The 115,343-nt window shown below is 73.2% G+C and carries 97 protein-coding genes, 2 tRNA genes and 1 pseudogene (1 of these 100 cut by a window edge); 73 read left to right on the plus strand and 27 right to left on the minus strand.

Annotated elements, in window-relative coordinates; translation table 11 throughout:
• Positions 1-328: 328 nt before the first annotated feature.
• The 3 genes from T328_RS17330 to clpX all read left to right on the plus strand — a co-directional run bounded on the left by T328_RS17330 (position 329) and on the right by clpX (position 3,230).
• Entirely contained in the window at positions 329-931 is a 603-nt protein-coding gene (locus tag T328_RS17330) for an ATP-dependent Clp protease proteolytic subunit (RefSeq protein ID WP_420303208.1), read from the plus strand.
• A gap of 97 nt (positions 932-1,028) precedes the next feature.
• Entirely contained in the window at positions 1,029-1,721 is a 693-nt protein-coding gene (locus T328_RS17335; RefSeq protein WP_496496967.1) for an ATP-dependent Clp protease proteolytic subunit, read from the plus strand.
• Positions 1,722-1,937: 216 nt separating this feature from the next.
• On the plus strand, positions 1,938-3,230 hold the full coding sequence (gene clpX, locus T328_RS17340) for an ATP-dependent Clp protease ATP-binding subunit ClpX (RefSeq protein ID WP_027770124.1): 1,293 nt from the start codon (positions 1,938-1,940) through the stop codon (positions 3,228-3,230).
• Between the two features lie 77 nt (positions 3,231-3,307).
• Here clpX and T328_RS17345 read toward each other — a convergent pair whose 3' ends face one another.
• On the minus strand, positions 3,308-4,405 hold the full coding sequence (locus tag T328_RS17345; protein ID WP_496496968.1) for a hypothetical protein: 1,098 nt from the start codon (positions 4,403-4,405) through the stop codon (positions 3,308-3,310).
• A 176-nt stretch (positions 4,406-4,581) separates the two neighbouring features.
• On the opposite strand from T328_RS17345, the gene T328_RS17350 reads away from it, so the two are divergent.
• The gene (locus tag T328_RS17350; RefSeq protein ID WP_496496969.1) at positions 4,582-7,251 is read left to right on the plus strand and encodes a valine--tRNA ligase; all 2,670 of its coding nucleotides are present in this window, start codon (positions 4,582-4,584) and stop codon (positions 7,249-7,251) included.
• A 50-nt stretch (positions 7,252-7,301) separates the two neighbouring features.
• Here the strand turns inward: T328_RS17350 and T328_RS17355 are convergent, their stop codons facing one another.
• Complete coding sequence (locus T328_RS17355) at positions 7,302-8,282, minus strand: hydroxyacid dehydrogenase (protein ID WP_496497072.1); 981 nt, start codon at positions 8,280-8,282, stop codon at positions 7,302-7,304.
• Positions 8,283-8,445: 163 nt separating this feature from the next.
• Here T328_RS17355 and folC point away from each other — a divergent pair, with 163 nt between their 5' ends.
• The 8 genes from folC to rodA all read left to right on the plus strand — a co-directional run bounded on the left by folC (position 8,446) and on the right by rodA (position 17,290).
• Positions 8,446-10,020 (plus strand): bifunctional tetrahydrofolate synthase/dihydrofolate synthase, encoded by a 1,575-nt coding sequence (gene folC, locus T328_RS17360; RefSeq protein ID WP_496496970.1) that lies wholly within the window; start codon positions 8,446-8,448, stop codon positions 10,018-10,020.
• 13 nt (positions 10,021-10,033) lie between these two features.
• Positions 10,034-10,402, plus strand: a complete 369-nt coding sequence (locus T328_RS17365; protein ID WP_496496971.1) for a DUF4233 domain-containing protein — start codon at positions 10,034-10,036, stop codon at positions 10,400-10,402.
• A gap of 93 nt (positions 10,403-10,495) precedes the next feature.
• A complete protein-coding gene (gene ndk, locus T328_RS17370; protein ID WP_496496972.1) occupies positions 10,496-10,909 on the plus strand; it encodes a nucleoside-diphosphate kinase in 414 nt (137 codons plus the stop codon).
• A 250-nt stretch (positions 10,910-11,159) separates the two neighbouring features.
• Positions 11,160-12,179 carry a rod shape-determining protein gene (locus T328_RS17375; RefSeq protein WP_496497073.1) on the plus strand — a complete coding sequence of 340 codons (1,020 nt, stop codon included), beginning with the start codon at positions 11,160-11,162 and terminating at the stop codon, positions 12,177-12,179.
• A 57-nt stretch (positions 12,180-12,236) separates the two neighbouring features.
• On the plus strand, positions 12,237-13,280 hold the full coding sequence (gene mreC, locus T328_RS17380) for a rod shape-determining protein MreC (protein WP_496496973.1): 1,044 nt from the start codon (positions 12,237-12,239) through the stop codon (positions 13,278-13,280).
• A gap of 4 nt (positions 13,281-13,284) precedes the next feature.
• On the plus strand, positions 13,285-14,010 hold the full coding sequence (mreD, locus tag T328_RS17385) for a rod shape-determining protein MreD (protein ID WP_496496974.1): 726 nt from the start codon (positions 13,285-13,287) through the stop codon (positions 14,008-14,010).
• On the plus strand, positions 14,007-16,094 hold the full coding sequence (gene mrdA / locus T328_RS17390; RefSeq protein WP_496496975.1) for a penicillin-binding protein 2: 2,088 nt from the start codon (positions 14,007-14,009) through the stop codon (positions 16,092-16,094). Before mreD ends, mrdA begins: the two co-directional genes overlap by 4 nt.
• Positions 16,091-17,290 carry a rod shape-determining protein RodA gene (gene rodA / locus T328_RS17395; protein ID WP_496496976.1) on the plus strand — a complete coding sequence of 400 codons (1,200 nt, stop codon included), beginning with the start codon at positions 16,091-16,093 and terminating at the stop codon, positions 17,288-17,290. Before mrdA ends, rodA begins: the two co-directional genes overlap by 4 nt.
• 45 nt (positions 17,291-17,335) lie before the next feature.
• Here the strand turns inward: rodA and T328_RS17400 are convergent, their stop codons facing one another.
• Positions 17,336-17,899: a DoxX family protein gene (locus T328_RS17400; protein ID WP_496496977.1), complete on the minus strand. Its 564-nt coding sequence runs from the start codon at positions 17,897-17,899 to the stop codon at positions 17,336-17,338.
• A 139-nt stretch (positions 17,900-18,038) separates the two neighbouring features.
• Between T328_RS17400 and T328_RS17405 the strand changes: the two genes are divergently transcribed.
• From T328_RS17405 to T328_RS17420, 4 genes are all read left to right on the plus strand, one after another.
• The gene (locus T328_RS17405) at positions 18,039-19,658 is read left to right on the plus strand and encodes a CYTH and CHAD domain-containing protein (protein ID WP_496496978.1); all 1,620 of its coding nucleotides are present in this window, start codon (positions 18,039-18,041) and stop codon (positions 19,656-19,658) included.
• 90 nt (positions 19,659-19,748) lie between these two features.
• A complete protein-coding gene (locus tag T328_RS17410; RefSeq protein WP_496496979.1) occupies positions 19,749-21,716 on the plus strand; it encodes a TIGR03960 family B12-binding radical SAM protein in 1,968 nt (655 codons plus the stop codon).
• 322 nt (positions 21,717-22,038) lie between these two features.
• Positions 22,039-22,305 (plus strand): hypothetical protein, encoded by a 267-nt coding sequence (locus T328_RS17415; protein ID WP_496496980.1) that lies wholly within the window; start codon positions 22,039-22,041, stop codon positions 22,303-22,305.
• Positions 22,306-22,481: 176 nt separating this feature from the next.
• Positions 22,482-22,889, plus strand: a complete 408-nt coding sequence (locus T328_RS17420; protein WP_496496981.1) for a rodlin — start codon at positions 22,482-22,484, stop codon at positions 22,887-22,889.
• Positions 22,890-23,105: 216 nt separating this feature from the next.
• Here the strand turns inward: T328_RS17420 and T328_RS17425 are convergent, their stop codons facing one another.
• Positions 23,106-23,579 carry a hypothetical protein gene (locus tag T328_RS17425; protein WP_496496982.1) on the minus strand — a complete coding sequence of 158 codons (474 nt, stop codon included), beginning with the start codon at positions 23,577-23,579 and terminating at the stop codon, positions 23,106-23,108.
• Between the two features lie 176 nt (positions 23,580-23,755).
• Between T328_RS17425 and T328_RS17430 the strand changes: the two genes are divergently transcribed.
• The 6 genes from T328_RS17430 (at position 23,756) to T328_RS17455 (ending at position 33,023) form a co-directional block, all read left to right on the plus strand.
• Positions 23,756-24,310, plus strand: a complete 555-nt coding sequence (locus tag T328_RS17430; RefSeq protein WP_496496983.1) for a GNAT family N-acetyltransferase — start codon at positions 23,756-23,758, stop codon at positions 24,308-24,310.
• Positions 24,311-24,531: 221 nt separating this feature from the next.
• On the plus strand, positions 24,532-25,797 hold the full coding sequence (locus T328_RS17435) for a hypothetical protein (protein WP_496496984.1): 1,266 nt from the start codon (positions 24,532-24,534) through the stop codon (positions 25,795-25,797).
• Between the two features lie 170 nt (positions 25,798-25,967).
• Positions 25,968-26,750 carry a TIGR03936 family radical SAM-associated protein gene (locus tag T328_RS17440; RefSeq protein WP_496496985.1) on the plus strand — a complete coding sequence of 261 codons (783 nt, stop codon included), beginning with the start codon at positions 25,968-25,970 and terminating at the stop codon, positions 26,748-26,750.
• A gap of 222 nt (positions 26,751-26,972) precedes the next feature.
• Positions 26,973-31,223, plus strand: a complete 4,251-nt coding sequence (locus T328_RS17445) for an Rne/Rng family ribonuclease (RefSeq protein WP_496496986.1) — start codon at positions 26,973-26,975, stop codon at positions 31,221-31,223.
• A 334-nt stretch (positions 31,224-31,557) separates the two neighbouring features.
• Positions 31,558-32,385: an SDR family NAD(P)-dependent oxidoreductase gene (locus T328_RS17450; RefSeq protein WP_496496987.1), complete on the plus strand. Its 828-nt coding sequence runs from the start codon at positions 31,558-31,560 to the stop codon at positions 32,383-32,385.
• The gene (locus T328_RS17455; RefSeq protein WP_496496988.1) at positions 32,382-33,023 is read left to right on the plus strand and encodes a TetR/AcrR family transcriptional regulator; all 642 of its coding nucleotides are present in this window, start codon (positions 32,382-32,384) and stop codon (positions 33,021-33,023) included. The genes T328_RS17450 and T328_RS17455 overlap by 4 nt, the downstream gene beginning before the upstream one ends.
• 82 nt (positions 33,024-33,105) lie before the next feature.
• Here the strand turns inward: T328_RS17455 and T328_RS17460 are convergent, their stop codons facing one another.
• Entirely contained in the window at positions 33,106-33,234 is a 129-nt protein-coding gene (locus T328_RS17460; protein WP_496496989.1) for a hypothetical protein, read from the minus strand.
• On the opposite strand from T328_RS17460, the pseudogene T328_RS17465 reads away from it, so the two are divergent.
• A pseudogene (locus T328_RS17465) lies at positions 33,226-33,765 on the plus strand (arginase family protein); the annotation flags it as partial. The gene T328_RS17460 and the pseudogene T328_RS17465 overlap by 9 nt on opposite strands.
• A 21-nt stretch (positions 33,766-33,786) precedes the next feature.
• Here the strand turns inward: T328_RS17465 and T328_RS17470 are convergent.
• Positions 33,787-33,978: a Tn3 family transposase gene (locus tag T328_RS17470; protein ID WP_496496990.1), complete on the minus strand. Its 192-nt coding sequence runs from the start codon at positions 33,976-33,978 to the stop codon at positions 33,787-33,789.
• 294 nt (positions 33,979-34,272) lie between these two features.
• Between T328_RS17470 and rplU the strand changes: the two genes are divergently transcribed.
• The 3 genes from rplU to obgE all read left to right on the plus strand — a co-directional run bounded on the left by rplU (position 34,273) and on the right by obgE (position 36,497).
• Positions 34,273-34,596, plus strand: coding sequence for a 50S ribosomal protein L21 (rplU, locus tag T328_RS17475; RefSeq protein ID WP_027770103.1), 324 nt, complete (start codon positions 34,273-34,275; stop codon positions 34,594-34,596).
• A 13-nt stretch (positions 34,597-34,609) separates the two neighbouring features.
• On the plus strand, positions 34,610-34,867 hold the full coding sequence (gene rpmA, locus T328_RS17480; RefSeq protein WP_496496991.1) for a 50S ribosomal protein L27: 258 nt from the start codon (positions 34,610-34,612) through the stop codon (positions 34,865-34,867).
• A gap of 184 nt (positions 34,868-35,051) precedes the next feature.
• Positions 35,052-36,497 (plus strand): GTPase ObgE, encoded by a 1,446-nt coding sequence (gene obgE, locus T328_RS17485; protein WP_496496992.1) that lies wholly within the window; start codon positions 35,052-35,054, stop codon positions 36,495-36,497.
• A gap of 201 nt (positions 36,498-36,698) precedes the next feature.
• Here obgE and T328_RS17490 read toward each other — a convergent pair whose 3' ends face one another.
• Positions 36,699-38,801 carry a hypothetical protein gene (locus T328_RS17490; protein ID WP_496496993.1) on the minus strand — a complete coding sequence of 701 codons (2,103 nt, stop codon included), beginning with the start codon at positions 38,799-38,801 and terminating at the stop codon, positions 36,699-36,701.
• 364 nt (positions 38,802-39,165) lie between these two features.
• On the opposite strand from T328_RS17490, the gene proB reads away from it, so the two are divergent.
• From proB to T328_RS17515, 5 genes are all read left to right on the plus strand, one after another.
• Positions 39,166-40,239: a glutamate 5-kinase gene (gene proB / locus T328_RS17495; protein WP_496496994.1), complete on the plus strand. Its 1,074-nt coding sequence runs from the start codon at positions 39,166-39,168 to the stop codon at positions 40,237-40,239.
• A 210-nt stretch (positions 40,240-40,449) separates the two neighbouring features.
• Complete coding sequence (locus T328_RS17500; protein ID WP_496496995.1) at positions 40,450-40,926, plus strand: DUF8830 family protein; 477 nt, start codon at positions 40,450-40,452, stop codon at positions 40,924-40,926.
• Positions 40,927-41,134: 208 nt separating this feature from the next.
• On the plus strand, positions 41,135-42,412 hold the full coding sequence (locus tag T328_RS17505) for a glutamate-5-semialdehyde dehydrogenase (protein ID WP_496496996.1): 1,278 nt from the start codon (positions 41,135-41,137) through the stop codon (positions 42,410-42,412).
• Positions 42,413-42,676: 264 nt separating this feature from the next.
• Entirely contained in the window at positions 42,677-43,168 is a 492-nt protein-coding gene (locus T328_RS17510; RefSeq protein ID WP_496496997.1) for an SCO2584 family spore wall biosynthesis protein, read from the plus strand.
• 178 nt (positions 43,169-43,346) lie between these two features.
• Positions 43,347-44,426, plus strand: a complete 1,080-nt coding sequence (locus T328_RS17515; protein ID WP_496496998.1) for an SCO2583 family membrane protein — start codon at positions 43,347-43,349, stop codon at positions 44,424-44,426.
• Positions 44,427-44,606: 180 nt separating this feature from the next.
• On the opposite strand, the gene T328_RS17520 is transcribed toward T328_RS17515, so the two are convergent.
• Entirely contained in the window at positions 44,607-45,683 is a 1,077-nt protein-coding gene (locus tag T328_RS17520; protein WP_496496999.1) for a M48 family metallopeptidase, read from the minus strand.
• 240 nt (positions 45,684-45,923) lie between these two features.
• On the opposite strand from T328_RS17520, the gene T328_RS17525 reads away from it, so the two are divergent.
• The 6 genes from T328_RS17525 (at position 45,924) to T328_RS17550 (ending at position 49,864) form a co-directional block, all read left to right on the plus strand.
• Positions 45,924-46,106 carry a hypothetical protein gene (locus T328_RS17525; protein ID WP_496497000.1) on the plus strand — a complete coding sequence of 61 codons (183 nt, stop codon included), beginning with the start codon at positions 45,924-45,926 and terminating at the stop codon, positions 46,104-46,106.
• Entirely contained in the window at positions 46,103-46,702 is a 600-nt protein-coding gene (nadD, locus tag T328_RS17530; protein ID WP_496497074.1) for a nicotinate-nucleotide adenylyltransferase, read from the plus strand. Before T328_RS17525 ends, nadD begins: the two co-directional genes overlap by 4 nt.
• Before the next feature lie 96 nt (positions 46,703-46,798).
• On the plus strand, positions 46,799-48,502 hold the full coding sequence (locus T328_RS17535; protein WP_496497001.1) for an LCP family protein: 1,704 nt from the start codon (positions 46,799-46,801) through the stop codon (positions 48,500-48,502).
• A gap of 114 nt (positions 48,503-48,616) precedes the next feature.
• Positions 48,617-49,048, plus strand: coding sequence for a ribosome silencing factor (gene rsfS / locus T328_RS17540; RefSeq protein WP_496497002.1), 432 nt, complete (start codon positions 48,617-48,619; stop codon positions 49,046-49,048).
• A complete protein-coding gene (locus T328_RS17545) occupies positions 49,041-49,676 on the plus strand; it encodes a histidine phosphatase family protein (RefSeq protein ID WP_496497003.1) in 636 nt (211 codons plus the stop codon). Before rsfS ends, T328_RS17545 begins: the two co-directional genes overlap by 8 nt.
• Positions 49,677-49,791: 115 nt before the next feature.
• Positions 49,792-49,864, plus strand: a tRNA-Ala gene (locus T328_RS17550).
• Between the two features lie 12 nt (positions 49,865-49,876).
• On the opposite strand, the gene T328_RS17555 is transcribed toward T328_RS17550, so the two are convergent.
• Positions 49,877-50,833, minus strand: coding sequence for a helix-turn-helix transcriptional regulator (locus T328_RS17555; protein ID WP_496497004.1), 957 nt, complete (start codon positions 50,831-50,833; stop codon positions 49,877-49,879).
• A gap of 101 nt (positions 50,834-50,934) precedes the next feature.
• Here T328_RS17555 and T328_RS17560 point away from each other — a divergent pair, with 101 nt between their 5' ends.
• The 9 genes from T328_RS17560 (at position 50,935) to T328_RS17600 (ending at position 64,038) form a co-directional block, all read left to right on the plus strand.
• Positions 50,935-52,428: an MFS transporter gene (locus tag T328_RS17560; RefSeq protein WP_496497005.1), complete on the plus strand. Its 1,494-nt coding sequence runs from the start codon at positions 50,935-50,937 to the stop codon at positions 52,426-52,428.
• 245 nt (positions 52,429-52,673) lie between these two features.
• Positions 52,674-52,907: a hypothetical protein gene (locus T328_RS17565; RefSeq protein WP_026276023.1), complete on the plus strand. Its 234-nt coding sequence runs from the start codon at positions 52,674-52,676 to the stop codon at positions 52,905-52,907.
• 41 nt (positions 52,908-52,948) lie between these two features.
• Positions 52,949-53,021: transfer RNA gene (locus T328_RS17570), tRNA-Ala, on the plus strand.
• A gap of 262 nt (positions 53,022-53,283) precedes the next feature.
• Positions 53,284-56,130, plus strand: a complete 2,847-nt coding sequence (gene leuS / locus T328_RS17575; RefSeq protein WP_496497006.1) for a leucine--tRNA ligase — start codon at positions 53,284-53,286, stop codon at positions 56,128-56,130.
• Positions 56,131-56,493: 363 nt separating this feature from the next.
• Positions 56,494-57,282, plus strand: a complete 789-nt coding sequence (locus T328_RS17580) for a hypothetical protein (protein WP_496497007.1) — start codon at positions 56,494-56,496, stop codon at positions 57,280-57,282.
• 112 nt (positions 57,283-57,394) lie between these two features.
• Positions 57,395-58,246: a DegV family protein gene (locus T328_RS17585; protein WP_496497008.1), complete on the plus strand. Its 852-nt coding sequence runs from the start codon at positions 57,395-57,397 to the stop codon at positions 58,244-58,246.
• A 694-nt stretch (positions 58,247-58,940) separates the two neighbouring features.
• Complete coding sequence (locus tag T328_RS17590) at positions 58,941-59,843, plus strand: ComEA family DNA-binding protein (protein ID WP_496497009.1); 903 nt, start codon at positions 58,941-58,943, stop codon at positions 59,841-59,843.
• A gap of 232 nt (positions 59,844-60,075) precedes the next feature.
• A complete protein-coding gene (locus T328_RS17595; RefSeq protein ID WP_496497075.1) occupies positions 60,076-62,853 on the plus strand; it encodes a ComEC/Rec2 family competence protein in 2,778 nt (925 codons plus the stop codon).
• 300 nt (positions 62,854-63,153) lie between these two features.
• Complete coding sequence (locus tag T328_RS17600) at positions 63,154-64,038, plus strand: YceI family protein (protein WP_496497010.1); 885 nt, start codon at positions 63,154-63,156, stop codon at positions 64,036-64,038.
• Positions 64,039-64,430: 392 nt separating this feature from the next.
• Here T328_RS17600 and T328_RS17605 read toward each other — a convergent pair whose 3' ends face one another.
• Positions 64,431-65,090 (minus strand): hypothetical protein, encoded by a 660-nt coding sequence (locus tag T328_RS17605; protein WP_496497011.1) that lies wholly within the window; start codon positions 65,088-65,090, stop codon positions 64,431-64,433.
• 272 nt (positions 65,091-65,362) lie between these two features.
• On the minus strand, positions 65,363-65,632 hold the full coding sequence (locus T328_RS17610) for a hypothetical protein (protein WP_496497012.1): 270 nt from the start codon (positions 65,630-65,632) through the stop codon (positions 65,363-65,365).
• A 59-nt stretch (positions 65,633-65,691) separates the two neighbouring features.
• Here T328_RS17610 and holA point away from each other — a divergent pair, with 59 nt between their 5' ends.
• Positions 65,692-66,705, plus strand: a complete 1,014-nt coding sequence (gene holA / locus T328_RS17615) for a DNA polymerase III subunit delta (protein ID WP_496497013.1) — start codon at positions 65,692-65,694, stop codon at positions 66,703-66,705.
• A gap of 229 nt (positions 66,706-66,934) precedes the next feature.
• Here the strand turns inward: holA and rpsT are convergent, their stop codons facing one another.
• Positions 66,935-67,201, minus strand: a complete 267-nt coding sequence (gene rpsT / locus T328_RS17620) for a 30S ribosomal protein S20 (protein ID WP_018834328.1) — start codon at positions 67,199-67,201, stop codon at positions 66,935-66,937.
• 191 nt (positions 67,202-67,392) lie between these two features.
• On the opposite strand from rpsT, the gene lepA reads away from it, so the two are divergent.
• The 4 genes from lepA (at position 67,393) to hemW (ending at position 75,518) form a co-directional block, all read left to right on the plus strand.
• Positions 67,393-69,261, plus strand: a complete 1,869-nt coding sequence (gene lepA / locus T328_RS17625) for a translation elongation factor 4 (protein WP_496497014.1) — start codon at positions 67,393-67,395, stop codon at positions 69,259-69,261.
• Positions 69,262-69,481: 220 nt separating this feature from the next.
• On the plus strand, positions 69,482-71,380 hold the full coding sequence (locus T328_RS17630) for an AMP-dependent synthetase/ligase (RefSeq protein ID WP_496497015.1): 1,899 nt from the start codon (positions 69,482-69,484) through the stop codon (positions 71,378-71,380).
• 494 nt (positions 71,381-71,874) lie between these two features.
• Positions 71,875-74,187 (plus strand): SpoIIE family protein phosphatase, encoded by a 2,313-nt coding sequence (locus T328_RS17635; RefSeq protein ID WP_496497016.1) that lies wholly within the window; start codon positions 71,875-71,877, stop codon positions 74,185-74,187.
• A gap of 104 nt (positions 74,188-74,291) precedes the next feature.
• Positions 74,292-75,518, plus strand: coding sequence for a radical SAM family heme chaperone HemW (gene hemW / locus T328_RS17640; protein WP_496497017.1), 1,227 nt, complete (start codon positions 74,292-74,294; stop codon positions 75,516-75,518).
• 43 nt (positions 75,519-75,561) lie between these two features.
• Here the strand turns inward: hemW and T328_RS17645 are convergent, their stop codons facing one another.
• Both T328_RS17645 and T328_RS17650 read right to left on the minus strand, forming a co-directional pair.
• Positions 75,562-76,386 (minus strand): DUF3097 domain-containing protein, encoded by an 825-nt coding sequence (locus T328_RS17645; RefSeq protein ID WP_496497018.1) that lies wholly within the window; start codon positions 76,384-76,386, stop codon positions 75,562-75,564.
• A 9-nt stretch (positions 76,387-76,395) separates the two neighbouring features.
• The gene (locus T328_RS17650) at positions 76,396-77,100 is read right to left on the minus strand and encodes an MBL fold metallo-hydrolase (protein ID WP_496497019.1); all 705 of its coding nucleotides are present in this window, start codon (positions 77,098-77,100) and stop codon (positions 76,396-76,398) included.
• Positions 77,101-77,241: 141 nt separating this feature from the next.
• On the opposite strand from T328_RS17650, the gene hrcA reads away from it, so the two are divergent.
• The 7 genes from hrcA to T328_RS17685 all read left to right on the plus strand — a co-directional run bounded on the left by hrcA (position 77,242) and on the right by T328_RS17685 (position 86,325).
• Positions 77,242-78,267, plus strand: coding sequence for a heat-inducible transcriptional repressor HrcA (gene hrcA, locus T328_RS17655; RefSeq protein WP_496497020.1), 1,026 nt, complete (start codon positions 77,242-77,244; stop codon positions 78,265-78,267).
• Complete coding sequence (gene dnaJ, locus T328_RS17660; RefSeq protein ID WP_496497021.1) at positions 78,268-79,401, plus strand: molecular chaperone DnaJ; 1,134 nt, start codon at positions 78,268-78,270, stop codon at positions 79,399-79,401.
• Positions 79,402-79,561: 160 nt separating this feature from the next.
• A complete protein-coding gene (locus T328_RS17665; protein WP_496497022.1) occupies positions 79,562-80,656 on the plus strand; it encodes a nitronate monooxygenase in 1,095 nt (364 codons plus the stop codon).
• Positions 80,653-81,456 (plus strand): 16S rRNA (uracil(1498)-N(3))-methyltransferase, encoded by an 804-nt coding sequence (locus T328_RS17670; RefSeq protein ID WP_496497023.1) that lies wholly within the window; start codon positions 80,653-80,655, stop codon positions 81,454-81,456. The genes T328_RS17665 and T328_RS17670 overlap by 4 nt, the downstream gene beginning before the upstream one ends.
• 180 nt (positions 81,457-81,636) lie before the next feature.
• Positions 81,637-84,969, plus strand: coding sequence for a S41 family peptidase (locus T328_RS17675; RefSeq protein ID WP_496497024.1), 3,333 nt, complete (start codon positions 81,637-81,639; stop codon positions 84,967-84,969).
• A gap of 74 nt (positions 84,970-85,043) precedes the next feature.
• A complete protein-coding gene (locus T328_RS17680) occupies positions 85,044-85,403 on the plus strand; it encodes a histidine triad nucleotide-binding protein (protein WP_496497025.1) in 360 nt (119 codons plus the stop codon).
• Positions 85,404-85,419: 16 nt separating this feature from the next.
• Positions 85,420-86,325: a ribonuclease Z gene (locus tag T328_RS17685; RefSeq protein ID WP_496497026.1), complete on the plus strand. Its 906-nt coding sequence runs from the start codon at positions 85,420-85,422 to the stop codon at positions 86,323-86,325.
• Positions 86,326-86,454: 129 nt separating this feature from the next.
• Here T328_RS17685 and T328_RS17690 read toward each other — a convergent pair whose 3' ends face one another.
• Positions 86,455-87,348 carry a cytochrome c biogenesis CcdA family protein gene (locus T328_RS17690; RefSeq protein ID WP_496497027.1) on the minus strand — a complete coding sequence of 298 codons (894 nt, stop codon included), beginning with the start codon at positions 87,346-87,348 and terminating at the stop codon, positions 86,455-86,457.
• 6 nt (positions 87,349-87,354) lie between these two features.
• Positions 87,355-87,957, minus strand: a complete 603-nt coding sequence (locus T328_RS17695; protein WP_496497028.1) for a redoxin domain-containing protein — start codon at positions 87,955-87,957, stop codon at positions 87,355-87,357.
• Between the two features lie 209 nt (positions 87,958-88,166).
• Here T328_RS17695 and T328_RS17700 point away from each other — a divergent pair, with 209 nt between their 5' ends.
• Together T328_RS17700 and T328_RS17705 are read left to right on the plus strand one after the other, a co-directional pair.
• On the plus strand, positions 88,167-88,997 hold the full coding sequence (locus T328_RS17700) for an SAM-dependent methyltransferase (RefSeq protein ID WP_496497029.1): 831 nt from the start codon (positions 88,167-88,169) through the stop codon (positions 88,995-88,997).
• A gap of 156 nt (positions 88,998-89,153) precedes the next feature.
• Positions 89,154-90,269: a carbohydrate kinase family protein gene (locus tag T328_RS17705; RefSeq protein WP_496497030.1), complete on the plus strand. Its 1,116-nt coding sequence runs from the start codon at positions 89,154-89,156 to the stop codon at positions 90,267-90,269.
• A gap of 70 nt (positions 90,270-90,339) precedes the next feature.
• Here T328_RS17705 and T328_RS17710 read toward each other — a convergent pair whose 3' ends face one another.
• Positions 90,340-90,690 (minus strand): cytidine deaminase-like protein, encoded by a 351-nt coding sequence (locus T328_RS17710; RefSeq protein ID WP_496497031.1) that lies wholly within the window; start codon positions 90,688-90,690, stop codon positions 90,340-90,342.
• Between the two features lie 187 nt (positions 90,691-90,877).
• On the minus strand, positions 90,878-91,627 hold the full coding sequence (locus T328_RS17715; RefSeq protein WP_496497032.1) for a hypothetical protein: 750 nt from the start codon (positions 91,625-91,627) through the stop codon (positions 90,878-90,880).
• A gap of 165 nt (positions 91,628-91,792) precedes the next feature.
• On the opposite strand from T328_RS17715, the gene T328_RS17720 reads away from it, so the two are divergent.
• Positions 91,793-92,113 (plus strand): ArsR/SmtB family transcription factor, encoded by a 321-nt coding sequence (locus T328_RS17720; RefSeq protein WP_496497076.1) that lies wholly within the window; start codon positions 91,793-91,795, stop codon positions 92,111-92,113.
• 46 nt (positions 92,114-92,159) lie between these two features.
• Here the strand turns inward: T328_RS17720 and T328_RS17725 are convergent, their stop codons facing one another.
• Entirely contained in the window at positions 92,160-93,053 is an 894-nt protein-coding gene (locus tag T328_RS17725; RefSeq protein ID WP_496497033.1) for a helix-turn-helix transcriptional regulator, read from the minus strand.
• Positions 93,054-93,140: 87 nt separating this feature from the next.
• On the opposite strand from T328_RS17725, the gene T328_RS17730 reads away from it, so the two are divergent.
• The gene (locus T328_RS17730) at positions 93,141-94,613 is read left to right on the plus strand and encodes an MFS transporter (RefSeq protein ID WP_496497034.1); all 1,473 of its coding nucleotides are present in this window, start codon (positions 93,141-93,143) and stop codon (positions 94,611-94,613) included.
• A 166-nt stretch (positions 94,614-94,779) separates the two neighbouring features.
• Here T328_RS17730 and T328_RS17735 read toward each other — a convergent pair whose 3' ends face one another.
• The 4 genes from T328_RS17735 to T328_RS17750 all read right to left on the minus strand — a co-directional run bounded on the left by T328_RS17735 (position 94,780) and on the right by T328_RS17750 (position 98,795).
• Complete coding sequence (locus T328_RS17735; RefSeq protein WP_496497035.1) at positions 94,780-96,093, minus strand: hemolysin family protein; 1,314 nt, start codon at positions 96,091-96,093, stop codon at positions 94,780-94,782.
• Positions 96,090-96,587, minus strand: a complete 498-nt coding sequence (gene ybeY, locus T328_RS17740) for an rRNA maturation RNase YbeY (RefSeq protein ID WP_496497036.1) — start codon at positions 96,585-96,587, stop codon at positions 96,090-96,092. Before ybeY ends, T328_RS17735 begins: the two co-directional genes overlap by 4 nt.
• A 4-nt stretch (positions 96,588-96,591) precedes the next feature.
• Positions 96,592-97,629, minus strand: a complete 1,038-nt coding sequence (locus T328_RS17745) for a PhoH family protein (RefSeq protein WP_496497037.1) — start codon at positions 97,627-97,629, stop codon at positions 96,592-96,594.
• A 281-nt stretch (positions 97,630-97,910) separates the two neighbouring features.
• Positions 97,911-98,795, minus strand: coding sequence for a LysR family transcriptional regulator (locus T328_RS17750; RefSeq protein ID WP_496497038.1), 885 nt, complete (start codon positions 98,793-98,795; stop codon positions 97,911-97,913).
• A 62-nt stretch (positions 98,796-98,857) separates the two neighbouring features.
• Between T328_RS17750 and T328_RS17755 the strand changes: the two genes are divergently transcribed.
• Both T328_RS17755 and era read left to right on the plus strand, forming a co-directional pair.
• Positions 98,858-99,868 (plus strand): aldo/keto reductase, encoded by a 1,011-nt coding sequence (locus T328_RS17755; protein WP_496497039.1) that lies wholly within the window; start codon positions 98,858-98,860, stop codon positions 99,866-99,868.
• An 85-nt stretch (positions 99,869-99,953) separates the two neighbouring features.
• On the plus strand, positions 99,954-100,883 hold the full coding sequence (gene era / locus T328_RS17760) for a GTPase Era (RefSeq protein WP_496497040.1): 930 nt from the start codon (positions 99,954-99,956) through the stop codon (positions 100,881-100,883).
• Positions 100,884-101,048: 165 nt separating this feature from the next.
• Here era and T328_RS17765 read toward each other — a convergent pair whose 3' ends face one another.
• On the minus strand, positions 101,049-101,744 hold the full coding sequence (locus T328_RS17765) for a TerB family tellurite resistance protein (protein ID WP_496497041.1): 696 nt from the start codon (positions 101,742-101,744) through the stop codon (positions 101,049-101,051).
• Between the two features lie 186 nt (positions 101,745-101,930).
• On the minus strand, positions 101,931-103,706 hold the full coding sequence (gene leuA / locus T328_RS17770; protein ID WP_496497042.1) for a 2-isopropylmalate synthase: 1,776 nt from the start codon (positions 103,704-103,706) through the stop codon (positions 101,931-101,933).
• A gap of 287 nt (positions 103,707-103,993) precedes the next feature.
• Between leuA and T328_RS17775 the strand changes: the two genes are divergently transcribed.
• From T328_RS17775 to T328_RS17815, 9 genes are all read left to right on the plus strand, one after another.
• The gene (locus T328_RS17775; protein WP_496497043.1) at positions 103,994-105,121 is read left to right on the plus strand and encodes a M4 family metallopeptidase; all 1,128 of its coding nucleotides are present in this window, start codon (positions 103,994-103,996) and stop codon (positions 105,119-105,121) included.
• Positions 105,122-105,131: 10 nt separating this feature from the next.
• Positions 105,132-105,398, plus strand: a complete 267-nt coding sequence (locus T328_RS17780; protein WP_496497044.1) for a protealysin inhibitor emfourin — start codon at positions 105,132-105,134, stop codon at positions 105,396-105,398.
• A gap of 137 nt (positions 105,399-105,535) precedes the next feature.
• Positions 105,536-107,683, plus strand: a complete 2,148-nt coding sequence (locus T328_RS17785) for an MMPL family transporter (protein ID WP_496497045.1) — start codon at positions 105,536-105,538, stop codon at positions 107,681-107,683.
• Positions 107,684-107,855: 172 nt separating this feature from the next.
• Entirely contained in the window at positions 107,856-109,241 is a 1,386-nt protein-coding gene (locus tag T328_RS17790; protein WP_496497046.1) for a sensor histidine kinase, read from the plus strand.
• Positions 109,238-109,948, plus strand: a complete 711-nt coding sequence (locus T328_RS17795; RefSeq protein ID WP_496497047.1) for a response regulator — start codon at positions 109,238-109,240, stop codon at positions 109,946-109,948. Before T328_RS17790 ends, T328_RS17795 begins: the two co-directional genes overlap by 4 nt.
• Before the next feature lie 95 nt (positions 109,949-110,043).
• Positions 110,044-110,736, plus strand: a complete 693-nt coding sequence (locus T328_RS17800) for a FadR/GntR family transcriptional regulator (RefSeq protein ID WP_496497077.1) — start codon at positions 110,044-110,046, stop codon at positions 110,734-110,736.
• A gap of 173 nt (positions 110,737-110,909) precedes the next feature.
• On the plus strand, positions 110,910-112,847 hold the full coding sequence (locus tag T328_RS17805; RefSeq protein ID WP_496497048.1) for an exo-alpha-sialidase: 1,938 nt from the start codon (positions 110,910-110,912) through the stop codon (positions 112,845-112,847).
• A gap of 108 nt (positions 112,848-112,955) precedes the next feature.
• Positions 112,956-113,702 carry a DNA repair protein RecO gene (recO, locus tag T328_RS17810; protein WP_496497049.1) on the plus strand — a complete coding sequence of 249 codons (747 nt, stop codon included), beginning with the start codon at positions 112,956-112,958 and terminating at the stop codon, positions 113,700-113,702.
• Positions 113,703-113,825: 123 nt separating this feature from the next.
• Entirely contained in the window at positions 113,826-114,686 is an 861-nt protein-coding gene (locus T328_RS17815) for an isoprenyl transferase (RefSeq protein ID WP_496497050.1), read from the plus strand.
• A 43-nt stretch (positions 114,687-114,729) separates the two neighbouring features.
• Here the strand turns inward: T328_RS17815 and T328_RS17820 are convergent, their stop codons facing one another.
• A complete protein-coding gene (locus T328_RS17820) occupies positions 114,730-115,158 on the minus strand; it encodes a Fur family transcriptional regulator (protein WP_496497051.1) in 429 nt (142 codons plus the stop codon).
• 98 nt (positions 115,159-115,256) lie between these two features.
• Positions 115,257-115,343 carry the 3' end of a metal ABC transporter permease gene (locus T328_RS17825; RefSeq protein WP_496497052.1) on the minus strand. Its footprint extends 816 nt past the window's final position, so the window shows 87 of its 903 coding nt (coding positions 817-903); its start codon lies off the right edge, out of view; the stop codon is at positions 115,257-115,259.

A 115,343-nucleotide genomic window follows, 5' to 3' on the forward strand; every position in this document is an offset into this window, starting at 1 on the left:
GCGGAGTCGTCCCGCCCCGGTCCGGCGCACCCCGCGGTGCCGGCCGCAGGCCCCCCGCAGGGCACCCGCTCCGCGTGCCGCGGCGGGCCGCACCGTCCCGACCGAAGCCCCGCCGACGGGTGCCCGGCGGACCCGGGGGGCCCATCACCGCAGGGTCCCCGGCCCCGCCCGGAGGGCCTGCGCTCACAGCGAACAGTTCCAGAACCGGGATGGCGCCCGCCTACCTGCGCGTTAGGGTCCATAAGCAAGTCAGGCAAGTCAGGAACGTACAGTCAGACGGCCTCTGTCGGCCGTCGCAGAGTGAGCAGGTGGACACGTGACGAACCCGATGCTTTCCGGCCCGGGCGAGCCGTCCTTCGGCGGCCTTGGCGACCAGGTCTACAACCGGCTGCTCAACGAGCGCATCATCTTCCTGGGCCAGCCGGTCGACGACGACATCGCCAACAAGATCACGGCGCAGCTGCTCCTCCTCGCCGCGGACCCGGACAAGGACATCAACCTCTACGTCAACAGCCCGGGCGGCTCCGTGACCGCCGGCATGGCGATCTACGACACGATGCAGTTCATCAAGAACGACATCGTCACCATCGCTCTGGGCCTCGCGGCCTCCATGGGCCAGTTCCTGCTCAGCGCCGGCACCCCCGGCAAGCGCTTCGCGCTGCCGAACGCCGAGATCCTGATCCACCAGCCGTCCGCCGGCCTCGCCGGCTCGGCGACGGACATCAAGATCCACGCCGAGCAGCTGATCCGTACGAAGAAGAAGATGGCGGAGCTGACCGCGCTGCACACCGGCCAGAGCGTCGAGCAGGTCACCCACGACTCCGACCGCGACCGCTGGTTCTCCGCCGAGGAGGCCAAGGAGTACGGCCTGATCGACGAGGTCATGCCGTCGGCCACGGGGATCCCCGGCGGCGGTGGCACCGGCGCCTGAGGGCCCGGCCCACGGCGCCCCGGCCCCGACCCGCAAGCAGCCCCGCAGCCCCGCGCAGCCCTTCACAGCCGCACTGCCACCAGGACGGAACACCACGATGCAGAACTTCCCCGGACGCGGCCTCTACGACCGCTCGGCCGACGAGGCCGCCGACGCCCGTCGTTCGCTGGGCGCCGAGTCCCGCTATGTCATCCCGCGCTTCGTCGAGCGCACCTCGCAGGGCATCCGCGAGTACGACCCGTACGCGAAGCTCTTCGAGGAGCGGGTCATCTTCCTCGGCGTGCAGATCGACGACGCCTCGGCGAACGACGTGATGGCCCAACTCCTGTGCCTGGAGTCGATGGACCCCGACCGGGACATCTCGGTCTACATCAACAGCCCCGGCGGCTCCTTCACGGCACTCACCGCCATCTACGACACGATGCAGTTCGTCAAGCCGGACATCCAGACCGTCTGCATGGGCCAGGCCGCCTCGGCCGCCGCCGTGCTGCTGGCCGCCGGCACCGAGGGCAAGCGCATGGCTCTGCCGAACGCCCGCATCCTGATCCACCAGCCGTACACCGAGACCGGCCGCGGCCAGGTCTCCGACCTGGAGATCGCCGCGAGGGAGATCTTCCGGATGCGTAACCAGCTGGAGGAGATGCTGGCCAAGCACTCGACGACGCCGATCGAGAAGATCAAGGACGACATCGAGCGGGACAAGATCCTCACCGCCGAGGAGTCCCTGGAGTACGGGCTGATCGACCAGATCGTCTCCACCCGCAAGCTGTCCGCCGGCATCGGCGGCTGACGGCCCGCGGCGGGCTCCCGGCTCGGTGTCCGCGGCGCCGGACCTTCCGTCCGGGCCCATGTCCTCTGGACAGGGCCACCCGTGGAGCGGTCCCCTGGGAAGCGAACCAGTGAGTTGGGCTCAAGGGGACCGCTCGGGGCTCCGGGCAAGGTACCGTCGATACGCAACCAGGTTCCGCCCCCCAAGAGCGGATCCCAGGCGAAGGGGAAGCACCTCGTGGCACGCATCGGTGACGGCGGCGATCTGCTGAAATGCTCGTTCTGCGGCAAGAGCCAGAAGCAGGTCAAGAAGCTCATCGCAGGACCCGGTGTCTACATCTGCGACGAGTGCATCGACCTCTGTAACGAGATCATCGAAGAGGAGCTGGCCGAGAGCTCCGAGGTGCGCTGGGAGGAACTGCCCAAGCCCCGCGAGATCTACGAGTTCCTCGAGGGCTACGTCGTCGGCCAGGAGGCCGCAAAGAAGGCGCTCTCCGTCGCGGTCTACAACCACTACAAGCGGGTGCAGGCCGGCGAGAACGGCGCCGCGGCGCAGAACCGCGAGGACGGCATCGAGCTGTCGAAGTCCAACATCCTGCTGCTCGGCCCCACCGGTTCCGGCAAGACGCTGCTGGCGCAGACCCTGGCCCGGATGCTCAACGTCCCCTTCGCCATCGCCGACGCCACCGCCCTCACCGAGGCGGGGTACGTGGGCGAGGACGTCGAGAACATCCTGCTGAAGCTGATCCAGGCCGCCGACTACGACGTCAAGAAGGCCGAGACCGGCATCATCTACATCGACGAGATCGACAAGGTCGCACGGAAGAGTGAGAACCCGTCGATCACCCGTGACGTCTCCGGCGAAGGCGTGCAGCAGGCGCTGCTGAAGATCCTGGAGGGCACCACGGCCTCCGTGCCGCCGCAGGGCGGCCGGAAGCACCCGCACCAGGAGTTCATCCAGATCGACACCACGAACGTGCTGTTCATCGTCGGCGGCGCCTTCGCCGGCCTGGAGAAGCTCATCGAGTCCCGGGCGGGTGCCAAGGGCATCGGCTTCGGCGCCACCATCCGCTCCAAGCGCGAGTTGGAGAACGAGGACCCGTTCCAGGAGGTCATGCCCGAGGACCTGGTGAAGTACGGCATGATCCCCGAGTTCATCGGGCGGCTGCCGGTCATCACCAGCGTGCACAACCTGGACCGGGCCGCCCTGCTGAAGATCCTCGTCGAGCCGCGGAACGCGCTCGTCAAGCAGTACCAGCGCCTCTTCGAACTCGACGGCGTCGAGCTGGACTTCGACCGCCCGGCGCTGGAGGCCATCGCCGACCAGGCCATCCTCCGCGGCACCGGCGCCCGCGGGCTGCGCGCCATCATGGAGGAGGTGCTGCAGTCGGTGATGTACGAGGTGCCGTCCCGCAAGGACGTCGCCCGCGTGGTCATCACGGAGGAGGCGGTGCACTCCAACGTCAACCCGACGCTGGTGCCCCGCTCCCGCGCCGCCGAGCCGGAGCAGCGGCACCAGGAGAGCGCCTGAGCCCGCGGCGCACCCTGCGCACCACACGAAAAGGGGCCGCCCGCCGGGCGGCCCCTTTTCGTGTGGTGCGGTACGGCTCAGCCGATCGGCACCCGGACGTCGTTGCGGACGTCCGCGGTGGTGGTCGCGGCGTCATCGATGCTCATCTCGCCGCCCACGAGGATCTGCGCCGGGTCCGTCAGCGCGACGTAGCCGACGGTGCTGCTGTCGGCCCAGGCGCAGGTCGGGAACTTGAAGGCGCCGACCGTCTCGTCGCCGGTTTCGAACTCCACGTACTGGCACTTCATCGAAGCGCCCTCCTCCAGCCCCTCCGGCTGGACGTCTTCCGGGCTGCCGACCAGCTTCGCGCTTTCGCCACCGCCGGTGGTCGGGTCGGCCGCGGCCTCCTCGGCCAGATACGTGAAGAACGCGTCCAGGGCCGACTCGGGATCATCGACGGTGCCGTAGACGCCCTGGAACTGCAGCATCTTGGCCGTTTGGCTCTCGCCCGCCTTGTAGCCGGCGCCCACGTCCTCGGCGTCGGAGATGCCGAACGACTCCAACTCGGACATGTCGCTCGACGACAGTCCGCTGCCGCTGCCGGACGCCGCGTCTTTCTGGTATTCGGTGGCGACCGTCTCGGGGGTCGTCAGCTTGTACTTCTCGCCGCTGTCGACCGGCGGGTCTTCGCCGCTGTCGCCGTCGTCGCCCCCGCTGCCGCCGTCGGTCTGCGACTTCTTCGACTCGTCCTTCTTGCCGTCATCCTCGTCGTCCCCACCTATCAGGAAGAACCCGGCGACGGCGATCAGGGCGACCGCCACCACGGCGGCCAGGACGATGAACAGCGTCTTGTTGTTGTTGCCGCCCGGCTGCGGAGGCGGTGCCTGGTTGTACCCGGGCTGCTGCCCGTACGGCCCCGCCTGCTGCTGGCCGTAGCCCCCCGGCTGCTGCCCGTACGGGCCGGCCTGTTGCTGCTGCTGACCGTAGCCCTGGTCGCCGCCCTGCTGCGGGTAGCCGTAGCCGGGCTGACCGGGCTGGCCGGGCTGACCAGGCTGGGCGGGCTGGGAGTAGGGCGACTGCGCCGGTTGCTGTGGGGGCTGCTGCGGCTGGCCGTAGGGACCGGGCTGCCCGTACGGGCCTGGCTGCTGCCCTCCACCCCCGTACGGTCCGGGTGGCGGCGGCTGGTTGTGACTCATTACGGTCCCCTCCGTGAGTTAAGACTGCTCCGCCCATACTGTCGGATCGCGCCGCGTTGCGCTGCCTCGGGTCTCGATCGGCCCGCTGTGCGGTTGTCCATGCGGTTGTCCACAAGGACGCACGCCGTCCACAAGTGGTTCGCAGCGGGGTGTGACGCGGCTCTAGACTGACCGTCGTGACCGACGCAGAGAACCCGCAGCGCAGCGCAGCAGAACTTCCCACGCAGTACACGCCCGGCGAGGTCGAGACCTCGCTGTACGAGGGCTGGGTAGAGCGCGGTTACTTCGCGGCGGACGCCAAGAGCGACAAGCCGCCGTACACGATCGTCATCCCCCCGCCGAACGTCACCGGCAGCCTCCACCTCGGCCACGCCTTCGAGCACACGCTGATCGACGCCCTCACCCGCCGCAAGCGCATGCAGGGGTACGAGACGCTGTGGCAGCCCGGCATGGACCACGCCGGCATCGCCACGCAGAACGTCGTGGAGCGCGAGCTGGCCAAGGAGGGCCTCTCGCGGCACGATCTGGGCCGCGAGGCGTTCGTCGAGCGGGTGTGGCGATGGAAGGCGGAGTCCGGCGGGCAGATCGCCGGCCAGATGCGCCGCCTCGGCGACGGCGTGGACTGGAGCCGCGACCGCTTCACCATGGACGAGGGCCTGTCCCGCGCCGTCCAGACCATCTTCAAGCGGCTCTACGACGACGAGTTGATCTACCGCGCCGAGCGCATCATCAACTGGTGCCCCCGCTGCCTCACCGCCATCTCCGACATCGAGGTGGAGTACCAGGAGGACGACGGCGAACTGGTCTCCATCCGCTACGGCGAAATCGAGGGGGCGGAGCGCAGCGACTCCGTTGAGGGCGGCGGCGGGCGACGGGCGGGCCAGTCCCTCGTCGTGGCGACCACGCGCGCCGAGACGATGCTCGGCGACACCGCCGTCGCGGTCCACCCGGACGACGAGCGCTACCGCCACCTCGTCGGCACGGAGATCCTGCTGCCGCTCACCGGCCGCCGCATCCCCGTCGTCGCCGACGAGCACGTGGACCCGGAGTTCGGCTCCGGCGCCGTGAAGGTGACTCCGGCGCACGACCCCAACGACTTCGAGATCGGCCGCCGGCACGGCCTGCCGATGCTCACCGTCATGGACGAGCACGCCGTCATCACCGCCCACGGCCCCTTCCAGGGCCTGGACCGGCTGGAGGCCCGCTCGGCGATCGTCGCCGCGCTGCGCGCCGAGGGCCGGATCGTGGCCGAGAAGCGGCCGTACGTGCACTCGGTGGGCCACTGCTCGCGCTGCAAGACCACGATCGAGCCGCGGCTGTCCCTGCAGTGGTGGGTCAAGGTCGGCCCGCTGGCGAAGGCCGCGGGCGACGCGGTGCGCGACGGCCGGGTCGACATCCACCCCAAGGAGATGGAGTCCCGCTACTTCGGCTGGGTGGACAACCTCAACGACTGGTGCATCTCCCGCCAGCTCTGGTGGGGCCACCGCATCCCGGTCTGGCACGGCCCGAACGGGGAGTCGGTGTGCGTCGGGCCCGACGAGAAGCCGCCGGGCGGTGAGGGCTGGACCCAGGATCCCGACGTGCTGGACACGTGGTTCTCGTCCGGCCTGTGGCCCTTCTCCACGCTCGGCTGGCCGGAGGAGACCGAGAGCCTGGCGAAGTTCTATCCGAACTCGGTCATGGTCACCGGCTACGACATCCTCTTCTTCTGGGTCGCCCGGATGATGATGTTCGGGCTGTACGCGATGGACGGCGAGATCCCGTTCCGTACGATCGCGCTGCACGGCATGGTCCGCGACCAGTTCGGCAAGAAGATGTCGAAGTCATTCGGAAACGCGGTGGATCCGCTGGAGTGGATGGACAAGTACGGCTCCGACGCCGTCCGCTTCACCCTCGCCCGCGGCGCCAACCCCGGCACCGACGTGCCGATCGGCGAGGACTGGGTCCAGGGCTCGCGCAACTTCGCGAACAAGGTGTGGAACGCCACCCGCTTCGCGCTGATGAACGGCGCCACGGTCGAGGGCCCGCTGCCCGCCGGAGCGGAGCTGTCCACGACGGACCGCTGGATCCTCTCCCGGCTGAACACGGTCGTCGCCGAGGTCGACGCGCTCTACGACGACTTCCAGTTCGCGAAGCTCTCCGACGTGCTGTTCCACTTCGCCTGGGACGAGGTCTTCGACTGGTACGTGGAGCTGTCCAAGACGACGTTCGCGGCCGGCGGCCCCGCGGCCGACGCCTCGCGCCGCGTCCTCGGCGAGGTCCTGGACGTCACGCTGCGGCTGCTGCACCCGGTGGTCCCGTTCGTCACCGAGGCGCTGTGGACGACGCTGACGGGCCGCGAGTCCCTCGTGATCGCCGACTGGCCCGCCGACTCCGGCTTCCGGGACGCGGCGGCCGAGGCGGAGATCGTGAAGCTCCAGGAGGTCGTCACCGAGGTCCGCCGCTTCCGCGCCGACCAGGGCCTGCAGCCGGGCCAGCGCGTGCCTGCCCGGGTGGAGCTGGCCGGCGTCGGCCTGGCGGCACACGAGGCCGCCATGCGGCAGCTGCTGCGGCTGCAGCCCGAGGGTGACTCGTTCGCCGCCACCGCGTCGCTGCCGGTGGCCGGGGCGACCGTCGCGCTGGACCTGTCCGGGACGATCGATGTGGCGGCGGAGCGCAAGCGGCTGGCGAAGGACCTGGCCGCGGCCGAGAAGGAGAAGACGCAGGCGGAGGCCAAGCTCGGCAACGAGGGCTTTCTCGCCAAGGCGCCGGAGCCGGTCGTGGCGAAGATCCGCACCCGGCTGGCGAAGGCCGAGGAGGACATCGTCCGCATCGGCGCGCAGCTGGAGCGCCTGCCGCAGGCGTAGTGCGTACGAGGGTTACGGGCCCGGGGGCGCCCCCGGGCCCGTAACCCCGGCTACGCGCTGTGGCCCAGGGTCTCCGGCCGCACCGGGTGCGCGAAGGGCAACCCCGCGGCGTAGCGGGCCAGTTCGTCCGCCGCGGCCCGGCCCAGCCGCGGCAGCTCGCCCGCCAGCGACCCCGCGATATGCGGCGTCAGCAGCACGTTGGGCAGCTCGTACAGCGGCGAGCCGGCCGGCAGGAACTCCGGCTCGGTCACGTCCACGACGGCGTACAGCCGGCCCGCGACCAGCTCCTCCGTCAGCGCCTCCTGATCCACCAGCGAGCCGCGCGCGGTGTTGACGAGCGTCGCCCCGTCCCGCATCGACGCGAGCCGGTCCCGGCTGATCAGGTGCCGGGTGCTCGGCAGCTCCGGGGCGTGCACCGTGACGACGTCGGCGACGGCGCACAGGTCGTCCAGACCGGCGGGCGTGGCGCCGAGGGCGCGCAGCTCGCCCTCGTCCGCGTACGGGTCGTACACCAGCGTCGTCAGGTCGTACGGGCGCAGCAGCTCCAGCACCCGCCGGCCGATGTGGGAGGCGCCGACGACGCCGACGGTGCGCCGGTAGTTGCCGGCGCCGGGGTGGTCCGCGTACCAGTCGTACGGACCGCGCCGCCGCCGGTACTCCTCGCGCACCTGAAGCACCCGCTTGCCCGCGAACAGCACCGCCGCGACGGTGTACTCCGCCACCGGCAGCGCGTTCGCCCACGCCGCCGAGGAGACCGCGATCCCGCGCCGCCACACCGCCTCCGTGACGTGGTGCCTGACGGACCCCGCGGCGTGCACGACGGCCCGCAGCCGCGGCGCCGCGGCGAGCACCGCCTCGTCCAGCGGCGGGCAGCCCCAGCAGGTGACGAGCACCTCGGCACCGGCCAGCGCGGCGGCGGCCCGCGGCTCGGTGAAGTCCGCGACGGCCGGCCCGGGTTCGAGGTCCGCGACCGCCGCGAGCCGCTCCCGGGTCGCGGCGTCGAACAGCGGCGGGAGGGCGTCGGGGCTCATCGCGAACAGGGCGCGCGGGCGGCGCCCCGCGCCGCCGAGGGGGTCGTTCTGGGACACGCGGTCGCCTCCTGTGTCGGGCCTGCGATCGGGAGCTGCCGCCGGGCAGCTGCCGGGCGTCCCCCGCGGGCGGGGATCCGTCGTAGCCGGACCCTAGACTGGCATTGTGAGCGCCCGCGAAGAACCCGCAGGTCCCGACCCGGACGAGACCCCCCACAGCCCGGACACCCCGGAAGACGACCCCTTCGACGAGATCGTCGGCACCGAGACCGACCGCGACCCCGACCTGGCCGTCATCGAGGCCGGCAGCCGCACGCTGCGCACCCAGGGCGGCCCGCCCGCCGGGGACGGCGTGCCCGCGCGCCCGGCGGACCCCGAGGTGGCCCGCGCGCTGCGCGAGGCCGAGGCGGAGCTGCTGGCGCGCTGGCCGGAGACGCGGATCGACCCGTCGCTGGAGCGCATCCGGGCGCTGCTCGACGTCCTCGGCGAGCCGCAGCGCGCGTACCCGTCGATTCATCTGACCGGCACGAACGGCAAGTCCTCCACGGCCCGCATGATCGAGGCGCTGCTGGTGGCGTTCGACCTGCGCACGGGCCGCTTCACCAGCCCGCACCTGCAGTCGATCACGGAGCGGATCGGCCTGGACGGGGCGCCGATCGACGCCGAGCGGTTCGTCGAGACGTACCGCGAGCTGAAGCCGTACGCGGAGATGGTCGACGCCCGGCAGGAGCATCCGCTGTCGTTCTTCGAGATGCTGACCGCGATGGCCTTCGCCGCGTTCGCCGAGGCCCCGGTGGACGTGGCGGTCGTCGAGGTCGGCCTCGGCGGCACGTGGGACAGCACGAACGTCATCGACGCCGCCGTGGCCGTCGTCACCCCCATCGCCGTCGACCACAGCCGGCTGCTCGGGGACACCCCCGGGGCAATCGCCGCCGACAAGGCGGGGATCGTGAAGAAGACCGCGACGTCCGCGGGCGGCGGCCCGGGCACCGTCGTGATCATGGCTCAGCAGCCCGTCGACGCCGCGCAGGTGCTCCTGAAGCGGGCCGTGGAGGTGGACGCGACGGTGGCCCGCGAGGGCATGGAGTTCGGCGTGCTGAGCCGGGAGGTCGCGGTCGGCGGGCAGTTGCTGACGCTGCGCGGCCTCGGCGGCGAGTACCCGGACGTCTTCCTGCCGCTGCACGGCGAGCACATGGCGCACAACGCCGCGGTCGCCCTGGCCGCCGTCGAGGCGTTCTTCGGCGTCGGCTCCGCCCACGCCCGCAGCCTCGACGCCGACACCGTCCGGCGCGCGTTCGCCACCGTCACCTCGCCGGGCCGCCTGGAGGTCGTACGGACCTCGCCCCCGGTGATCCTCGACGCCGCGCACAATCCGGCCGGCGCGCTGGCGACGGCGGCGGGCGTGCAGGAGGCGTTCGGTTTCAGCCGACTCATCGGCGTCGTCGGTACGAGCAGGGAGAAGGACGTACGCGGCGTGTTGGAGGCGTTCGAGCCGATCTTCGCCGAGGTCGTCGTCACCCGGAACTCCACGAGCCGCGCCATGGACCCGGACGAGCTGGCGGCCATCGCCGTCGAGGTCTTCGGCAGCGAACGGGTGCAGGTCGAGCCACGCCTCGACGACGCCCTGGAGGCGGCCATTACCCTGGCGGAGGAGGAGGACGAGTACGCCGGTGCGGGCGTGCTGGTCACCGGATCCGTCATCACCGCCGGAGAGGCCCGGCTGCTGCTGGGCGCGGAGTAGAGGGGCGAGCAGAATGCGCACGCTCTGTGCGAGCACGTTGGTCGGCGAGATCATCGTCATCGGCCTGACGGGGCTCGTCGCGATGCGGCAGTCCGACCTGTCCGACGGCACGATCTGGGGGGTCAGCGGCGCCGCCATGGTGCTGTGCGTGCTGCTCTGCGGCATGCTCGGCCGCCCCGGCGCCGTGCACGTCGGCTGGGGGCTGCAGATCGCGCTGATCGCGTCCGGGTTCGTGGTGCCGTCGATGTTCTTCCTGGGCGCGGTCTTCGCCGGCCTGTGGTGGGCGTCGGTGCACTACGGGCGGATCGTCGACGCGGCCAAGGCCGCGCGGGCCGCCGCCGAGGCCGGGGAGACCGCCGAGACCGGCGGCGCCCCGGCGTAGCGGCGGCGGAGGGCGGGACGCGTGCGAGCGTCCGCCGGGGGCCGGGTAAGGTCAGGTTCCCCCGAGTCCAGCAACGCACCGCAGGAGCCGTACATGAGCCAGCGCACGCTCGTCCTCCTCAAGCCCGACGCGGTACGCCGCGGGCTGGTCGGCGAGATCATCGGCCGGATCGAGCGGAAGGCGGACTGGTCGATCGTCGCGCTCGAGCTGCGCACCCTCGACCGGTCGGTCCTGGAGCAGCACTACGCCGAGCACGTAGGCCGGCCGTTCTACGAGCCGCTGGTGGAGTTCATGTCCTCCGGGCCCGTGGTCGCGCTCGTCGTCGAGGGCGAGCGGGTCATCGAGGGAGTCCGTACGCTGGCCGGGCCCACCGACCCGATCGCCGCCGCGCCCGGCAGCATCCGCGGCGACTTCGGCACCATCGTCCGCGAGAACCTCGTGCACGCCTCCGACTCGGAGGAATCCGCCGCCCGCGAGCTGAAGCTGTTCTTCCCCGACCTCGCCTGACGTCCGCGCAGGTCGGCAGCGGGCCCGCCCCCCGTAGAGGCGGCCGGATCATTCGGTCGCCTCTTGGCATGTGCAAGCGAAAACGGGGAAAGTGCAACCGACACGGTGTCGTATTGACTGCGACACCCTCGCTGTCTCCACGACCTCCCGAGACTACGATGTCCCCTACGGGCCGTAGCGCGCGCCGCCCTGCTGCCGACCCCCGTCCGCCATCACCCTGGAAGGCCAGACGTATCCCATGGCGAACAGTATGAGCTTCATCGGCCGTGACATGGCCGTCGACCTTGGGACCGCCAACACGCTGGTGTACGTCAGAGGCCGGGGCATCGTCCTGAACGAGCCGTCGGTCGTGGCCATCAACACCAACACCGGCGGGATCCTCGCGGTCGGTGCCGAGGCGAAGAAGATGATCGGCCGCACCCCGGGCAACATCGTCGCGGTGCGTCCGCTGAAGGACGGCGTCATCGCCGACTTCGAGATCACCGAGCGCATGCTGCGCTACTTCATCCTGAAGATCCACAAGCGCCGCTACCTCGCCCGTCCGCGCGTCGTGGTCTGCGTGCCGTCGGGCATCACCGGGGTCGAGCGCCGCGCGGTCATCGAAGCCTCGACCCAGGCGGGCGCCCGCCAGGTGCACATCATCGAGGAGCCGATGGCCGCCGCCATCGGCTCCGGGCTCCCGGTGCACGAGGCGACGGGGAACATGGTCGTGGACATCGGCGGCGGCACCACCGAGGTCGCGGTGATCTCCCTCGGCGGCATCGTCACGGCGCAGTCCATCCGGGTGGCCGGGGACGAGCTGGACAACGCGATCATCCAGCACATCAAGAAGGAGTACAGCCTCCTGCTCGGTGAGCGCACCGCCGAGATGATCAAGATCACCATCGGTTCGGCGTACGACACCGACCGGGACGAGCACACCGAGATCCGCGGCCGTGACCTGGTCAGCGGGTTGCCCAAGACCGTCGTGATCTCCTCCGCCGAGGTGCGCAAGGCCATGGAGGAGCCGCTCAACGCGATCGTCGACGCGGTCAAGACGACGCTCGACAAGTGCCCGCCGGAACTCTCCGGCGACATCATGGACCGCGGCATCGTGCTCACCGGGGGCGGCGCACTGCTGTCCGGCCTCGACGAGCGGCTGCGGCACGAGACGGGGATGCCGATCCACCTCGCCGAGGAGCCGCTCGACTCCGTCGCGCTCGGCTCCGGCAAGTGCGTCGAGGAGTTCGAGGCACTGCAGCAGGTGCTGGACGCGCAGCCCCGTCGTTAGCTCCCCCCAAGTCCGTACCCCACAGCCGGGACACCCAGGAAGGCGCTTCGGAAGCACGTGAGGGACACACGAGAGAGCCGGGTCCTGCTCCTGCTGCTCATCACCATCTCGTTCGCGCTGATCACGGTCGACATCCGGGGCGGGGACGACTCTCCCCTGGACGCCACGAAGCGGGGGGCCGCGACGGCCCTGGGGCCCGTCGAGGACGGCGTCGCGACGGTGGTCGACCCGGTGGGCAACGCGATCGAGGCGGTCCGCGAGTCGGGCGACAGACACGACCGCATCGCCGAACTGGAGCGGCAGAACGCCGAGCTGAAGCAGCGGCTGGGCAGCGACGACCGCAACCGCGCCCGCGCCGCCGAGCTGGACAAGATCCTCCACACCGCCGGCGCCGGCCGGTACGGCATCAAGGGAGCCCAGGTCATCGCCATAGGAGCGGCGCAGGGCCTGTCCTGGACCGTGACCATCGACGCCGGCTCCCGCGACGGCCTGGAGCGGGACATGACCGTACTCAACGGCGACGGCCTCGTCGGCCGCGTCACCACCGTCGGCCCGTCCACCGCCACCGTGCTGCTCGCCAACGACCCGGAGTTCACCGTCGGCACCCGGCTGGAGAAGACCAGCGAGCTGGGCTTCGCCACCGGTCAGGGCGACCGGCCCATGAAGGTGGAGCTGCTCAACGGCAAGCTGAAGGTGGAGAAGGGCGACCGGCTGGTGACCTTCGGCTCCAGCGGCTCGCGGCCGTTCGTGCCGGGCGTGCCCATAGGGGTCGTCTCGTCGGTCGAGCCGGTGGGTGACGTCACCCGCACCGTGTACGTCGAGCCGTACGCCTCGTTCACCCGGCTCGACATCGTCGGCGTCGTCGTCGAGCCGCCCCGCGACGACCCGCGCGACACGGTGCTGCCGCCCGAGCCCAAGGCGACGCCGACGCCCACCGTCACCGTCACGGTCACTCCCGGCGCGGAAGGCGAGGCGGCGGGCGAGGCGGAAGGTGAGGCGGACGCCGGGGCCGGAGCCGGGGACCCGGCGGCGGAGGACCCCGCCGCCGATGCCGCCGATCCCGCCGGAGGAGACCCCGCAGCCGAAGAGGACGGGAACTGACCGTATGAGGCACGTGAACCGCGTCCTGCTCTCCGCCCTGCTGGTGGTGGTCGCCCTCGTCTTCCAGGTCACCGTGCTCGCCCGGCTCCATCTGCCCGGCGCCGTACCCGACCTGACGCTGCTCGTCGTCCTCGCCCTCGCCATGGTCTACGGCCACGTGGGCGGCGCGCTCGTCGGCTTCAGCGCCGGCCTGCTCGCCGACATCGCGCCGCCCGCCGACCACGCCGTGGGCCGCTACGCCCTCGTGCTCGCCGTCATCGGCTATCTCGCCGGGCTCATCAAACCCGAGTCCGGCCAGGTGCGTACCGCCGCGGGACCGATGATGGTCGTCGGCTGCGCCGCCGTCGGCTCCACGCTGCTGTACGCGGGCGTCGGCGCCCTCGTCGGCGAGGGCTCGGTGCGCGGCGTCGGCCTGGGCAACCTGGTCTTCACCGCCGCGATCTACGACCTGCTGCTCGCCCCGTTCACCGTGCCGCTTGTGATGGCGCTGGCCCGTAAGGCCGACCGCGACACCACCGCCGAGGCCGCCGAGACCGCCACCGGCGGCTCGGCCGCGGGCGACTCCGCGTACCGCTGGCTGGCCGGCGGCACCGCCAGCCGCGCCGCCGTCAAGCGGGCCCGCTCGTACGGCCGCGGACGCGGCGGCATCGGCCGGCAGCGGGGCAACCTGTTCGGCCCCAAGTCCAAGAGTGCCAAGGCCACCCGCATCAAAGGGGTGAAGCGGCTGTGACCAACATTCCGGAGACCGGCAAGTCGACCAGGGTCACCGTCCGGCTGGTCGGCATCCAGGTGCTCGTACTCTCCCTGCTGCTCACCCTGGGCGGCCGGCTGTGGTACCTGCAGATCCGCAACGGCGAGCAGTACGAGGAGGAGGCCGCCGGCAACCACGTCCAGCAGGTCATCGAGCCCGCCGTACGCGGCTCCATCCTCGACTCCCGCGGCGAGCCGCTCGCCGACAACGAGACCCGCCTCGTGGTCTCCGCCAGCCGCACCGACCTGATGAAGATGGACGACGACGGCGAAGCGGTCCTCACGAAGCTCGCCGGGGTGCTGGGCATGAAGCCCAAGACCGTCATGGAGCGGGTGCGGCTCTGCGACGCCAAGACCCCCAAGCCGTGCTGGAACGGCTCCCCGTACCAGCCCATCCCCATCACCGACGAGGCCACGACCCGCCAGGCGCTGCAGATCCGTGAGCAGGAGGAGGAGTTCCCCGGCATCACCGCGGAGCCCACCGGGGTCCGCCGCTACGGCTCGCCGAACGACGCCAACACCGCGCAGGTCCTGGGCTACCTCTCCCCGGTCACCGACGAGGAGATCACCCAGGCCGAGGGCAGCGACAACCCGCTGCTGCGCACCGACCAGATCGGCCGCGCCGGCCTCGAACGCACCTACGACCCCGAGCTGCGCGGCCAGGCCGGCGTGACGAGCTACCGCGTCGACAAGCTCGGCCGGGTGATAGGAGAGGCCGACAAGCAGCCCGGCGTGCCCGGCTCCAACCTGGTCACGAGCATCGACTCGCGGGTGCAGGCGGTGGCCGAGGAGGAGCTGGCCAAGGCGATGGAGGTGGCCCGCACCCAGTTCGACGACAACACCGGCACGAACTACAAGGCGGATTCCGGCGCGATGGTGGTGATGGAGGCCGACACCGGCCGCGTCGTCGCCATGGCGTCCAACCCGACGTACGACCCGAACGAGTGGGTCGGCGGCATCGACGCCGGCACGTACAAGAAGCTGACCGGCAAGAAGGCCAACTACCCGCTGCTGAACCGGGCGACCCAGGGCCAGTCGGCCCCCGGCTCGATCTTCAAGCCGATCCCGACGACCGCCGCGGTCAACGCCGGCTACGACTTCGACGGCAACTACGAGTGCAGCAGCGACTACAGCATCGGCGGCCAGGTCTTCAAGAACTTCGAGTCGCAGAGCTACGGCGCCATCGACCTCGGCCGGGCGCTGGAGGTCTCCTGCGACACGGTCTACTACCGGCTGGCGCACCAGGAGTGGCTGAACGACGGCGGCAACAAGCCGAAGAAGAAACCCGACGACTGGTTCTACAAGACCGCCCACCAGTTCGGCCTCGGCGAGGAGACCGGCGTCGACCTGCCGAACGAGGTCGCCGGCCGGGTCCCCGACCGGCAGTGGAAGAAGGACTACTGGCGGGCCAACAAGGACGCCTGGTGCAAGCAGGGGAAGCAGGACGGCGACTACGCCGAGCGCATCGCGTACGAGAACTGCCTGGAGGGCATGCGCATGCGCGCCGGTGACTCCGTCAACTACTCCATCGGCCAGGGCGACACGCTCGTCACCCCGATCCAGATGGCCACCGTCTACGGCGCCATCGCCAACGGCGGCACGCTCTACGACCCCACCATCGGCAAGGCCGTGATCAGCGCCGACGGCAAGAAGGTCGACACGATCGAGCCGAAGTCGCACGGCAAGCTGCCGATGGACAAGGCCACCCACGCCGCCATAGACGAGGCGCTCGCGGGCGTCGCGACCCGCGGCACCGCCGCCTGGCGCTTCACCGGCTGGCCGCAGGACGAGATCCCCATGCACGCCAAGACCGGCACCGCCGAGGTCTACGGCAAACAGACGACGTCGTGGTTCGCGACGTACACCGAGGAATACACGATCGTCATGACCATGTCCCAGGGCGGCACCGGCTCCGGTGCCTCCGCGCCCGCGGTCCGCGCGGTCTACGACGCGCTGTACGGCGTCTCCAAGGACGGCGACATCGACCCGAAGAAGGCGCTCCTGCCCAAGCCGCAGAAGAAGCTGCCGAAGATCTCGCCGGACGGCAGGATCGAGGCACCGTGACGGCCACCGACGGGTACTCCGTCCGGCGCTTCACGCCCGAGCTGGGCACGTGGGGCAGGCTCACCGCGCGCGACTCGCTGGTGCGCCGGATGGACTGGACGCTCATGGTCTCCGGGCTCGCGCTGTCCGCCGTCGGCACGGCGCTGGTCTGGTCCGCGACCCGCAACCGCGACGACCTCACCGGCGGCGACCCGTACTACTTCGTGATGCGGCACGCGATCTTCACCACCGTCGGCATCGCGCTGATGGCCGCCACCATCTGGGTGGGCCACCGCACGCTGCGCGGGGCGGTGCCGCTGCTGTACGGCCTGTCGCTGGTGCTCGTCGCCACGGTGCTCAGCCCGCTGGGCACCACCATCAACGGCTCCCGCGCCTGGCTCGACCTCGGCGGCGGCTTCACCGTCCAGCCGGCCGAGTTCACCAAGATCACGATCATCCTGGGGATGGCGATGATCCTGGCCGCCCGGGTCGACGCGGGCGACCGCGAGTACCCCGACCACCGCACCGTCGTCCAGGCGCTCGGCATGGCCGCGGCGCCGATCGGGATCGTCGTGCTGATGCCGGACCTCGGCTCCGCGATGGTGCTGACCACGATCGTGCTGGGCGTGCTGCTGGCCTCCGGCGCGGCGGGCCGTTGGGTGCTGGGGCTGGTGCTCGCCGGGGTCGGCGGCGCGGCGCTGGTCGTCTCGCTCGGGATGCTCGACGAGTACCAGGTCAACCGCTTCGCCGCCTTCGCCAATCCCGCGCTGGACCCGGCGGGCGTCGGTTACAACACCAACCAGGCCCGGATCGCCATCGGCTCCGGCGGGGCGACCGGCAAGGGGCTGGGCGAGGGCAGCCAGACGACGGGCCAGTTCGTGCCCGAGCAGCAGACCGACTTCATCTTCACGGTGGCCGGCGAGGAACTGGGCTTCGTCGGCGCAGGCCTCATCCTGCTGCTGATCGGCGTGCTGCTGTGGCGGGCGTGCCGGATCGCGCGGGGCGCCAGCGACCTGTACGGCACGATCGTCGCGGCGGGCGTGGTGGCGTGGTTCGCGTTCCAGGCGTTCGAGAACATCGGGATGACGCTCGGCATCATGCCGGTGGCGGGGCTGCCGCTGCCGTTCGTCAGCTACGGCGGCTCGTCGATGTTCGCGGTGTGGATCGCGGTGGGCCTGCTGCAGTCCATCAAGGTGCAACGGCCGCTGTCGGCCTGAGCGCCCGGGACCGTACCGCCGTGCGGGACGGTACCGCCGTCCGCGTCACAGCCGGCGCAGGAGCAGCACCGCCGCCGCGGCGGCCACCCCGAGCACCATCGCGGCCACGCCCCACGCCGGCCGCCCCCCGCGCCCCGCCCCCAGCGCCCCGTCCACGGAGACCCGCCCCGCCCCGGTCAGCGCGAGCCCCACGCCCGCGGCGCCGAGCAGGACCTCGTACTCGACGCCCCGCGGGTCCGCCGCCGCGATCGGACCGCTCCAGTCGAAGCCCCACTTGACGGCCACGGCGTTGATCATCACGCCGATCACCGAGGCCGCCGCCAACGGGGTGAGGAGGCCGACGACCAGCGCGAGTCCGCCGACGATCTCGCTCAGCCCCAGCACCCACGTCATCACCCGCTCGGCCGGGTAGCCGGCCGCGGCCAGCGTCGCGGCCGTCGGGTCGAACCCGGCGCCGTCGAACCAGCCGAAGAGCTTCTGCGCCCCGTGCCCCGCCATGACCGCGCCGACCGCCGCCCGCAGCGCCAGCAGCCCGATGTCGGCACCGGCCGCGCCCTCCGCGACGTCCTCGGCGTAGCTGATGACGGGGATGGTGCGCGTCTGGGCCATGGGCGAGCTCCTTGTCGTTCTGGGCGCGACGCTAGGACACCCCCGGGACCCTCGCCACCCGGCGCGGTCGCGGGCTCCGGCCCACATCCGGCCCCGCGTACCCCCTGACCAACCGCCCGGCCGGGGCTAGATTCGAATCATGGTGGACACGGTGCGCGAGATCGAGCGGAAGTACGAGGCCACGGCGGGCAGACGCGAACTGCCCCCGCTGCCCGACCTGACGGGTGTCGACGGCGTCGCGGCGGTGATCGACCAGGGCACCGTCCGGCTCGATGCCGTCTACTACGACACCGCGAGCCGCCGGCTGGCGGCCGACGGCATCACCCTGCGCCGCCGCACCGGCGGCGACGACGCGGGCTGGCACCTGAAGCTGCCGGTGGCCCCCGGCGTACGCGACGAGGTCCGCGCCCCGCTCGGCGAGGGCATCCCGCGCCGCCTGACGGCCCTGGTCCGCTCCCGCGTCCGCGATGCCGAGCTGGCGCCCGTCGTCCGGATCCGCTCGGAGCGGGACGTCCACCACCTGCTCGACGCGGACGGCGAACCGGTCGCGGAGGTCTCCGTCGACCGGGTGACGGCGGAGCGCCCGGAGACGGGGGCGACGGCCGGGTGGGCCGAGGTGGAGGTGGAGCTGGGCGCCGGGCGCGACCCGGCGGTGCTGGACGCGGTGGAGGCGGCGCTGACCGGAACCGGGCTGCAGCGGTCGGCGGCGGCGTCGAAGCTGGCGCGCGCGCTGGCGGAGACGGACGAGAAGCCGGGGAAGCCGGGGAAGGGCGACAAGAAGGCCGGGAGCAGGAAGAAGACCAAGGGCGGCAAGGGCGGCAAGGGCGGCAAGGGCGGTAAGAAGAAGCCCGCAGGGAAGAAGCCCGCCGGGAAGACGCCCCCGAAGGCCGTCGAACCTGCCGCCCGCCCCGCCGGCGAACTCGTCCTCGACTACGTACGCGCCCAGGTCACCGCCCTCGTAACGCTGGACCCCGCCGTCCGCCGCGACCAGCCCGACGCCGTCCACCAGATGAGGGTCGCCAGCCGCCGCCTGCGCAGCACGTTCCGCAGCTTCCGCGCCGTGCTCGACCGCACCCGCACCGACCCCGTGGCCGACGAACTGCGCTGGCTGGCCGGCGAACTCGGCGTCGACCGCGACCGCGAGGTACTCACCGAGCGCATCCACGCCGGCCTCGCCGAGCTGGAGCGCCCGCTGGTCCTCGGCCCCGTACGCGGCCGGCTGCGCACCTGGTCCACCGCCCGCCGCACCGGCTCCCGGCGCCGTATCACCGCCGTGCTCGACGGCCGCCGCTACCTCGCCCTGCTCGACGCCCTCGACGAACTCCTCGCCCACCCGCCGCTCCGCGCCGCCGCCGCCCGCCCCGCGGAGCCCGTACTCCGCAAGGCCGTCGACCGCCGGTACCGGCGCTTCGCCGACTCCCTGCAGCAGACCTTCGACCTCGCCCCCGGCCCCGACCGCGACACCGCCATCCACGCGACCCGCAAAGCCGCCAAGCGCACCCGCTACGCCGCCGAAGTAGCCCGCCCCGTCCTCGGGCGGGAGGCCAGGACCGTCACCTCGCTGATGCGGGAGGTCCAGGACCTGCTGGGCGACTACCAGGACGGCGTGCTGGCGCGCGCCGCGCTGCGCGAGATCGCGGTGCAGGCGCACGCCGCGGGCGAGCCCTCGTTCACGTACGGCGTGCTCTTCGCGCGCGAGGAGGCGCGCGCGGCCGAGCTGCGCGACCGGCTGCCGCGGCTGTCGCGGAAGCACCTCTGAGCAGCGCGAAGAGGGCCCTGCGCGGGGCTCGCGCTACGCTGGATGGTCACCCGCGTACGTACCACAGGACCGCCGAGGACAGCCTGCCCGATGACTCCCGTGCCCGCATCCACCGTCGAGTCGGTCTTCCCCCGCCTGGAAGCCCTGCTGCCGCACGTCCAGAAGCCGATCCAGTACGTCGGCGGTGAGCTGAACTCCACCGTGAAGGACTGGGACGCGGTCGACGTCCACTGGGCGCTGATGTACCCGGACGCGTACGAGGTCGGCCTGCCCAACCAGGGCGTCATGATCCTCTACGAGGTGCTGAACGAGCGGGCGGACACGCTCGCCGAGCGCACGTACAGCGTGTGGCCGGACCTGGAGGAGCTGATGCGCACGCACGACGTGCCGCAGTTCACCGTGGACGGCCACCGCCCCGTGCGCGCCTTCGACCTCCTCGGTGTCTCCTTCGCCACCGAGCTGGGCTACACCAACCTCCTCACGGCCCTCGACCTCGCCGGCATCCCGCTGGCCGCCGCCGACCGCGGCGACGGCGACCCGATCGTGGTCGCCGGCGGCCACGCCGCGTTCAACCCCGAGCCGATCGCCGACTTCGTGGACTGCGCGGTGATCGGCGACGGCGAGCAGGCGGTGCTGACGATGACCGACATCGTCAAGGCGTGGAAGGCCGAGGGCCGCCCGGGCGGGCGCGAGGAGCTGCTGCTGCGGCTGGCGAAGACGGGCGGGGTGTACGTCCCGTCGTTCTACGACGTCGAGTACCTGCCCGACGGCCGCATCGCCCGCGTCGTACCGAACCGCTCCGGCGTGCCGTGGCGGGTCTCCAAGCACACCGTCATGGACCTCGACGAGTGGCCGTACCCGAAGCAGCCGCTCGTCCCCATGGCCGAGACCGTGCACGAGCGGATGAGCGTGGAGATCTTCCGCGGCTGCACCCGCGGCTGCCGCTTCTGCCAGGCCGGCATGATCACCCGCCCGGTACGGGAGCGCAGCATCACCGGCATCGGCGAGATGGTCGACCGGGGCCTGAAGGCCACCGGCTTCGAGGAGGTCGGCCTGCTGTCGCTGTCGTCGGCCGACCACAGCGAGATCGGCGACGTCGCCAAGGGCCTCGCCGACCGCTACGAGGAGGACAAGGTCGGCCTGTCGCTCCCCTCCACCCGGGTCGACGCCTTCAACATCGACCTGGCCAACGAGCTGACGCGCAACGGCCGCCGCTCCGGCCTGACCTTCGCCCCCGAGGGCGCCACGGAACGCATCCGCAAGGTCATCAACAAGATGGTCTCCGAGGAGGACCTGATCCGCACGGTCGCCACCGCGTACGGCAACGGCTGGCGGCAGGTGAAGCTCTACTTCATGTGCGGGCTGCCCACCGAGACCGACGAGGACGTGGTGCAGATCGCGGACATGGCCGCCAAGGTCATCGCCAAGGGCCGCGAGGTCGCACGGTCCAACGACATCCGCTGCACCGTCTCCATCGGCGGCTTCGTCCCCAAGCCGCACACCCCCTTCCAGTGGGCCCCGCAGCTCTCCGCCGAGGACACCGACGCCCGCCTGGAGCAGCTGCGCGACCGCATCCGCGCCGACAAGCGCCACGGCCGCGCCATCGGCTTCCGCTACCACGACGGCAAGCCCGGCATCGTCGAGGGCCTCCTCTCCCGCGGCGACCGCCGCGTCGGCGACGTGATCCGCACCGTCTACGAGGACGGCGGCCGCTTCGACGGCTGGCGCGAGCACTTCTCGTACGAGCGCTGGATGCGCGGCGCGGAGAAGGCCCTCCCGGCGCACGGCGTGGACGTCGACTGGTACACGACGCGCGAACGCTCCTACGAGGAGGTCCTGCCCTGGGACCACCTGGACTCGGGCCTGGACAAGGAATGGCTCTGGGAGGACTGGCAGGACGCGCTCGACGAGACGGAGGTCGAGGACTGCCGCTGGACCCCCTGCTTCGACTGCGGCGTGTGCCCCCAGCTCGACACGGAGATCCAGATCGGCCCCACGGGCAAGAAGCTGCTCCCGCTGAGCGTGGTCAACGACCGGACGGGCGGAAGCGCGGACTGACGCGGGCCGGGGGTCGAGCCGGTCGACGACACCCGCACGCGCGGGCGAAAACCGGGTGGCCCCGGACTGGAATTCCGGTCCGGGGCCTTTTCCATGCCCGTGCACGGTGGCATTTCATGGTATTTCGCAGGCGCTTTTCCGCGGTGCGCCGACAATCGCATCATTGCTCCGTGCGGGGGACTTGTACGCGATTATTCGGCGTACCGTGTCGTCGGCGCCGCCGCCCTCGTTGCGAATAGCGAAGGTGGGGCTTCGGGAGAACGGCCGTCGCTTCGACGGTAAGGAAATCGCTCCGAAGACTCCGTCGCGGAAAGGATGCCAAGTGAAGTACGTCAAGTCCGCCGTGGTCCTGTGCGGTGCCGCCCTGGCGCTCGGCACTGCCGGCCCGGCGGGCGCCATCGACCCCGGGCTCACCAGCCCGGACCTGAGTCTGGACGCCGCGGCGCAGCAGGCCGTGGAGGGTCTGGTCAACCCGCCCCCGACCGAACTGGTTCAGCACAGCCTGCCGGTCGACGGGCCTCAGGTCCGAGAGCTCACCCGGCCGGTCGACGAAGCGGCGCACGAGGTCATCCAGGGCGCCCTGCCGTAGAACGCCCTGGCGCCCGCCGGCGCGGAGTCGCGTGGCGGCTCCTGAGCGGTCGGTTTCGCTCCGGACACCATCCGGTCGTCCGAACGGCGATTCCGGATAACTCACTCAAGGGTGCGGAGTTGTACAGCGTGCCCGCATCGTTGTTCCCTCAGGCGGAAAAGGAAAGAAAAAAAATCATGAGGAAGTACCTGAAGACCGCGGCGGTTGCCGTCACTCTGGTCGGCGCCTCGGCGATGGCCGCCCCGCAGGCGCTGGCCGCCGACGACACCGGCGACACCAACGCCAACGGCAACGACTCGACGCAGGCCTACGGCAACACCCGGACGGGCGGCTACATGAGCCCGAACATGGCCCTGGTCAACGGCTCGTTCAACGAGCCCTGCATCGCGCTGCCGCAGGTCGCGAAGAACGTGACCAACGTCCTCGGCGGGGCGCAGATCGGCGTGTCCGAGGTCCTGAGCCAGAACCAGAACCAGACCTGCGCCAAGAACTCCAGCGCGGACCAGGGCGACGCCCCGCTGTCCCACCTGCTGGACGACTTCCCGATCCTCTCGGGCAACGGCGCGGGCAACGAGGCCGGCTGAGTCCGCAGCACACGGGGAAATCCCGGCACCCGGCCCGGGGCGAGTCGCGTACTCGCCCCGGGCCGGGGCCTTGCACGTACGCGGGACGCGGACGACCGACCCGAGTCACGGCCCCAGGCGCACGAAGCCCCCGGCGCACGAAGCCCCAGGCGCACGAAGACGGCCCGCGGAGCGTATCCGCGGGCCGTCTTCTCCGCTCTGCCGGGCGGGTTGCGCTCAGCCGACGAGGCGCGCGACGTACGGGCCGGCCGTCGGCAGCTCCGACAGCGACGCGCCCTCGGCCAGCGGCCCGGTGACCGCGGCCGTGCTCACCGGCGGGCCGTTCTCGCCGATCGCGGTGCCGACCGAGTTGTCCAGCGGGTCGGAGCCGGTCTTGGCCAGCGGGTTGAGCTGGAGCGCGGTCAGCGGGCCGAGGGTGGTGCCCCTGGTCGTCTCCAGGCCCTGCTTGACGCCGGCCAGCGCCGCCGCGACCTCGTCGGTCTCGATCTCGTTGTCCTCGCCGACCTTCAGCTTGTGCAGCGTGTCCAGCGTCGTGCCCGTGACGTCCACGGCGCCGTCCGCGGGCGCCGCCGCGGCGGCCCCGGCGGCTCCGCCGGCCGCGAGCGCGGAGCCGGCCGCCGCCGCGACGAGGCCGGCGCGCAGCAGGGCGCGGTGCGTACGGGTCGGGATTCGGGAGGCGTGCTGGCCCATGGTCACCACCAGTGAGGAAACGACACTTTCGCGGTTATGCTTCCACAAAACCCGTGAATCCCGAAAATCCTCCCGTACGCCTCACCCTGCGCATTCGCCTCAACTGATTTGTGAATACGGTGTGACCTCCGGTTATCCGGTTGCCCGGGCGCTTCGCATCCCGTAAGCATGGCCCGATGCCGCAGCTGACCACCCCTCACGTTCGATTTCGCGCCTCCTTCGCCGACGCCATGAAGGAGTTCGAGGCCGAGGGCAGGGGCGCGGTCGGCGACGACACGTCCATCGGCCAGGACCTCCGCCGCTGGCGCCGGCGCTGGCACGACCCCGCGGTCTTCGCGTCGTACGTCGCGGGGCTGCGCGCCGAGGCCGACGAGACGATCCCGATGATCCGCCCGGGCTGGGTGCACTGCACCACCCTCTGGTACGTGGACGGGGACGCCTATCTGGGCCGGATCGCCATCCGGCACTCGCTCACCGGGTGGCTGAGGGAGCAGGGCGGCCACATCGGTTACGACGTGCGGCCGACCGCCCGGCGGCGCGGCCACGCCACCGCCATGCTGCGCGACGCGCTGCCCGTGGCCCGGGACCTGGGGCTGGCGGAAGTGCTGGTGACGTGCGATCACGACAACGTCGGGTCGCGGAAGGCCATCGAGGCCAACGGGGGCGTCTTCGAGGACCGGCGGGGCCTGAAGTTGCGGTACTGGGTCGCCACGGGGGCGGCGGAGGCGTAGCTTCGGCGGTGCCGGGGGGCACGTCCGGGGAGGCGGCGGCGGGTTCGCCGCGCGGACGAGGGGGGATGAGGGCCATGGCCCGGGAGTGGGAACGGGATCGGGAACCGGACCGGGAACGGATCGGGGAGCGGATCGGAGAACGGGACCGGGAACGGATCGGGGAACGGGACGGATCGGCGTCGGCCGTGGCCCCAGGCGGGTCCGGAGGGGGCTGTCTCGCGGTGCCGGTCCGGTGGACGGTGCTGGTCCTCGTGGTGCCGGTGCGGGCCGTGTGGGACGTGCTCGTGGCCGCCGCGAAGGGCCTCGGCGCGGCGCTGCTGTGGCTGGGGGAGTGGCTGCTGGTCGCGCCGGTGCGGTGGCTGTACGGGCATGTGCTGGCGCCGGTGGGCCGGGTCGTGGTGTGGCTGGTGCGGGCCGTTGCGGCGGCGGTGGCGTGGGTGTGGCGGTGGGTGGTCGTCGCGCCGGTGGTGTGGGTGTGGCGGTGGCTGGTCGTGGCGCCGGTGTCCTGGCTGTACTCGTACGTCCTCACCCCCCTCGGCCACGGCCTGCGCTGGCTGCTGCGCGCGCTCGTGGTCGCCCCCGCCGCCGCCGTCCACCGCTACGTCCTGCGCCCCGCCGGCACCGCCGTGACCTGGCTCTGCCGCACCGCGGTCCGCCTCGTCGCCGCGGGCGGGCGGGCGACGGGCTCGGGCGGCAGGTGGCTGGCGTACACGCTCGTGGTGGCGCCGCTGTCGTGGACGTACCGCCGGGTGCTGACGCCCGTCGGGCACGGCGCGGTGTGGACGCTGCGCCAGACCGGCCGCGGCATCGCCGCCGCGGCGCGCGGCACGGCGGCGGGGGCGGCGTGGCTGTGGCGGTGGCTGGTCGCGGCGCCGGTGCGGTGGCTGTACGGGCACGTGCTGGCGCCGGTGGGCCGGGGCGTGGTGTGGCTGGTGCGGGCCCTTGCGGCGGCGGTGGCGTGGGTGTGGCGGTGGTTGGTCGTCGCGCCGGTGGTGTGGGTGTGGCGGTGGCTGGTCGTGGCGCCGGTGTCGCTGCTCTACGCGTACGTCCTGAAGCCGGTCGGCCTCGGCGTCGCCTGGCTCGCCCGCGGGCTCGTCACCGTCGTCGGCTGGGTGCTGAGGGCACTCTTCCTGCCTTTCGTCCTCCTTTGGCGCCACCTCCTCGCTCCCGCGTGGGCCGCCGCCGGGCGCTTCACACGCTGGCTCTGGAACGCCACCGCCCGCCCCGCGGGCCGTGCCGTCCGCGACGCCTGGCGCGCCGCGCGGGACGCCGTCGCCGCGGCGCGCGCGACGGCCCGCCGCACCCGCATGGAGCTGCGCGCGGCTCTTTTCGGCGCCCCGGCGAAGCCGGCCCCCGACGCGGCGCCGCACGCCCCCGACCCGCTGCCGGAGCCGATGCCGCGCCCGCTGCCGGTGGACGCCGACGCCCCGGGGCCCGCCGTGGACCTGGCCAAGCACGAGCCGCGGCGCGGCGGCCGGCACCGCTGACCGCCGGTCCCGCAGACCCGGCGGGGGCACGTACCGCGCACGGGAAAGGCCGACGGAGCGGATCCGCCGAAGGGGCGTACACGTACCCTGGTGGCAGGACAAGCTCACGAACGAAGGACTGAACGACCCTGGGCAAGCGACAGCCCGAAGGCCCGCCGCCCGCACCCCCGGTGCAGCGCATCCGACTCCGCTACACCAAGCGCGGCCGCCTCCGGTTCAACAGCCACCGCGACTTCCAGCGCGCGTTCGAGCGGGCGCTGCGCCGGGCCGAGGTGCCCATGGCGTACTCCGCCGGCTTCACCCCGCACCCCAAGGTCTCGTACGCGAACGCCGCCCCTACGGGCACCGCGAGCGAGGCCGAGTACCTGGAGATCGCGCTCACCGAGGCCCGCGAGCCGGAAGTGCTGCGCGCACTGCTCGACGAGTCCCTGCCCGCCGGCCTCGACGTCGTCGACGCCGTCGAGGCCCGCTCCGCGGGGCTCGCCGACCGGCTGGCGGCGTCGGTGTGGGAGCTACGGCTCGACGGCGTGCCGCCCGCCACGGCAAGGGAGGCGGTCCGCGCCTTCCTCGCCGCGGAGAGAGTCGAGGTCGAACGGCAGACGAAGAAGGGGATGAGGACCTTCGACACGCGCGGTGCGGTGGCCGTGCTCGACGTGCTCCCGAACGGGGGCGATAGTCCGCAGGCGGGTCCCTGTGCGATACTGCGCCTGGTAGTGCGGCACCTGACACCTGCCGTACGACCCGACGACGTCCTGTCCGGCCTGCGAGTCGCGGCTGACCTGGCGCCGCCGGTCCCGGCAGCGGTGACCAGGCTGGCGCAGGGGCCGCTCGACGCGGAGACCGGCACGGTGACCGATCCGCTTGCGCCGGACCGCGACGATGCCAAGGCCCTCGCCGCCACACCGCAGGCCGCGAGCGGAACCCCGCCCACGGCAGGGGACGGCACCGGGTAGGGACGGTGTCGAAGCGCCGCCGGTGGACGAGGGAGCCACCCCGGGCCCGGCGGGCGCATGGACCAGCAGACTTTCGCCGGTCCGCCTAAGGAGGCGGGCCCGGCGAGCGAGACAAGAGCCCTCGCGCGGCGCATACGTCCCGGGCGGTGGCCCTGTGCACGGCACGGGCGCCGCCGCCGTACGGGGGGTGGCGCCCGGGGGCGTGACGGGAGAACCGCCCGCATGCTCGAACCGATTGAGCCTACGGAAGCAGCGCAGTCGCCTTCCGCGGGCAGCACCGGCGATGCCGAAGCCGCCACCGGCGGACCACTCGACACCCCCAGTGACCGCCTGCCCTTCCGCCGCCGGCACGCGGCGGCGGCGGAGCTGGCGGGGGAGGTGTCGCCGAGTACGTCCGCGCCGTGGGGCGGGGACGTGACGCAGAGAGCGACGGAGCCGATTGCCGGGGATCCGGTGTCGGCGATCACGAACGAGCCGTCGGGCTTCGCGCCCGCCGAGGCCGCGACCGCCGGGCCCGCGACCACCGATGCTGCGGCCAGCGAGCCCGCGGCCTCCGACCCCGCGCATGCCGGGGCCGCCGCGGAGCCGCCCGCCGACGTCGCGTCGCCGCGGCGGCGGCGGGTCGTACGGGATGCGGGTACGCCGCAGCCGACGGCCGCCGCCGAGCCCGTACGGCAGCCCGCCGCGGCCGGAGCCGCCGAGCCCGCGGCCATCCCCGCGGCCACCACAGACCACCACCACAGCACCGACGAGGGAGCCCAGACCGTGGCCGACAACGAACGAGAGGCCGACGGCGCCGACGCTTCCGCCGAATCCGGAACCCGCCGCAGGCGCCGCCGGGTGACCCGCACCGCGGGCACCCCGGCGCCCGGCACCGAGCCGGCGTCGCAGACCACGGCGCCGGAGCCGGTCGCACCGCTGGCCGCCGAGGCGGCGCCGCAGCCCGCGACGGAGGCCGTGACCGGCTCCGCAGCCGCGGAGCCCCGGCCGGAAGCGGACGCCGACGCCGCCCCCAAGAGCCGCAGGCGCCGCCGCGTCGTACGCAGCGCGGGCACACCGGAGACCGCGGAGCCGGCCGCCGCCGCGACGGCCGCCGCGCCGCCCGGCGACGCGACCCAGGCCGCACCCGCCGAAACCCCGGCGCCCGCCGAGGAGCCGGCCCCGCGCACCCGTCGCGTACGCCGCCGTACGACCACCGCCGAGGCCGCGGAGACCGTCGAGGCCGCGGAGGCCGCGGCCGGCACCGGCACCGGTTCCGGCGACCAGACCGCCGCCGCGTCCGCCGCCGGCGAGGACGCCGAACCCGTCTCGGGCACGCGGCGGCGTCGGGCCCGCCGGGTCACGGCCCCGGCCGGCGAGCCCACCCACGTCGAGCCCGCCGCGGACGCTCCGGCAGCGGCCGGCACCGCGAGCGGAGCCGGCCGGGAGCAGCCCGCCGCCGCAACCGGCACCGCCTCCTCGACCACGGACACCGACACCGACACCGCCGAGCCGGCCTCCGGCACCGGTCGCCGCCGTACCCGCCGCGTCACCGCCCCGGCGGGCGACGCCGCCGGGGCGCCCGGCGAGCAGGCCGGGGAGGCCCCCGCCGAGTCCGGCTCCGGCTCCGGCGCCCCCCGCCGCCGTACCCGCCGCACCGCCGCCTCCGGAGCCGAGCCCGGCGCCGCCGCCACCACCGGTGACCGGCCCGCGCCCGCCGACGCCGCGGCCGAGCCCGACTCCGGGCCCCGCCGCCGCACCCGCCGCGCCGCCGCCGCCGAGCCGGCCGCGGACGACACCGCCGGCCAGTTCTCCGACGGCCTCGCCGACCAGTCGGCGCCCGGCTACGGGGCCGCGCCGCTCGCGCTGTTCCAGGCGCCCGTGTTCACCGAGCCCGCGTTCCAGACGCCGCAGCGCGCCGCCGCCGAGGCGGCCGTGGAGCACGGCGAGGCCGACGAAGCCGACGACACCACCGACGAGACCGAGACCGGGCCCGGGACCGGCGTCGAGGCCGGGGCCGAAACCGGCGTCGACGGCGAGGCCGCCGACGCGGAGGACCGCGACGACCGGGACGACCACGACGACGGCGAGGACCGCGGCCGCCGCCGGCGCCGTCGCGGCGGCCGTCGCCGGCGGCGCGGCGAGGGCGCCGAGGACGGCGACCGCGGCGACGAGTCCGCCGGGGCCGACGCCGACGACACCCGCGCCGCGGGCACCGACGACGGCGAGGACACCGACGCCGACGAGTCCGGCGAACGCGCCAGGGGCGGCTCCCCGTCCGCCGGCAGCAGCACCAGCAGCCGCCGGCGCCGCCGTCGCCGTCGCCGTACCGAGGGCGCCGACGGCGCAGAGGGGGCCCCCGACGACCCGGAGCGCACCGTCGTCAAGGTCCGCGAGCCGCGCGCCAAGTCCGCGCCCAGCGACGAGGTGCAGTCCATCAAGGGCTCCACCCGCCTGGAGGCGAAGAAGCAGCGCCGCCGCGAGGGCCGCGAGCAGGGCCGCCGGCGGGTGCCGATCATCACCGAGGCCGAGTTCCTGGCCCGCCGCGAGGCGGTGGAGCGCGTCATGGTGGTGCGCCAGCACGGCGACCGTACGCAGATCGGCGTGCTGGAGGACGACGTCCTCGTCGAGCACTACGTCAACAAGGAGCAGTCGGCGTCGTACGTCGGCAACGTCTACCTCGGCAAGGTGCAGAACGTGCTGCCCTCCATGGAGGCCGCGTTCGTCGACATCGGCAAGGGCCGCAACGCCGTCCTCTACGCCGGCGAGGTCAACTTCGAGGCCCTCGGCCTCGCCCACAGCCCCCGCCGCATCGAGCACGCGCTGAAGTCCGGCCAGTCCGTCCTCGTCCAGGTCACCAAGGACCCCATCGGCCACAAGGGCGCCCGCCTGACCAGCCAGGTCTCGCTGCCCGGCCGCTACCTCGTGTACGTGCCCGAGGGCTCGATGACCGGCATCAGCCGCAAGCTGCCCGACACTGAGCGGGCCCGGCTGAAGACAATCCTTAAGAAGATCGTCCCCGAGGACGCCGGCGTCATCGTCCGTACGGCCGCCGAGGGCGCCAGCGAGGACGAGCTACGCCGGGACGTGGAGCGGCTGCAGAAGCAGTGGGAGGACATCCGTAAGAAGGCGAAGAGCGGCAACGCGCCCACGCTGCTGTACGGCGAGCCGGACATGACCGTCCGCGTCGTCCGCGACATCTTCAACGAGGACTTCTCGAAGGTCGTCGTCGAGGGCGCGAAGGCGTGGGACACCATCCACGGCTACGTCTCGTACGTGGCCCCGGACCTCGTCGAGCGGCTGTCCAAGTGGACGTCGGACGTGGACGTCTTCGCCACGTACCGGATCGACGAGCAGCTGATGAAGGCGCTGGACCGCAAGGTCTGGCTGCCGTCGGGCGGCTCGCTGGTGATCGACAGGACCGAGGCGATGGTCGTGGTCGACGTCAACACCGGCAAGTTCACCGGCCAGGGCGGCAACCTGGAGGAGACGGTCACCAGGAACAACCTGGAGGCGGCCGAGGAGATCGTGCGACAGCTGCGGCTGCGGGACCTCGGCGGCATCATCGTGATCGACTTCATCGACATGGTGCTGGAGTCCAACCGGGACCTGGTGCTGCGCCGGCTGCTGGAGTGCCTGGGCCGCGACCGTACGAAGCACCAGGTCGCGGAGGTGACGTCGCTGGGCCTGGTGCAGATGACCCGTAAGCGGGTCGGGCAGGGCCTGCTGGAGTCGTTCTCCGAGCCGTGCGCGCACTGCAGCGGGCGCGGCGTGATCGTGCACATGGACCAGGCCGCGGCAGCCGGGGCGGGCGGCGGCAAGCGCAAGAAGAAGGGCAAGGAAGCCAAGGAAGGCAAGGAAGCGAAGGACGTCAAGGAAGCGAAGGACGTCAGGGAAGGCGTCAGGGAAGGCAAGGACGCCAGGACCGCGGCCCAGCCGGGCGGCGCCCCCGCGGCGGAGCCCGTCGAGGCGGAGCGGCCCGAGGCCGGCGAGCCCGCGGAGGCGGCGCGCCCGGCCCGTACGCGGCGCCGCGTGACCCGCAAGGCGATGTCGCCGGGCGGCTCGCCGAAGGCGGCGGAGCCGGCGGGCGCAGAGCCGGCCGGTGCGGACGCGGGGGCGGGCGCGGTGCCCGTGGCCGTGGAGTCGGCGGCGGAGGGCGTGGCGGGGCCCGTGGACGCCGTGGAGCCCGCCCGGGCGCCCGAGACGGTCGCCGTGGATGCGGCCGGCGACGCCGACGCCGACAAGCCCCGTGCCCGTAAGAAGACCGCCGCCAAGCGGGCCTCCGCCAAGAAGGCCACGGCGAAGAAGGCCGCGGCCAAGAAGACGGCGAAGACCACCGCGAAGAAGGCCGCGACCAAGTCCGCCGCCACCAGGACGGCGACCAAGGCCACGACCAAGGCCACGGCGAAGAAGACGGCCAAGAAATCGGTCAAGAAGACCGCCGCCGCGGAGCAGGGCTCCCCGCCCTCGGTCTCCGTGACCACCGAGGACTGACGCCGTCCGGGCCGGTCCCGTACGCCCCTCGCCCCGCCGTCCGCCGGCGGGGCGAGGGGCGTTCTGTCCCTCTTGCCCGCGCGCTTGACATCGGCTCGTAGGGAGATCGCCGAGGTAAGCCCGAAAGGGCCCCGGGACTGCGCTTCGGCCGGTCGGGACCCGCTGTCTTCATGTGGATGGGCATATGGCCGGCGCGACTACCTGACTTAGACCAGCGAGTCTGGTTTAGCGGACCATCGCGTATGCTGGCCGGAGTGTGGGGGAGGGCCGTCGCGGCGCAGGGCCGTGGCCACCACGTTCAGCCGCCCATCACAACGACGAGGATGCCGACCTGATGAAGACCTATGTGATCACCGGTGGCACCGACGGTATCGGTGCGGCTGTGGCCCGCACGCTGTTCCGCCGGGGTGACCGGGCTGTGGTGGTCGGGACCAATCCGGAGAAGGGCGAACGACTCGTGGCCGAGGCCGCCTCGGCGCCGGGAAGCGCGGCGTTCGTCAGGGCCGACCTCAGCCTGGTCTCGGACACACGCCGCACTGTCGACATGCTCGCCGAGGAGTACCCGGCCATCGACGGCGTGGTGCTGTGCGCGCGGTTCATGCGGTCTCACCGGTCGGTGACCGCTGACGGATTCGAGGACAACTTCGCGCTGTTCTACCTCAGCCGCCTGCTGTTCAGCTACGGGCTGCTCGGCGCGCTGGAGAAGACGGACCGGCCGGTGATCGTGAACGTCGCCGGCCCCGGCCACGACACGCCGGTGGCCTGGGACGATCTGCAGAGCGCCCGACAGTACGACCTGGTGCACGCGATGTTCATGACCGGACGCCTGAACGATCTGCTCGGTGTGAGCTTCGCCGAGCGGCACGGTGGAGGTCCAGTGCGCTATGTGCTCTTCCATCCAGGCACCACGGCGACCAGTTACGCGGGGGAGTTCGATTCGCAGACCGCGGCCTACCTCCAGCAGCAGCGGATGACGGCGAAACCCGCAAGCGGCGTGGTCCCACCGCTGCTGCGGCTGCTCGACCATCCGCCGGCGCCGCCGTTGACCGCATTCCACCTGTCCACCGAGCTGAACGTGCACACCGAGCTGTTCTCCGCACCGGACGCGGAACGACTGTCCCGCCTCACCGACGAACTGCTCGCCCGGGTGGTGACCGCATGAGTGGGGCCCTCGCCGCGCGCGGCCGGATCGACAAGCGGCAGGCCATCCTGGACGCCGCGTTCGCTGTTTTCGCCCGAGAGGGATACGCCCAGGCAGGCGTGGACGTGATCGCAGCACAAGCCGGCGCGGCAAAGGCCACCGTGTACAGCCACTTCGGCGACAAGGAGAACCTGCTTCGCGAGGCCATCGCCGCCTCCGCAGACCAGGCGCTGGCCGAGAACCTCGCCGCGGTCGACCGGCTCACCGACCGCGGCCACGACCTCCGCGCAACCCTGGAACGGGTCGGCCTCCGGCTGCTCCAGTGCTACTGCGACGACCGATCCTGGGCGCTACGCCGACTGCTCTCCGCAGAGATCAACCAGTTCCCCGAACTACTCGACACCCACACGCGCGCGGTCGACCGCGTCACCGAAGCCCTGGCCGACCGACTCGCGCGCCTCACCGTCACCGGGCACCTGCACACCCCGGACCCGCTCCTGGCGGCCGAACAGTTCTTCGCCCTGCTGACCGGCCCCGTGGACAAACGAGCACGCCTCGGCACTCGCCAGGTCCCCACCACCGAACTGCGCACCCTCGCACGCGCCGCGGTCCACACCTTCCTCCAGGCATTCACTCCGAAGCCGGCCGCAACCATGTAGTAGCCGTGGGATGCACAGGTCGTTAATGAGACCGGTGCGGGGACGTTGTGGGTCGTCCCATAGGTGACGTCGTCGACGCGTGTTACCGGCTCCTGGTGGCTGAGGGTGGCCGGGTGGCCTTGTCCAGGATGCGGCGGAGGGCGGCGATGTCCCGGTCGTCGAGGCGGGAGCCGATGAGTTCGCGCCTGTCGCCCGTGCGGTCGCTCGCCACGGCGACAGCCTGGCAGTCGTCTGGTTCGACGCCCAGGCGGACCTCAACACCCCCGACACATCTCCCTCGGGGGGCTTCCACGGAATGGTGCTGCGCACCCTGCTCGGCCAGGGGCCGTCACAACTGTTGCCCAGGCCGGAGGAGCGCCTCTCCACCCGGCAGATCGTGCTCGCGGGCGCTCGTGCCCTCGATTCCGCGGAGCTGGACTTCATCGCGTCCGAAGGAATCCGAGTTCTGTCCGTTCAGGCTCTTCGGGACCCGGGCCAACTGGTTTCTGCGGTGGCAGGTACAGGAGCCAGCCACGTCTACATCCACCTGGACCTGGACGTGCTGGACCCCGAGCACTTCACCAGCCTGTCTTGCCCGGAAACCGGAGGTCTGCACCCCGACCAGCTGCGCGCCGCCCTGTCCGCGCTGACCAAACGCTTCAACTTCGCCGGCATGGGGGTCACGGAGTATGCCCCCGCCGCCGACTCAGTCAGCAGTGACCACGTCCTCCAAAAGATCCTCGACGGCATGGCTTTCCAGTAGCGACAGTCTGCACCGGTTCAGTCACCGTCCTCCTGCCGTACCTGAGCCAACACACCGTTGATCCATCACGTTCAGGCCCTCCTCGACCTCCCGCTGAAGCTCCCGCAGCCGCAGGTAGCGGGCCACGAAGATGGTCTTCTGGGCGCGGCCGACATCCAGCATCGCCGCGTAGGTGGGGTGGGAGGCGTTGCGGGTGACGCCCCGCAAGATCACCGCCGTTTGCGGCTGGTGACAGCATTCTTACCGGCACCCCGAGTCGCCTGTGTCAGGGCGTGAAGACCCTGCCCCAGGACGGCGAGCGCCCGCTCCGCCAGACCGGTTTGACCAGGCGGTCAAGGGGCCCGTAACCTTGAACGCCGGTGTGTCTGCAAGGCACGCCAGGCTCCTGAGCAACTCCCTCCTGAAACCTCCTCGTGAGCGTCGGGAGAGGCCGCTCATCCCATGTGCCCCACCCGGGCGGCTGGCATCAGGGGTCTCCGTCGCGACTGAGAAAGAGAGCTGAAGCGCGTGTACGCGATCGTGCGCACGGGCGGCCGCCAGCAGAAGGTTTCTGTGGGCGACGTCATCGAGGTTGACCGGATGTCCAGCAAGAGCGTCGGCGACAGCGTCGAGCTCTCCGCTCTGCTCGTCGTCGACGGCGAGACCGTGACCAGCGACCCCTGGGTCCTGGACGGCGTGAAGGTCCAGGCCGAGGTCGTGGACCACCACAAGGGCGACAAGATCGACATCCTGAAGTACAAGAACAAGACCGGTTATCGCAAGCGGATCGGTCACCGCCAGCTGCACACCGCGCTGAAGATCACCGAGATTCCGGCGCCGGCCGCGAAGTAAGGACTGAGGAGAGATGGCACACAAGAAGGGCGCATCGTCCACTCGGAACGGTCGCGACTCCAACTCCCAGCGGCTCGGCGTCAAGCGCTTCGGCGGTCAGGTCGTCGGCGCCGGCGAGATCATCATCCGCCAGCGCGGCACCAAGTTCCACGCCGGCACGGGCGTGGGCCGCGGAGGCGACGACACGCTGTTCGCGCTGATCCCCGGCTCGGTGCAGTTCGGCACCAGCCGCGGGCGCAGGGTCGTGAACATCGTCCCGGCCGCCGAGTAACACCGGCTCCGGACACCACACACCTGATCCGAGGGCGGTCCGCCGCTCCGCACGTGCCACGGACGACGTGCGGAAGCAGGGCCGCCCTCGGCGCGTTCCAACGACGTCGTACGGCACGAGCGTCCCGTACGGCGCCGACGACCCGTGACGCACGACGCTCCTCACCGCCGGGAGGCACACCCTCATGACCACCTTCGTGGACCGCGTCACCCTGCACGTGGCCGCGGGCAACGGGGGACACGGCTGCGCCTCCGTACACCGCGAGAAGTTCCGGCCCCTCGGCGGCCCCGACGGCGGCAACGGCGGCCACGGCGGGGACGTGATCCTCACCGTCGACCAGAACATCACCACCCTGATCGACTACCACCACACCCCCCACCGCAAGGCCACCAACGGCAAGCCGGGCGAGGGCGGTGACCGCGCGGGCGCCAACGGCAAGGACCTGGTCCTGTCGGTGCCGGACGGTACGGTCGTCCTCACCGGGGACGGCGAGGTCCTCGCCGACCTCGTCGGGCAGGGCACCACCTTCGTCGCCGCCCAGGGCGGGCGCGGCGGCCTGGGCAACGCGGCGCTCGCCTCCCAGCGCCGCAAGGCCCCCGGCTTCGCGCTGCTCGGCGAGCCGGGCGCCGCGCGCGACATCGTGCTGGAGCTGAAGACCGTCGCCGACGTGGCGCTCGTCGGCTACCCGAGCGCCGGGAAGTCGTCCCTGATCAGCGTCCTGTCCGCGGCCAAGCCCAAGATCGCCGACTATCCCTTCACCACCCTCGTGCCCAACCTCGGCGTCGTCACCGCCGGCGCCGTGACGTACACGATCGCCGACGTCCCCGGCCTCATCCCCGGCGCCAGCGAGGGCCGCGGCCTGGGGCTGGCGTTCCTGCGGCACGTCGAGCGCTGCTCGGTGCTCGTGCACGTGCTGGACACCGCGACCCTGGAGTGCGACCGCGATCCGGTCAGCGACCTCGACGTCATCGAGGAGGAACTGCGCGCGTACGGCGGCCTGGACGACCGGCCGCGCGTGGTGGTCCTCAACAAGATCGACATCCCCGACGGCCACGACCTGGCCGAGATGGTGCGCCCGGACCTGGAGGAGCGCGGCTTCACGGTCTACGAGGTCTCCGCGGTCGCGCGTACGGGCCTGAAGGAGCTGTCGTACGGGCTCGCCGGCATCGTCGCCGCGGCGCGCGCGGCGCGGCCCAGGCAGGAGCCGACCCGGATCGTCATCCGCCCGCATGCCGTCGACGAGGCCGGCTTCACCGTCGCCCGCGAGGGCGGCGACGGGGACGGGGCGCTGTTCCGTATCACCGGCGAGAAGCCGGAGCGCTGGGTGCGGCAGACCGATTTCGGCAACGACGAGGCCGTCGGCTACCTCGGCGACCGGCTGAACCGGCTGGGCGTGGAGGACAGGCTGCGCAAGGCCGGGGCGAAGCCCGGCGACGACGTCGTCATCGGCGCCGGCGAGGACGCCGTCGTCTTCGACTGGGAGCCCGCCATGGCGTCCGGCGCCGAGATGCTGGGCCGGCGCGGCGAGGACCATCGCTTCGACGCCCCGCGCCCGGCCGTGCAGCGCCGCCGGGAGCGGGAGGCGGAGCGTGCGGAGGAGGAGTACGAGGACTTCGATCCCTTCGCGTGACGCGTACGCGTGACGCGCGTGCCCCGTAGCACGTGACACGGAACGACGACGGCGGCGGCCCGCGGGATGTGCTCCCGCGGGCCGCCGCCGTTCACGCCTCCAGGTCCGGGTCCGCCTCCGGGTCGAAGGCCGCCGCCGCCGCTGTCGCCGCGGCTGCGTCCTCGTTCTCGTCCGGCAACGGATCCGGGTCGGGGACGCGGCCTAGACGCCGGCCGGCTCCTCCGGCTCCAGCTCCAGCTCCTCGGCCGCGTCCCCACGTGGTGAAGGGATATCGGACTCCCCTCGCGCCTCTATGCGCGCCGCGCGCGCGTCCGCCCTGGCGCACAGCGCCACCGCGGCGGCGTTGAAGCGCACCAGCGACGGCGGGTCGGAGGGCCCGAGCAGGTGCTCCTTCAGCTCGGCGCGGGCCCGTACCAGGGTGTCGTGCTCCGGTTCGCGGACGGCCCGCAGCAGGGCGGGGATCTGCTCCGCCTCCGGCGCGAGGACGGTGCCGGCCCGCACGGTCGGGAACTCCGCCTTGAAGCCCTCCTCGGTCAGGCCGCTGGTGTTGGCGACCGCGTACGGCTTCTCACTGGTCAGGTAGTCCGAGATGACGCTGGACACATCGCTGATCAGCACGTCCGCGACGTTGAAGCAGGCGTAGATGCCGGGGCGGGAGTCGGTGATGATCTGGTGCTCCCAGTCGGGCAGCGAGGCCCAGTACGCCTCCTCCCAGGCGGCGGTCGCGGCCTGTACGGCCTCCGCCCGGCCGGCCTCGGGGGAGGACTGCATGAGCATGCGCTCGACCTCGTCGGCGCCGGTACGGAAGGACGTGGTGGCCAGCGCGTCCAGCTCCACCTGCATCCGGACCAGTTCGGCGGCGGCCTCCGGGCCGGGCCGCTCGGCGCCCCGGTCGTCGCCGCCGCCGGCTGCCGCGGCGACCATCGCGGCGTTCGCCTCGGCGATCATGGCCTGCATCCGCTTGTTGGCCTCGCCCGCGCGCGGGTCGACCGAGCCGGTCAGCGGGTGCGGCTTGTAGAGCAGCCGCACCTTGGGGTCGGCGAGCAGCTCGCGCACGATGTTCTCGCCGGCCAGCACGACGGAGGTGTTGCCGGGGTTGCCGTCCCAGCCCTCCCAGGTGGGGGCGTACAGCACGGTGGTCAGGCCGTCGGCGGGCGGCGGGCCGGCGTACGGCCGGATCGGCGCGAGCTGGGGGCGGCCGACCTCCACGACGTCGCGGTCGTCGACGCCGATGTCGGCGAGCTGGTAGCGCTCGCGGGCGGCGGGGCCGGCGACCCACACCTCGTCGTACGCCTTGGCGTACGGGTTGCAGCTGGACAGCTTGTCGCTCTCGCCGTGGTTGGTGAAGGCGTGCTTGATCGTGGGGATGCGCAGTACCTGCGAGGTCTTCCCGGAGTTCGCCGGGTGCAGCAGCATCTTCAGCGTCGAGTGCTCCAGCACCATCAGGTCGGCGACCTTCGGCAGGCACACGATCGGCACGTCGGTGGCGGTGATCTTCTGCACCATGAAGCGTTCGCGGAGCACGATCAGCGGCTTGCCGTCGAGCGCGGCCAGCGTGGAGACCCACATGTTGGCCTGGTACGCGGACGTGGCGCCGCCGGAGAAGTAGAGGCCGACGGTCGGGCCGTACCCCTGCAGCCATTCGGCGAACCACTCGCGGACCCGCTCGTCGTCGGCGGTGCGCTTGCCGGGCAGCAGCCAGGTCGCCAGATACAGCGCGCCGCCCGCGCTCAGCGCCAGCGAGACGGCGAGGCCCAGCACGCCCCACAGCGCGTCCGCGGTGGCGGCGGTGGTGAGCAGCCCGACCGTCACCGGCACGGAGAGGTACAGCAGCCGGTGGCTGGAGCGGCGGGCGAGGATCCGCGGCGGCGCGGGCGCCAGGCCCAGCGCGGAGACGTCGACGTTGCGGGTGACGACCGGCAGGGTGCGGTCCCGGCGCACCATGATCGTGACGCCCTGGATGACGAAGTGCAGCAGGTACGTCGACAGCAGCATGACCGTCAGCGGCGACTGCTCCTTCAGCGGCTCGATGCCGTCGATCTGCAGCAGGCCGAAGAGGATGAGCATGTCGCGCAGCAGCTGGCGGACCATGACGTCGAAGCGGACTCTGCTGAGCAGGGAGAGCAGCCCGGGCTGCTGGTGCTGCAGGTAGAGGTCGAGGGCGAGGCCGCCCGCGGCCGCGATGACGAGCAGGGGCACGTTGGGCTTGAGCGCGCCGATGAGCTGCGCGCAATACGCTGCTAGTAGCGCTGCCAGCGCCATGAGCTGCACGGCGCGACGGGGGGCGATACCGGCGAAAGGCACGGTGCTGACTCCTGGCAGGAACGTCGTGAGGGATGTTCCCGTGAACCGCGTGGTTCCGGGGGTGATACGGAGTTGACCCCAGACCGTATGACGGTCATGGGCCAGGAGACAATTCTCCACCCGGTATGGGCCGCCAATCGGGCCCAAATGCGCGTAGCGGGCCTTGTCGTCCTTTTCGTTTGTGGGACCGGCGGAAATGCCCGTAGGCGCACCGGGTGTCCGAACCGTGGGACGGCGCGGCCGGGCGGCCCGGCGGTGGCGTAGGTTCGCAGTTCCGTACGGACGGGCCGCAGGCCGGGAAAGCGCAGGGGTACAGGTGGCAGGGGCGAGTCGGGAAGCCGCGGCGAGGGCCCGCAGGGTGGTCGTGAAGGTGGGGTCGTCCTCGCTGACCACCGCGGCCGGAGGGCTGGACGCGGACCGGGTCGACGCGCTGGTGGACGCGCTCGCCAAGCACGGCGACCGGGAGATCGTGCTGGTCAGCTCCGGGGCCATCGCCGCCGGGCTGGCGCCGCTCGGCCTCGGCAAGCGGCCCCGCGACCTGGCCCGGCAGCAGGCGGCGGCCAGCGTCGGGCAGGGGCTGCTGATGGCCCGCTACACCGCCTCGTACGCCCGCTACGGCAAGCGCGTCGGGCAGGTGCTGCTGACCACCGACGACATGAGCCGCCGCACCCACTACCGCAACGCGCAGCGCACTCTGGAGCAGCTGTTCGCCATGGGCGCCGTGCCCGTCGTCAACGAGAACGACACCGTGGCGACCGAGGAGATCCGCTTCGGCGACAACGACCGCCTCGCCGCCCTCGTCGCCCATCTGGCCCGCGCCGACCTCCTGGTCCTCCTCTCCGACGTGGACGGCCTCTACGACGGCCTGCCCACCGCCCCCGGCACCTCCCGCATCGCCGAGGTACGCGACCGGAGCGAGCTGGCCGGCGTCCGGCTCGGCCCCGCGGGGCGGGCCGGGGTGGGCACGGGCGGCATGGTGACCAAGGTGGAGGCCGCCCGGATCGCCACCGGCGAGGGCGTGCCCGTCGTGCTGACCTCCGCCGTGCACGCCGACGCGGCGCTGACCGGGCAGCTCACGGGCACGTACTTCCACCCCACCGGGCGGCGCGCCCGCGGCCGGCTGCTGTGGCTGGCGCACGCATCGACCCCGCAGGGGGCGCTGGTGCTGGACGACGGCGCGGTACGGGCCGTCACCGAGCGGCGCACGTCGCTGCTGCCGGCGGGGATCAAGGAGGTGGAGGGCAGGTTCATCGCGGGCGACCCGGTGGAGCTGCGGGACACCGCGGGGCGGGCGGTCGCCCGCGGCCTCGTCGCCTTCGACGCCGAGGAGCTGCCGCGGCTGCTGGGCCGTTCCACCCGCGAGCTGGCCAGGGAGCTGGGGCCGGCGTACGAGCGCGAGGTTGTGCACCGGGACGACCTCGTGGTGCTCGACACGTGACGTGCGGGACCCCCTTGCGTCAGTGCGGCACGTGACGCGCGAGGGGTGACGCACCCCGCGTGAGACCGGCGCGCGGCGCGCGGAAAAACGCGGTTGGACCAGAGACCTTGGGTAAAAGCACCACGGGCGGGCGCGTCGGCTGGTCAACTTTGTTGTATGGGGCTGCCGCGGCGTGCAGCCCGTTGCAGACTCGTATTCAGGAGGCCGCCCGTGACACAAGGGCGTCCAGGGGCGCTGCCCCGGGGAACGGCACAGCGGACGCTGACCAGCGTCAGGGGGATCGGAGGTGTGCGTACGGGCACGGCGGAAGAGCCGGCGGACGGCGAGGGGCCCGACGCGGACGGTGCCCACCGGCTGTGGCACGTCACGCTGAGCGTCGCCGGCCCCGAGGCCCCGCTGAAGGAGATCAGGCGCGGCCTGGAGCGGCTGGCACACGACCACCCCTTCCTGCTGACCAGCCGCTACGCCAACGATCACGCCGAGATCCGCTACTGGGAAGAGGCCCGCGACCTGCACGACGCGGCGGCCGTGGCGCTGCGGCTCTGGGGGGAGCACCGGGCGTCGGCACAGCTGCCGCCGTGGGAGATCGTCGGCCTGGAGGTGATCGCGCGGGAGACGTACCACCAGCGCATCGCCGACGGATACGGGCCGGCTCCGGCGGTCCCGGTGGGGGTGCACCCGTTCTGAGCGGCTGAGGCGGAGGGTTTTCCGGGGCGTCGCGGGTCCGTACGGGGGGGGCGTACGACCCGGCGCGTGCGACGGGCTCACGCCCTGGGGCGGCTACCCGCGTACGCGCACGGGGCGCCGCGCGGGAGTACGCACCTGTCCGTGCCGACGTCTCGCGGAGTGATACGGCCTGTCCGCGATGTCGGCGCCGGCGGCTACGCTGCTCGGCATGAGCAGCGAAACCCAGTCCCTGGTCCGCGAGGCCGCCCAGCGTGCGCGCACGGCGGCGGCGATGATCGCCCCGCTGCCGCGGGCGGCCAAGGACGGCGCCCTGCTGGCCGTCGCCGACGCGCTGCGGGCGCGCGCCGCGGAGGTCGTCGCGGCCAACGCCGAGGACGTCGCCCGGGCCCGGGCCGACGGGGTCTCCGACGCGATGGTGGACCGGCTGACGCTGACCGAGGAGCGGATCGCCGGCATCGCCTCCGACGTCCGGGACGTCGCCGGGCTGCCGGACCCGGTCGGCGAGGTGGTCCGCGGCTCCACGCTGCCGAACGGGCTGGAGCTGCGCCAACTGCGGGTGCCGCTCGGCGTCGTCGGCATCATCTACGAGGGCCGGCCCAACGTCACCGTGGACGCCGCCGCGCTCTGCCTCAAGTCGGGCAACGCGGTGCTGCTGCGCGGCTCCTCCTCTGCGTACGCCTCGAACGCCGCGCTCGTCGCCGTGCTGCGCGACGCCCTCGCCGCCGCCGGGCTGCCGCCGGACGCGGTGCGGCTGGTGCCCGGGCAGAGCCGGGAGTCGGTGCACGAGCTGATGCGCGCCCGCGGCCTGGTCGACGTGCTGATCCCGCGCGGCGGCGCCGGCCTCATCCGTACCGTCGTCGAGGAGTCCACGGTCCCGGTGATCGAGACCGGCACGGGCAACTGCCATGTGTACGTGGACGAGCACGCCGACCTCGACCTCGCCGAGAAGATCCTCGTCAACTCCAAGGCGCAGCGGCCCAGCGTGTGCAACGCCGCCGAGACCGTCCTGGTGCACCAGGCCGTCGCCGACGTCTTCCTGCCCCGCGCCCTCGCGGCCCTGGGGGCCGCGGGCGTCACCGTGCACGGTGACGACGCCTGGGTGAAGGCGGGCGCCGCGGCCGGCGTGCACGTGCCGCTCGCCGACGACGCCGACTGGGCCACGGAGTACCTGTCGTACGACATCGCCGCGGCGGTGGTCCGCTCCCTGGACGACGCCGTGGGGCACATCCGCCGCTGGTCCTCCGGGCACACCGAGGCGATCGTCACCCGCGACACCGGCGCGGCCCGCCGCTTCACCGCCCTCGTGGACTCCGCGGCGGTCATGGTCAACGCCTCCACCCGGTTCACCGACGGCGCGGAGTTCGGCTTCGGCGCGGAGATCGGCATCTCCACGCAGAAGCTGCACGCGCGCGGCCCGATGGGGCTGCCGGAGCTGACGTCGACGAAGTACGTCGTCACGGGCGACGGTCAGCTGAAGGGCGGGTAGCGGGCCGGTAGCCGGTCGCCCCGCCGCCGGCGGGCCCTGGGCCCCGCCGTGGGGCCACAGCGGCGGCGCCGGGGCCGTGAGAGGCCGCTCAGCGGCTTTCCCGGGCCTTTCCCGGGGCGTTCCCCGGGCTTTCCCGGGCAGTCCCGAGGCGTTTCCCGGCCGCGGGGGCGGCCCGTACGACCGTTTCGCACGGATGGCCGGGATCGGCCGGCCGAGTCACCCGCCGCCTGGCGCATCCCGGCCGTCGCGGTTTACGCTGGTCGGGTGCCGGACGATGTGGGGGGCAGGCCGTACGCCGACGGCGACGAGCCCGACAGCCACCACCACGGAGGAGCGGACGAGGAGTTCGCCGCCGTGGTCCTCGACGAGGACTTCGTCCGTTCGGCCCACTTCCACGAGCCCAGCGCCGTGGAGCGCATGGTCGGCGCCGCGGAGGCGCGGGCCCAGGCCGAGGCCGTCCTCGGCGACGCCGCGCTGGACGAGCGGTTGTACGACGGCTGGGACGATCCGGACGCCCCCGACCCGTACGGCCCCTACGGCGGCGCCCTGCGCCCGTACCGCGGCCACGGGCACTGGCAGCGCCCCGTCGCCCTGCTGCTCGCCCTCCTCCTGGGCGTCGGCATCGTCGCCCTGTCCTTCGCCGCCGTCTACCGCTCCGGCCCCGGCGGCCGGGAGGACGCCCCGCCCCCCGGCGGCTCCAGCCCGTCGGCGACGACCGGCGCGGACGCCCGCGAGCCGTCCCTGACCCCGCGCTGAACCGCGCGCCCGGCGGGCGCCGGCACCGGTACGACACCGGGCGGCAACCGCTTCCGCCCGATTGGTCCTCACCCTCCCCCTACGCCCCGCGGGCGTGGGCCGTACCCCCACGGCGCGGCGGGAAGTTGGCGTTGACGCGGCGGTTTACGCGGGGCGCGGCGGACCTACTCTTCTGTATATGGCCGGGCACGAAGGCCCGCCCGACGGGACACCCGAGCGCGCCCCGGGAGGCGGAGACGACGAATACCGCTCCATCGTCTTCGATGAGGCGTTCGTCAAGGCTGCCCGGCTGGAGGAGTACTCCGCCCGCGAGCGCGTCGGCGACCACACCCCCGCCGTACGCAGCCGCCGCCCCCAGCGCCCCGGTGCGTCCCGGCAGGCCCTCGTGCTCGTGCTGCTCATCGCGCTCGCCTTCGGCACCGCCATCTACATGGGCGTACGCCACCCCTACCGGCAGCCCGGCGTCCCCGCCGCGGCGCCGCTGCGCAGCACCGTCGTGCCGCTGACGCCCGAGGGCCCGGTGCCCGGCGGCGAGCCGGCGGAGCTGATCGCGGACAGCCCGGCCGCGGACTTCGGCACCGGCGCCTCCGGCATCGAGCTGCCGGATCCGGGGTCGACCCGGCACTTCACCGAGGAGCAGGTGGTCCAGGCGCTCACCGCCAGCAAGGACTACCTCGTCACCTCCGCGGTCGACGTCCGCACGCTGACCGGCGACAACGTGCGCGACGTACGCATCCAGCTCGACCCGCAGCAGCACGGGCAGTTCGACCAGAGCATCGCCCGCCCCGCCGACGACGGCCGGCACGCCGCGACCGGCTGGATGATCCGCTTCGACCCCGAGCACGTGCGGCTGGCCGACCGGAACGTACGGGTCGACGGCGCGGTGACGTACGCGGAGGTCGGCGACCAGGAGCTGGAGGTCAGCGCCGACCACGTCTTCGTCTACGCGCTGAGCCCGGCCAAGGCGTCCGCGGCGGCGGCCGAGGAGGCGTCGCTGTTCACCGTGCGCCGCCAGGTGCGTATCCGCTTCGACCACGACGACCTGCGCGACCGCCAGCTGGAGCTGGCCGAGACCTCGCTGACCGCCGGGCCGCTGGCGTGCACGGCGGACGCCTCGGCGTATCTGCGGCCGCTGCTGGCCGGCGAGCGGGACCCGCAGAAGGCGCCGCACGGCACGAACCCGTTCGCGACGCCGGGGCAGTTGAGCGGGTCGCTGTGCGGCGTGCTGGACACGGGGCAGGCGACGCACACGTCGTAGTGCGTGCGGCCCGCGGACCGTACGGACCGGGCGCGGGGACTCCTCGTACGACTCGTACGACGGGACGCACCGCGACGGCACGCCGGAACGCCGCCGCCGCCCCGGGACGACGGGGCGGCGACGGCGTTCTCGGCTACGGCGTACGGCGGGCGCGCGTGCTGTGCGGAGGGGGGACGGTGCTCAGTTGGGCGAGGGGTCCGAGGGGCCGGCGCCGTCCGACGGGCCGGAGCCGCCGGAGCCGCGGCTGTTGAAGCGGTCCCGCAGCTTGCCGCCAATGTCGGCGGTGCCGCCCGCGATGTCGTTCACGAGCCGCAGCAGCGGGTCCTTGCTGCTCTTCACCGTGTCCGCGTAGCTGCTGGCCGACTCGCGGAAGGACTCGCGCGCGGAGGCGTCCTTGTCCTCGTCGCGCCGCGGGTAGTGGCCGTCCATGATCCGCTGGTAGTCGCGGCTCTCCGACCACTTCTTCAGCTCGGCGGCGCGGATGGTGGTGAACGGGTGGCTGCGCGGCAGCACGTTGAGGATCTTCAGGACGGAGTCGCGGACGTCGCCGCCGCGGTCGTACTCCTCGGCCTGTGCGAGGAACGCGTCGACGTTCATCTCGTGCAGGTGGTTGCCGCCGGCGAGCTTCATCAGCCCGCGCATCGACGCCTCCAGGTCCTGCCCGACGAGCAGCCCGGCGCGGTCCGCGGACAGCTCCGACTTGCGGAACCACTCCAGCAGTGCCGCGATGATGGCCCGGATCGCCAGGGCGCCCAGCGGGATCCAGGCGAGCGCGAGGGCGAGGTTGGTCAGGAAGAGCATGATCGTGCGGTACACCGAGTGGCCGGAGAGGGCGTGGCCCACCTCGTGCCCGACGACGGCCCGCATCTCCTCCTCGTCGAGGAGCTCGACGAGGCCGGTGGTGACCACGATGATCGGCTCGTCCATGCCGATGCACATCGCGTTCGGCTGGGGGTCCTGCTTGACGTACATCTGCGGGACCTTCTCCAGGTCCAGGATGTAACAGGCGTCGCGCAGCATGTCGTGCAGGTGCTGGAACTGCTGGTCGCCGACCCGCACCGAGTCGGAGAGGAACAGCAGCCGCAGCGAGCGCTCCGGCAGCATGCCGGAGATCGCCTTGAAGACCTTGTCGAAGCCGGTGAGCTTGCGCAGCGAGACGAGCGCGGAGCGGTCGGCCGGGTGTTCGTACGCCCGCGAGGAGATTCCCGGGAACCTCTTGCGTTCTCGGCTTGGCACGTTCTTGTTGAGTTCAGGCATGCTGTCCGTCCCCTCCCCGTACGTCTGACCCCCAAGGCTAGTGCGACAACGGGCCGGCGCGGCCGGGAGTTCCGTAGCAGGTTCGTCACGGCATCCGTACCCGGCCGTGACCTCGGCCGCCGCCCGCGGCGACCCCGGCCGGCGCCCCCCCGATGGCGGAGCCGCCGTGGGGGTGTGCCGCGGACCCGCTTACGATGTCGAGGCACGCCCACCCGACGACACGGATTGGCCACAGTGACCATGAGCGCTCTGACCGCCGCCCACGACCTCGCCGTGAACCTCGCCTCCTCCTCCGGGGGCGGTGGCGGCGGTGAGCACGGGAGCGACGACTCCGCCCTCAACCCGTACTTCGTCGGCGGGAGCGCACTGTTCATCCTGCTGCTCCTGCTGTTCATCACCACCCGCTTCAACCGGGACCGCTGACGGCGGTGAAGCGCAGGCTGGGGGTGATGGGCGGGACGTTCGATCCCATCCACCACGGGCACCTGGTGGCGGCGAGCGAGGTGGCGGCCCGCTTCCACCTCGACGAGGTGATCTTCGTGCCCACGGGGGAGCCCTGGCAGAAGGGCGACAAGGTGGTCTCGCCGCGCGAGGACCGCTATCTGATGACCGTGATCGCCACGGCGTCGAACCCGCAGTTCTCTGTCAGCCGCATCGACATCGACCGCGAGGGTCCGACCTACACGATCGACACGCTCCGGGAGCTGCACGGGCTCGAACCGGAGGCCGAGCTGTTCTTCATCACGGGCGCGGACGCGCTCTCCCAGATCTTCACCTGGCGGGGCGCCGAGGAACTGTTCGCGCTGGCCCATTTCATCGGCGTGACCAGGCCGGGACACCGCTTGCACGACCCCGGGCTGCCGGAAGGCAGGATGTTCCTGATCGAGGTCCCGGCGCTCGCCATCTCGTCCACGGATTGCCGGGAACGGGTGGCCCGCGACGAACCCGTCTGGTATTTGGTGCCAGATGGGGTAGTGCGCTACATCAACAAGCGAAGGCTTTACCGCGACGGGGACTGACGCGCAGGATCGAGAAGGCGGCGGGGGCCGCACGGGGAGCGAAGGGTAAGCACGGGGGACCATGGGCGGGGGACGCCCATTATGGAAGGGGCACCAGTGAACGACGGATACCGCGGCCCGCAGGGCCACGACCCGTACCAGGACCCCTACGCCCGCGGCTACGACCCGTACGGCCAGCAGGGCTATGCCTACGACCAGCAGGAGGCCCAGCAGGGGGCCTCCCAGGACCCGGGCGGTCAGGGCTACCCGGACCCGTCCTCCGGCTACGGGTACGACTACGACCCGTACACCCAGCAGCAGCCCCCGCAGCAGGCCCCCCACCCCCAGGCGCAGCAGCACTATCCGGCCCAGGCCCCCCACCCCCAGGCCCCCCACCCCCGGGCGCAGCAGCACCACGCCCCGCACGCCCCGCCCCCGGCCGTCGGGTACGACTACGACTACGACCCCTACGGCCCCGCCGCCCACTCCGGCGAGCAGCCCGTGACGTCCGCGCCGCCCGACGGCGACTGGGGGCGCGTCCCGCACCAGCGCCCGCCGGAGCACGAGCCGCGCGAGTACGCCACCGAGCAGTTCTCCTTTGTAGAGGACGAGACAGAGTCCTCCGAAGACGTCATCGACTGGCTGAAGTTCACCGAGAGCCGCACCGAGCGCCGCGAGGAGGCCAAGCGCCGCGGCCGCAACCGCCGGGTCGCGCTGCTGGTGGTCATGGTCCTCGCCGTGCTCGGCGGCAGCGGTTACCTGTGGGCCACCGACCGGCTCCCCTTCGTCGGCGAGGAGTCCGGGCCCGCGGCGGCGGGTGAGGAGCAGCGCGACACCCTCGTGGTGCACCTGCACAACACCGACGGCGGCGGCAGCGCCACGGCGCTGCTCGTGAACAACGCCACCACCGGCAAGGGCACCACCGTGCTGCTCCCCAACGACCTCGCCGTCTCCGGCGACGACGGCACCGCCACCACCCTCGGCCAGTCCGTCGACGAGCAGGGCGCGGGCGCCACCCGGGACTCGATCGACGCGCTGCTGGGCTCGCAGATCAAGGGCAGCTGGCGGCTGGACACCCCGTACCTGGAGATCCTCGTGGAGGGCGTCGGCGGCATCGTCGTCGACGCCGACGCGACCGTGCCCGGCCTGAAGAAGGGCGACGACCCGCTGGTCGAGAAGGGCCAGCAGCGCCGCCTCAACGGCGAGCAGGCCATCGCCTACGCCACCCACCTGGCGGACGGCGAGCCGCAGACGGCCCAGCTGGGGCGGTTCGGGCAGGTCATGCAGGCGGTGCTGAAGAACCTGCCGAGCGACACGGCCGGGGCGAAGAGCCTGGTCAAGTCCATGGGCATGGTGCTCGACCCATCGCTCTCCGAAGCCGAGCTGGCCGCGTCCCTGGCCTCGCTGTCGGAGCTGGCCAAGGAGGGCGCGTACGCGACCGAGACGCTGGACGTCGGCGCCGACGGGCGGCCCAGCGAGCAGGCCACGCAGAAGGTCGTCGAGGACGTGCTCGGCGGCACCGTCAAGAGCCCGGAGGGCGCCACGGCCGCGCGGGTCAGCGTGCAGAACGGCGCCGGGAGCGCGAAGCCGGCGGAGACGGCGAAGGTCGCGCTGGTCAACGGCGGGTTCACGTTCGTCGACGGCGGCCAGGCGGCGGAGCCGGCGGCGACGTCCGAGGTGCGCTACGCGGACGCGGCGGCGAAGGAGCAGGCCGTGCAGGTCGCGAAGACGCTGGGGCTGGACGAGAAGGCGGTGGCGGAGGGCAAGACGCCGGCGAACGCGGATGTGGCGGTCGTCCTCGGGCAGGACTACGAGGGGTGACGATGCCGCGAGCCGCGGCGCTGTCGTACAGGCGTGAGATCCTGGAATGCGTATCCACAGCGATACCCCTAGTTCCTGACAGATAGCTCCCGACAGAAGTGGACAGCCCCGCCCGTGACCGCAACGGACCGCTCCATCGACCTGGTCAGCACCGCGGCGCAGGCCGCCGCCGACAAGCTCGCACACGACATCGTCGCGTACGACGTCAGCGACGTCCTCGCCATCACCGACGCCTTCCTGCTCGCCTCGGCGCCCAACGACCGCCAGGTCAAGGCGATCGTGGACGGCATCGAGGAGGCGCTGCTGAAAGAGCGCGGCGCCAAGCCGGTGCGGCGCGAGGGCGAGCGGGACGGCCGCTGGGTCCTGCTGGACTTCTCGGACATCGTGGTCCACGTGCAGCACTCCGAGGAGCGGGTGTTCTACGCGCTGGAGCGGCTCTGGAAGGACTGCCCGGAGCTGGACCTGCCGCCGGACGCGGTGGCCACCCGCGGGCGCGCCGCGGAGTACGCGGAGGCGAACGGCGACGGGTCCCGTCGGGATGCGTGACCGCCGGATCGTCCTCTGGCGGCACGGCCAGACGGCCTGGAACCTGGAGCGGCGCTTCCAGGGCCAGACCGACATCGACCTGACCGAGGCGGGCGTGCTGCAGGCGCGGCGCGCCGCCCGGCTGCTGACGGCGCTGCGGCCGGACGCGATGATCTCCTCCGACCTGCTGCGCACGCGCGCCACGGCGACGGAGCTGGCGTCGCTGACGGGCCTCGACGTGACGTACGACAGCGCGCTGCGGGAGACGTACGCGGGCGTCTGGCAGGGGCTGACGCACGACGAGATCATCGCGCGGCACGGCGAGCAGTACGCGGCGTGGAAGCGCGGCGAGCCGGTGCGGCGCGGGGGCGGCGAGCTGGAGACCGAGGTCGCGGACCGGGCGGCGCCGGTGGTGCTGGCGCACGCCGACAAGCTGTCGGACGTCGGCACGCTGGTGGTGGTCAGCCACGGCGGCACGATCCGGACGACGATCGGGCGGCTGCTGGGCCTGGAGCCGCGGAACTGGGAGGCGCTGGGCGGGCTGTCGAACTGCAGCTGGTCGGTGCTCGGTGAGTCCGTGGTCGGCTGGCGGCTGCTGGAGCACAATGCGGGCAGCCTGCCGGAGCCGGTGCTCGGCGACGACACGTGAGCCGCCGGGGCGGCGGGCGGAGGTCTGCGGTCTGCGGCCGGGAAACCGATTTTTGTTTCCGGGCGCCTTCCCGCTAAGATTTAGCTCGTTCGCCCGCCGGGAACGGCTGGGCAGCGGGGCTATAGCTCAGTTGGTAGAGCGCTTGCATGGCATGCAAGAGGTCAGGAGTTCGATTCTCCTTAGCTCCACGCGATCGACCCTCAGGATCCCGTCCCGCTGGGGCGGGATTCGTTCTTTTCCGGGCTTCCCAGGGCGGCCTGGCGGGCCCGCTCCTCTGACAGCGGGCGGGCGTGGGCCGGGCAGCCGATCAGCGGGTCCTCCAGGGTCCGCAGACCGTCGAGGAGCTTCTTGCTGACGTCGTCCGCGGGGGAGTAGACCACGATCCGGGTCTCCGGCATGCCCGTGATCGTCAGCGACGTCGATATGCAGCGCAGCTCGCCGACCGAGGCGTGCTGCACGATCTTGATGCGCGAGCCCGGCGGCGCCACGTCCCCCCGGCGCCACATCTCCGCGAAGTCCTCGCTGCCCTCGCACAGGCTGCGGATCAGCCCCTCCCACGAGGGCTCGCCGACGTGCCGCCCGTACGCCCCGCGGAACGTCGCCACCAGCATCGGCAGCTCCTCGTCCCGGTTGATCATCGCGCAGCAGCAGGCGCGTGCGGAGAAGAGCTGCCACAGCACGTTCCGTTGATGGGGCGGCGCGGCGCGGAGGGCGGGGAACATCCGCTCGTACAGTTCGTTGGCGGCGAGCACGTCATACCGCGAGTTGTAGACCCCGGCGGGCAGGTCCATGGCGGCCAGGATCGCGAGCACCTCCGGTCCGACAGACCGGGCGGCGGCGGTCGGCTCCGGCGCGTACGGCACCTCGGCCAGGTGGTACAGGTGCTCGCGCTCCACCCCGTCCAGCCGCAGCGTGCGCGCCACCGCGTCGAGCACCTGCGGGCTGGCGTTGATGCGCCGGCCCTGCTCCAGCCACGTGTACCAGGTCACGCCGACGCCGGAGAGCTGCGCGACCTCCTCGCGGCGCAGCCCGGGCGTACGCCGCCGCAGGCCCGGCGGCATGCCGACGTCCGCCGGGGTGATGCGCGCCCGGCGGCTGCGCAGGAATGCGGCCAGCTCCGGCCTGCGTGGCCCGTTCGCCACCGTCGCCATACTCATTCCCCCAGGGTCAGGGCTGTCGGCCCGCCGTGCCAGGTGCTGTCAGTACCAGCATCGGCAGGCTCTCATTACCAGTACAGCGCGGGGGAGATGCTGTCGTCATGCGAGACTCGACCACGACCTCCCCCCGCCGCGGCCCCGCGTCAGGCACCGCCGACACCTCCAGTAAAGCGCCCGGCACCGACAACGCGCCCGCGGTACGCACCGGCTGGCTCCTCGGCATCGTCCTGGCCGGTCAGTTCTTGGCGGTGCTCGACGTCTTCATCGTCAACGTCGCCGCCCCCACCATGCGCACCGAGCTGGGCACCTCCGGCGCCGAGCTGCAGCTGATCATCGCCGGGTACACCATCTCGTACGCCGTGCTGCTGATCACCGGCGCCCGGCTCGGCGGCCTGCTCGGTCACCGCCGCATGTACCTCGGCGGGCTGGCGCTCTTCACCGCCGCCTCGCTCGCCTGCGGGCTGGCCGCCACCTCCGGCCAGCTGATCGCGTTCCGGCTCGTGCAGGGCGTGGGCGCGGCGGCGATGATCCCGCAGGTGCTCAGCCTCATCCAGCACCACTTCCGGGGCACCGAGCGCGTCCGGGCCCTCGGCGTCTACGCGGCCGTCCTGGCCACCGGCGCCGCCGCCGGGCAGATCGTGGGCGGCGTGCTGGTCAGCGCCGACGTCTTCGGCTGGACCTGGCGCCCGGTGTTCCTGGTGAACGTGGTCGTGGGCATACCCCTGCTCGTGCTCGGCGCCCGGCTGCTGCCGCGCGACGAGCCGCGTGCCGCGGCGGGCGGTGCCCCGTCCGGCGGCGCCATCGACCGCGGCGGGCTGGTGCTGCTGGCCGCCGCGGTCACCCTGTTCACCGTGCCGCTGGTGCTCGGCCAGGAGCTGGACTGGCCCCTGTGGGGCTGGGCCATGCTGGCCGGCAGCGTCGTGGCGGCGGGGGCCTTCGCCACGTACGAGCCGAGCCTGGCCCGGCGCGGGGGCGTCCCGCTGTTCCCGCCGCGCGTGGTGCGTGCGCCGGGGATGCCCGTGGCGATCGTGCGCTCCCTGCTCGCCATGGTGCTCAACGGCGCGTTCATGTTCGTCATGGCGCTGCATCTGCAGGCCGGGCTCGGCTTCGGCGCGCTGCGCGCGGGCCTGACCTTCGTGCCGACCGCCGTCGCCTTCGGGGTCGCCGGCCTGACCTGGCAGCGGCTGCCCGAGCGGCTGCGCCCGGCGCTGGTGCCGGCCGGTTTCCTGACGACCACGGTGTCGTTCCTGGCCGTCGGGCTCGCGATGCGCGACGGCGGCGAGGGCGGCCCCGGCTTCTACGCCGGGCTGACCGGCGTCGGCGCCGGCCTGGCGCTGGCCTTCAGCCCCAACCTGACCGGCGCGCTCGCCCTCGTACGCCCCGAGGACGCGCCGCACGCCAGCGGCCTGATGACCACCACGGCACAGCTCGGCGGCCTGGTCGGCGTGGCGACGATCGGCACCCTGTATCTGGAGCGTGCGGGCACGCTGACCCTGCAGTCGTCAGCGGACGCGGTGTGGGACGCCTCTCTCGCGCTGGCCGCCGCGGGGGTGCTGGGGCTGCTCGCGGGGGTCCGGTACCGGTATCGGCGCTGACCACCTCGGCGGCGCGTGGCAGAATCACAGCATCCTCACAGGGCGGAAGCCGAAGGGAGGGCTGCGAGATGCCTTCGTGCGCCACCGGGAGGCGGCCGGCGGCCGGGACCCGCCGGCCGGGAGGGTACCGTGCCTCCGCCCTGCACTGCCCGGCCTGCGGTTCGTCGCACGTCGCGCAGGTCCTCGGTGACAACGGCGGAGTGTCCTATGTGTGCACGGCCTGCGGCCACAGCTGGAGCTGAGTGATGGGAGCACACAGCCGGAAGTGCGACTGGTGCGGAAACGGCACCCCCATCGTGCGCGACATGGAGCCCCTCAACCCCGACTACCAGTACTGGTGCGAGGAGTGCGCGCGGGCGCTGATCATAAAAGGCGACCCCATCGAGACGTACCGCGAGCTGGAGGGGGAGCCGATCTACGGCCGGCTGCTGGACGAGCACTGCACGCTCAAGCGCTTCTACTCCTTCGCGACGGCCTGACCGCCCGCGGTCGCCGGTGGGGTAGGGTGAGCCGCGCCCTGGGGGCTATAGCTCAGTTGGTAGAGCGCTTGCATGGCATGCAAGAGGTCAGGAGTTCGATTCTCCTTAGCTCCACTCACACGTCACGGACGTACGTCGGAGAACGACGTTCGCCGAGGCGTTCGACCTGCTCGCCCGGCGTTGCACCGGCATCGAAAAGGGCGCTTCGGCTCCCCTGGCGTCTGCGATACCCTGACCCCATGCGTGCCCGACGCCTTCTGCTTAGCGGGCCGCGCTGACGGCAGGAAACACTCAGCGCGGCGTCCCCTCCTGTGCGAGGGGATTTTTCGTTTCCGCATCCGACCGCGGGCAGATACCACCAGGAGCTTTGAGGACGATGAGCAGCGAGACGACGACCGCCGCCGCCACCGAGTCAGTGCCGGCGACGGCACCGCACCGCTACACCGCTGCCCTGGCCGCGGAGATCGAGGCACGCTGGCAGGACTTCTGGGAGCGCGAGGGCACGTACGCGGTGGACACGGCCGCGCCGTCCGACCGGCCCCGGAAGTTCATCATGGACATGTTCCCGTACCCCTCGGGCGCGGGCCTGCACGTGGGCCACCCGCTGGGGTACATCGCCACCGACGTCTACGCCCGCTACGAGCGCATGACGGGCCACGACGTGCTGCACACCATGGGCTTCGACGCCTTCGGCCTGCCCGCCGAGCAGTACGCCGTGCAGACCGGCACCCACCCGCGCGTCACCACCGAGGCGAACATCGCCTCCATGCGCCGCCAGCTGGGCCGGCTGGGCCTGGGGCACGACACGGACCGGTCGTTCGCCACGATCGACCCGGACTACTACAAGTGGACCCAGTGGATCTTCCTGCAGATCTTCGAGTCCTGGTACGACGAGGAGGCCGACGCCGCCCGCCCGATCGCCACCCTGGTCGAGCAGTTCGAGACCGGCAAGCGCGAGACGCCCGACGGGCGCCCTTGGGCCGCGCTGTCGGACCAGGAGCGCGCCGAGGTGCTGAGCGGCCACCGCCTGGCGTACGCCTCCGACTCGCCGGTCAACTGGTGCCCCGGCCTGGGGACCGTGCTGGCCAACGAGGAGGTCACCGCCGACGGCCGCTCCGAGCGCGGCAACTTCCCCGTCTTCAAGGCGAACCTGCGCCAGTGGATGATGCGTATCACCGCCTACGCCGACCGGCTGCTGGCCGACCTGGACGAGCTGGACTGGCCCGAGGCCATCAAGCTGCAGCAGCGCAACTGGATCGGCCGCAGCGAGGGCGCCCGCGTCGGCTTCCCCGTCGAGAGCCACGAGAACGCCGAGATCTCCGTCTTCACCACCCGTCCCGACACCCTGTTCGGCGCCACCTACATGGTGCTGGCGCCCGAGCACCCGCTGGTCGACGAGATCACCCCGGGCGGCTGGCCGCAGGGCACGCACGAGGTGTGGACCGGCGGGCACGCCACGCCCGCGGAGGCGGTGGCGACGTACCGCGTACAGGCCGCCGCCAAGTCCGACGTCGAGCGGCAGGCCGAAGCCAAGGAAAAGACCGGTGTGTTCACCGGCGCGTACGCGCTGAACCCCGTCAACGGCGAGCGCATCCCCGTCTTCATCGCCGACTACGTCCTGATGGGCTACGGCACCGGCGCCATCATGGCCGTACCCGGACAGGACGCGCGCGACTGGGCGTTCTCCGAGGTCTTCGAACTGCCCATCATCCGCACCGTGCAGCCGCCGGCGGACTGGGACGGCAAGGCGTACCCCGGCGACGGCCCCGCGATCAACTCCGCCGGGCCGGGCGTCGACCTGAACGGGCTGGAGGTGGCCGAGGCGAAGCGGAAGATCATCGCCTGGCTGGAGGACCACGGCGCCGGCGAGGGCACCGTCAGCTTCCGGCTGCGCGACTGGCTGTTCAGCCGCCAGCGCTACTGGGGCGAGCCCTTCCCCGTCGTCTACGACGAGAACGACGTCGCCCACGCCCTGCCGGAGTCGATGCTGCCGCTGGAGCTGCCTGAGGTCGAGGACTACTCTCCGCGCACCTTCGACCCGGACGACGCCGACAGCCGCCCCGAGACCCCGCTGTCGCGCAACGCCGACTGGGTGAACGTCACCCTGGACCTGGGTGACGGCGCCGGCCCGCAGCGCTACCGGCGCGAGACCAACACCATGCCCAACTGGGCCGGTTCCTGCTGGTATGAGCTGCGCTACCTGGACCCGCACAACGCCGGGCGGCTGGTCGACCCAGCGGTCGAGCGCGCCTGGATGGGCCCGGCCGAGGGCAGGCCGCACGGCGGCGTCGACCTGTACGTCGGCGGCGCCGAGCACGCCGTGCTGCACCTGCTGTACGCCCGCTTCTGGTCCAAGGTGCTGTACGACCTGGGGCATGTGTCCTCCGCCGAGCCGTTCCACAAGCTGTTCAACCAGGGCATGATCCAGGCGTACGTCTACCGCGACGGCCGCGGCTTCCCGGTGCCCGCGGCGGAGGTCGAGGAGCGCGACGGCGGCTACTGGTACGGCGGCGAGCAGGTCAGGCGCGAGCTGGGCAAGATGGGCAAGTCCCTGAAGAACGCCGTCACGCCGGACGAGATCTGCGCCGAGTACGGGGCCGACACGCTGCGGCTGTACGAGATGGCGATGGGCCCGCTGGACGTCTCCCGGCCCTGGGACACCCGCGCGGTCGTCGGGCAGTACCGGCTGCTGCAGCGGCTGTGGCGCAACGTCGTCGACGAGGCGACCGGCGCCGTCACCGTCGTGGACGAGGAGCCGGACGAGGAGACGCTGCGGGCGGTGCACAAGGCCGTCGACGGGGTCACCAGGGACATGGCGGGGCTGCGCTTCAACACCGCCATCGCGAAGGTGACGGAGCTGAACAACCACGTCACCAAGCTGCGCGCGGTGCCGCGGAGCGTCGCCGAGTCGCTGGTGAAGCTGGTCGCGCCGCTGGCGCCGCACGTCGCCGAGGAGCTGTGGCGCCGGCTGGGGCACGGGACGACGGTGGTCTACGAGGCGTTCCCGGTCGCCGACCCGCGGTACGTGGTCGACGAGACGGTGACGTGCGTGGTGCAGGTCAAGGGCAAGGTCAAGGCCCGGCTGGAGGTGTCGCCCGACATCGCGGAAGCGGAGCTGGAGGCGGCGGCGCTGGCGGACGAGGCGGTGCGGCGTGCGCTGGGCGGGGCGCCGATCCGGAAGGTGATCGTACGGGCGCCGAAGCTGGTGAACGTGGTCATCTGAAGGACTCCGCAGATGAGCGCAGTCAACTGAAGGCGTTCCCTAAGGGACGATTCCGGGGAGGGCCGGGGCGATGGGGCGCTCCCGGCCTTCTCCGTGCCCGTAGGCTAGAGGGGAGACCGCCTGCCCTGGCCGCCCCGGCCTGCGTAGCCCATGGAGGGATGCAGACCTCGTGACTCCTCCACCCCGTGAACGAGGTGGCTTCTCACTTGGCTCGGTGGAGCCTCATGACGGCCAAGCCCTGACCGCTGCCCGGGGGCAGGGCACACACTGTAGCGGAGTTGCTACGCTCCGCGCCGCCCGATCTCAGGATCGGTTTTCTCCCCGCCTGAAGGCGGGGATTCCCACCGAAGGAGGAGGGGGAGGATGGACGTCGTCGTCGCTCTGCTGGCGCTGTTCTTCGTGCTCTGTGTCGCTGCGGGCGTGGTCCTGACCGTGAAGGCGACGCGGGCGGTGAAGCGCGGCGTCGAACGTACGGTGGCCGACACCCGCAGAACGGTCCAGGAGACCACGCTCAAGGCCCGTCGCGCGGTGCAGCCGGGCGCGGCCGGTGACATCGCGGGCCTGCGGCTCTCCCTGCGGAACGCGATCGACGCCACCCGCCGCGAGCTGGAGCACGCCGTGCAGGTCGACCCCGGGCTGCGCGAGTCGATCGGCCTGCTGGACCGCCTCCACGAGTACGCGCGCCAGGTCGACGGCGAACTGCGGCACCTGGAGCGGGAGCCGGACAAGTCGCGCGTCGCGGAGCGGCTGCCGGAGCTGCGGAGCCGGGCGGAGCGGATCGCGCAGTCGGCGAACTCGCTGCGCTGGGCGGCGCAGGACCGCGCGCGGCACACGGCGGCGGACGGCGACGGGCTGGACGCGCTGACGACGCAGATCGACCTGGAGACGGGGGCACTGCGGCACTGGACGCCGGCGGAGGAGCGGAAGGCGGACTCCACGGGCACTGCGAACTCCACGAACTCCACGGACTCCACGGACTCCACGGGAGCTGCCGCGGCGGCGTCCGGCGAAGAGGCGCGGCCGGCGGGTGGCGCGACCCGGTCCCCGAAGCAGCAGCCGGCGTTCTCGTCCGGCGGGAGTCCGGAGGGGCAGGACGCCTTCCAGGCGCTGCTGTCGAAGATCGAGAAGCTGCGCAAACCGGAGTCGGCGTAGGGCGTACCGCCCCCCGGTGCACCTCGCTTGACCTCGGCGGACTCCCTAGCCCGTACGCGCCGTGCGGGCCCTCGGCTGCGGGGTGTTCGGCGTGCCCAGTAGTGTCTTGGGCATGTCCCCCGATGTCGCGATCGTCGCCGATTCCACGGCCTATCTGCCGCCCGAGGCGATGCGGCGGCACGGCATCATCTCCGTCCCGCTGACCGTCGTACTCGGCGACCGGGCGCTGGAGGAGGGCACCGAGGTCTCCGCCCGGTCGCTGGCGGAGGCGCTGCGCAAACGGAACCCGGTCACGACGTCGCGGCCGAGCCCGGCGCGGTTCGCGGAGACGTACCGGAAGGCGGCGGAGGCGGGCGCGCGGGGCATCGTGTCGCTGCACCTGTCGGCGGAGTTCTCCGGGACGTACGACGCGGCGGTGCTGGCGGCGAAGGAGGCGCCGGTGCCGGTGCGGGTGGTGGACACCCGGATGGTGGCGATGGCCCTCGGCTTCTGCGCGATCGCCGCCGCGGAGGCGGCGGAGGCGGGCGGTTCGGTGGACGACGCGGTGGCGGCGGCGGAGCGGCGGGCGGCGGGGACGTCGGCGTTCTTCTACGTCGACACCCTGGACTACCTGCGGCGGGGCGGCCGGATCGGGACCGCCCAGGCGCTGCTGGGCTCGGCGCTGGCGGTCAAGCCGCTGCTGCGGCTGGACGGCGGGCGGATCGAGTTGCTGGAGAAGGTCCGTACGGCGGGCCGGGCGATCCTGCGGCTGGAGGAGCTGGTGCTCGACCGGGCGGCGGCGGGCCCGGTGGACGTCGCGGTCCACCATCTGGCGGCGGCGGAGCGGGCGGCGGAGCTGGCGGACCGGCTGCGGGAGCGGGTGCCGGGGGTGGGGGAGCTGCACCTGAGCGAGGTCGGTGCGGTGATCGGGGCGCACACGGGGCCAGGGCTGCTGGGAGCGGTGGTGTCGCGGCGGGGTGCGTAGGCCCGCGGGGTCGCGGGTTGTCGCGAGTTGTCCACAACCGGCGGGTTATCCACAGGAATTGACGGTGATCAGCCGGGGGTGGGGGCGGGGCTCGTACCTTCGGGTCATGAGCGCACGGACGGAGACCAGGGGACCGGGTCGGCACGAGCTGCGGAGGCGCCGGCTGCGCGGGAGCGCGGCCGGGGGAGGCCCGGAGCGGGCGCGGCGGCGGGCGGTGGCGGCGGGTGAGAGCCCGCGGGCCGCACGAACGCCGCGGGAGCGCCTGCGAGCCAGAGCCACGACGATGTTCACGCCACCGCCCCCGCGATCCCGCCACCCGCCGGACGGCCCGGCCCCGCCGCTGCGCTGGTCGAGCCAGGACCTACCGCGGTTTCCGCGGAGGGGGGCGGGTGAGGACGCGGGGGCGGCGGAGCCGGGCCGGGGTGGTGCGGGAGGCTCGGGACGGCGTGCGGAGGTAGAGCGGCGCGGGTTGGCGCCTGCGCTCCTGCTCCCGGGCCCGGTCCCGTCGCCGGAGGCGGGGCGCAGTAGAGTGCGTGGCTCGGCGCCGCGCGCGGTGGCCGAGCCGTACGGGCCGGAGCCCGGGGGCCCGCCTGCGCCGCCTGAGTCGGGCCGGCGTGGTGCGGGTGGCCCGGGGGGACGCCGGGGCGGCGCGGTGCGCTTTGGCGGGCCCGCGACGGGGGAGCTGCGCCGGGCGGTGCCTGCCGCCCCGTCGGCCCGTGTCGCCGAGCCCGCTCCCGCCACCGTGTACGTGGCCGGCCCCGGCGCTGCGAGCGCTCCCGCGTCGGTGCCCGTCCCTGTCTCGGTGCCGGCCTCCGGCTCCACCTCCTCCCGGCGGGAGGCCGAGGGCGAACCGGCCGGGGGCGAGGGGGAGATGGGGCGGCGGGAGCGGTGGCGGACGGCGGTGCGGGAGCGGCTGCCGGTGTGGATCCGACTGCGGTGCGGGCTGGAGCCCGCGACGTGCGCCGCCCTGGTGCTGGTGCTCGTCGCCGGGGTGGCTCTCGCCGCGTACCACTTCTGGTCCGGCCGGCCCCAGCCCGTACCGGCGCCGGAGGCACACGGCTCCCTGCCACCGCCGGTCACCGGGGCCGCGGACGCGCCGGAGTCCGGCACCGGCACCGGCACCGGTGCGGCGGCGGAGGTGGTGGTGGACGTCGTCGGCAAGGTGCGCGAGCCCGGTGTCCACCGGCTGCCCGAAGGGTCGCGGGTCGAGGACGCCTTACGCGCCGCCGGCGGCGTCCGCGCCGGCGCGGAGGCGGACGGGCTCAACCGGGCCCGCCCGCTGGTCGACGGTGAGCAGATCGTCGTCGGCGAGCCGCCACCGGCGGCCCCGGGCGCACCGCCCGCGGCACCGGCCGGCGGCGCGAGCCCACCGGCGGCGGGCGGCTCGCCGACGACCGGACCTGCGGCGGTCGTGAGCCTCAACTCGGCGACGGTGGATCAGCTGGACACGCTGCCCGGCATCGGCCCCGTGCTGGCCCAGCACATCATCGACTACCGCGACCAGAACGGCGGCTTCACCGACATCGAGCAGCTCCGCGACGTGAACGGCATCGGCGACAGCCGCTTCGCGGACCTCCGTCCCCATGTCCAGCCGTGACGCCGCCCCCGCCACGACCACTGCCACCGCTACGACCTCAGCTACGACCTCAGCTACGACCTCCGCCACGGTCACCGCCGCGGCACCCGGGCGCTCTCCGGCGCCACGGGAACGTCGCGGAGCCCGGGGCGGGGCGGCGGACGCACCACGGGGGAGCGGGGCGGCGGTCTCGTCCGGTGCGGCGGGAGCACGCGCGGAGGGGCCGGCCGATCTGCGGCTGGTGCCACCGGCCTTGGCCGCCTGGGCGGCGGCGGCCCTGGCGCTGGGACGGGACGGCGCCGCGGTGCCGGTGGCGTGCATGCTGGCCACGGCCACCGCGCTGGCGCTGCTCGCGGCGGCCCACCTCCGCCGCGGGCGGCACCGCCCGCGCGCCGGCCAACGCCCCGTCCAACGCCCCGTCCCCGCGGCCGGGTCGACCTCGACGCCGTCGAGTCGGCCACCGCGGAGGTCAAGCCGTCGATGCCCTCGACCGTCGGATACGACGGCATCGACCACTCGTCCTTCGGTACCGGCCCCGGTCGGCTCGACCGCGACCGGGTCGCGGGTCCTCGTGGCAGGGGCCGCCGCGCTGCTGTGCGGTGCCGCGGGGGCGGGGGCCGCGGCGTTGCACGGCGCCGACCTCCACCGCGGTCCGCTGCCCGCGGTCGCCGAGCGGTACGGTCAGGCCACCGTCGAGGTGGAGCTGACCACCGACCCCCGTCTCACCCGCCCGCAGGTCCGCGGCACGACCGCCGCCCCGGCCGCCGTGCTCATCAGAGCCGAGGCCCGGCTCGTCACCACCCGCCCGCCCACCGCGTACGGCCCGCCGCCCGCGTCCCCGACCGGCACGGGCACCGCACCCCGCGCGTCCTCCCCCGGCACCGCACCGGAAGCCCCGGACCCGGCCCGGGCCGGGTCTGCCGGTCCGCCGGCGCCCGCTCCCGCCATCCCGGACCCGGCCGCCCGCCCCGCCCCGGCGTCACCCGCACCCGCACCCGCACCCGCGACCTCCGCCGGCAGCCCGCAGACCACCCGCGTACGGACCCCCGTGCTGGTCATCGTGCAGCCACGAGACTCCACCGCGCGGCGGGCCTGGCTGCGCCTGCTGCCCTCGACCCGGGTGCGGGTCGAGGCGCGGGTCTCGCCGGACTCCGGCGGCGCCCGCGCCGTAGGCGCCGTGCTCCGCGCCGACGCCGACGGGCCGCCGGCCGTCGTGCGCGGCCCCGGCGACCTGCAGCGTGCCGCCGGTGCGCTGCGGGCCGGGCTGCGCGCCGCCACCGACGGGCTCTCCGCCGACGCCCGCGCGCTGCTGCCCGGGCTCGTCGTCGGCGACACCTCCCGCATCCCCGCCGACCTACAGGACGCCTTCCACGCCACCGACCTCACCCACCTCCTCGCCGTCTCCGGAGCCAACCTCACGATCGTCCTCGCCCTCCTCGTCGGCCCGTCCCACCTCGCCGCCCGGGCCGAGCGCCGCGGCCTCGCGCCGCGGCTCGGCATTTCCCTGCGCGCCACCGCGCTCCTCGGCGGCCTGATCACCCTCGGCTTCGTCGTCGTCTGCCGCCCCGAGCCGAGCGTCCTGCGGGCGGCGGTCTGCGGCCTGATCACCCTCCTCGCCCTCGGCACCGGACGGCGCCGTTCCCTGCTGCCCACCCTCGCCGGCGCCGTCCTGCTGCTCGTCCTCTACGACCCGTGGCTCGCCCGCGACTTCGGCTTTCTCCTCTCCGTGCTGGCCACCGCCGCCCTGCTCACCCTCGCCCCCCGCTGGAGCGAGGCGCTCCGCGCCCGCCGCGTGCCGCCGCGGCTCGCCGAGGCGCTGGCTGCGGCCGGCGCCGCGCAGGCGGTGTGCGCGCCCGTCGTCGCCGTGCTCGCGGCCCGGGTCAGCCTGGTCGCGATCCCGTGCAACCTGCTCGCCGAGTTCGCCGTCGCGCCCGCCACCGTCCTGGGGTTCGCCGCGCTCGCCGCCGCCCTGCCGGCGATGCCGGTGGCCGAGTTGCTGGCGATGCCCGCGGGCTGGGCGGCGGAGTGGATCGCCGGCGTCGCCAGGACCGGCGCCGCGCTGCCCGGCGCCACGTACGCGTGGCCCGGCGGGTGGTACGGCGGGCTGGCCCTGGCCGCCGTCACCCCGCCGCTGCTGCTCGGCCTCCGCCGCGTGGCCCGCCGCCGGTGGCTCGGCGCCGGCTGCGCCGTGCTGGTGCTGCTCGCCGTGCTCCGCCCCGTCCCCCTCACCCGGGTCCTCACCGGCTGGCCGCCCGCCGGCTGGCGCCTCGTGGCCTGCGATGTCGGCCAGGGAGACGCGCTCGCGCTGGCCGCCGGCGACGGGGCGGCGGTCGTCGTCGACACCGGCCCCGACCCCGCGCTGGTCGACCGCTGCCTGCGCGACCTCGGCGTCCGCCGCATCCCGCTGCTCGTCCTCACCCATTTCCACGCCGATCACGTGTCGGGTCTGCCGGGCGTCCTGCGCGGCCGGGCCGTCGGCGCCATCCAGGTCGGCGGCCTCGACGAACCGCCCGGCCAGGCCGCCGCCGTGCGCCGTACGGCCGAAGCAGCGGGCGTGCCGATGATCCGCGCCCGGCCGGGGGAGCGGCGCCGGGTGGGCGGGCTGTCGTGGCAGGTGGTGTGGCCCGCGGCCGGGGCACCGCCCGCGGCGGAGCCGAACGACGCCAGCGTCACCCTCCTCGTCCGCACCGCGGGCCTCACCGTGCTCCTGCCCGGCGACCTGGAGCCGCCCGCCCAGCGCGCCCTGCTCACCGCGGCCCCGCGACTGCCCCGCGTCGACGCCCTGAAGGTCCCGCACCACGGCTCCGCCTACCAGGACCACGAACTGCTACGCCGCCTCGACCCCCGCGTCGCGATCGTCAGCGCGGGCACCGACAACCCCTACGGCCACCCCTCGCCCCGTACCATCGCCGCCCTGCGCGCCCAGGGCGCTGCGGTGCTGCGCACCGACCAGCACGGCCCCATCGCCCTCACCGCCCCAGGTGACGACGAGGACGGCACCCCCGCCGCCACCCTCGGCGGAAAGCCGTAGCGCCGCCGCCCCCGCCGCCCCACCCGCCGCCCGACCGGGTCGTACGTCCTCCGTTCCGTCCGCCTCCGCCCGCGGACCCGGCCCGACCGCCCGTCCGGGAGACACCGCCCGGGAGACACCGTCCGGGAGATACCGCCCCGAACGCGGACGGGTGATCAAACGGACCGATGAACTCCGGCACTTGACCCAACACCGCACCAGCCGTCACAACCCGGCGGTGAACCCCCGGTTTGCATCTAAACAACACCAGTGCTCGAATGAGTGCCCGAGACACTGAAATTCCACGGGGGTGGATGCTCCATGATCGGTCGCCTACGACGCAGATCCCCGGCCACGGCAACCCGCCGCGGCGCCGGACTGGTCGGCCTGCGGGTTCCCACGCACGCGGGGGTGGTGAGCTGCCGCGTGCTCGACCCGGTCGACCAGCCGCTGCCGCAGGCGGAGGTCGTGCTCGCCGACGCCGCCGGGCGCAGGGTCGTCAGCGGGGAGAGCGATCCGTTCGGCACCTTCGTCGTCGCGGTCCCGGCCGGTACCTACCGGCTCTCCGTCAACGCCGAGGGCTTCACCCCGTACCGCGGCGAGGTCGAGGTCGCCGAGGGCGCCCACCGCTCCCTCGGCGACCTCGCGCTCGGCTCCTCCCCGCTGCCGCAGCTCCCGCCGCCCGGCGACTGGGAGATCGACCCGGCGCACACCACCGTCGCGTTCGTCGCGCAGCACATCGGCATGGCGCGGGTGCGCGGCCGGTTCAACACCTTCGCCGGCGCCCTGCGCATCGGGCAGCGCATGGAGGACTCGTCGATGCGCGTGGCCATCGAGGCCGCCAGCATCGACACCAACATCAAGATGCGCGACGACCACCTGCGCTCCCCGGACTTCCTCGACGTCGAGCGCTACCCGGCGATCGAGTTCGCCAGCGACCGCTTCCTCCACCGCGGCGGCGCCCGCTGGTCCGTCACCGGCGCGCTGTCCATCCACGGCGTGAGCCGCACCGTCGCGCTCGACACCCGCTACCTCGGCACCGGCTACGGCATGGAGGGCGAGCTGCGCGCCGCCTGCCGGGCCACCGTCGAACTGCACCGCGAGGACTTCACGCTCAACTGGCAGCACATGCTCGCCCGCGGCATCGCCGTCGTGGGCTCCAGCATCCAGATCGAGCTGGACATCCAGGTGGTAGCGGCGGGGTAGCGCAGCGGCCTGCACCAGTGCTCATCGCCGGTTCCGCACCCTGGACCACCCGGAACGCAGGCGTGAGGCCGGGCGCGACGGCGCGGCCCCCGCTCGGGGAGCGGGGGCCGCACTTCGCCGATCACACGCGTCATGATTGCGCGATCGACGCAGAACCAGCAGACCAGCATGTCGCGTGGCACCGTTTGCGGAAGTGCACCACCTCGGGCGTCAGCCGCTGGACCGTTGGCTACGGACGACTGCCACGCGCGTCCGATTCCCCGTCACACAGATCATGATCGGCGATCAAGGTCTCGACGCGCTACCGTCAACCATGCACGAGCTGGTCAGGCCAAGCGAGGAGCGGTCCTGGTGCCCGACGACACGCGGACACCAGGACGGGCCGCCCAGCGTCAGTGACCCTTGCTCTGGTCCTGCTCGGAGCCCTCGACCTCGACGGGCACCACGTTCTTCTTGCCCACGACCGTCGGCTTGATGTCGCCGGTCTTGATGAGCTCGTTCTGCGCGGGCTGGCTGAAGCCCTTGGAGTTCTTGGTCAGGTAGTTGGCCTGGTCGCCCGGGCCGTACTCCTGCGCCAGCAGCGCGTCGCCCTTGAAGTAGTAGATCGTGATGTGGTCGCCCTTCTTCGGGGCGCCCTGCGGAGCCTCCTGCGGGGCGGCTGCGGGAGCGTCGGAGGTCGCGGGGGTGGTCTCCGGTGCGTCGGAGGTCGCGGGGGCGCCCTGCGGAGCCACCTGCGGGGCGGCTGCGGGAGCGTCGGAGGCTGCGGGGGTGGTCTCCGGTGCGTCGGAGGCTGCGGGGGCGGTCTCCGGGACGTCGGAGGTCGCGGGGGCGGTCTCCGGGACGTTCGAGGTCGCGGGGGCGGTCTCCGGAACGTCGGAGGTCGCGGGGGCGGTCTCCGGAACGTCCGAGGTCACGGGGGTGGTCTCCGGAGCCATCGAGGCCGCGGGGCTGGGCTCCGGGGTCGTCGAGTCCGCGGAGGCCACCGGGGCGGCCATCCCGGCCATGCCGATGATCGCGCTCAGAGTGACCGCCGCACGTGCGAGGTTCTTCATGGATTCCTCATTCTTGTGATGCCGAAGGGGTGCTCCCGACCACCGGGAACGTGGGCAGTCTTGTTGATCTGCCGGTGGTGAGTCGCGAAGGCGGCGCGGTGGTCACCCGTCGGGGGGAGAAATAGGGATCAAATGGTCTTAAACGGGCAAATCGACCCACGGTCTCGGAATGGTGGCCGTCCCCGCCACACCGTCGACAAGTTCGACTGCCCTATCTGCTCCGCCCGCCGGAAGCAATTGCCGCAACCGGGGCGGCGAAGCCGCCGACAGGCCTACTCCGCCGGGCCGTCCGGGACGGTGGCGGAGCCCTCCAGCCATCCGTCGTACGACTCGGCCAGCTCCGCCAGCTCCGCCGCCACCGGCTCCCGCGCGTCCTCGACGACGACGAGCCACTGCGCGTCCTCCGCGTCGTCCTCCCCGGCCAGCGCGTCGCGGATCAACTGCGGCTCCCCGGCGAGGCCGAAGCGCTCGACGGCCAGCCCGGCCACCTCCGCCGCGGCGTCGCGGTCGGGCAGCACGAGTACGTACGTCAGGTCGCTCACGCCGCCATTGTGCCCGCGGCGGCCGGCGGTGTCGTACGGGCGTGGGATGCTGTACGGCGATGGCTGCGACGACCCGTACCCCCAGGACCGGCAAGGGCGGCGCCGCCGGCGGCGACCCGCTCACCCCCGTCACGCTCGCCGTGGGCCAGGAGGACCTGCTGGTCGACCGCGCCGTGCGGGAGGTCGTGGCCGCCGCCCGCGCCGCCGACCCCGACACCGACGTGCGCGAGCTGACCCACGACGCCCTCCAGCCCGGCACGCTCGCCGAGCTGACCAGCCCGTCGCTCTTCGCCGAGCGCAAGGTCGTGGTCGTACGGGGCGCGCAGGACCTCGGCGCGGACGCCGTCAAGGACGTCAAGGCGTACGTGGCCGCTCCCGCCGACGAGATCACGCTGGTGCTGGCGCACGCCGGCGCCGCCAAGGGCAAGGGCCTGCTGGACGCGGCCCGCAAGGCCGGCGCCCGGGAGGTCGACTGCGCCAGGATCACCCGGCCCGCGGACCGACTGGCGTTCGTGAAGGCCGAGTTCCGGGCCGCGGGCCGTACCGCGTCCCCGTCCGCGTGCCAGGCGCTGGTCGACGCCATCGGTTCCGATCTACGGGAGATGGCGAGCGCCTGCGCGCAGCTCGCCGCCGACGTGGAGGGCACGATCGACGACGCCGTCGTCGCGCGGTACTACACGGGACGCGCCGAGACCTCCGGCTTCGAGGTGGCCGACCGGGCGGTCGAGGGCCGTACGGCCGAGGCCCTGGAAGCCCTGCGCTGGGCCCTGGCCACGGGCGTCGCCCCCGTGCTGCTCACCAGCGCGCTCGCCCAGGGCGTCCGCTCGATCGGCCGCCTCGCCTCCGCCCCCCGCGGCATGCGCCCCGCCGACCTGGCCCGCGAGCTGGGCATGCCGCCGTGGAAGGTGGACCGGGTCCGCCAGCAGATGCGCGGCTGGACCGCGGACGGCGTGGCCACGGCGCTGCGCGCGGTGGCGCGGGCGGACGCGGACGTCAAGGGCGGCTCCGACGACCCGGCCTACGCCCTGGAGAAGGCGGTCGTCGCCATCGCCACCGCCGCCCGCCCCGGCTGACTCCGGCTCCAACTCCAACTCCAACTCCAACTCCGACTCCGGCTCCAGCTCCGGACACAGCGATGCCCCCGGAGTGGGTCCGGGGGCATCGACGTAGCGTGGCGTACTACGAGGTCTGTCCGCGAGCCGGGGTAGAGGGCCCGGCCGGTGTCACGGAGAGAAGACCGGCGCTCACTGCGGCGTGCGGGTCGCAGGTCGCGTACGGCGCGAAGTCTTCTCGGTGCTGCTGTCAGCCCTGGAGGGCCTGGACGCGCTTGGCCAGCGCGGCCTTCTTGTTGGCCGCCTGGTTCTTGTGGATGACGCCCTTGCTGACGGCCTTGTCCAGCTTGCGGGCGGCGGCGCGCTGCGCCTCCACGGCCTTGTCGGCGTCCCCGGCCTCGACGGCCTCGCGGGTACGGCGGATCGCGGTGCGCAGCTCGGACTTCACGGCCTTGTTGCGCAGCCGGGCCTTCTCGTTGGTCTTGATCCGCTTGATCTGGGACTTGATGTTCGCCACGTAGCTGCCTCTTGAAGATGTTCGGAAATCGTCCTGTGGGACCTGAACTGCCGGACCTCACCGGGTCCAGACACAGTGGCTCAGGCTACCAGCAGCCGGGACGGCCGCCCAAACCGTCCCCGGCCTCCCGCGCATGGGACCATGGGGGCGACGAGTGCAGACACGCCCCTCCCTCCCGACAGGACCCCTAGGTGCCCGCGACCGAAACCACCGTGCCGCAGCCCAGCCGTACCGAGCCCGCGTTGATCCGCAATTTCTGCATCATCGCGCACATCGACCACGGCAAGTCGACGCTGGCCGACCGGATGCTCCAGATCACCGGAGTCGTCGAGCAGCGCCAGATGCGCGAGCAGTACCTCGACCGCATGGACATCGAGCGTGAGCGCGGCATCACGATCAAGTCCCAGGCCGTGCGCATGCCGTGGTCCCCCTCGGCGGGTGAGAGCGACGGCGCGGCGCACATCCTCAACATGATCGACACCCCCGGGCACGTCGACTTCACATACGAGGTCTCCCGCTCCCTCGCCGCCTGCGAGGGCTGCATCCTGCTGGTGGACGCCGCCCAGGGCATCGAGGCGCAGACCCTCGCGAACCTCTACCTCGCGATGGAGAACGACCTCACGATCATCCCGGTGCTGAACAAGATCGACCTGCCCGCCGCGCAGCCGGAGAAGTTCGCCGCCGAGCTGGCCGGGCTCATCGGCTGCGACCCCGCCGACGTGCTGCGCGTCTCGGCGAAGACCGGCGAGGGCGTCGCGGAGCTGCTCGACGAGGTGGTGCGGCAGGTGCCGGCGCCGGTCGGGGTGAAGGACGCCCCCGCCCGCGCGATGATCTTCGACTCGGTCTACGACTCGTACCGCGGCGTCGTGACGTACGTGAAGGTCGTCGACGGCGTGCTCGGCAGGCGCGAGCGGATCAAGATGATGTCGACCGGCGCCCAGCACGAGCTGCTGGAGATCGGTACGAACTCGCCCGAGATGACCCCGGCCGACGGCCTCTCCGTCGGCGAGGTGGGCTATCTGATCACGGGCGTGAAGGACGTACGCCAGTCCAAGGTCGGCGACACCGTCACCCGGCTCAGCAAGGGCGCCACCGAGCCGCTCGGCGGCTACAAGGACCCCAAGCCGATGGTGTTCTCCGGGCTCTACCCGGTCGACGGCTCCGACTACCCGGAGCTGCGCGACGCGCTGGACAAGCTGCAGCTCAACGACGCCGCGCTGGTGTACGAGCCGGAGACCTCGGCGGCGCTCGGCTTCGGCTTCCGCGTCGGCTTCCTCGGGCTGCTGCACCTGGAGGTGATCCGGGAGCGGCTGGAGCGCGAGTTCGGCCTCGACCTGATCGCCACCGCGCCCAACGTGATCTACCGCGTCGTGCTGGAGGACCGCACCGAGCACGTCGTGACCAATCCCAGCGAGTTCCCGGTCGGCAAGATCGAGGAGGTCTACGAGCCGGTCGTACGGGCGACGATCCTCACCCCCAGCGAGTACATCGGCTCGGTCATGGAGCTGTGCCAGAACCGCCGCGGCACGCTGCTCGGCATGGACTACCTCTCCGAGGAGCGCGTCGAGATCCGCTACACGCTGCCCCTCGCCGAGGTCGTGTTCGACTTCTTCGACCAGCTGAAGTCCAAGACCCGCGGCTACGCCTCCCTCGACTACGAGCCCACCGGCGAGCAGAGCAGCCAGCTGGTCAAGGTCGACATCCTCCTGCACGGCGACAAGGTCGACGCCTTCTCCGCGATCACGCACAAGGACAAGGCGTACGCCTACGGCGTGCGGCTCGTCGCCAAGCTGAAGGAGCTGATCCCGCGGCAGGCGTTCGAGGTGCCCATCCAGGCGGCGATCGGCTCCCGGGTCATCGCCCGCGAGACCATCCGCGCCATCCGCAAGGACGTCCTCGCCAAGTGCTACGGCGGTGACATCTCCCGCAAGCGGAAGCTGCTGGAGAAGCAGAAGGAAGGCAAGAAGCGGATGAAGATGGTCGGCAGCGTGGAGGTCCCGCAGGAGGCGTTCATCGCCGTGCTGTCCTCGGATGACGGCGACAGCAAGACCAAGAAGTAGAAGAAGTAGAAGAAGTAGAAGAAGTAGAAGAAGTAGCCGCGGCGCCGGCCCGGTCGGCGGCCGGGAAGCGGAATCCTGCGCACCGGGCCGGCGCGGGAGCGCCCGCCGGCCCGGCTTCGAGACCTATCCGAGCCTTGCAGACCCTTACGCCGTCCGCGGTCAGGCTCTAATCTGCTGGTTACTCGCCAGTTACCAGCGAAGAGCAGGGCCGGAGGATGCAGTGACCGAGACCGAAACCCAGAGGAAGCTGGACAGCCGCCCGCCGTCCGTCGCCACGCTCTTCCTTGACCGGGTCGAGTCCACCCCGGACGGGGAGGCGTTCCAGTACCCCGTGCCCGGTTCCGGCGGGGAGTCCGGAGCGGACGAGTGGCGGTCGCTGACCTGGGCGCAGTCCGCCGAGCGGGTGTTCGCGATCGCCGCCGGGCTGATCGACCTCGGCCTGCAGCCGGAGGAGCGGGTGGCGCTCGCCTGCAACACCCGGCTGGAGTGGATCCTCACCGACCTCGGCATCCTCTGCGCCGGCGGCGCCAACACCACCGTCTACCCCAGCACCAACGCCGGGGAGACCGCGTTCATCCTCGCCGACTCCGGCAGCCGCGTCCTCGTCGCAGAGGACGCCGCCCAGCTCGCCAAGGCGCGCGAGATGCGGGCGGAGCTGCCCGACCTGGCGCACGTGGTCGTGGTCGAGGCCGCCGATGCCGTGGCCGCCGAGGGCGACCCCGAGGGCTGGGTGCTTTCCCTCGCCGAGCTGGAGCGGCGCGGCGCCGACTACCTGGAGAAGAACCCCGACGCGGTACGCGAGCAGATCCGGGCCCTGCGCCCCGACCAGCTCGCCACCCTCATCTACACCTCCGGCACCACCGGCCGCCCCAAGGGCGTACGGCTGGCGCACGACGCCTGGTCGTACATGGGCCACGCCATCGAGGGCATCGAGCTGCTCAGGCCGGACGACGTGCAGTACCTGTGGCTGCCGCTGGCGCACGTCTTCGGCAAGGTGCTGATCGCCGGGCACATCAAGATCGGGCACGTGATGGCCGTCGACGGCCGGATCGACAAGATCATCGAGAACTTGCCGGTCGTCCGGCCCATGAAGATGTGCGGCGTGCCGCGGATCTTCGAGAAGGTCTACAACGGCGTGGCCGCCAAGGCGAAGGCCGGCGGCGGTGCAAAGTACAAGATCTTCCTGTGGGCGGCCGAGGTCGCCCGCGAGTACGCGCGCGTCACCCAGGACAACCACCGCCGGACCGGGAAGCGCACCGCGCCCGCCGGCCTGACCGCCAAGCACGCCCTCGCCGACAAGCTCGTCTACGGCAAGTTCCGCGCCGCCTTCGGCGGCCGGATGCGCGGCATGGTCTCCGGTTCCGCCGCCCTCGCCCCCGAGATCGGCTATTTCTTCGACGGCGCGGGCGTGCCCATCCTGGAGGGCTACGGCCTCACCGAGTCCGCCGCCGCCAGCTTCTGCAACCGCGAGGACACCTACCGCACCGGCACCGTCGGCAAGCCGCTCCCCGGCTGCGAGGTGCGGATCGCCGACGACGGCGAGATCATGCTGCGCGGCCCGGGCATCATGCAGGGCTACCACGGGCTGCCGGAGAAGACCGCCGAGGTGCTGGAGGACGACGGCTGGTTCCACACCGGCGACATAGGCGAGCTGTCCGACGACGGCTTCCTGCGCATCACCGACCGCAAGAAGGACCTGATCAAGACCTCCGGCGGCAAGTACATCGCGCCGAGCGAGGTCGAGGGCCAGTTCAAGGCCGTCTGCCCGTACGTCGGCTCGATCCTCGTCGTCGGCGCCGACCGCAACTTCTGCACCGCGCTGATCTCGCTCGACGAGGTGGCGCTGACCGGCTGGGCGAAGGAGAACGGGCTGGAGGACCGGTCGTACGCGGAGCTGGTCGCCTCCACCGAGGCGCGGGCGCTGATCGAGGGGTACGTCACGCAGCTCAACGAGCGGCTGCAGCGCTGGCAGACGATCAAGAAGTTCCGGATCCTGCCGCGGGACCTCGACGTCGAGCACGGGGAGCTGACGCCGAGCCTGAAGCTGAAGCGGCCGGTGGTGGAGCGGGAGTACAAGGGCCTGATCGAGGACATGTACGCGGGCGCCAGGGAGGACTGAGGCGCCGGACACGGCGTCCGGACCACGGCGTAGGCACGGCGTACGGGCACGGCATACGGGGCGGGGCGTTCAGGGGTACGTGGGCGGCGTGAACGCCGCCGGTCGCGCCCTTCCCGCGGGTGCGTCCCGCGATCCGGTTGACGACGGCCGCCGCCCCCTCGGCCGGGTGCCGGAAGGGCCGTCCCGGCGGCTGGGCACGTCTCGTACGCACGCGTGTCCACCGCGATGAGCTGCGCGTTCGTCTCGTGTACGGAACCGGCCCGGCGGCGCGCGCGGCCGGCGCGGCGGGCCGGGCGGGGGTGGCCGGAGGGGGTAATCCGGGTGGCCTGACGGGGTCGGATGGGCCATATCCGCTCACCAGTTGTGTCACTTGGTGCATCTGGGCGAGCTCAGTCTGTCACCCTGGCTACCTGGGGAACGCCCGTATGCCGGATTTTGGCCGGGAGAGGACAGTGGGGACGACCTTCGCAGTGCAGGCCGTACGTCGATCCACCGTGGTTTCGGTGGTGCGAAGAGAGCCCGCGGAGCCGGGCGGCGGGGACGGCCGGAGCGGCGGGGACGGCGGGGGCGGTGAGGGCGGCGGAGGCGGCACGGGAGGTGCCGACGACGCGGACGGTACGGACGGCGCCGACGACGTGGCGCCACACGGCGGGGAGTCCCGCGACCGCGGCGGTGCCCCCGGTGCGTACCGGACGGCCCCGTGCGACGAGACGCCCGGTGGGCCGCAGGACGTGACGGACGTCGCGCTGACCCTCGCCGCCGGCATGCCCGCCGCCGCGGCGGCCCGCCGGTTCGTACGCGAGCTGCTGGCCGGGCGCGCCGGGCCCGAGGTCGACGACGCCGAACTGCTGACCAGCGAACTGGTCACGAACGCCGTGGTGCACGCGGGCACCGACGTGCGGGTGCGCTGCCGGCTCGTGGCCGAGGACGCCACCGCCGCCGGGCTGGCGCGGGACGGGGCGGACGGCGGGCCGGCCGCGGAGCCGACGCTGCTGGTGGAGGTCACGGACGGGCACGCGGCCCGGGTGATGCCGCTGCCGGCGCCGGAGGAGTCGTACGGCTACGGCCTGCAGCTCGTCGCCGCGCTGGCCGACGCCTGGGGCGTCGAGCACCGGCGCAGCGAGAAGACGGTCTGGTTCCGGATGGGCCCGCTGCGCGAGGTCGCGGACGACGCGGAGGCAGCGGACGGCGCGGATCCGGCCCGAACCGGGGCCGATGGCCAGGCCGGCGCCGTCCCCGACGCGGATCCGGCCGCGGATCCCGGCGCGGATCCGGCAGCGGTTCCGGCGGGCGGAGACGACGAGGCGGGCGCCTACGGCGTACCCGACGACGGGACCCACGGCCGCGGCCTGGCGCACCACGCGGACGGCTCCGGCGGCGCGGCGGTGCGCGGCGCGCACGACGTCGCGGACGACGACCTCGCCGACGCGCACGTCGCCCGTACCGCCGCGCTCCGGCTGCCCAGCCAGGCCACCGCGCACACCCCGCGCAGCGCCACCGACCCCGAGCTGCGCGCCGGCGGCGCCTGGGCCGGCGTCGGCGCCTTCTCGTTCCTCGCCGAGACCTCCGACATGCTCGCCGGGCAGTTCGACGAGGACATGGTCGCCTCCCTCGCCACCCAGCTCCTCGTGCCCCGGCTCGCCGACTGGAGCGCCGTCTGGCTCGAAGGCGCCGACGGCGCGGAGCCCCGCCTCGCGCAGGTCTGGCACGCCGCCGAGGAGCGGATCTCCCCGCTCCGTCGCGCCCTGGAGCAGAACCCGCTCCCGCCGCCCGACGCCCGCCCCGTACCCCTGCCCTGGCCCGGGAGCACCGCCCGCGCCCGGGGTGATGCCGACGACGGGCTCGGCGGCCCCGCGCTCGCCTGCCCGCTGGTCGCCGGCGGCCGGCGCGTCGGCACGCTGCTCCTCGGCCGCGCCGGCGTCGCCCGGATCGGCGGCGACGTCGCCGCCGTCGTCACGGACTTCGCCCGCCGCGTGGCGCACGCCGTCTCCGCCGCCCGCCAGTACACGCGCCAGGTGACCATCAGCGAGGTGCTGCAGCGCGGGCTGCTGCCCAGCGGCATCGCGGAGATGCCGGCCATGGACACGGCCGTCGTGTACGAACCGGCCGAGGGCGCCGCCGCGGGCGGCGACTTCTACGACCTGTTCCCCAGCGGCAGCGACCGCTGGTGCTTCGCGCTCGGCGACGTCTGCGGCCAGGGCCCCGAGGCGGCGGTCGTCACCGGCCTCGCGCGGCCGGTGCTGCGGCTGCTGGCCCGGGAGGGCTACGGCGTCGCCGACGTCCTCGGCGGGCTGAACCGCACGCTCGTGGAGCACGCCTTCGAGGCGGTGGAGGCGGCGACGTCGTTCGGGCTGCCGCCGGAGCAGGCGCGGTTCCTGTCGCTGCTGTACGGGGAGCTGGTGCCGTACGAGCAGGACCGCGGCGGCGTCCGCTGCACCGTGGCCAGCGCCGGGCACCCGCCGCCGCTGCTGCTGCGCAGCGACGGCGGGGTGCGGGCGGCGGCGGACGCGCAGCTGCTGCTGGGCGTGCTGGACGACGCGGAGTACTACAGCCAGTCGTTCGACCTGGAGCCGGGCGACACGCTGCTGTGCGTGACGGACGGGGTGACGGAGCGGCGGTACGGGGACCGGCTGTTCGACGACGGGGACGGGCTGGCGGCGGCGCTGTCCCGCTGCACGGGGCTCGGGGCGGCGGCGGTGGCGGAGCGGATCAGGACGGCGGTGCACGACTTCGCGCCGGTGCCGCCGCGGGACGACCTGGCGATGATGGTGCTGCAGGCGCGGGGGACGGAGACGGGCGGGTGCTGAGGCGGGTTCCCGGGCGGGGTTCTCGGACGGGAGTTCCGAGCGGGGGTTCCGGGCGGGGCTCCTGGGCGGGACCTGGGTCGCCGGGAGTGCTGGACAATGGGTCCATGCCCTCCGTACTGCCCGATGGCGAGCCCGCGCCCGCGGACGGGACGCTGCCCGCCGAGGCGCTGTCCGGTGCCGCCGGCCGCCCCCTCGGCTTCTACGCCCACGTCCCGTACTGCGCCACCCGCTGCGGCTACTGCGACTTCAACACCTACACCGCCGCCGAGCTGCGCGGCACCTCCCGCGACGACTACGCCGCCACCTTCGCCGAGGAGGTCCGGCTCGCCCGCAAGGTGCTCGGCGACGACCCGCGCGAGGTCGAGACCGTGTTCTTCGGCGGCGGCACGCCCACGCTGCTGCCCGCCGCGGACCTGGGGCGGATGCTGGCGGCGATCCGCTCGGAGTTCGGCCTCGCGGCGGGCGCGGAGGTGACGACGGAGGCCAACCCGGAGTCGGTGGACGCGGCGTATCTGGCGGAGCTGCGGGAGGCCGGGTTCAACCGGATCTCGTTCGGCATGCAGAGCGCGCGCGAGCACGTGCTGCGGGTGCTGGACCGTACGCACACGCCGGGGCGGCCGGAGGCGTGCGTGGCGGAGGCGCGGGCGGCGGGCTTCGCGCACGTCAACCTGGACCTGATCTACGGCACGCCGGGCGAGACCGACGAGGACTGGCGGGCGTCGCTGGCGGCGGCGCTGGGCGCCGGGCCGGACCATGTGTCGGCGTACGCGCTGATCGTCGAGGAGGGTACGCAGCTGGCGCGGCGGATCCGGCGGGGCGAGGTGCCGCCGACGGACGACGACGTGCATGCGGACCGGTATCTGATGGCGGAGGAGGCGCTGTCGGCGGCGGGGATGGAGTGGTACGAGGTGTCGAACTGGGCGGCGTCGGGGGGCGGTGCGGGCGCGCGGTGCCGGCACAACGAGCTGTACTGGACGGGCGCGGACTGGTGGGGCGCGGGCCCGGGGGCGCACAGCCACGTGGGCGGGGTGCGGTGGTGGAACGTCAAGCACCCGGCGCCGTATGCGGAGGCGCTGGCGGCGGGGCGGTCGCCGGCGGCGGGGCGCGAGGTGCTGACGGCCGAGGACCGGAGGGTGGAGCGGATCCTGCTGGAGCTGCGGCTGTCGGCGGGCTGCCCGCGGTCGCTGCTGCGGCCGGCGGGGGCGGAGGCGGCTGCGCGGGCGGTAAGGGACGGGCTTCTGGAGCGCGGTCCTTACGAGGCGGGGCGGTTGGTGCTGACGCTGCGGGGCCGGCTGCTGGCGGACGCGGTGGTGCGGGACCTGGTGGACTGAGGAGCTGTTCCCCGACCCGCCCCAGACCCCCGGGCCGCCCCTCTCAGCTCGCCGGGGCCGTGACGAAGTCGATCAGCTCCTCCACCCGCCCCAGCAGCGCCGGCTCCAGGTCCCGGTACGTCCGTACCGAGCCCAGGATCCGGCGCCAGGCCGCTCCCGTGTCCGCCGGCCAGCCCAGTTCCCGGCAGATGCCCGTCTTCCAGTCCTCGCCCCGCGGGATCCGCGGCCACGCCGCGATGCCCACCGACGCGGGCTTGACCGCCTCCCAGACGTCCACGTACGGGTGACCCACCACCAGCGCGTGGTCGCTCGACACCGACTCCGCGATGCGCCACTCCTTCGTGCCCGGCACCAGGTGGTCCACCAGCACCCCCAGCCGCGCGTCCGCGTCCGGCGCGAAGGCGGCCACCACCGCCGGCAGGTCGTCCACGCCCTCCAGGTACTCCACCACCACGCCCTCGACCCGCAGGTCGTGGCCCCACACCCGCTCCACCAGCTCCGCGTCGTGGCGGCCCTCGACGTAGATGCGGCCGGCGCGGGCCACGCGCGCGGTGTGGTCGCGGACCGCGATCGAGCCGGAGGCGGACAGCAGGGGGCCCGAGGGGGCGGCGGCCCGCGGCGGCACCAGCGTCACCACCTTGCCGTCGATCATGAAGCCGGCCAGCGTCAGCGGGAACACCCGGTGCTTGCCGAAGCGGTCCTCCAGGGTCACCGTCGGGCCCTCCGCGGTCTTCTCTGTACGGATGACCGCTCCGCAGAAGCCCGTGCCCACCTCCTCCACCACGAGGTCCGGCTCCGCCGGCACCTCGGGGGCGGGCTGCCGCGGCTTCTTCCAGGGGGGCGTGAGATCGGAGTCGTAACGGCGCACGGGGCGAGACTACGACAAGCCCCGCGACAGTTCGTCCCGTTGGGCCCGTACGAAATCCGCACCCACCGCCGCGCCGTGCCCCGGGACGTAGACCGCCTCCGGTCCGCCCAGCTCCAGCAGCCGGTCCAGCGCCGCGGGCCACCGCGCCCGGTCCGCGTCCGGGCCCGCCTGCGGGGGGCCCGACTCCTCCACCAGGTCGCCGCAGAAGACGACGGCCGGCCGCCCCGGGACGTACACCGCCAGGTCGTGCGACGAATGCGCCGCGCCCAGCTCGACGAGCAGCACCTCCCGCCCGCCCCCGAGGTCCAGCGGGTACGTGCCGGACACCGCGTGCCGCGGGGTGACCAGGACGTCGACGGCCTCCGCCGCCGCGTCGGGGGACAGCCCGTGGCGTACGGCGTCCGCGCGCACCTCGTCCGCGCCCTCGCCACGCAACCGGTCGGCGATGCCCGCCGGGCCGTAGACCTCGGCCCCGGCGAAGGCGGCGGTGCCGAGCACGTGGTCGAAGTGCGGATGCGTGAGCGCGATGTGCGTCACGGGCCGGCCGAAGCGCTCGCGTACCGCCCGGCGCAGCTCCGCGCCCTCCCGCAGCGAGGCGCCCGTGTCCACCAGCAGCACGCCCGCCGATCCGGCCACCGCCCCCGCGGTCGCGTCCCAGCGGGGCAGCCGGCACCGTACGATGTCCGGCGCCGGCTCTTCCCAACCGCCACCCATGCCACGACGCTATAACGAGACCGGCCGCCTTGCCTGAGCTGCCGTACCCGGCCGTACACTGGCCCCGAACCCTGGCACTCCCCGCCGTCGAGTGCCAGCGGCGGAACGGCCGGACGGACCCCCAGTGCGGAGGTGGACAGCATGCTCAGCGAGCGTCGGCTCGAAGTGCTGCGCGCCATCGTCCAGGACTACGTCGGCACGGAGGAGCCGGTCGGCTCCAAGGCCCTCACCGAGCGGCATCATCTGGGTGTCTCCCCGGCCACGGTGCGTAACGACATGGCCGCCCTGGAGGATGAGGGGTACATCGCCCAGCCGCACACCAGCGCCGGCCGTATCCCTACTGACAAGGGCTACCGGCTGTTCGTCGACAAGCTCGCCGACGTCAAGCCGCTCAGCGCGCCTGAGCGGCGGGCCATCCAGAACTTCCTGTCCGGCGCCGTCGACCTCGACGACGTCGTCGGGCGCACGGTGCGGCTGCTGGCGCAGCTGACGCGGCAGGTGGCGGTCGTGCAGTACCCGTCGCTGACCCGCTCGACCGTGCGCCACGTCGAGCTACTCCAACTCGCCCCCGCGCGCGTGATGCTCGTTCTCATCACCGACACCGGCCGGGTCGAGCAGCGCGTGATCGACTGCGCGGCGCCGTACAGCGAGGAGTCCCTCGCCGACCTGCGAGCCCGGCTCAACAGCCGCGTCGTCGGCCGCCGCTTCGGCGACGTGCCGCGGCTGGTGGCCGACCTGGCCGACTCCTTCCCGGCGGACGACCGCGGCACGGTGCAGACCGTGCTGTCGGTGCTGCTGGAGACGCTGGTGGAGGAGACCGAGGAACGGCTGATGATCGGCGGCACCGCCAACCTCACCCGCTTCGACCACGACTTCCCGCTCACCATCCGGCCGGTGCTGGAGGCGCTGGAGGAGCAGGTGGTGCTCCTGCGGCTGCTCGGTGAGGCGAAGGAACCGGGCGTGATGGTGCGTATCGGCCATGAAAACGACCACGAGGGCCTCACCTCCACCTCGGTCGTCTCCGTCGGATACGGTTCTGGCGGCGACACCGGCGAAGCGGTCGCCAAGCTCGGCGTGGTCGGACCTACCCGCATGGACTACCCCGGAACGATGGGAGCGGTACGCGCAGTGGCACGGTACGTCGGACAGATCCTGGCGGAGTCATAAGTGGCCACGGACTACTACGCGGTCCTCGGCGTCGGACGTGACGCCTCACAGGAAGAGATCAAGAAGGCGTTCCGCCGGCTCGCGCGCGAGCTGCACCCGGACGTGAACCCGGATCCGAAGACCCAGGAGCGGTTCAAGGAGATCAACGCCGCCTACGAAGTCCTCTCGGACCCGCAGAAGAAGCAGATCTACGACCTCGGCGGCGACCCGCTGTCGCAGAACGGCGCCGCGGCGGGCGGCTTCGGCGCCGGCGGCTTCGGCAACCTCTCCGACATCATGGACGCCTTCTTCGGCACCGCGGGCCAGCGCGGGCCGCGTTCGCGCACCCGGCGCGGCCAGGACGCCATGATCCGGCTCGAAATCGAGCTGGAGGAGGCGGCGTTCGGCGGCAGCAAGGAGATCCAGGTCGACACCGCGGTCGTCTGCGGCACCTGCAACGGCGAGGGCGCGGCGCCCGGCACGTCGGCGCAGACGTGCGACATGTGCCGTGGCCGCGGCGAGGTCTCCCAGGTCACCCGCTCGTTCCTGGGCCAGGTCATGACCTCCCGGCCCTGCCCCCAGTGCCAGGGCTTCGGCACGGTGGTGCCCACGCCGTGCCCCGAGTGCGCGGGCGACGGCCGGGTGCGCTCGCGGCGCAGCCTGACGGTCAAGATCCCCGCGGGCGTCGACACCGGCACCCGCATCCAGCACGCCGGCAAGGGCGAAGTCGGCCCGGGCGGCGGCCCGGCGGGCGACCTGTACGTGGAGATCCGCGAGCTGCCGCACCCGATCTTCCAGCGCCGCGGCGACGACCTGCACTGCACGGTGACGATCCCGATGACGGCCGCCGCGCTGGGCACGAAGGTCAACCTGGAGACGCTCGACGGCCTCGAAGAGGTCGACATCCGTCCCGGTACGCAGTCGGGGCAGTCGATTCCGCTGCACCAGCGCGGCGTCACGCACCTGCGCGGCGGCGGCCGGGGCGACCTGGTCGTCCACGTCGAGGTCGAGACGCCGCAGAAGCTGGACGTCGAGCAGGAGCGGCTCCTGACCCAACTCGCCCAGCTGCGCGGCGAGGAGCGGCCCCAGGGCCAGTTCAAACCGGGCCAGCAAGGGCTGTTCTCGCGGCTGAAGGACGCCTGGAGCGGACGCTAGCCGCGGACTGGCCGACCGTTGCCGGGCCGCCGCCGTTGCGGCCCGCGCGACGGGTGCGTGTGGTGGGTGGGACGTCACCGTCCCAAGGCGCGTGAAGACGTGCGGATTCCATGATCCGGACCGGGCCGCCGGTGTCCGACCCGCATGACAGGATTGAGCCATGCCCACCGAGCTGAACGATCTGTTCACCTTCCCGATCGTGCAGGCGCCCATGGCCGGTGGCGCATCCTGCCCGCAGCTCGCCGCCGGCGTGCTGGAGGGCGGCGGCCTGGCGTTCCTCGCCGCCGGTTACAAGACGCCGGAGGCGATGTATGAGGAGATCCGCCAGCTGCGGGCCGTCACCGACCGCCCCTTCGGCGTCAACCTGTTCCTGCCCCAGCCCCCCTCCCCACCGGATCCCGCCCAGATAGAGGCGTACGCCCAGCAGTTGGCCGGCGAGGTCGAGTGGTACGGCACGGAGCTGGGCGACGCCGAGGCCGGCACGGACGACGCCTTCGACGCCAAGGTGGCCATCCTCCTCGACGAGCCGGTGGCGCTGGTCTCGTTCACCTTCGGCTGCCCCAGACCGGCCGTGCTCGACGCCTTCGCCCGCGCCGGTACGTACACCGTCGTCACCGTGACCAACGTCGTCGAGGCACGCCGGGCGCAGGCCGCCGGCGCCGACGCCGTGTGCGTGCAGGGCGTCGAGGCCGGCGGCCACCAGGGCGGCTTCCGCAACGACCCGCGTGACGACCGGGTCGGCCGCGGGCTGCTCACGCTGCTCGCCGAGGTGCTGGAGGCGGTGGACGTCCCGGTGATCGCCGCCGGCGGGCTGATGCGCGGCGGGCAGATCGCCGCCGTGCTGTCCGCCGGCGCCGCCGCCGCGCAGCTCGGCACCGCGTTCCTGGTCTGCCCCGAGTCGGGCGCCAACGCGCTGCACAAACGGGCCGTCACCGGCGGCGTGTTCACGCGTACGGAGCTGACCCGCGCCTTCTCCGGCCGCCCCGCGCGCGGGCTCGTCAACCGGTTCGTACGCGAACACGGCCCGTACGCCCCCGCCGCCTACCCGCAGGTCCACCACCTGACCTCCCCGCTGCGCGCCGCCGCCGCCCGCGCCGGCGACCCGCAGGGCATGGCGCTGTGGGCCGGCCAGGGCTACCGGCTGGCGCGTGAACTGCCCGCCGCCGAGCTGGTGGAGGTGCTGGCCCGGGAGCTGGCCGACGCGCTCAGCGGGGCGACGAAGCCCGCCGGCGAAGCCTCGGGCGGCCTGCTGTGACCGCCCCCGTGTTCGTCGCCGAGCCCGCCGTGCTGGACGCCGCCCGCCCCGGCGCGGTGCTGGCCCTGACCGGGCCGGAGGGGCGGCACGCGGTGTCCGTACGGCGGCTGCGCACCGGCGAGGACGTAGTGCTCACCGACGGCGCGGGGCGTGGCGCGTACGGCACCGTGGCCGGCGCGGAGGGCCGGGACCGGCTGCTGGTGGCGTGCGCCGAGGTGCGCGAGGAGCCCGCGCCGTGGCCGCGGTTGACCGTCGTGCAGGCCCTGCCGAAGGGCGACCGCGGCGAGCTGGCCGTGGAGATGATGACGGAGACCGGGGTGGACGCGGTGGTGCCGTGGGCGGCGTCCCGCTGCGTGACGCAGTGGCGGGCGGAGCGCGGGCGGAAGTCCCTGGCCAAGTGGCGCGCCACCGCCCGCGAGGCGGGCAAGCAGGCCCGCCGGCTGCGCTTCCCGGAAGTCGCCGGGCCGCACTCGACGAAGGAGCTGCTGCCGCTGCTGGCGGGCGCGGCGTTCGCCGCCGTGCTGCACGAGGAGGGCGCCGCGCCGCTGGCCGGTGCGGCGCTGCCGGGGCGGGGGTCGGAGTCGCGGCCGGGGTCAGGGTCGGAGTCGGAGTCGGGACCGGAGCCGGGGGAGATCGTGCTGGTGGTCGGCCCCGAGGGCGGGGTCGCGCCGGAGGAGCTGGCCGCGTTCGAGGAGGCGGGCGCCCGGGCATACCGACTGGGGCCGACCGTGCTGCGCGCCTCCACCGCCGGCACCGCGGCGGGCGCGGTGGTGCTCGCGGCGACCGGACGGTGGTCCTGACCGCCCGGATCCGGCGGTCCCGTACGCCCGGATCCGGACGTTCCGTACGCCGGCATCCGGGGCTTTCCCGGGGTGTTCGCCGGTACGACCCGGTTTGTTCCACCCGTGGACGGAATGGGTACAGGACGAACGTCACACCGCACCGCAAAGCGGTGGTGAGCGCGGCCTCCGCATGATGGGATGATCGACGTGACTCAGCCTGCGTACCTGCGATTCCCGCACCTGCACGGCGACTTGATCACCTTCACGGCAGAGGACGACGTCTGGGCCGCGCCCCTCGACGGCGGCCGCGCCTGGCGGGTGAGCGCCGACAATATGCCGGTCGACCACCCCCGCATAGCCCCCGACGGCGCGCACGTCGCCTGGACCTCCACCCGCGACGGCGCCCCCGAGGTCCTCACCGCGCCCCTCGACGGCGGCGCACCCGTGCGCCTGACGTACTGGGGCAGCGGCAAGACCTCCGTACGCGGCTGGACGCCCGACGGCGACGTGCTGGCCCTCAGCACCCACGGCCAGTACTCGCTGCGCCGCACCTGGGCGCGCGCCGTGCCGCCCGACGGCGGCCCCGCGCGCACGCTGCCGTTCGGGCCCGTGGGCGACGTCGCGTACGGGCCGGAGGGCCGCGTCGCGCTGCTCACGGCGACCATGGGCCGGGAGGCGGCGTACTGGAAGCGCTACCGCGGCGGCACCGCCGGCCGGCTCTGGCTGCGTACCGCGGCCGACGCCGAGTTCACCCGGCCCGCGGACCTCGACGCCCTCCTCGGCAACGCCGAGTGCCCGCTGTGGGCCGGCGGGCGGCTCGCGTTCCTCTCCGACCACGAGGGCACCGGCGCGCTGTACTCCGCGGACCTTGCGGACCCCGACGCCTTCGCCGCGCCGCGCCGGCACTCCACCCTCGGCGGCTTCTACGCCCGCCACGCCGCCACCGACGGCACCCGCGTCGTCTACGCCAGCGCCGGCGAACTCTGGCTCCTCGACGACCTCGACGAGGGCACCGAGCCGCGCCGCGTCGACGTCCGCCTCGGTGGCCAGCGCACCGACCTGCGCCCCCGGCCGCTGCGCGCCCGCCGCAACCTCGGCGCCGCCCGCCCCGACCACACCGGCCGCGGCAGCGCCGTCGAGATCCGCGGCACCCTGCACTGGGTGACCCACCGCGAGGGCCCCGCCCGCGCGCTGGCCGCCGAGCCGGGCGTACGGGCCCGGATGCCGCGGGTGTTCCGCGCCGAGGGCGCCGAGCACGTCGTGTGGGTGACCGACGCCGAGGGCGAGGACGCGCTGGAGTTCATCCCCGCCGCTGGCCGCGACGCCGGCGCCACGCCCCGCCGGGTGGCCGCCGGGCGCCTCGGCCGCGTCACCGGGCTGGCCGTCGCGCCGGACGGCAGCCGCGTCGCCGTCGCCGCGCACGACGGCCGGGTGCTGCTCGTCGAACGCGCCTCCGGCGAGGTGCGGGAGGTCGACGCCAGCGACCACGGCGACGTCGGCGGGCTGGTGTTCTCGCCCGACTCCGCGTGGCTGGCCTGGTCCCACCCGGGCCCGGGCGAGCTGCGGCAGCTGCGGCTGGCCACCACCGACGGGCTGGCCGTCGCCGAGGCCACGCCGCCGCGCTTCCGTGACTACTCCCCGGCGTTCACCGCCGACGGCAAGCACCTGGCGTTCCTCTCCGAGCGCGCCTTCGACCCGGTCTACGACAGCCACGTCTTCGACCTGTCGTTCCCGTACGCCTGCCGCCCGCACCTGATCACGCTCGCCGCCGAGACCCCCTCGCCGTTCGGCCCGCAGCGCCACGGCCGGGCGCCGGAGCGCGGCCCCTCCGACGACGGCGACGACACCGGCTCCGGGGACACCCCGCCGGTCACCCGCATCGACCTCGACGGCCTCGCCGACCGCATCCTGCCCTTCCCCGTCGAAGCCGCCCGCTACTCGACGCTGCGCGCCGCGGACGGCGGCCTGCTGTGGCTGGTCCACCCGCTGCGCGGCGTCCTCGGCGCCGACGCCGCCGGCCCCGACGACGACGGGCCCGCCACCCGGCTGGAGCGCTACGACCTCGGCAAGCAGCGCCTGGAGGAACTCGCCGACGACGCCGACGGCTTCACCGTCACCGGCGACGGCAAGCGGATCCTGCTGCGCACCGACGGCAAGCTGAAGGTCGTCCCCGCCGACCGCAAGGCCAGCCACGCCGACGACGGCGACGGCGACAACGTCACCGTCGACCTCACCCGCGTACGGCAGTTGCTCGACCCGGCCGCGGAGTGGCGGCAGATGTACGACGAGGCCGGCCGGCTGATGCGCGACCACTTCTGGCGCGCCGACCTCGGCGGCGTCGACTGGGACGGCGTGCTGGAACGCTACCGTCCGGTGCTGGCACGCGTCGCCACCCACGACGACCTCGTCGACCTGCTGTGGGAGGTGCAGGGCGAGCTGGGCACGTCGCACGCGTACGTCGTCCCCCCGGGCGGCAGCACTCCCATGGGCGCGCCGGAGCGACGGCAGGGGCTCCTCGGCGCCGACGTCTCCCGGGCGGACGACGGCCGTTGGCGCGTCGAGCGGATACTGCCGTCCGAGACCTCCGACCCCGACGCCCGCTCCCCGCTGGCCGCGCCGGGCGCGGCCGTCCGGCCCGGCGACGCGATCGTCGCCGTCGACGGCCGGCCGGTGGACCCGCTGGCCGGGCCCGCGCCGCTGCTGGTGGGCTCGGCGGGCAAGCCGGTCGAGCTGAGCGTGCTGCCCGCCGACGGCGGCGACGTGCGCTACGCCGTGATCGTCCCCATCGCCGACGAGGAGCCGCTGCGCTACCACGCCTGGGTCGCCGGCCGACGCGCCTATGTAGGAGAAGCGTCCGACGGCCGCCTCGGCTACCTCCACGTACCCGACATGCAGGGCCCCGGCTGGGCGCAGCTCCACCGCGACCTGCGCGTCGAGGTCGCCCGCGAGGGCCTGGTCGTCGACCTCCGCGACAACCGCGGCGGGCATACCTCGCAGCTCGTCGTGGAGAAGCTGGCGCGGCGCATCGTCGGCTGGGACGCGGGCCGCGGCATACGGCCCGTCAGCTATCCGATGGACGCCCCGCGCGGGCCGGTGGTCGCCGTGGCCAACGAGTTCTCCGGCTCCGACGGCGACATCGTCAGCGCCGCGATCAGAGCGCTGGGCATCGGCCCGATCGTCGGGCGGCGCACCTGGGGCGGGGTCGTCGGCATCGACAGCCGGTACCGGTTGGTCGACGGCACGCTGGTGACGCAGCCGAAGTACGCCTTCTGGCTGGAGGGCCCGGGCTGGGGCGTGGAGAACCACGGCGTCGAGCCGGACGTGGACGTGCAGCTGACCCCGGAGGACTGGGCGCAGGGGCGCGACCCGCAGCTGGAGACGGCGGTGCGGCTGGCGCTGGAGGCGCTGGAGCGCAGTCCGGCGGCGGCGCCGCCGGAGCTGCCGGGGGAGGCGGCTGCACCGGAATCTGCTCCGGGTTCGGCTCCGGGGTCTGCTCCGGGGTCGTCGGCTGAGCCGTCGGCGGGGGAGTAGCGGCGGCCACCGGGTACGGCCGCGGGGTACCATGCGGCCCGTACCGCCCGACTCGTACGAAGGAGGCCGGGAACATGGCCGGGGAGCCGCAGGCCGACTGCCTGTTCTGCAAGATCACCGCGGGGGAGGTGCCCGCGACCGTCGTCCGCGAGACCGCGACGACGATCGCCTTCCGCGACATCAACCCGCAGGCGCCCACCCACGTCCTCGTCATCCCCAAGGCCCACTATGCGGACGCCGGCAGCCTCGCCGCCGCCGACCCGCAGCTCATCGCCGACGTGCTGCGCGAGACCGCCGAGGTCGCCGCCGAGGACAAGATCGACGCCACCGGCTACCGCGTCGTGTTCAACACCGGCGCCGGCGCCGGCCAGACCGTCTTCCACGCACACGCGCACGTGCTCGGTGGCCGCGGCCTGAACTGGCCGCCCGGATAGCGCCGGCCGACCGGCGTTGTCCGCCCGCGAACTCGTCGTCCTCGGCACCGCCAGCCAGGTCCCCACCCGCCAGCGCAACCACAACGGTTACGTGCTGCGCTGGGACGGCGACGGCATCCTCTTCGACCCCGGCGAGGGCACCCAGCGCCAGATGCTGCGCGCCGGCGTGGCCGCGCACGACCTGAACCGGATCTGCGTCACCCACTTCCACGGCGACCACTGCCTGGGCCTGCCCGGCGTCATCCAGCGCGTCAACCTCGACCGCGTCCCGCACCCCGTCACCGTCCACTTCCCGGCGAGCGGGCGGCACTTCTACGAGCGGCTGCGGTACGCGAGCGCGTACCGGGAGACCGCGAAGGTCGAGGCGGGCCCGGTCGACGGGGACGGCGTGGTCGCCGCCACGCCCGCGTACAGCCTCCAGGCGCGCCGTCTGAACCACCCCGTGGACGCGTACGGCTACCGCCTCGTCGAACCGGACGGCCGCCGCATGCTCCCCGAGCGGCTCGCGCGGGCGGGGATCACGGGGCCGGACATCTCCCGGCTGCAGCGCGAGGGTTCGCTGCGGGGGGTGCCGCTGGAGGAGATGTCGGAGGTGCGCCGCGGGCAGCGGGTCGCGTTCATCATGGACACCGGGCTGTGCGAGGGGGTGTACGCGCTGGCCGAGGAGGCGGACCTGCTGGTCATCGAGTCCACCTTCCTGGGCGCGGAGACCGCGCTGGCCGTCGCGCACGGGCATCTGACGGCGGCTCAGGCGGCGGGGGTGGCGGTCGCGGCGGGCGTACGGCACCTGGTGCTCACGCACTTCTCGCAGCGCTATCCGGACCCGGCGGACTTCGCGCGGGAGGCGCGGGAGGCCGGGTACGAGGGGCCGCTGACGGTGGCGACGGACCTGGGGCGGGTGCCGGTGCCGCCGCGGCGGTGAGGCGGCCGGCGGCTTTTCGCGGCGGCGCGGTGGTGCGCCCGTGAAACCGCTGCTCACGGGCCCGGAAGCGAATGCTTGGCCGCCCTTCTCCGCGCCGGAGGTGAGCTGAGGTGTCCGCCGCCTACGGGGTCAGGCCGAGCGGCCGGTGGCCGGCCCCGCGTCGGTTCCTGTCCGGGCGGGTCGGCGTGTGCGGCGCAGGGTGCGGATGATCAGGGCCGCCACGAGCAGCGCGGCGCAGAACACGGCGATGACCGCCGGGCCGGCGGCGTCCACGGCGTCGGCGAGGGCGCGTTGGACGGAGCCGGCCGCCTCGATCACGGGGTCGGTGGTGGCGGGGTCGTCCCTGGCGCGGATCTCGTACCAGCCGTAGTAGGCCACGTAGCTGCCGACGAGGAGGAGCACCCCGCCGCCGAGCCGGGGTGTGGAGGCGCCGAGGCGGCGCAGGGGGGTGACGGCGGTCGTCCGGGTGAGCGCGACGCTCAGCGAGGCGGCACCGACGATCAGTCCCATCCCGGCGGCGTACGCGGCGAACAAGGCGACGCCCTCCGCCGTGCTGCCGCTGCGGAAAGCGGAGACGACGATGGCGAGGAAGGGAGCGATCGTACAGCCGAGGGACGCGGTGGCGTAGGCCATGCCGAACAGCGCCATCGAGGGCAGAGAGCGGGTCAGCTTCGGTGCGCGCCGGAGTTTCGGGGCGAGGACGGACAGCCGGCGGCCGGCGAGCAGCCATGCACCGGCAGCGGCGACGAGCAGGCCGAAGGCGATGGTGAACCAGGGCAGGTGCTGTTGGACCTGTCCGGCGACGGGCTGGACGGCGAGGCCGAAGACGCCGAAGAGGGCGGCGAAGCCGGCGGTCATGGCGGCGGTGGCGGCGAGGGCGCGACCGACGGCGACGGTGCGGCCGGGCGGGTCGTCGCCGAGGACGAGGAGGGAGAGGTAGGCGGGGAGCAGGGCGAAGCCGCACGGGTTGACGGCGGCGAGCATCCCGGCGCCGAGCGCGAGGGCGAGCGGCAGGTCGGCCATGACGATTCAGCCGGCGACGGTGCCGAGCTTCTCGGCCAGGCCGTCGCCGCCGGGGAGCACACCTTCGTAGACGGTCTTGCCGTCCTCGTCGAGGATCACATAGACGCTCTGCTCGGTGATCCCGAACTTCTTCCAGACGTCCCCGGCCTCGTCGGACAGGTGCGGGAAGGCGCCGACCTCCGTGTCGGCGACGAAGTCCTGCATGGCCTCGGGCTTGTCGAGTCCGGCCACACCGATCACGTGGGCCCGGTCCTGGAACTCGGCCGCGACCTTGGCGGTTTCGGCGCCCTGGGCCTGGCAGACGTGGCACCACGGGGCCCAGAACCACAGCACGACGGGCTTGCCCGCGAGCGTCTTCGCGTCGAACGGCTTGCCGTCCACCGTGTTCGCGGTGAACGTCAGCGCCTCGGGCACCTTCGCTTCCGCCGCCCCGCCGCCGTCCCCGCCGCCGTCGCCGTCGTCCGCTCCGGTGGGCGGCTGAGCGGGGGAGGACGCCTCCGCGGGTGCGGAGCCCGCGTCCCCGGCGGGTGCGGAGTCCTCACCGGCGCATCCGGCGAGGGCGAGGACGGCGGCGGTCAGCGTGGCCGGAAGGAGGGTACGGGTGCGCAAGGCGGACTCCTGGGTGTCGGTCTCGGTGGCGAAGATAGCCCCGGGAGCCCGGAAGGGCAGCGCGTCAGTTCTTACGGTCGGGTGACGTCGGCCCGCGGTCTCCCCGAGCCGGCCGGCCCCGGCGCCCCACACCCCTTCTGCCGCACGCACCCGGGCGATCGGCGAGTATGTTCCGGGACCTCCTTGACGACACCCGGAAAGTCACCACGATGAATGAGCCCTCGCCGAACGACGCCCTCGACCCCAACGCCCGGGTGGACAGCACCGTGCCGCACTCGGCGCGGGTGTGGAACTACTGGCTCGGCGGCAAGGACAACTACGAGGTCGACCGCCAGGCGGGGGACGAGATGCTCGCCTTCGCCCCCGCCCTGGTCAAGTCGGCGCGCGAGGACCGGCTCTTCCTCATGCGCTCCGTCCGGCTGCTCGCCGGCGAGCTGGGGATACGCCAGTTCCTGGACATCGGCACCGGCCTGCCCACCGCCGACAACACCCACGAGGTGGCCCAGCGCGCGGCCCCCGACGCCCGGATCGTCTACGTGGACAACGACCCCCTGGTCCTCGCGCACGCCCGCGCCCTGCTCACCAGCACCCCGGAAGGCGCCACCGCCTACATCGACGCCGACGTCCACGATCCGCAGGAGATCCTGCGGGACGCGGCGCACACGCTGGACTTCACCAGGCCGGTCGCCGTCACCATGCTGGGCATCGTGAACCACATGCCCGACGCCGAGGTGGCACGAGCGGTCATCCGCCGGCTGATGGACGCGGTACCGTCGGGCAGCTATCTGGTGATCTCCCACCCCACCACGGAGGTCGACACGGAGGCGATGCGCCAGGTGGCCGACCACTGGAACCGCCGGGGCAATTCTCCGCTGGTCATCCGCTCGGCCACCGAGGTCGAGAGCCTCTTCGCGGGCCTGGAGCTGCTTGAGCCCGGAGTCGTCTCCTGCCCGCGCTGGCGCCCGGCCCCGGCGGAGACTCCGCAGGTCGGTGAGCGCGCCGACGTCGCGCACTACTGCGGCGTCGCCCGAAAGCCCTGACGCGCCACCGCGGCTTCCGAGCGCGCCCCTCCGTAACGGCGGACGGCGGACGGCGGACGGCGGGTCGGTGTGCGGGGGCGTTGTCAGTGGGCTGGGGCAGACTGATTTCAGCCGGGATAGAGGTATCCCGCCAGGAGTCAGGAGGGAGGCGCTCACGTGATCACGCCCACCGGCCCGCCTGCGTCGTCCCCGGCGGCCGTAGACCCGCTGAAGCACGTGCGCGAGCCCGAGGACCCGGCCATCGATGTGTACCTGACGGGGACGGTCTTCCTGGACATCGTCTTCACCGGCCTGGACAGCGCCCCCGTCCGCGGCACGGAGTCCTGGGCCCGCGGCATGGGCTCCAGCCCCGGCGGGGTGGCGAACATGGCGACGGCCCTCGCCCGCCTCGGCCTGCGTACGTCGCTGTCCGCCGCCTTCGGCGACGACGTCTACGGCGACCACTGCCAGGAGGCCCTTGAGGGCGAGGGCATCGACGTGTCCCTGTCGCGTACGTGCCGCGGCTGGCACTCGCCGGTCACCGTCTCCATGGCGTACGACGGCGAGCGCACCATGGTTTCGCACGGCCACGAGGCCCCGCCCCCCGACGAGCCCCCGCGCTGCCCGCCGGCCAGCCGCGCCTCCGTCGCCTCCCTCGACCCGGGCCGCCGGCAGCCGTGGATCGAGCAGGCCGCGCTGCACGGCAGCCGCGTCTTCGCCGACGTCGGCTGGGACGACACCGGCCGCTGGGACCTGGCGGAGATACCGGAGCTGACCCACTGCGAGGCGTTCCTGCCGAACGCCGCCGAGGCCATGCGCTACACCGGGACGGACTCGCCGCGCGCGGCGGCCCACGCGCTCGCCGAGCACGTGCCGGTGGTGGTGGTCACGATGGGCGCCGACGGGGCGTACGCCGTGGACGGCCGCACGGGGGAGAGCGCCGAGGTGCCGGCGATATCCGTGGCGGCCCTGGACACCACCGGCGCCGGAGACGTCTTCGTCGCCGGCTTCGTCGCCACGTCGCTCGCCGGCTACCCGCTGGCCGACCGGCTGGCGCTGGCCGGGCTGACGGCGGCGCTGTCGGTGCAGGAGTTCGGCGGCTCGCAGTCGGCGCCGGGCTGGACGGAGGTGGCGGCCTGGTGGGAGCGGGTACGCACCGTCGACGAACAGAACCCGCAGGCCCTCGCCCGCTACGCGTTCCTGGACGGCATCACGCCCTGCTCCCGCCGCCGCTGGCCGCTGCGCCGAGCGGTCCCGACGATCGGCTTCCGCCCGGAGCGGGACGCCCCGTAAGGGGGGCGGTTCCGGTCCCGTCAGCCGGTCGTGCGGACTCCGCCGCGCGCGGGCCGTCTCCCGAGCCCCCTCAGGCCCGGGTCGTGCTGCGCACCTCACCGTCCGGGGCCGCCAGCAGCACCGGCGTGCCCGGGCCGCCGAGGTCGCGCACGGCCGCCAGGTCCGCGTCCGCCGGGGCCGGCGCCTCGGTGACGACCGCCGCGGCCTCCAGCGAGGTGGCGCCGCTGGCGACGGCCATCGCCACGGCCGTCTGCAGCGCCGTCAGCCGCAGGGAGTCCAGCGCCACGGTGCCGGCGACGTAGGTGCGGCCGGTGCCGTCCCGTACCGCCGCGCCCTCCGGCACGGCGTTGCGTGCGCGGGCGCTGCGGGCCAGGGTGACGATCTTGCGGTCCTCGGGGTCCAGCGGGCTGCTCTCGCTCATACCCGCGAGCATACGAACCTCGCCCCGCCCGCCCGCCTCCGGGCGTCGGGTTCATGCCGCCGGACGCAGCGCGGTCGCATCACGGACCGGGCGCCGTCCTCCGTGCGGTCGGTGCCGGTCGGTGCCGGCGGTCGGTCGGGTGAGGGCCGGTCCGGGGTCCGGGGTCCGGGGACGGGCCGGGCAGGGCTCAGCTGCGGGCCGTGGGCAGGATGACCTGGCCGGTGACGAACCGGCTCCACAGCCCGATGTCCAGGGACCGGCCGGGCGGGGCGGTGCTCTCCGCGAAGCTGTGGGTGGTCCCGTTCGCCTCGCGGGTGGCGCCGAACTCGACTGTGAACCGGCTGCTCGCCGGGCGCTCCTGGGGCGGGGTGCTACTCGGCACGATCAGCTCGTCGAATGCCCAGCGGTAGGCAGGCTGGTAGGGAACGGAGACCGGTTCGAGGGTGTTCTCGAAGATCGCGCCCGTCGCCGGGATGGTGATGAGCACGCCGCGTCCGCCGCCCTCGTAGGTGGTGTTGAAGACCTTCACCTCGGCCGCGCCGTCCTGCCCGTACGTCTCCGCCCGACCGGTGCCGACCAGGGACTCCGGAGGGCACGCGGCGTGGCCGGCCGTCTCGATGGTCTCGCGGTCGCAGGTGGGGAAGTGCTCCGGGTGGAAGCTGACGGACTTGTCGAAGAGGAAGACGAAGCGGCGTGGCGCGGCCGGCTTCTCGCCGGAGGCGGTGCTGCTGCGGCGGTCGAAGGTGACGAGGACGCCGTCGCGGGTGCCGCCGTCGGGTCGTACGGCGGCGTCGAGCGTGTCGATGTTGGCCGGGCCCTCGACCTCCGGCTCCACGGGGTGGGCGGGACCGCCCGGGGCGGGGTCGGGCAGCGCGGGGGTGGCCGCGGCGGGAGCGGCGAGTGCCCCGGTGAGCAGCGCGGCCGCGACGGCGGCCAAGGCGGCGCGGACAGCAGCCCTGGCGGGGCGTCGAGGCGGGGGACTGAATGAGTGGTTCACGGCGGTCCAATCTCTTCGACGTGCATCGAAGAGTAAGGGGAGGGAGTTGTACTCTTCAAGGACTGTCGAAGAGATGGAGTCATGTCTCGGGAGGGTGTGACCACGATGCCCACGGGCCGCTGGGAGCCGCTGGATCAGTCGCCTGTCGGTGAAGTGTCGCTGGACGACGTGCTGAAGGCGCTGGCCGATCCGGCGCGGCGCGAGATCGTGCGTCTGCTGGCCGCCGAGGGGGACAGGGCCTGCGGAACGTTCGGCCTCGACCTGGCGCCCTCGACGCTGAGCCACCACTTCCGGGTGCTCCGCGAGGTGGGGGTCCTCCGTCAGTACAACCAGGGGCGCCGCCGGATGAATACGCTGCGCTTGGAGGAGTTCGAGGGGAGATTCCCCGGCCTGCTCCAGGCCGTGGGCGTCCTCGGCGGGAAGTGACGGCAGCCCGCCGCGGGCTCACCGGGCCGGCGACGGTCAGCGACGGTCAGCCCGCGATGCGGCGCAGGCCCTCCCGGCGGCCCTCCGGGGACGCCAGCCACCGCAGCTTCTCCGCGGTGTCCGTGCCCTCCACCGCGTTGTGCAGCACGATCGTCAGATCCGGCCGGGCTGGCAGCTGCAGATGCGTGCTCTCCAGGAACAGCGTGCCCGTGAGCGGGTGCTCGACCTCCTTCGCCGTCTGCCCGGCGGCGGCCACGTCCCCGCTGCTCCACAGCTCGCGGAACTCCTCGCTCTGCTCCGCCAGCGCGTCGACGACCAGCCGGAAGCCCTCGTCGTCCAGCCGCTCCGCCATCGCCGCCCGGTACTCCGCGACGACGATCGGCGCCGTCCGCGCCCAATGCGTCGAACGGGACCGGTACACGGGGTCGGTGAAGAAGTTGACGAGGCAGTTCTCGGAGATCTCCGGCCGCATCCCGAAGATCACGGCCGCCGCGTCGTTGTGCGCGATGGTGTTCCAGTACGCGTCCATGATGTGCCCCGGCAGCGGCATCCAGCTGTCGATGACCCGCTTCAGCCCGTCGCACAGATGGTCCGGGTCGTACTCCGTCGCCCGCGCCGGCGGGTTCAGCCCCGCCAGCACGTACAGATGCCGCCGCTCGACGTTGCTCAGCCGCAACACCCGCGCCACCGCGTCCAGCACCTGCGGCGAGACCGTGATGTCCCTCCCCTGCTCCAGCCACTGGTACCAGGAGGCGCCCACGCCCGCGAGCACCGCGACCTCCTCCCGCCGCAGCCCCGGCGTGCGGCGCCGTGCGCCGCCGTCGGGCAGGCCCGCCTCGGCCGGGCTCACCCGCGCCCGGCGGGTCATCAAGAACTCGCGCAGCTCATGGTGCCTGCGGGACCTCATGCCGCCCGCGGACGGCGTGACGGTCGCTGCCATGGATCCCCCTCGTCCGTAGCTGGTGGTCCGGCCACCAGGATAATTTCCCGCTCCCCAGCGAACCGCGGTCCGCCGGAGTCTGTTCCCATGACATCGAAGACCACGGCCCCGGCTGCCGACGAGAAGGCGGCCACCCCCACCCCGGCCGGCGACACACCCGCCGCCGAGGCCGGCCCCGCCGCCGCCCCCGTCCGGTTCACCGGCCGGGCCCGGCTGGTGCTCCTCGTCCTCTGCGCGTCCCAGTTCATGGTCGCGCTCGACTTCTCCATCCTCAACGTCGCCCTCCCCGAACTCGGCGCCGACCTCGGCCTCGGCCAGGCCAGCCTGCAGTGGGCCGTCACCGCCTTCGCCCTGCCCTCCGGCGGCTTCCTGCTCCTCTTCGGCCGCATCGGCGACCTCTACGGCCGCCGCCGGCTCTTCCTCACCGGCCTCGCCGCCTTCGTCGTCGCGTCCGCCCTGGCCACGTTCGCCTGGAACTCCGCGTCGTTCCTCGCCGGCCGCGCCCTCCAGGGCCTCGGCGCCGCCGCCCTCGTCCCCACCGGCATGGCCCTGCTGACCACCGGCTTCCCCGAAGGCCCGCAGCGCTCCCGGGCGCTCAGCATCATGGGCAGCATCATGGCGCTCGGCTTCACCGCCGGCATGCTCCTCGGCGGCGTACTCACCGAGGCATTCGGCTGGCGCTCCACGATGGCGCTGCTCGCCGTCGCCGCCGTCGGCGTGCTGACCGTGGCCCCCGGCGTGCTCGCCGAGAGCCGCCCCGACCGCCGCCCCCGGCTCGACATCCCCGGCGCCGTCGCCGTCACCGGCGGCCTGCTCGCGCTGATCTACGCCCTGTCCACCGCCGCCGAGCACGGCTTCGGCCGGTCCGACGTGCTCGTCACCCTCGTCGTCGGCGCCGCGCTGCTCGTCGCGTTCGTGGCCGTCGAGGCCAGAACCGCCGAGCCACTGGTGTCGCTGCCGCTGCTGCGCCGCCCGACGGTGGCGTGGGGCGCGCTCGGCGGGCTCGCCACGTTCTCGATGATGAGCTCCGTCGTCTTCCTCTGCACCCTCTACCTCCAGGAGATCCGCGGCCTCAGCGCCCTCGTCACCGGGCTGGTCTTCGGCGTCATGGGCCTGACCGCCGCCGGCGGCGGCAGCGTCGCGCCGCGGCTGGTGGCCCGCTGGGGCGCACGCCGCACGCTGCAGGCGGGGCTGCTGGCGCAGGGCGTGACCACCGCGCCGCTGGTGCTCATCGGCGACTCGTCGGCGGGCGTGTGGCTGGTCATCGTCTTCGGCGCGGTCGCCGCCTTCTTCCACCTGTGGGCGATCGTCGCGTACGGGCTGACGGTGACCTCCGGGGTGCCGAACGAGCAGCAGGGCCTCGCCACCGGCGTCGTCACCAGTGCCCAGCAACTCGGGATGACCGTGGGCATCCCGCTGCTCAGCGCGCTGGCGGCAAGCCGGAGCGGGCTGCTCGACGGCCTGCGGCTGGGCCTGGCGGCGGACGCGGCGGTGCTGGTCGCGGTGGCGCTGCTGACCGCGGCGGGCCTCGGCCGCGGAGCCGTACGCACGGCGGCGTAGCGGGGGAGGCGGGCCCGGCGTGTGCGGAGTGCACCGGGCCCGCGTCCCACGTACGGAACGGCGTTCCCGGACCGCACCGGGCCCGCGCCCCGCATCCGGAACGGCGTTCAGACCGGCGTACCGGCCGGGCAGGACGCCCACACCGTACGAACCGGCCCCGCCGCCGCTACGCCCCCTCCTCCGGGTCCGCAACCACCCGCACCGGCTCCACCAGCACCGTCACGATCTTGTTCCGCCGCCCCGCCGGCGACTCCGCCGTCAGCCGCAGCGCCCGCAGCCCCGGGTCCGACCCGTCGTGCGTCACGTCGACCTCCGCGGTCGCCCCCGCGATCGGCACCCGCCCCAGCTGCTTCGCCAGCAGCCCGCCGACCGTCTCCACGTCCTCGTCGTCCAGCTCCAGGTCGTACAGCTCGCCCAGGTCGCCGATGTCCAGCCGGGCCGTGACCCGGTAGCGCCCGGCGCCCAGCTCCGCCACCGGCGGCAGCTCCCGGTCGTACTCGTCGGTGATCTCGCCGACGATCTCCTCCAGGATGTCCTCGATCGTCACGATGCCCGCCGTCGAGCCGTACTCGTCGATGACGACCGCAACGTGGATCCGCTGCCGCTGCATCTCCCGCAGCATGTCCGCGGCCTTCTTCGTGTCCGGTACGAACGCCGCCGGCCGCATCGCCGTCGACACCAACTCCGACTCGGCCTCCCGGCTGATATGAACCTTCCGCGCCAGATCCTTCAGATACACCACGCCGACGACGTCGTCCTCGCTCTCGCCCGTCACCGGAATCCGCGAGAACCCGGAGCGCAGCGCGAGCGTCAGCGCCTGCCGGATCGTCTTGTACCGCTCGATGGTCACCACGTCCGTCCGCGGCACCATCACCTCGCGCACCAGCGTGTCGCCGAGCTCGAAGACCGAGTGGACCATGCGCCGCTCGTCGTCCTCGATCAGCGACTCCTTCTCCGCCAGGTCCACCATCGCGCGCAGCTCCGCCTCCGAGGCGAACGGGCCCTGGCGGAAGCCCCTGCCGGGAGTGAGCGCGTTGCCGAGGAGGATCAGCAGCCGCGGCACCGGCCCCATCACACGCGCCAGCGGCAGCAGCACGTACGCGGCGGCCGTCGCCGTCGCCACCGGATGCTGGCGCCCGATCGTGCGCGGCGAGACGCCGATCGCGACGTACGAGACGAGGACCATCGCGGCGATCGCGACCGTCAACGCCTCCCAGGTGCGGTCGAAATGGCGCAGGCAGGCGTACGTGACGAGCGCGCCCGCCGCCATCTCGCAGCCCACCCGCACCAGCAGCGCCACGTTCAGGTAGCGCACCGGGTCGGACGTCACCGCCAGCAGCTTCGCCGAACCGCGCCGCCCGGCCCGTACCGCGTCCTCGGCGGCGATCCGCGTCGTACGCGCCAGCGCCGTCTCCGCGCACGACGCCAGCCAGCCGCCCCCCACGAGCACGACCGCCGCGGCGATCAGCCGGGCGGTCATCGCTCCGTGGGCGCCGGCGACGGCCCCGGCACGCCGCGCTCGGCGCGCCAGCCGTCGACGATCGCCTTCTGCAGGCCGAACATCTCGGCCTTCTCCGCGGCGTCCTCGTGCTCGTAACCGAGGAGGTGCAGCACCCCGTGCACGGTGAGCAGCTGCAGCTCCTCGTCCATGGAGTGCGCGGTCGGCGCCGCGGCGCCCTGCCTGCGGGCGACCTCGGGACACAGGACGATGTCGCCGAGGAGCCCCTGCACGGGCTCCTCGTCGTCCTTGGTGGGCGGGCGCAGCTCGTCCATGGGGAACGACATCACGTCCGTCGGCCCCGGCTCGTCCATCCACTGCACGTGCAACTGCTCCATCGCGGCCGGGTCGACGAGGATCACCGACAGCTCGGACAGCGGATGGATACGCATGCGCGCCAGCGCGTACCGGGCGATGTCGAGCACGGACTCCTCGTCGGTCCCGACCCCGGACTCGTTGTTGACCTCGACGGACACGGGGCTACGCCTTGCCGTTCCTGTCGTCGCCGTTCCTGACGTCGTACTTGTCGTACGCCTCGACGATCCGGCTCACCAGCTTGTGCCGGACGACGTCCTTGCTGGTGAGGATGGAGAAGCCCACGTCCTGCACCCCGTCCAGGATGCCCTGCACCTGGCGCAGCCCGCTCTTCGTCCCGCCCGGCAGGTCGACCTGGGTGACGTCACCGGTGACGACGATCTTGGAGTTGAACCCGAGCCGGGTGAGGAACATCTTCATCTGCTCGGGGTTCGTGTTCTGCGCCTCGTCGAGGATGATGAACGCGTCATTCAGGCTGCGGCCGCGCATATATGCGAGGGGGGCCACCTCGATCGTGCCGGCGGCCATCAGGCGCGGGATCGAGTCGGGGTCCAGCATGTCGTGCAGCGCGTCGTACAGCGGGCGCAGGTACGGGTCGATCTTCTCGTACAGCGTGCCGGGCAGGAAGCCGAGGCGTTCGCCGGCCTCGACCGCGGGGCGGGTCAGGATGATGCGGTTGACCTGCTTGGACTGCAGGGCCTGGACGGCCTTGGCCATGGCGAGGTAGGTCTTGCCGGTGCCGGCGGGGCCGATGCCGAAGACGATGGTGTGCTTGTCGATGGCGTCGACGTAGCGCTTCTGGTTGAGCGTCTTCGGGCGGATCGTCTTGCCGCGGTTCGACAGGATGTTCTGCGTCAGGACCTCGGAGGGGGCGTGGTGGCCGCCGGCCTCGTCGTCGCGGTCGGATTTGAGCATGGCGATCGTGCGCTCCACCGCGTCCTCCGTCATGGGGGCTCCGGTGCGCAGGACGAGCAGCATCTCGTCGAAGAGCCGCTGGACGAGGGCCACTTCCTCGGTGGCGCCGACCGCGCTGACCTCGTTGCCCCGCACGTGGATGTCGGTGCTGGGGAACGCCTTCTCGATGACCCGCAGGAGGGAGTCTCCGGAGCCCAGCACGGTCACCATGGGGTGCTTCGCCGGGATGGTGATCTGGGCGCGGGCTTGCCCCTCTTCGGGGCTGCGGCTTACGGGTGTCTGTGTCATGGGCCGGCCCTGGGGCCTGAATCTCATCCCACTTCTTCGCTCGCGTAACTGGAAGAGGGCCCGCCGGACGGACCACGCCCGGGGTCCCGACGCCTGCTCCTCGCGCAGGCCCTGACGCCATCGTAACGGGGGGAGGTGCGGCTGTGGCCAGTGAGTTTCGACGACGGTACGCCAGACGTGTGGGGGACGCGGCGGCGGTCGCTCAGGGCGCACTGCGGTACCTCGGTGCGCGACCTCGGTGCGTGACCTCGGCGGAGGTCCCGCCGGCGGGGTCTCCGCGGCTACGCCGCCGGCGGGGCCTGGTGGAACGCCGCCGCGAACTCCGCCACCTCCCGTCGCCGGTCGTCCGCCCGCCAGACCAGCGCCAGCTCGCACGGCGCCAGCCCCCGCACCGGTACGGGCACGACGTCCGGCCGCGGGTACAGCCGCGCGTTGCCCTCCGCCAGCAGCACGACGCCCAGCCCCGCGCCCACCGCCTCGAACACCTCCTCCGGCGACGACGCCTCCAGCCCCACCACCGGCTCCCGCCCGCCGCGCTCCGCCGTGCCGAGCCAGAACTCCCGCAGCGGCCCCGCCGACCGCGGCAGCGCCACGAACGGCTCGTCCAGCAGCTCCGCGAAGTCCACCTCCGCCCGCGCCGCGAAGCGGTGCCCGCGCGGCAGCGCCACCCAGCGGTCCTCCCGTACGAGCACCTTCGCGGTCAGCTCCGCGCCCACCCCCGGCACCGGCAGCCAGCAGAACGCCACGTCCGCGCCCCCGTCGGCGAGCCCCGCGGTGGGGTCCTCCCAGTTCACCAGCCGCAGCGAGATCCGCCAGCCGCGTTCGCGGAACCGGCTCAGCACCTCCCGCTGCAGGTCCCGTCCCACCGCCGTCTGCATGCCCACCGCCAGCGTCGCCACGGGCCCGGCCGCCCGCGCGGCCCGTACCGCCTCCGCCCAGCCCGCGGCCAGCTCCCGCGCCGCCGGCAGCAGCGCCGCACCCTGTGGGGTGAGGGCGATCGCGCGCGCCCGCCGCTCGAAGAGGGGGAAGCCGAGCTGCCGCTCCAGCGCCCTGATCTGCTTGGACAGCGCGGGCTGCGAGACGTACAGCCGCTCGGCGGCACGGGTGAAGCTCAGCTCCTCCGCGACCGCCGTGAAATAGCGCAGATCGCGTACGTGGACGTCCATAGCCACCGGTTATAGCCGTAGGTCTTGGACGCCGCCACGCAATTCCGCGGAGGCTTGCGGGCATGACGACAGTTTCGAACACCGCTCCCGCCCGGAGTCTCGGCTCCCTCGAGTCCCCGGCCATCGGCTACGGCGCGATGGTCCTCTCGCCCGGCGTGTACGGCGAGACCGACGACGACCGCGGCGTCGCGGCCGTACGGGCCGCGCTGGACGCCGGCGCCACCCACGTCGACACCTCCGACGCCTACGGCCCCGCCGGCCACAACGAGCGCCTCCTCGGCCGCGCGCTGGCCGGGCGGCGCGACGAGGTGGTGCTGGCGACGAAGTTCGGGCTGAGCCTCCCCGAGGGCGTCGGGGGGCGCACGACGCCCGTCAACTACGCCTTCGGCGGCCTCACGGTCAACGCCGAGCCGCGGTACGTGCGCGGCTACGCCGAGAGCTCGCTGCGCAATCTCGGGACCGACCACATCGACCTGTACTACGTGCACTACCCGGACCCGGAGGTGCCGATCGAGGACACGACGGGCGCGATGGCCGAGCTGGTTGCCGAGGGCAAGGTCCGCCACGTGGGCCTGTCCAACGTCACCGCGGAGCAGCTGCGCCGTGCGCACGCCGTGCACCCGGTCGCGGCGGTGCAGGCGCAGTGGTCGATGTGGACGCCGGTCGACCCGGACCTGCTCGCCGCGGCGCGCGAGCTGGGCGTGGGCGTCGTCGCGTGGGGGCCGCTGGGTACGGGCTTCCTCACCGGCTCCGTGACGGACGTCGCGGACGGCGACTTCCGCCGCAACATCGGCGCCTTCGACGCCGCCAACCTCAGGACCAACCACGACCGCTTCGCGCCGCTGCGCGCGGTCGCGGCCGACGTGGGGCTCACGCCGGGGCAGCTGGCGCTGGCCTGGCTGCTGCACCAGGACGACCACGTCGTGCCGATCCCCGGCAGCCGGACGCCGGCGCACATCGAGGAGAACGTGGCGGCGGCCCGCGTCGAGCTGCACGCCGACACCCTGGCGCGGATCGACGGGATCCTCGCCGGGCTGGCCCCGGAGGGCGGGGCGCGGCTGCTGGGCGCGTAGCGCCGGAGGGCGATCGGCCGGAGCGGCGGCTCGTGCGGCGGGAGCGGCGGCTGGTGCGGGCGCGCGGTCGGGGAGAATGCTCCCCATGACCACCCCTGACACCGGGCACCGCTCCGGCTTCGCCTGCTTCGTCGGCCGGCCCAACGCCGGCAAGTCGACCCTGACCAACAAGCTGGTCGGCCAGAAGGTGGCCATCACCTCCAGCCGCCCGCAGACGACCCGGCACACCGTGCGCGGCATCGTCCACCGCCCCGACGCGCAGCTGGTGCTCGTCGACACCCCCGGCTACCACAAGCCGCGCACCCTCCTCGGCCAGCGGCTCAACGACGCGGTGCGCGCCGCCTGGGCCGAGGTCGACGTCATCGGCTTCTGCGTGCCGGCGAACGAGAAGGCCGGCCCGGGCGACCGGTTCATCGCGGGCGAGCTGGCCGCGCTGCGGCGTACCCCCAAGGTCGCCGTCGTCACCAAGACGGACCTCGCCGACTCCGACACGATCGCGGCCCAGCTGGTGGCCGTGGACCGGATGGCGAAGGACCTGGGCTTCGAGTGGGCCGAGGTGGTGCCGGTCTCGGCGGTCGAGGACAAGCAGGTCGACCTGCTCGCCGACCTGCTGGTGCCGCTGCTGCCGGAGGGCCCGGAGCTGTACCCGGACGGTGAGCTGACGGACGAGCCGGAGCAGGTGATGGTCGCCGAGCTGATCCGGGAGGCGGCCCTGGAGGGCGTACGGGACGAGCTGCCGCACTCGATCGCGGTGGTGGTGGACGAGATGGAGCCGCGCGAGGACCGCCCCGCGGACCGGCCGCTGCTGGACGTCCACGCCAACCTGTTCATCGAGCGGGACAGCCAGAAGGGGATCGTCATCGGGCCGAAGGGCAAGCGGCTGAAGGAGATCGGCACCAGGGCCCGCGGGCACATCGAGGCGCTGCTCGGCACGCCGGTCTATCTGGACATCCACGTGAAGGTCGCCAAGGACTGGCAGCGGGACCCGAAGAAGCTGCGCCGGCTGGGCTTCTGAGCGGGGGCGCGCGGAGGCGCGCCGGTCCCGCGCGTGTGCCGTACGAGCCGGTGGATGCCGTACGCGCCGGGCCGGGCCCGTGCCGTACGCCGCCGGGCGCCCGCCCCGTACGAGCCGGCCGCGCCCGCCCCGTACGAGCCGGCCACCTCCGTGCCGTACCGCCGCTCAGGACGGCGTGCGCGCGGACGTCAGCAGCCGCTCGACGTCCGCCCCGGGCAGCAGCAGCGCGTCCCCGACCACGACCAGCGTCTCCCACTCCGGCGGCGTGTACGCCCCGTCCGCCAGCGCGATCCGCGCGCCGCCCAGCAGGATCGACTCCCGCCCCGCGGCCACCAGGTGCGGCGCCAGCGGTGCCAGCGTCTCGCGCAGCTCCGCTTCGAAGTTCCGCTGCTCCGGGGGGCTTTCCGCGCACAGGTCGGGCATCCGCCCGGAGTCGGCCTCGATGGCGGCCAGCAGCGTGAGCAACTGCTCCTCCGTGCAGTCGTCGTACCCCGCGGTGCGGACCGCGGTGACGGCGGTGCCGCGGACGGCGGGGGAGGAGGTGCCGCCGGCGTGGAGCACGGCGAGCGCGACGGCGTGCGTGGCGTCGCGCAACAGCAGCGCGAAGCGCGTGGAGGTGGGTTCGGCGAGGGACCCGAGGCCGAAGTGCCCGCCGCAGTCGGCGCATTCGACGACGGGGCCGGCGTCGCCGCGCGGCAGCACGGGCACGCCGAGGACGGTGAACCGCCGTCTGCCGCTGCGCCGGCGGTAGTTGCGGTCGCCGCCGCAGCCGGGGCAGAAGAACTCACCGTCGGACTCGGTGTGCCAGGACGTCCGCACGCCGGCGAACCGGCGGAGGAAATGCGTCACGTCGACCTCCATCACGCTTCGGCAACGCTGCCGCGCTGACGTGATGCTAACCAGACCGGCCGACATCGTCAGCCCTCGTACACGTCGACCCGGTGCGAACGAGCCGCGCCCCGCGCCCCGTCCGCGGTCGGACGGCGCGCGGGGCGGGCCTGTGCACCGGGTCCCGGCGGGCGGCTGTGGGTGCCCGGCGGGCGACGCTCAGCGGGTGGCGCGGTTGACCGCGGAGACGACCGCCTTCAGCGACGCGCGCGTGGTGTTCGCGTCGATGCCGATGCCCCACAGCACCTTGCCGTCGACGGCGACCTCGATGTACGAGGCCGCCTGCGCGCTGGCGCCCTCGCTCATCGTGTGCTCCTGGTAGTCCAGCAGCCGCGCGTCGACGCCGATGCCCTGCAGGGCGTGGAAGAACGCGGAGATCGGGCCGTTTCCGGTGCCGACGAGGGTGGTCTCGGCGCCGTCGACCTCGGCCTGCACGGTGAGGGTGTCGACGCCGTCGCGGTCGGTCGTCGTCTGGCCGCCGCGGAGCTGGATGCGGCCCCAGGCGTTGCCGGGGTTGGGCAGGTACTCGTCGCGGAAGGCGTCCCAGATCTGCGCGGGGGTGACCTCGCCGCCCTCGGCGTCGGTCTTGGCCTGGATGATCTGGGAGAACTCCACCTGCATGCGCCGCGGCAGGTCGAGGCTGTGGTCGTGCTGCAGCACGTACGCCACACCGCCCTTGCCGGACTGCGAGTTGACGCGGATGACCGCCTCGTACGAGCGGCCCACGTCCTTGGGGTCGATGGGCAGGTACGGCACCGCCCACTCCAGCTCCCCGACCGGCTTGCCGGCCTGCTCCGCCTTCGCCTCCATCGCCTCGAAGCCCTTCTTGATGGCGTCCTGGTGGGAGCCGGAGAAGGCGGTGTAGACGAGGTCGCCGACGTAGGGGTGGCGGGGGTGGACGCCCATCTGGTTGCAGTACTCGTAGGTGCGCCGGATCTCGTCGATCTCCGAGAAGTCGATCATCGGGTCGACGCCCTGCGAGAACAGGTTCATGCCCAGGGTGACGAGGTCGACGTTGCCGGTCCGCTCGCCCTGCCCGAACAGGCAGCCCTCGATGCGGTCGGCCCCCGCCATGAGCGCCAGCTCGGCGGCGGCGACGGCGGTGCCGCGGTCGTTGTGCGGGTGGACCGACAGGCAGACGTACTCGCGGCGGGACAGGTTCCGCGACATCCACTCGAAGCGGTCGGCGTGTGTGGAGGGCGTGGAGCGCTCCACGGTGGCGGGCAGGTTGAGGATGATCTCGCGGCCGTCCTCGGGCTGCCAGACGTCCATGACGCCTTCGCAGACCTCCAGCGCGAAGTCCAGCTCGGTGTCGGTGAAGATCTCCGGGCTGTACTGGTAGCCGAAGACGGTGCGGTCGTCGAGCAGCTTCTCGGCGTACTCGACGACCAGCCGGGTGCCGTCGACGGCGATCTGCCTGACCGCGTCGCGCGAGCCGCGGAAGACGACCTCGCGCCAGACGGGCGCGGTGGCGTTGTACAGGTGGACGGTCGCGCGGTGGGCGCCCTGCAGCGACGCCACGGTGCGCTCGATCAGCTCCTCGCGCGCCTGGGTCAGGACGGAGATCGTCACGTCCTCGGGGACGGCGCCGTCCTCGATGATGGACCGTACGAAGTCGAAGTCGGTCTGCCCGGAGGAGGGAAAGCCGACCTCGATCTCCTTGTAGCCCATGCGTACCAGCAGGTCGAACATGGCGCGTTTCCGCGCCGGCGACATGGGGTCGATCAGCGCCTGGTTGCCGTCGCGCAGGTCGGTGGAGAGCCAGCGGGGGGCGTGGGTGATGCGCTTGCCCGGCCAGGTGCGGTCGGGGATGTCGACGGCCTCGTACGGCCGGTAGCGGTGCACGGGCATGCCGGAGGGCTGCTGCCGGACGGTGGCGGCGGTGACGGGCGTACCGCGGCCGACGGCGTTACCGGAGTGGTCGGGGTGGGACATGGTGGCGTGGGCTCCTTCGCGCGAGCTGGTCGTCGACCGACGGGGGGCAGCACCGGACTCCGCGGGGAGGGGGTCGGTCTACGACTACAGACCCTCGCCGCGGCGGCTAAGAAGAAGCAGCCCGTAACGCACGATGCCGAACAATGTAGCCCAGCCGCGGCGCGCCGGCCGATCAGTATCACGATGCGAGATCCCGTACGGGCTCCGTGGCGGCCCCCGCCACCCGAAATCGCTAACATCCACTGCGGGAAGTGACATGTCAGTTACTTAGTGCCACATTGCGAGCCATGGACGCCACTTCACGTAACCCGGTCTTCTGCACCATCGTGCCGCCGCACATGCTGGACAAGCTGGCCCGCACCGGCGACCCGGCCCTGTCCGCCCGCGCGCGCCGCACCCTGGAGCGCGACGCCCTGCAGCGCACCCGCCGCCGTATCACCACCGTCCGCGCCGCCGCCCCGCCGGCCCCGCGCAGGGCGCAGGAGGACGCGAAGCCCGAGCGCACGGTCTACGACGCCGGGAAGACCCAGGACCTGCCCGGCACCGAGGTCCGCGGCGAGGGCGCGGCGCCCGTCGAGGACGACACCGTCAACCGCGCCTACGACGGCCTCGGCGACACCTTCGAGCTGTTCCTCAGCGGCTTCGCACGCGACTCCGTCGACGGCGCCGGCCTGCCGCTGAACGCCACCGTCCACTACGGCGAGGACTACGGGAACGCCTTCTGGGACGGCGAGCAGATGGTCTTCGGCGACGGCGACGGCGAGGTGTTCCTCGACTTCACCCTCTCCGTCGACGTCATCGGCCACGAGCTGACCCACGGCGTCACCCAGTACACCGCGAACCTGGAGTACTTCGGCCAGTCCGGCGCGCTCAACGAGTCGGTCTCCGACGTCTTCGGCTCCCTCATCAAGCAGTACGTCCTCGGCCAGTCCGCCGCCGACGCCGACTGGCTCATCGGCGCCGAACTGCTCGCCCCCGGCGTCTCCGGCAAGGCGCTGCGCTCGATGAAGGCCCCCGGCACGGCCTACGACGACGACGTCCTCGGCAAGGACCCGCAGCCGGCGACGATGGCGGACTACGTCGACACCGACACCGACAACGGCGGCGTCCACATCAACTCCGGCATCCCCAACCACGCCTTCTACCTGCTGGCCACCGACCTCGGCGGCAACGCCTGGGAGCGCGCCGGCCGCATCTGGTACGACGTCCTGACCGGCGGCGGCCTCACCACCACCGCCGACTTCGCCGCGTTCGCCGCCGCCACCGTCGCCGCCGCCGAGGCCCGCTACGGCGACGGCGCCGAGCGCGCCGCGGTGCTCTCGGCGTGGTCGCAGGTCGGCGTGGACACCGACGCGGGGGCCACCGTGCCGCGGCAGACCCCGGCCCCGGAGGGTGCCCAGCCGCAGGCGGGGTAGGCGTGCGGCCATGCGCATCACCGTCACCCGCACCGGGGGCTTCGCGGGCGTGACCCGCGAGGCCACCCTGGACACGGCCGGCCGCCCCGACGCGGCCGGCCTGGAGGCCCTGGCCCACCGGGCGCTGGCGCAGGGCAGCGCCGCGCCGCCCGCGGGCGTACCCGACGGCTTCGCGTACCGCATCACGGCCGGCGGCCGCACCGCCCACTGCGCCGACCCGCGGCTCACCGACGCCCAGCGGGCACTCGTGAGGACGGTGCTGAAGGAGGGGGCGTGATACTCCCTCAGGAGTAAAGAAGGGCTAAGAACACCCCGCGCAGTAGGGCGGGTTTGGCACTCGGGAGCGAAGAACCGTGCCGTGTCCCCGGGGGAAGCTGGGGCGAGTTCAGCTACTCCCCGGAAGGAGAGCCCCCCATGGGCGCCGTAACCACCTCACCTGAAGGGCCACCCGGCTCTGCCACCCGGCCCAGGCGCCGATGGATTCCCTGGGCCGTGCTCGGCCTGTGGATCGCCGTGCTCGCCCTCACCATGCCGTTCGGCAGCAAGCTCAGCGAATCGACCCGCGACCGGGCCGTCGACTACCTGCCGGGGAGCGCCGACTCCACCCAGGTCGCCAAGATCGTCGAGGACATGCCCGGCGGCGACACCCTTGACGGGATCCTCGTCTACCAGCGCGACGGCGGCGTCACCGCCGCGGACCGCGAGCTCGCCACCGAGCACGCCGGTGACATCGCCGGCGCGTACGAGCTGGCCGGGGACCGCGCTCCGCAGGTGGTGCCCTCGGAGGACGGCACCACCCTGATGGTGCCGTTCTCCATCGTCGGGCTGCCCGACGAGGACGCCCAGCTGGAGACCGTCGAGGAGATCCGCGACGAGACCGTCGCGGATCCCCCCGAGGGCCTCTCCGTCGAACTCGGCGGCCCCGCCGGCATCCAGGCCGACTCCGACGCGGTCTACGAGCAGGTCGACGGCACGCTGATGTACGCCACGGCGGGCATCGTGACGATCCTGCTGATCATCACCTACCGCAGCCCGTTCCTGTGGCTGCTGCCGCTGATCTGCGTGGGCGTCGCCTCCATGACCTCCATGGCCGTCGTCTACGGCCTCATCCAGGCCTTCGACCTGACCGTCAGCTCCATGAGCTCGGCGATGATGACGGTGCTCATCTTCGGCGCGGGAACGGACTACGCGCTGTTGCTCGTCGCCCGGTATCGCGAGGAACTGCGGCGCACTCCGGCGCCGCAGGAGGCGATGTTCCAGGCCGTGCGCAAGTGCGGCCCGGCGATCCTGGCCTCCTCCGGCACGGTCGCGGCCGGCCTGGTCTGCCTGGTGGTCGCCGACCTCAACAGCACCGCGGGCCTGGGCCCGGTCGGCGCGGTCGGCGTGCTGTGCGCGCTCGCCGTGATGCTCACCCTGCTGCCGGCGCTGCTGGTGCTCTTCGGCCGGCGCGTCTTCTGGCCGCTGATCCCCGCCTACGGCAGCGAGGCCAAGCGGCGCGGCTTCTTCGACCGGATGGGCACGTCGGTGGGCCGCCGCCCGGCCGTGATCCTCGTCAGCGGCACGGTGCTGCTCGGTGCGCTGGCGCTCGGCGCGTTCAACCTGCCGGGCAACCTCAAGCAGGAGGACGCCTTCATCGACAAGCCCGAGTCCATCACCGCGATGCAGAAGCTGAAGGAGGCGTACCCCGAGCAGGGCGCGCAGCCCATCGTCGTGATCGCCGACTCGGACCAGGCGGACGCGGCGCTGTCCACCGCGCGGAACGTCGAGGGCGTCGCCTCGGCCGAGGTCTCCCGCTCCGGCGGGGGGCACACCGAGATCACCGTGTTCGCCGCCGACCCGCCGCAGTCGCCGGGCGAGGACCAGGCGATCAACGACCTGCGCAGCCAACTCGGCGACCTCGACGGCGCCGACGCCGTGGTCGGCGGGCTCAGCGCCGAGGCCATGGACCTGGCGGAGGCCAACTCCAACGACCGCAAGCTCATCATCCCGCTCACCCTGGCCGCGGTGCTGCTCATCCTCATCGTCCTGCTGCGCAGCCTGATCGCGCCGCTGGTGCTGACGGTCGCGGTGGTCGCGTCCTGGGGCGCGGCGATGGGCATCGGCGGCCTGCTCTTCGAGCCGGTCTTCGGCTTCGCGGGCATCGGCGGTGAACTGGCCCTGCTGACCTTCGTCTTCGGCGTGGCACTGGGTGTGGACTACGGCATCTTCCTGCTGCACCGGATGCGCGAGGAGGCGCTGAACGGCGCGGACACCCGCACCGCGGCGCTGACCGCGCTGCGCCGCACCGGCGGCGTGATCGCCTCCGCCGGCGTGGTGCTGGCGGCGACGTTCGCGGCGCTGGCGACCATGCCGATGGTGATGATGTTCGAGATCGGCTTCGTCATCGCGGTCGGCGTGCTGCTCGACACCTTCCTGGTCCGTACGTACCTGGTCACCTCGGCGAGCTGGCTGCTGGGCAAGAAGGTCTGGTGGCCCGGCCCGCTGGCGAAGCGGACGGAGACCCCGCCCGCGGAGCCGGACACCGAGCCGGCACCGGAACCCGCGGGCGCGGCGGCGCGCTAGCGGCCCCGTACGCCCGTACGGACCGGACGGGCGTACGGCCCACGACCCCTCGGCCGAGTGGCGGTTACCCCCGTGGCTGCCACCCGGCCGAGGTCCTGCCGTTTCCGGCCGCGAGCGCCGGGCGGAAGCGGACACGTCCCCGGGGGTTCCGCCCGGGGAACCGTAGGCGAGGATGGTTCTCATGCAGTCAGCGATGACCCGGCTGAAGCGGCTGAAGCGGCCGACGCGCCGGGATGTTCTGCTCACCGCGGTCGTCGGTGCGGTCGTCCTGTGCCTTGGGCTGTTCGGCACGGTCGAGGAATCGGCGCACCGGCCCGACGCACTGGGCTGGCTGCTGCTGGCTGTCGTGGTGTCGGTGGTGGCCTGGCGCCGCACCTACCCGTTGGCCGTCCTCGTCCTGGTCATCCTTCCGCAGGCCCCGTACCACATCCTCGACAACGCCCACACCGCACCGACGCCCCCGTTGGTGGTCGCGGTCTATTCGCTCGCGGTCGCCGGCCCCCGGGTGCGCACCCTGCTGGTCACCGGCGGGCTCGTCGTCGCCGCGGTGATCATGCTCACGCTGCGCGACGTCGACCAGGGCGCCGAGTTTCTGCGCACCGCCGGCTGGGTCATCTCCATCGGGCTGCTCGGCGAGGCGGTGCGCGTGCACCGCAACTACATCGGCGCCATCGTCGAGCGCGCCGAGCGCGCCGAGCGCACCCGCGAGGAGACCGCCGCCCGGCGGGTGGCGGAGGAGCGGCTGCGCATCGCCCAGGACCTGCACGACCTGCTGGCGCACAGCATCACCCTCATCGGCGTGCAGACGTCGGTGGCCGCGCACCTGCTCGTCGCCGACCCCGACCGGCTGGACCGCGCGGCGCTCGCCGACGCCCTCGACGGCATCGCCGGCACCTGCCGCGACGCCCGCGTCGAACTGCGCACCACGCTGCAGGTGTTGCGGGCCGGCGACGCCGTGGAGGGCACCGGGCCACCACCAGGCCTCGCGGGTCTGGACGACCTGGTGGTGGCGGCGCGCTCCGGCGGTGCCCAGGTGCACCTGGACGTCGCCGACGCCGCCCGCGACGTGCCGCCGGGGGTGGGGGCGGCGGCGTACCGCATCGTGCAGCAGTCGCTGACCAACGCCGTGCAGCACGCCGGGTCCGCCGTGCAGGTCCGTATCGCCGTCACGTACGACGAGGGGCCCGGCGCACTGCGTATCGCCGTCGTCGACGACGGCCCCGAGGGCGGGCGCGCCGGGCTGACGAAGACCCCCGCGGCGGCGTCGCTGCCCGCGGCCGAAACCGCCCGCTCCGGCTACGGGATCGTCGGCATGCGCGAGCGGGCCCGCAGCGTCGGCGGCACCCTGGAGGCGGGCCGCCGTACGGACGCCGCGGGCTTCGCGGTCACCGCCGAGCTGCCGTGCGCGGCGGCCGAGCCCGGCGAGGGCGCCGAGGGAGTCGAGACCGTCGAGTCGGACGCCGCGGGCCCGGCTGGCTCCGCCGGCACCCCCGCGGGCCGGGGCACCGACCGCGCCGGGGTGCGTACCGCCTTCACCGACAGGAGCCGCACCGCATGACCGCACAGCCCATCCGCGTCCTGCTCGCCGACGACCAGACCCTGGTCCGCAAGGCGTTCGCCATGCTCGTGGACTCCGCCCCCGACATGGCGGTCGTCGGCGAGGCGGGCAACGGCCGCGAGGCCGTGGAGCTGACCCGCAGCGAGCGCGTCGACCTGGTGGTGATGGACCTGCGGATGCCCGAGCTGGACGGCATCGAGGCCACCCAGCTGATCGCGGCCGACGAGGACCTGGCGGGCGTACGGGTGCTGGTGCTCACCACGTACGACACCGACGAGCACATCATGGCCGCGCTGCGCGCCGGCGCCTCGGGGTTCCTGGTCAAGGACACCCAGCCGGCCGCGCTGCTGGAGGCCATCCGCACCGTCGCCGCCGGCGACGCGCTCCTCTCGCCCGGCCCCACGGCCCGGCTCATCGAGCGGCTGGTGCGGCTGCCGGAGGCGCCGCAGCCGTCCGCGACGCAGAACGGCGGGGCGGCGCTGGGCGCGCTGTCGGAGCGCGAGCGGCAGGTGCTGATGCTCGTGGCCCGCGGGCTGAACAACACCGAGATCGCCGAGTCGCTGGCGCTCTCGCCGCTGACGGCCAAGACGCACGTGAGCCGGATCATGGGCAAGGTGGGGGCGCGCGACCGGGCGCAATTGGTCGTCATCGGCTACGAGTCCGGGCTGATCACTCCCGGATCTTCCTCATCTTCCGGACAAACATGACGTACCACACGTAGGATGTCCCTCCTTGTGCGTACGATACCGCCATGCCCCAGGAGCTGAAGCACCCCCAGCCGCGTTCGGACCGAAGGAAGCGCATGGGCGGCCAGATCCAGCGCGAGATCATGCAGCTGATCCTCGACCGGGGGCTGCGCCCCGGCGCGGTGCTGCCCACCGAGACCGAGCTGATGGACGACCTGGGGGTGAGCCGCAACTCCGTGCGCGAGGCGCTCAAGGCGCTGCAGGCCCTCGACATCGTCGAGATCCGCCACGGCTACGGCACGTACGTCGGCGAGGCGTCGCTCACGCCGCTCGCCGACGGGCTGACGTTCCGCACCCTGGTCCAGCTCGGCGGCGACGACGCCCACGCCCTCACCGAGATCCTCCAGGTCCGCGAAATACTCGAAGAGGGTCTGGTCAGTCGGGTGGTGGAGGGCATCCCGCAGGAGGACCTGGACGCGCTGGACGCCATCGTCGCGCGCATGGAGGCCCGTGCCGGGCAGGGCGAGGTCTTCCCCGAGGAGGACCGCGAGTTCCACGAGGTGCTCTACCGCTCGACCGGCAACACCCTGGTCCCGCAGCTCCTCGGGGCGTTCTGGAACGTCTTCCACCGCGTGGCCGGCGCCCGCGGCTGGGCGAACGACCCCTCGCCGATGGGCACGGCCCGCCGCCACAAGGAGATCGTCGCGGCGCTGCGGGCGCGCGACCGCGAGCGCGTACGGGCCGCGATGACGACCCACTTCCGCGGCATCGAGGCGCGTGCCGGGAAGGCGACGCGCGGCGTCGGATGAGCGACGTAGGCATGTGCGGAAGGTGAACTGCGGGTTGCTCCAGACGAACTCTTGACGGTACGAGGGGTCGCCTTTACGTTACGGCGGTGGACATCCCACGTCCTACGTAGGACATGGGCTATCCAGCTGTCTGCGTAACCGGACGAATCCGTCGACGAAAGCGAGTCGCACCCATGCAGCTACGCCTCGCTCCACCCGCCCAGGACGGTGCCCGCCGGAGGCTCCCTTGCCGAAGAAGCCCCCGCCCCCGGCGCACCACCCTCCTCGCCGCCTGCGCCGCGGTCCTCGGCACCGGGCTGACCACACTCGCCCCGCACGCCGCGGGTCAGGAGTCCCGGCCGGCCCGGGAAGCCGCCGCCCCGGAGTTCAGCGAGGAAGTGCTCTTCCAGGGCGGCACCGGCGGCTACTTCTGCTACCGGATCCCCGCCGTCGTCGAAGCCGCCGACGGCACCCTCCTTGCCTTCGCCGAGGGCCGCGTCGACAGCTGCGGCGACAAGGGCGACATCGACATCGTGCTGCGCCGCTCCACCGACAACGGCGCCACCTGGACCGCACCGCAGGTCGTCCTCGCCGGCAACGGCGACACCCACGGCAACCCCGCCCCCGTCGTCGACCGCGAATCCGGCCGCATCTCCCTGATCAGCACCCACAACGCCGGCGCCGACGACACCAAGCGCACCCCGTACCTGCAGCACTCCACCGACAACGGCCGCACCTGGAGCACCGCCCGCAACATGGCCGCCGAGCTGTCCAAGCCCGAATGGGACCGCTGGTACGCCACCGGCCCCGGCCACGGACTCCAGCTCACCACCGGCGAGCACGCCGGCCGCCTGCTGGTCGGCGCCAACCACCAGGGCCTCGACGGCCGCCAGGGCGCCCACCTCGCCTACAGCGACGACGGCGGCCTGAACTGGCAGCTCGGCGCCATCGACACCCGCGCCACCGACCCGCCCGACGTCAAACCCCAGGAACTCAGCCTCTTCGAACGCACCGACGGCTCCGTCTACGCCGCCGCCCGCGACGAACGCGGCACCGACCCCGGCAACCGCGCCGCCGCCGTCAGCAGCGACGGCGGCACCACCTGGGACGCCCCCTTCGCCATCACACCCACCCTCGTCGCCCCCGTCGTGCAGGGCTCCACCCTGCGCCACGGCGACGAAGTCCTCTCCTCGCTGCCCGCCCATCCCGCCGACCGCAAGGTCATGTCCGTACGCGCCTCCCACGACGACGGCCGCACCTGGGAGCCCTGGCAGGAGGGCCGCGTCATCCACTGGGGCCCCACCGCCTACTCCGACATGGTCGAGCTGGCCGAGGACCGCGTCGGCCTGCTCTACGAGGCCGGCACCGCCAGCCCGTACGAGGCGATCCGCTGGGCCCGCTTCAACGACGACTTCCTCGACCAGCCCAACGAGGACCCGCCGCAGCCTCCCGCACCCGACCCGGGAGCGACCACACCCGACGTCTCCGGCAACGACAACACCGCCTACGTCCGCGGCAGTTCCTCCCTGCGCCCCGGCAGGTTCGGGCAGTCCCTCTACCTCAACAACGCCGACGACCACGTCGACGCCCGCGTCGAGGTCCCGTGGAACGACTCCCTCGACGTCGGCGACGGCGACTTCACCTGGACCGGCTGGTTCAAGTACGGCCGCACCGACGGCGCCCACGCGATCATGTGGGCCTACGGCGTCGGCAGCAACGCGCCCTCCGTCTGGCTGCGCGCCGAACCCGAGCAGAACCGCATCACCGCCCGCATGCAGATGGAGCAGGCCGCGGTCAGCGTCCAGACCACGAAGGCGTACAACGACAACGCCTTCCACTTCGTGACCCTGCAGCGCGCCGGCGGCAAGCTCACTCTCAGCGTCGACGGCACCGCCGTCGCCGCCGACGCGCCGCCCGGCTCACCCACCGCCGGCAAGGAGTTCGGCATCGGCGGCATCGACGTCGGCCAGCGCCTCGACGGCGTCAACCGCTTCCACGGCTACCTCGACGACATGCGCGTCTACAACCGCGCCCTCACCCCCGGCGAACTGAACGGCATCCGCACCGGCAACGCCGCCGTCCCCAAGGGACAGCAGCTCCGGCTGCCGCTCGACACCGTCACCCCTCAGTAACACCGCAGCCTCCCGGCGGCCGGGCCCGGGCGACGACGCCCGGGCCCGGCCCGCCCCGACCGCCACCGGCGGGGCGGGAATCCGGCCCACGTAGGCAAGAATGGGCCCATGACCCTGTTCCGTGACGACGGCATCGTGCTGCGCACCCAGAAGCTGGGCGAGGCGGACCGGATCATCTCACTGCTCACCCGCGGCCACGGCCGCGTCCGCGCCGTGGCGCGCGGCGTCCGGCGCACCAAGTCGAAGTTCGGCGCCCGACTGGAGCCCTTCAGCCACGTCGACGTGCAGTTCTTCGCCCGCGGCGGCGACCTGGTCGGCCGCGGCCTGCCCATGTGCACCCAGACCGAGACCATCGCCCCCTACGGCGCCCCCATCGTCGGCGACTACGCCCGCTACACCGCCGGCACCGCCATGCTGGAGACCGCCGAACGCTTCGCCGACCAGGAGGGCGAACCCGCGACACAGCAGTACCTGCTGCTCGTCGGCGCCCTGCGCACCCTCGCCGGCGGGACGCACGCCCCCGAGCTCGTCCTCGACGCGTACCTGCTGCGTTCTCTCGCCGTCAACGGCTACGCCCCCAGCTTCGGCGACTGCGCCCGCTGCGGCCTCGACGGACCCAACCGGTTCTTCTCCGTCACAGCGGGGGGAGTGCTGTGCGGCGATTGCCGCGTCCCCGGTAGCGTCGTACCGTCGCCCGAGGCACTCGCGCTGCTCGGCGCGCTCCTGACCGGCGACTGGCAGACCGCCGACCGCTGTGGAGCACATCACGTCAGAGAAGGCAGCGGCCTCGTCGCGGCCTATCTGCACTGGCATCTGGAGCGCGGCCTGCGCTCGCTGCGCCACGTCGAGAGGTAGCCGGGGGTAGCCGGGGGGACTCGGCTGCCGCGAAGCGGGCAGGAGGCGGGCAGAAGAAGACCGCACCGGTCGGGCGGCACCGGGAAGAAGACGGCCACGTCGAGGGACGGGAGAGCACGGCACATGGCACGACGAGGGATTCGCGGCAGTTCCCTGACGCGGCGGCGCCGCGCGTACGAGGCGCCCGAGCCGCACCCCTCCGGTGCCCGGGCGCCGAAGGTGCCGGGCGAGCTGGTGCCCGGGCACGTCGCGATCGTCATGGACGGCAACGGCCGCTGGGCCAAGGAGCGCGGCCTGCCGCGCACCGAGGGCCACAAGGTCGGCGAGGCCGTCGTCCTCGACGTCGTCAAGGGCTGCATCGAGCTGGGCGTGAAGAACCTCTCCGTGTACGCCTTCTCCACTGAGAACTGGAAGCGCTCGCCCGACGAGGTGCGCTTCCTGATGAACTTCAACCGCGACGTCATCCACCGCCGCCGCGACGAACTCGACGCCATGGGCGTACGCATCCGCTGGGCCGGGCGCATGCCCAAGCTGTGGAAGAGCGTCGTACAGGAACTCCAGGTCGCCGAGGAGCAGACCCGCGGCAACGACGCCATGACCCTCTACATGTGCGTCAACTACGGCGGTCGCGCCGAGATCGCCGACGCCGCCGCCGCCATCGCCCGCGAGGTCGCCGCCGGCCGCCTCGACCCCAAGAAGGTCAGCGAACGCACCTTCGCGAAGTACCTCTACCACCCGGACATGCCGGACGTGGACCTGTTCATCCGGCCCTCCGGCGAACGGCGCACCTCCAACTACCTGATCTGGCAGAGCGTCTACGCCGAGATGGTCTTCCAGGACATCCTGTGGCCCGACTTCGACCGCCGGGACCTGTGGCGGGCCTGTGTGGAGTACGCCTCCCGCGACCGCCGCTTCGGCGGCGCCATCCCCAACGACGTCGAGGAGGAGGACGAGCAGGAGGACGAGCAGGCCCGCACGCCCTGAGACCGCCCGCACGCCCCGAGACCGGGCGGGTACGGCGGCGCGGTCAGTCCCGCGCTCCCCGCGCCTCCGCCGCGCAGTCCGCGCACGTACCGAAGACCTCCACCGTGTGCGCCACGTCCACGAAACCGTGCTCCGTCGCGATCGACTCCGCCCAGCGCTCCACCGCCGGACCGTCGACCTCCACCGCCTTGCCGCACACCCGGCACACCAGGTGGTGGTGGTGCTCCCCGGTGCTGCACCGGCGGTACACCGCCTCACCGTCCGTGGTACGCAGCACGTCGACGTCGCCCGCGTCCGCCAGCGACTGCAGCGTGCGGTACACCGTCGTCAGCCCCACGGACTCGCCGCGATGCCGCAGCATGTCGTGCAGCTCCTGGGCGCTCCGGAACTCGTCGACCTCCGCGAGCGCCGCGGCCACCGCCGCGCGCTGCCGCGTCGACCGGCCGCGTACCGGGGGACCTGCGGTCGTCACCCTTGCCTCCTGCTGCTCGCTCGAAGCCCTGTCCGCCCCACGAGCCGCCATTGTGCCAGCAGCAACCGGGTAACCGGGCACGGGCGCTGGAGCCGCCCTCACCGCGACCCGCCACCCACACGTGCCCGGGCCGGCTCTGCCGCCGCCCCGCCGGGCCCGCCACCGGCCTCGCCGGCGGCCCGGGC

The organism is Streptomyces sp. CNX435, from assembly GCF_059570575.1.

Excerpts from the sequence above, each read along its gene's own strand:
- T328_RS17605 (WP_496497011.1), bottom strand. The coding sequence starts at position 65,090 with ATGAAGAACCTCGCACGTGCGGCGGTCACTCTGAGCGCGATCATCGGC.
- T328_RS17750 (WP_496497038.1), bottom strand. The coding sequence starts at position 98,795 with ATGGACGTCCACGTACGCGATCTGCGCTATTTCACGGCGGTCGCGGAG.
- T328_RS17800 (WP_496497077.1), top strand. The coding sequence starts at position 110,044 with ATGGGCGGCCAGATCCAGCGCGAGATCATGCAGCTGATCCTCGACCGG.
- T328_RS17515 (WP_496496998.1), top strand. The coding sequence starts at position 43,347 with ATGGCCGGGCACGAAGGCCCGCCCGACGGGACACCCGAGCGCGCCCCG.
- T328_RS17400 (WP_496496977.1), bottom strand. The coding sequence starts at position 17,899 with ATGGCCCAGACGCGCACCATCCCCGTCATCAGCTACGCCGAGGACGTC.
- T328_RS17745 (WP_496497037.1), bottom strand. The coding sequence starts at position 97,629 with ATGACACAGACACCCGTAAGCCGCAGCCCCGAAGAGGGGCAAGCCCGC.
- T328_RS17725 (WP_496497033.1), bottom strand. The coding sequence starts at position 93,053 with ATGGCAGCGACCGTCACGCCGTCCGCGGGCGGCATGAGGTCCCGCAGG.
- T328_RS17755 (WP_496497039.1), top strand. The coding sequence starts at position 98,858 with ATGACGACAGTTTCGAACACCGCTCCCGCCCGGAGTCTCGGCTCCCTC.
- leuA (WP_496497042.1), bottom strand. The coding sequence starts at position 103,706 with ATGTCCCACCCCGACCACTCCGGTAACGCCGTCGGCCGCGGTACGCCC.
- rpmA (WP_496496991.1), top strand. The coding sequence starts at position 34,610 with ATGGCACACAAGAAGGGCGCATCGTCCACTCGGAACGGTCGCGACTCC.
- T328_RS17700 (WP_496497029.1), top strand. The coding sequence starts at position 88,167 with ATGAATGAGCCCTCGCCGAACGACGCCCTCGACCCCAACGCCCGGGTG.
- T328_RS17555 (WP_496497004.1), bottom strand. The coding sequence starts at position 50,833 with ATGAGTATGGCGACGGTGGCGAACGGGCCACGCAGGCCGGAGCTGGCC.
- T328_RS17815 (WP_496497050.1), top strand. The coding sequence starts at position 113,826 with ATGGCACGACGAGGGATTCGCGGCAGTTCCCTGACGCGGCGGCGCCGC.
- T328_RS17735 (WP_496497035.1), bottom strand. The coding sequence starts at position 96,093 with ATGACCGCCCGGCTGATCGCCGCGGCGGTCGTGCTCGTGGGGGGCGGC.
- T328_RS17420 (WP_496496981.1), top strand. The coding sequence starts at position 22,482 with ATGAGGAAGTACCTGAAGACCGCGGCGGTTGCCGTCACTCTGGTCGGC.
- T328_RS17375 (WP_496497073.1), top strand. The coding sequence starts at position 11,160 with ATGAGCTTCATCGGCCGTGACATGGCCGTCGACCTTGGGACCGCCAAC.
- T328_RS17805 (WP_496497048.1), top strand. The coding sequence starts at position 110,910 with ATGCAGCTACGCCTCGCTCCACCCGCCCAGGACGGTGCCCGCCGGAGG.
- T328_RS17365 (WP_496496971.1), top strand. The coding sequence starts at position 10,034 with ATGCGCACGCTCTGTGCGAGCACGTTGGTCGGCGAGATCATCGTCATC.
- hrcA (WP_496497020.1), top strand. The coding sequence starts at position 77,242 with ATGCTCAGCGAGCGTCGGCTCGAAGTGCTGCGCGCCATCGTCCAGGAC.
- ndk (WP_496496972.1), top strand. The coding sequence starts at position 10,496 with ATGAGCCAGCGCACGCTCGTCCTCCTCAAGCCCGACGCGGTACGCCGC.
- T328_RS17690 (WP_496497027.1), bottom strand. The coding sequence starts at position 87,348 with ATGGCCGACCTGCCGCTCGCCCTCGCGCTCGGCGCCGGGATGCTCGCC.
- T328_RS17445 (WP_496496986.1), top strand. The coding sequence starts at position 26,973 with ATGCTCGAACCGATTGAGCCTACGGAAGCAGCGCAGTCGCCTTCCGCG.
- obgE (WP_496496992.1), top strand. The coding sequence starts at position 35,052 with ATGACCACCTTCGTGGACCGCGTCACCCTGCACGTGGCCGCGGGCAAC.
- T328_RS17455 (WP_496496988.1), top strand. The coding sequence starts at position 32,382 with ATGAGTGGGGCCCTCGCCGCGCGCGGCCGGATCGACAAGCGGCAGGCC.
- holA (WP_496497013.1), top strand. The coding sequence starts at position 65,692 with ATGGCTGCGACGACCCGTACCCCCAGGACCGGCAAGGGCGGCGCCGCC.
- T328_RS17560 (WP_496497005.1), top strand. The coding sequence starts at position 50,935 with ATGCGAGACTCGACCACGACCTCCCCCCGCCGCGGCCCCGCGTCAGGC.
- T328_RS17335 (WP_496496967.1), top strand. The coding sequence starts at position 1,029 with ATGCAGAACTTCCCCGGACGCGGCCTCTACGACCGCTCGGCCGACGAG.
- T328_RS17450 (WP_496496987.1), top strand. The coding sequence starts at position 31,558 with ATGAAGACCTATGTGATCACCGGTGGCACCGACGGTATCGGTGCGGCT.
- T328_RS17720 (WP_496497076.1), top strand. The coding sequence starts at position 91,793 with ATGCCCACGGGCCGCTGGGAGCCGCTGGATCAGTCGCCTGTCGGTGAA.
- T328_RS17520 (WP_496496999.1), bottom strand. The coding sequence starts at position 45,683 with ATGCCTGAACTCAACAAGAACGTGCCAAGCCGAGAACGCAAGAGGTTC.
- T328_RS17675 (WP_496497024.1), top strand. The coding sequence starts at position 81,637 with ATGATCGACGTGACTCAGCCTGCGTACCTGCGATTCCCGCACCTGCAC.
- T328_RS17425 (WP_496496982.1), bottom strand. The coding sequence starts at position 23,579 with ATGGGCCAGCACGCCTCCCGAATCCCGACCCGTACGCACCGCGCCCTG.
- mreD (WP_496496974.1), top strand. The coding sequence starts at position 13,285 with ATGAGGCACGTGAACCGCGTCCTGCTCTCCGCCCTGCTGGTGGTGGTC.
- T328_RS17790 (WP_496497046.1), top strand. The coding sequence starts at position 107,856 with ATGGTTCTCATGCAGTCAGCGATGACCCGGCTGAAGCGGCTGAAGCGG.
- era (WP_496497040.1), top strand. The coding sequence starts at position 99,954 with ATGACCACCCCTGACACCGGGCACCGCTCCGGCTTCGCCTGCTTCGTC.
- T328_RS17345 (WP_496496968.1), bottom strand. The coding sequence starts at position 4,405 with ATGAGTCACAACCAGCCGCCGCCACCCGGACCGTACGGGGGTGGAGGG.
- T328_RS17665 (WP_496497022.1), top strand. The coding sequence starts at position 79,562 with ATGCCCACCGAGCTGAACGATCTGTTCACCTTCCCGATCGTGCAGGCG.
- T328_RS17330 (WP_420303208.1), top strand. The coding sequence starts at position 329 with ATGCTTTCCGGCCCGGGCGAGCCGTCCTTCGGCGGCCTTGGCGACCAG.
- T328_RS17730 (WP_496497034.1), top strand. The coding sequence starts at position 93,141 with ATGACATCGAAGACCACGGCCCCGGCTGCCGACGAGAAGGCGGCCACC.
- T328_RS17710 (WP_496497031.1), bottom strand. The coding sequence starts at position 90,690 with ATGAGCGAGAGCAGCCCGCTGGACCCCGAGGACCGCAAGATCGTCACC.
- T328_RS17785 (WP_496497045.1), top strand. The coding sequence starts at position 105,536 with ATGGGCGCCGTAACCACCTCACCTGAAGGGCCACCCGGCTCTGCCACC.
- T328_RS17410 (WP_496496979.1), top strand. The coding sequence starts at position 19,749 with ATGACTCCCGTGCCCGCATCCACCGTCGAGTCGGTCTTCCCCCGCCTG.
- T328_RS17580 (WP_496497007.1), top strand. The coding sequence starts at position 56,494 with ATGGACGTCGTCGTCGCTCTGCTGGCGCTGTTCTTCGTGCTCTGTGTC.
- T328_RS17545 (WP_496497003.1), top strand. The coding sequence starts at position 49,041 with ATGCGTGACCGCCGGATCGTCCTCTGGCGGCACGGCCAGACGGCCTGG.
- T328_RS17680 (WP_496497025.1), top strand. The coding sequence starts at position 85,044 with ATGGCCGGGGAGCCGCAGGCCGACTGCCTGTTCTGCAAGATCACCGCG.
- T328_RS17505 (WP_496496996.1), top strand. The coding sequence starts at position 41,135 with ATGAGCAGCGAAACCCAGTCCCTGGTCCGCGAGGCCGCCCAGCGTGCG.
- T328_RS17765 (WP_496497041.1), bottom strand. The coding sequence starts at position 101,744 with ATGGAGGTCGACGTGACGCATTTCCTCCGCCGGTTCGCCGGCGTGCGG.
- T328_RS17405 (WP_496496978.1), top strand. The coding sequence starts at position 18,039 with ATGGTGGACACGGTGCGCGAGATCGAGCGGAAGTACGAGGCCACGGCG.
- T328_RS17795 (WP_496497047.1), top strand. The coding sequence starts at position 109,238 with ATGACCGCACAGCCCATCCGCGTCCTGCTCGCCGACGACCAGACCCTG.
- T328_RS17430 (WP_496496983.1), top strand. The coding sequence starts at position 23,756 with ATGCCGCAGCTGACCACCCCTCACGTTCGATTTCGCGCCTCCTTCGCC.
- T328_RS17780 (WP_496497044.1), top strand. The coding sequence starts at position 105,132 with ATGCGCATCACCGTCACCCGCACCGGGGGCTTCGCGGGCGTGACCCGC.
- recO (WP_496497049.1), top strand. The coding sequence starts at position 112,956 with ATGACCCTGTTCCGTGACGACGGCATCGTGCTGCGCACCCAGAAGCTG.
- T328_RS17525 (WP_496497000.1), top strand. The coding sequence starts at position 45,924 with ATGAGCGCTCTGACCGCCGCCCACGACCTCGCCGTGAACCTCGCCTCC.
- T328_RS17585 (WP_496497008.1), top strand. The coding sequence starts at position 57,395 with ATGTCCCCCGATGTCGCGATCGTCGCCGATTCCACGGCCTATCTGCCG.
- T328_RS17565 (WP_026276023.1), top strand. The coding sequence starts at position 52,674 with ATGGGAGCACACAGCCGGAAGTGCGACTGGTGCGGAAACGGCACCCCC.
- leuS (WP_496497006.1), top strand. The coding sequence starts at position 53,284 with ATGAGCAGCGAGACGACGACCGCCGCCGCCACCGAGTCAGTGCCGGCG.
- hemW (WP_496497017.1), top strand. The coding sequence starts at position 74,292 with ATGCCCTCCGTACTGCCCGATGGCGAGCCCGCGCCCGCGGACGGGACG.
- T328_RS17600 (WP_496497010.1), top strand. The coding sequence starts at position 63,154 with ATGATCGGTCGCCTACGACGCAGATCCCCGGCCACGGCAACCCGCCGC.
- T328_RS17775 (WP_496497043.1), top strand. The coding sequence starts at position 103,994 with ATGGACGCCACTTCACGTAACCCGGTCTTCTGCACCATCGTGCCGCCG.
- T328_RS17650 (WP_496497019.1), bottom strand. The coding sequence starts at position 77,100 with ATGGGTGGCGGTTGGGAAGAGCCGGCGCCGGACATCGTACGGTGCCGG.
- T328_RS17355 (WP_496497072.1), bottom strand. The coding sequence starts at position 8,282 with ATGAGCCCCGACGCCCTCCCGCCGCTGTTCGACGCCGCGACCCGGGAG.